Origin of the sequence: Agromyces soli (genome assembly GCF_022811605.1) — a bacterium.
Classification (GTDB): Bacteria; Actinomycetota; Actinomycetes; order Actinomycetales; family Microbacteriaceae; genus Agromyces; species Agromyces soli.
This window is the reverse complement of record NZ_CP094533.1, coordinates 1,289,700-1,399,744: the sequence shown is the minus strand read 5'-3', so window position 1 is coordinate 1,399,744 and position 110,045 is coordinate 1,289,700. Positions and strand designations below refer to the sequence as shown.

Annotated in this window: 112 protein-coding genes and 1 pseudogene (2 of these 113 cut by a window edge); 53 read left to right on the top strand and 60 right to left on the bottom strand. The window is 72.8% G+C overall.

The annotated features are described in order from the left end of the window. Together MTP13_RS06730 and MTP13_RS06725 are read right to left on the bottom strand one after the other, a co-directional pair. Nucleotides 1-1,312: the 5' portion of a DHA2 family efflux MFS transporter permease subunit gene (locus tag MTP13_RS06730; protein ID WP_243570300.1), read on the bottom strand. 227 nt of this gene lie to the left of the window's left edge; 1,312 of the gene's 1,539 nt are visible here — the first part of the coding sequence; it begins with the start codon at nt 1,310-1,312; its stop codon lies beyond the left edge, outside the window. 17 nt (nt 1,313-1,329) lie between these two features. Then, nucleotides 1,330-1,899 (bottom strand): PadR family transcriptional regulator, encoded by a 570-nt coding sequence (locus tag MTP13_RS06725; RefSeq protein ID WP_243570299.1) that lies wholly within the window; start codon nt 1,897-1,899, stop codon nt 1,330-1,332. A 165-nt stretch (nt 1,900-2,064) separates the two neighbouring features. Here MTP13_RS06725 and purS point away from each other — a divergent pair, with 165 nt between their 5' ends. From purS to MTP13_RS06700, 5 genes are all read left to right on the top strand, one after another. Then, nucleotides 2,065-2,346, top strand: a complete 282-nt coding sequence (purS, locus tag MTP13_RS06720; RefSeq protein ID WP_243570298.1) for a phosphoribosylformylglycinamidine synthase subunit PurS — start codon at nt 2,065-2,067, stop codon at nt 2,344-2,346. A gap of 4 nt (nt 2,347-2,350) precedes the next feature. Then, nucleotides 2,351-3,049 (top strand): phosphoribosylformylglycinamidine synthase subunit PurQ, encoded by a 699-nt coding sequence (gene purQ, locus MTP13_RS06715; protein WP_243570297.1) that lies wholly within the window; start codon nt 2,351-2,353, stop codon nt 3,047-3,049. A 105-nt stretch (nt 3,050-3,154) separates the two neighbouring features. Next, a complete protein-coding gene (locus tag MTP13_RS06710; protein WP_243570296.1) occupies nt 3,155-3,415 on the top strand; it encodes a hypothetical protein in 261 nt (86 codons plus the stop codon). Nucleotides 3,416-3,704: 289 nt separating this feature from the next. Beyond that, nucleotides 3,705-4,622: an EamA family transporter gene (locus tag MTP13_RS06705; RefSeq protein ID WP_243570295.1), complete on the top strand. Its 918-nt coding sequence runs from the start codon at nt 3,705-3,707 to the stop codon at nt 4,620-4,622. Nucleotides 4,623-4,688: 66 nt separating this feature from the next. Further along, the gene (locus MTP13_RS06700; protein WP_243570294.1) at nt 4,689-5,825 is read left to right on the top strand and encodes a C45 family autoproteolytic acyltransferase/hydrolase; all 1,137 of its coding nucleotides are present in this window, start codon (nt 4,689-4,691) and stop codon (nt 5,823-5,825) included. On the opposite strand, the gene MTP13_RS18190 is transcribed toward MTP13_RS06700, so the two are convergent. Further along, a complete protein-coding gene (locus MTP13_RS18190) occupies nt 5,822-7,417 on the bottom strand; it encodes an ABC transporter substrate-binding protein (protein WP_279399767.1) in 1,596 nt (531 codons plus the stop codon). The two genes, MTP13_RS06700 and MTP13_RS18190, sit on opposite strands and share 4 nt — an antisense overlap. Nucleotides 7,418-7,629: 212 nt before the next feature. Continuing rightward, complete coding sequence (locus MTP13_RS06680) at nt 7,630-8,379, bottom strand: GntR family transcriptional regulator (RefSeq protein WP_243570293.1); 750 nt, start codon at nt 8,377-8,379, stop codon at nt 7,630-7,632. A gap of 184 nt (nt 8,380-8,563) precedes the next feature. Here MTP13_RS06680 and MTP13_RS06675 point away from each other — a divergent pair, with 184 nt between their 5' ends. Genes MTP13_RS06675 through MTP13_RS06650 form a run of 6 tightly spaced genes read left to right on the top strand, consistent with a single transcriptional unit; the run spans nt 8,564 to nt 15,226 of the window. Beyond that, a complete protein-coding gene (locus MTP13_RS06675; protein ID WP_243570292.1) occupies nt 8,564-9,487 on the top strand; it encodes a phosphate/phosphite/phosphonate ABC transporter substrate-binding protein in 924 nt (307 codons plus the stop codon). Nucleotides 9,488-9,539: 52 nt separating this feature from the next. After that, a complete protein-coding gene (phnC, locus tag MTP13_RS06670; RefSeq protein WP_243570291.1) occupies nt 9,540-10,391 on the top strand; it encodes a phosphonate ABC transporter ATP-binding protein in 852 nt (283 codons plus the stop codon). Beyond that, on the top strand, nt 10,388-12,052 hold the full coding sequence (gene phnE, locus MTP13_RS06665) for a phosphonate ABC transporter, permease protein PhnE (RefSeq protein WP_243570290.1): 1,665 nt from the start codon (nt 10,388-10,390) through the stop codon (nt 12,050-12,052). The genes phnC and phnE overlap by 4 nt, the downstream gene beginning before the upstream one ends. Continuing rightward, nucleotides 12,049-13,302, top strand: a complete 1,254-nt coding sequence (locus MTP13_RS06660; protein ID WP_243570289.1) for a TIGR03364 family FAD-dependent oxidoreductase — start codon at nt 12,049-12,051, stop codon at nt 13,300-13,302. The genes phnE and MTP13_RS06660 overlap by 4 nt, the downstream gene beginning before the upstream one ends. Further along, nucleotides 13,299-14,102 carry a phosphonatase-like hydrolase gene (locus MTP13_RS06655; protein WP_243570288.1) on the top strand — a complete coding sequence of 268 codons (804 nt, stop codon included), beginning with the start codon at nt 13,299-13,301 and terminating at the stop codon, nt 14,100-14,102. Before MTP13_RS06660 ends, MTP13_RS06655 begins: the two co-directional genes overlap by 4 nt. Continuing rightward, entirely contained in the window at nt 14,099-15,226 is a 1,128-nt protein-coding gene (locus MTP13_RS06650) for a zinc-binding dehydrogenase (RefSeq protein ID WP_243570287.1), read from the top strand. The genes MTP13_RS06655 and MTP13_RS06650 overlap by 4 nt, the downstream gene beginning before the upstream one ends. Nucleotides 15,227-15,273: 47 nt before the next feature. Here MTP13_RS06650 and MTP13_RS06645 read toward each other — a convergent pair whose 3' ends face one another. Then, nucleotides 15,274-16,008: a flavodoxin family protein gene (locus MTP13_RS06645; protein ID WP_243570286.1), complete on the bottom strand. Its 735-nt coding sequence runs from the start codon at nt 16,006-16,008 to the stop codon at nt 15,274-15,276. Nucleotides 16,009-16,197: 189 nt separating this feature from the next. On the opposite strand from MTP13_RS06645, the gene MTP13_RS06640 reads away from it, so the two are divergent. Then, a complete protein-coding gene (locus tag MTP13_RS06640) occupies nt 16,198-16,947 on the top strand; it encodes a DUF1345 domain-containing protein (RefSeq protein ID WP_243570285.1) in 750 nt (249 codons plus the stop codon). A gap of 27 nt (nt 16,948-16,974) precedes the next feature. Here MTP13_RS06640 and MTP13_RS06635 read toward each other — a convergent pair whose 3' ends face one another. Continuing rightward, nucleotides 16,975-17,508 carry an adenine phosphoribosyltransferase gene (locus tag MTP13_RS06635; RefSeq protein ID WP_230768378.1) on the bottom strand — a complete coding sequence of 178 codons (534 nt, stop codon included), beginning with the start codon at nt 17,506-17,508 and terminating at the stop codon, nt 16,975-16,977. Between the two features lie 124 nt (nt 17,509-17,632). On the opposite strand from MTP13_RS06635, the gene MTP13_RS06630 reads away from it, so the two are divergent. Next, entirely contained in the window at nt 17,633-18,103 is a 471-nt protein-coding gene (locus MTP13_RS06630; protein WP_189084345.1) for a DUF3817 domain-containing protein, read from the top strand. A gap of 66 nt (nt 18,104-18,169) precedes the next feature. On the opposite strand, the gene MTP13_RS06625 is transcribed toward MTP13_RS06630, so the two are convergent. Beyond that, complete coding sequence (locus tag MTP13_RS06625) at nt 18,170-19,372, bottom strand: MFS transporter (RefSeq protein WP_243570284.1); 1,203 nt, start codon at nt 19,370-19,372, stop codon at nt 18,170-18,172. Nucleotides 19,373-19,530: 158 nt separating this feature from the next. On the opposite strand from MTP13_RS06625, the gene MTP13_RS06620 reads away from it, so the two are divergent. From MTP13_RS06620 to MTP13_RS06605, 4 genes are all read left to right on the top strand, one after another. Further along, the gene (locus MTP13_RS06620) at nt 19,531-20,349 is read left to right on the top strand and encodes a shikimate 5-dehydrogenase (protein ID WP_243570283.1); all 819 of its coding nucleotides are present in this window, start codon (nt 19,531-19,533) and stop codon (nt 20,347-20,349) included. Nucleotides 20,350-20,541: 192 nt separating this feature from the next. Continuing rightward, nucleotides 20,542-22,860, top strand: a complete 2,319-nt coding sequence (gene purL, locus MTP13_RS06615; RefSeq protein WP_243570282.1) for a phosphoribosylformylglycinamidine synthase subunit PurL — start codon at nt 20,542-20,544, stop codon at nt 22,858-22,860. A gap of 115 nt (nt 22,861-22,975) precedes the next feature. Continuing rightward, nucleotides 22,976-23,464 (top strand): NUDIX hydrolase, encoded by a 489-nt coding sequence (locus tag MTP13_RS06610; RefSeq protein ID WP_243570281.1) that lies wholly within the window; start codon nt 22,976-22,978, stop codon nt 23,462-23,464. Nucleotides 23,465-23,466: 2 nt separating this feature from the next. Beyond that, nucleotides 23,467-23,727, top strand: a complete 261-nt coding sequence (locus tag MTP13_RS06605; protein WP_243570280.1) for a hypothetical protein — start codon at nt 23,467-23,469, stop codon at nt 23,725-23,727. Nucleotides 23,728-23,839: 112 nt separating this feature from the next. Here the strand turns inward: MTP13_RS06605 and erm are convergent, their stop codons facing one another. Beyond that, nucleotides 23,840-24,691: a 23S ribosomal RNA methyltransferase Erm gene (gene erm / locus MTP13_RS06600; protein ID WP_243570279.1), complete on the bottom strand. Its 852-nt coding sequence runs from the start codon at nt 24,689-24,691 to the stop codon at nt 23,840-23,842. Nucleotides 24,692-24,964: 273 nt separating this feature from the next. On the opposite strand from erm, the gene MTP13_RS06595 reads away from it, so the two are divergent. Continuing rightward, a complete protein-coding gene (locus MTP13_RS06595) occupies nt 24,965-25,531 on the top strand; it encodes an OsmC family protein (RefSeq protein WP_243570278.1) in 567 nt (188 codons plus the stop codon). A gap of 51 nt (nt 25,532-25,582) precedes the next feature. Here MTP13_RS06595 and MTP13_RS06590 read toward each other — a convergent pair whose 3' ends face one another. From MTP13_RS06590 to MTP13_RS06535, 12 genes are all read right to left on the bottom strand, one after another. Further along, nucleotides 25,583-26,140 (bottom strand): hypothetical protein, encoded by a 558-nt coding sequence (locus MTP13_RS06590; RefSeq protein WP_243570277.1) that lies wholly within the window; start codon nt 26,138-26,140, stop codon nt 25,583-25,585. A 20-nt stretch (nt 26,141-26,160) separates the two neighbouring features. Then, nucleotides 26,161-26,352, bottom strand: coding sequence for a hypothetical protein (locus MTP13_RS06585; RefSeq protein ID WP_243570276.1), 192 nt, complete (start codon nt 26,350-26,352; stop codon nt 26,161-26,163). Next, a complete protein-coding gene (locus MTP13_RS06580; protein WP_243570275.1) occupies nt 26,349-27,332 on the bottom strand; it encodes an SDR family NAD(P)-dependent oxidoreductase in 984 nt (327 codons plus the stop codon). The genes MTP13_RS06585 and MTP13_RS06580 overlap by 4 nt, the downstream gene beginning before the upstream one ends. Before the next feature lie 10 nt (nt 27,333-27,342). After that, the gene (locus MTP13_RS06575; protein WP_189084335.1) at nt 27,343-27,666 is read right to left on the bottom strand and encodes a chorismate mutase; all 324 of its coding nucleotides are present in this window, start codon (nt 27,664-27,666) and stop codon (nt 27,343-27,345) included. An 81-nt stretch (nt 27,667-27,747) separates the two neighbouring features. Continuing rightward, on the bottom strand, nt 27,748-29,073 hold the full coding sequence (locus MTP13_RS06570; protein WP_243570274.1) for an FtsX-like permease family protein: 1,326 nt from the start codon (nt 29,071-29,073) through the stop codon (nt 27,748-27,750). Beyond that, on the bottom strand, nt 29,070-29,873 hold the full coding sequence (locus tag MTP13_RS06565) for an ABC transporter ATP-binding protein (protein ID WP_243570273.1): 804 nt from the start codon (nt 29,871-29,873) through the stop codon (nt 29,070-29,072). The genes MTP13_RS06570 and MTP13_RS06565 overlap by 4 nt, the downstream gene beginning before the upstream one ends. A 236-nt stretch (nt 29,874-30,109) precedes the next feature. Continuing rightward, nucleotides 30,110-30,883 carry a hypothetical protein gene (locus tag MTP13_RS06560; protein WP_243570272.1) on the bottom strand — a complete coding sequence of 258 codons (774 nt, stop codon included), beginning with the start codon at nt 30,881-30,883 and terminating at the stop codon, nt 30,110-30,112. Then, nucleotides 30,880-31,785 carry an ABC transporter ATP-binding protein gene (locus MTP13_RS06555; RefSeq protein ID WP_243570271.1) on the bottom strand — a complete coding sequence of 302 codons (906 nt, stop codon included), beginning with the start codon at nt 31,783-31,785 and terminating at the stop codon, nt 30,880-30,882. The genes MTP13_RS06560 and MTP13_RS06555 overlap by 4 nt, the downstream gene beginning before the upstream one ends. Beyond that, nucleotides 31,782-32,141 carry a GntR family transcriptional regulator gene (locus tag MTP13_RS06550; protein ID WP_243570270.1) on the bottom strand — a complete coding sequence of 120 codons (360 nt, stop codon included), beginning with the start codon at nt 32,139-32,141 and terminating at the stop codon, nt 31,782-31,784. Before MTP13_RS06550 ends, MTP13_RS06555 begins: the two co-directional genes overlap by 4 nt. Nucleotides 32,142-32,490: 349 nt before the next feature. Continuing rightward, nucleotides 32,491-33,402, bottom strand: coding sequence for a DMT family transporter (locus tag MTP13_RS06545; RefSeq protein WP_243570935.1), 912 nt, complete (start codon nt 33,400-33,402; stop codon nt 32,491-32,493). Nucleotides 33,403-33,726: 324 nt separating this feature from the next. After that, a complete protein-coding gene (locus tag MTP13_RS06540; protein ID WP_243570269.1) occupies nt 33,727-35,364 on the bottom strand; it encodes a solute symporter family protein in 1,638 nt (545 codons plus the stop codon). Further along, nucleotides 35,361-35,738, bottom strand: coding sequence for a DUF485 domain-containing protein (locus tag MTP13_RS06535; protein WP_243570268.1), 378 nt, complete (start codon nt 35,736-35,738; stop codon nt 35,361-35,363). The genes MTP13_RS06540 and MTP13_RS06535 overlap by 4 nt, the downstream gene beginning before the upstream one ends. 195 nt (nt 35,739-35,933) lie before the next feature. Here MTP13_RS06535 and MTP13_RS06530 point away from each other — a divergent pair, with 195 nt between their 5' ends. The 5 genes from MTP13_RS06530 to MTP13_RS06510 are packed head-to-tail and all read left to right on the top strand — an operon-like array spanning nt 35,934 to nt 40,643. Further along, the gene (locus MTP13_RS06530) at nt 35,934-37,214 is read left to right on the top strand and encodes a sensor histidine kinase (protein WP_243570267.1); all 1,281 of its coding nucleotides are present in this window, start codon (nt 35,934-35,936) and stop codon (nt 37,212-37,214) included. Then, a complete protein-coding gene (locus MTP13_RS06525; protein WP_243570266.1) occupies nt 37,211-37,942 on the top strand; it encodes a LytR/AlgR family response regulator transcription factor in 732 nt (243 codons plus the stop codon). Before MTP13_RS06530 ends, MTP13_RS06525 begins: the two co-directional genes overlap by 4 nt. A gap of 35 nt (nt 37,943-37,977) precedes the next feature. Further along, nucleotides 37,978-38,370, top strand: coding sequence for a hypothetical protein (locus MTP13_RS06520; protein ID WP_243570265.1), 393 nt, complete (start codon nt 37,978-37,980; stop codon nt 38,368-38,370). After that, nucleotides 38,367-39,854, top strand: coding sequence for a sodium/solute symporter (locus tag MTP13_RS06515; RefSeq protein ID WP_243570264.1), 1,488 nt, complete (start codon nt 38,367-38,369; stop codon nt 39,852-39,854). The genes MTP13_RS06520 and MTP13_RS06515 overlap by 4 nt, the downstream gene beginning before the upstream one ends. 48 nt (nt 39,855-39,902) lie before the next feature. After that, nucleotides 39,903-40,643, top strand: coding sequence for a sulfite exporter TauE/SafE family protein (locus tag MTP13_RS06510; protein WP_243570263.1), 741 nt, complete (start codon nt 39,903-39,905; stop codon nt 40,641-40,643). A 13-nt stretch (nt 40,644-40,656) separates the two neighbouring features. Here MTP13_RS06510 and MTP13_RS06505 read toward each other — a convergent pair whose 3' ends face one another. Further along, a complete protein-coding gene (locus MTP13_RS06505; RefSeq protein WP_243570262.1) occupies nt 40,657-41,301 on the bottom strand; it encodes a GNAT family N-acetyltransferase in 645 nt (214 codons plus the stop codon). A gap of 256 nt (nt 41,302-41,557) precedes the next feature. Here MTP13_RS06505 and MTP13_RS06500 point away from each other — a divergent pair, with 256 nt between their 5' ends. Continuing rightward, entirely contained in the window at nt 41,558-41,776 is a 219-nt protein-coding gene (locus MTP13_RS06500) for an antitoxin (protein WP_243570261.1), read from the top strand. Between the two features lie 85 nt (nt 41,777-41,861). Here the strand turns inward: MTP13_RS06500 and MTP13_RS06495 are convergent, their stop codons facing one another. Both MTP13_RS06495 and MTP13_RS06490 read right to left on the bottom strand, forming a co-directional pair. Beyond that, entirely contained in the window at nt 41,862-43,148 is a 1,287-nt protein-coding gene (locus tag MTP13_RS06495) for an adenylosuccinate synthase (RefSeq protein ID WP_243570260.1), read from the bottom strand. Nucleotide 43,149: 1 nt separating this feature from the next. After that, nucleotides 43,150-43,626: a DUF3151 family protein gene (locus MTP13_RS06490; RefSeq protein WP_243570259.1), complete on the bottom strand. Its 477-nt coding sequence runs from the start codon at nt 43,624-43,626 to the stop codon at nt 43,150-43,152. 129 nt (nt 43,627-43,755) lie between these two features. Here MTP13_RS06490 and argG point away from each other — a divergent pair, with 129 nt between their 5' ends. Further along, nucleotides 43,756-45,180, top strand: a complete 1,425-nt coding sequence (gene argG / locus MTP13_RS06485; protein ID WP_243570258.1) for an argininosuccinate synthase — start codon at nt 43,756-43,758, stop codon at nt 45,178-45,180. 126 nt (nt 45,181-45,306) lie between these two features. Here the strand turns inward: argG and MTP13_RS06480 are convergent, their stop codons facing one another. Continuing rightward, nucleotides 45,307-45,642 (bottom strand): hypothetical protein, encoded by a 336-nt coding sequence (locus tag MTP13_RS06480; protein ID WP_243570257.1) that lies wholly within the window; start codon nt 45,640-45,642, stop codon nt 45,307-45,309. Between the two features lie 181 nt (nt 45,643-45,823). Between MTP13_RS06480 and MTP13_RS06475 the strand changes: the two genes are divergently transcribed. After that, entirely contained in the window at nt 45,824-46,486 is a 663-nt protein-coding gene (locus MTP13_RS06475; protein ID WP_243570256.1) for a hypothetical protein, read from the top strand. Next, nucleotides 46,483-48,342: a YhgE/Pip domain-containing protein gene (locus MTP13_RS06470; RefSeq protein WP_243570255.1), complete on the top strand. Its 1,860-nt coding sequence runs from the start codon at nt 46,483-46,485 to the stop codon at nt 48,340-48,342. The genes MTP13_RS06475 and MTP13_RS06470 overlap by 4 nt, the downstream gene beginning before the upstream one ends. A gap of 39 nt (nt 48,343-48,381) precedes the next feature. Here the strand turns inward: MTP13_RS06470 and MTP13_RS06465 are convergent, their stop codons facing one another. Together MTP13_RS06465 and MTP13_RS06460 are read right to left on the bottom strand one after the other, a co-directional pair. Then, nucleotides 48,382-49,416: a magnesium and cobalt transport protein CorA gene (locus tag MTP13_RS06465; protein WP_243570254.1), complete on the bottom strand. Its 1,035-nt coding sequence runs from the start codon at nt 49,414-49,416 to the stop codon at nt 48,382-48,384. A gap of 335 nt (nt 49,417-49,751) precedes the next feature. After that, complete coding sequence (locus MTP13_RS06460; RefSeq protein WP_243570934.1) at nt 49,752-50,372, bottom strand: TrmH family RNA methyltransferase; 621 nt, start codon at nt 50,370-50,372, stop codon at nt 49,752-49,754. 246 nt (nt 50,373-50,618) lie between these two features. Between MTP13_RS06460 and MTP13_RS06455 the strand changes: the two genes are divergently transcribed. The 5 genes from MTP13_RS06455 (at nt 50,619) to MTP13_RS06435 (ending at nt 56,562) form a co-directional block, all read left to right on the top strand. After that, complete coding sequence (locus tag MTP13_RS06455) at nt 50,619-51,971, top strand: Nramp family divalent metal transporter (protein ID WP_243570253.1); 1,353 nt, start codon at nt 50,619-50,621, stop codon at nt 51,969-51,971. 123 nt (nt 51,972-52,094) lie between these two features. Next, nucleotides 52,095-53,411 (top strand): ATP-binding protein, encoded by a 1,317-nt coding sequence (locus MTP13_RS06450; RefSeq protein ID WP_243570252.1) that lies wholly within the window; start codon nt 52,095-52,097, stop codon nt 53,409-53,411. 170 nt (nt 53,412-53,581) lie between these two features. Beyond that, nucleotides 53,582-54,253 (top strand): metal-dependent transcriptional regulator, encoded by a 672-nt coding sequence (locus MTP13_RS06445; protein WP_243570251.1) that lies wholly within the window; start codon nt 53,582-53,584, stop codon nt 54,251-54,253. Between the two features lie 70 nt (nt 54,254-54,323). Continuing rightward, a complete protein-coding gene (locus MTP13_RS06440; RefSeq protein WP_243570250.1) occupies nt 54,324-55,667 on the top strand; it encodes a serine hydrolase domain-containing protein in 1,344 nt (447 codons plus the stop codon). Between the two features lie 100 nt (nt 55,668-55,767). After that, complete coding sequence (locus MTP13_RS06435; protein WP_243570249.1) at nt 55,768-56,562, top strand: HAD-IIA family hydrolase; 795 nt, start codon at nt 55,768-55,770, stop codon at nt 56,560-56,562. A gap of 82 nt (nt 56,563-56,644) precedes the next feature. On the opposite strand, the gene MTP13_RS06430 is transcribed toward MTP13_RS06435, so the two are convergent. The 6 genes from MTP13_RS06430 to MTP13_RS06405 form a co-directional block, all read right to left on the bottom strand. Then, nucleotides 56,645-59,134 (bottom strand): septum formation family protein, encoded by a 2,490-nt coding sequence (locus MTP13_RS06430; protein ID WP_243570248.1) that lies wholly within the window; start codon nt 59,132-59,134, stop codon nt 56,645-56,647. Next, nucleotides 59,134-59,694: an orotate phosphoribosyltransferase gene (gene pyrE / locus MTP13_RS06425; RefSeq protein ID WP_243570247.1), complete on the bottom strand. Its 561-nt coding sequence runs from the start codon at nt 59,692-59,694 to the stop codon at nt 59,134-59,136. Before pyrE ends, MTP13_RS06430 begins: the two co-directional genes overlap by 1 nt. 35 nt (nt 59,695-59,729) lie before the next feature. Then, nucleotides 59,730-61,142: a threonine/serine exporter family protein gene (locus tag MTP13_RS06420; RefSeq protein ID WP_243570246.1), complete on the bottom strand. Its 1,413-nt coding sequence runs from the start codon at nt 61,140-61,142 to the stop codon at nt 59,730-59,732. Continuing rightward, a complete protein-coding gene (locus MTP13_RS06415; protein WP_243570245.1) occupies nt 61,142-62,497 on the bottom strand; it encodes an anaerobic C4-dicarboxylate transporter family protein in 1,356 nt (451 codons plus the stop codon). Before MTP13_RS06415 ends, MTP13_RS06420 begins: the two co-directional genes overlap by 1 nt. Continuing rightward, nucleotides 62,494-63,249 carry a Type 1 glutamine amidotransferase-like domain-containing protein gene (locus tag MTP13_RS06410; RefSeq protein WP_243570244.1) on the bottom strand — a complete coding sequence of 252 codons (756 nt, stop codon included), beginning with the start codon at nt 63,247-63,249 and terminating at the stop codon, nt 62,494-62,496. The genes MTP13_RS06415 and MTP13_RS06410 overlap by 4 nt, the downstream gene beginning before the upstream one ends. A 159-nt stretch (nt 63,250-63,408) precedes the next feature. Continuing rightward, the gene (locus MTP13_RS06405; RefSeq protein WP_243570243.1) at nt 63,409-63,546 is read right to left on the bottom strand and encodes a hypothetical protein; all 138 of its coding nucleotides are present in this window, start codon (nt 63,544-63,546) and stop codon (nt 63,409-63,411) included. Nucleotides 63,547-63,667: 121 nt separating this feature from the next. On the opposite strand from MTP13_RS06405, the gene MTP13_RS06400 reads away from it, so the two are divergent. The 3 genes from MTP13_RS06400 to MTP13_RS06390 all read left to right on the top strand — a co-directional run bounded on the left by MTP13_RS06400 (nt 63,668) and on the right by MTP13_RS06390 (nt 67,047). Continuing rightward, a complete protein-coding gene (locus tag MTP13_RS06400; RefSeq protein ID WP_243570242.1) occupies nt 63,668-64,591 on the top strand; it encodes a LysR family transcriptional regulator in 924 nt (307 codons plus the stop codon). 143 nt (nt 64,592-64,734) lie between these two features. Next, nucleotides 64,735-65,433, top strand: coding sequence for a hypothetical protein (locus MTP13_RS06395; RefSeq protein WP_243570241.1), 699 nt, complete (start codon nt 64,735-64,737; stop codon nt 65,431-65,433). A gap of 105 nt (nt 65,434-65,538) precedes the next feature. Then, entirely contained in the window at nt 65,539-67,047 is a 1,509-nt protein-coding gene (locus tag MTP13_RS06390; RefSeq protein ID WP_341681354.1) for an HNH endonuclease, read from the top strand. A 127-nt stretch (nt 67,048-67,174) separates the two neighbouring features. Here the strand turns inward: MTP13_RS06390 and MTP13_RS06385 are convergent, their stop codons facing one another. Then, a complete protein-coding gene (locus MTP13_RS06385) occupies nt 67,175-67,771 on the bottom strand; it encodes a YdeI/OmpD-associated family protein (protein ID WP_243570240.1) in 597 nt (198 codons plus the stop codon). Beyond that, nucleotides 67,768-68,253, bottom strand: a complete 486-nt coding sequence (locus MTP13_RS06380) for a VOC family protein (protein ID WP_243570239.1) — start codon at nt 68,251-68,253, stop codon at nt 67,768-67,770. The genes MTP13_RS06385 and MTP13_RS06380 overlap by 4 nt, the downstream gene beginning before the upstream one ends. A 61-nt stretch (nt 68,254-68,314) precedes the next feature. Here MTP13_RS06380 and MTP13_RS06375 point away from each other — a divergent pair, with 61 nt between their 5' ends. Then, nucleotides 68,315-69,280, top strand: coding sequence for a helix-turn-helix transcriptional regulator (locus MTP13_RS06375; RefSeq protein ID WP_243570238.1), 966 nt, complete (start codon nt 68,315-68,317; stop codon nt 69,278-69,280). Between the two features lie 265 nt (nt 69,281-69,545). Here MTP13_RS06375 and MTP13_RS06370 read toward each other — a convergent pair whose 3' ends face one another. The 5 genes from MTP13_RS06370 to MTP13_RS06350 all read right to left on the bottom strand — a co-directional run bounded on the left by MTP13_RS06370 (nt 69,546) and on the right by MTP13_RS06350 (nt 75,922). Beyond that, entirely contained in the window at nt 69,546-71,045 is a 1,500-nt protein-coding gene (locus MTP13_RS06370) for a CoA-acylating methylmalonate-semialdehyde dehydrogenase (RefSeq protein ID WP_243570237.1), read from the bottom strand. Further along, entirely contained in the window at nt 71,042-72,376 is a 1,335-nt protein-coding gene (locus MTP13_RS06365) for an aspartate aminotransferase family protein (protein WP_243570236.1), read from the bottom strand. Before MTP13_RS06365 ends, MTP13_RS06370 begins: the two co-directional genes overlap by 4 nt. 43 nt (nt 72,377-72,419) lie before the next feature. Further along, the gene (locus MTP13_RS06360) at nt 72,420-73,436 is read right to left on the bottom strand and encodes a TIGR03842 family LLM class F420-dependent oxidoreductase (RefSeq protein WP_243570235.1); all 1,017 of its coding nucleotides are present in this window, start codon (nt 73,434-73,436) and stop codon (nt 72,420-72,422) included. Between the two features lie 127 nt (nt 73,437-73,563). After that, the gene (hydA, locus tag MTP13_RS06355; RefSeq protein ID WP_243570234.1) at nt 73,564-75,027 is read right to left on the bottom strand and encodes a dihydropyrimidinase; all 1,464 of its coding nucleotides are present in this window, start codon (nt 75,025-75,027) and stop codon (nt 73,564-73,566) included. A 46-nt stretch (nt 75,028-75,073) separates the two neighbouring features. Continuing rightward, nucleotides 75,074-75,922, bottom strand: coding sequence for a nitrilase-related carbon-nitrogen hydrolase (locus MTP13_RS06350; protein ID WP_243570233.1), 849 nt, complete (start codon nt 75,920-75,922; stop codon nt 75,074-75,076). 171 nt (nt 75,923-76,093) lie between these two features. Here MTP13_RS06350 and cofD point away from each other — a divergent pair, with 171 nt between their 5' ends. Together cofD and MTP13_RS06340 are read left to right on the top strand one after the other, a co-directional pair. Next, nucleotides 76,094-77,131 carry a 2-phospho-L-lactate transferase gene (cofD, locus tag MTP13_RS06345; protein ID WP_243570232.1) on the top strand — a complete coding sequence of 346 codons (1,038 nt, stop codon included), beginning with the start codon at nt 76,094-76,096 and terminating at the stop codon, nt 77,129-77,131. Between the two features lie 168 nt (nt 77,132-77,299). Further along, complete coding sequence (locus tag MTP13_RS06340; RefSeq protein WP_243570231.1) at nt 77,300-77,623, top strand: hypothetical protein; 324 nt, start codon at nt 77,300-77,302, stop codon at nt 77,621-77,623. 33 nt (nt 77,624-77,656) lie between these two features. On the opposite strand, the gene MTP13_RS06335 is transcribed toward MTP13_RS06340, so the two are convergent. From MTP13_RS06335 to MTP13_RS06315, 5 genes are all read right to left on the bottom strand, one after another. Continuing rightward, the gene (locus tag MTP13_RS06335) at nt 77,657-78,004 is read right to left on the bottom strand and encodes a hypothetical protein (protein ID WP_243570230.1); all 348 of its coding nucleotides are present in this window, start codon (nt 78,002-78,004) and stop codon (nt 77,657-77,659) included. After that, on the bottom strand, nt 78,004-78,846 hold the full coding sequence (locus MTP13_RS06330) for a DODA-type extradiol aromatic ring-opening family dioxygenase (RefSeq protein WP_243570229.1): 843 nt from the start codon (nt 78,844-78,846) through the stop codon (nt 78,004-78,006). The genes MTP13_RS06335 and MTP13_RS06330 overlap by 1 nt, the downstream gene beginning before the upstream one ends. Nucleotides 78,847-78,892: 46 nt before the next feature. Continuing rightward, nucleotides 78,893-79,756 (bottom strand): amidohydrolase family protein, encoded by an 864-nt coding sequence (locus MTP13_RS06325; RefSeq protein ID WP_243570228.1) that lies wholly within the window; start codon nt 79,754-79,756, stop codon nt 78,893-78,895. Further along, nucleotides 79,753-80,976: a CaiB/BaiF CoA transferase family protein gene (locus MTP13_RS06320; RefSeq protein ID WP_243570227.1), complete on the bottom strand. Its 1,224-nt coding sequence runs from the start codon at nt 80,974-80,976 to the stop codon at nt 79,753-79,755. Before MTP13_RS06320 ends, MTP13_RS06325 begins: the two co-directional genes overlap by 4 nt. 102 nt (nt 80,977-81,078) lie before the next feature. Next, the gene (locus MTP13_RS06315; protein WP_243570226.1) at nt 81,079-82,080 is read right to left on the bottom strand and encodes an alcohol dehydrogenase catalytic domain-containing protein; all 1,002 of its coding nucleotides are present in this window, start codon (nt 82,078-82,080) and stop codon (nt 81,079-81,081) included. A gap of 303 nt (nt 82,081-82,383) precedes the next feature. Between MTP13_RS06315 and MTP13_RS06310 the strand changes: the two genes are divergently transcribed. After that, nucleotides 82,384-83,460 carry an ABC transporter substrate-binding protein gene (locus MTP13_RS06310; RefSeq protein ID WP_243570225.1) on the top strand — a complete coding sequence of 359 codons (1,077 nt, stop codon included), beginning with the start codon at nt 82,384-82,386 and terminating at the stop codon, nt 83,458-83,460. 475 nt (nt 83,461-83,935) lie between these two features. Here MTP13_RS06310 and MTP13_RS06305 read toward each other — a convergent pair whose 3' ends face one another. Genes MTP13_RS06305 through MTP13_RS06275 form a run of 7 tightly spaced genes read right to left on the bottom strand, consistent with a single transcriptional unit; the run spans nt 83,936 to nt 90,221 of the window. Then, nucleotides 83,936-84,334 carry a RidA family protein gene (locus MTP13_RS06305; protein WP_243570224.1) on the bottom strand — a complete coding sequence of 133 codons (399 nt, stop codon included), beginning with the start codon at nt 84,332-84,334 and terminating at the stop codon, nt 83,936-83,938. Then, entirely contained in the window at nt 84,334-85,173 is an 840-nt protein-coding gene (locus MTP13_RS06300) for an ABC transporter permease (RefSeq protein ID WP_243570223.1), read from the bottom strand. Before MTP13_RS06300 ends, MTP13_RS06305 begins: the two co-directional genes overlap by 1 nt. Then, nucleotides 85,170-86,003 (bottom strand): ABC transporter permease, encoded by an 834-nt coding sequence (locus MTP13_RS06295; protein WP_243570222.1) that lies wholly within the window; start codon nt 86,001-86,003, stop codon nt 85,170-85,172. The genes MTP13_RS06300 and MTP13_RS06295 overlap by 4 nt, the downstream gene beginning before the upstream one ends. After that, entirely contained in the window at nt 86,000-86,827 is an 828-nt protein-coding gene (locus MTP13_RS06290) for an ABC transporter ATP-binding protein (RefSeq protein ID WP_243570221.1), read from the bottom strand. The genes MTP13_RS06295 and MTP13_RS06290 overlap by 4 nt, the downstream gene beginning before the upstream one ends. A 38-nt stretch (nt 86,828-86,865) precedes the next feature. Next, nucleotides 86,866-87,840 (bottom strand): LLM class flavin-dependent oxidoreductase, encoded by a 975-nt coding sequence (locus MTP13_RS06285; RefSeq protein ID WP_243570220.1) that lies wholly within the window; start codon nt 87,838-87,840, stop codon nt 86,866-86,868. Between the two features lie 3 nt (nt 87,841-87,843). Further along, entirely contained in the window at nt 87,844-89,274 is a 1,431-nt protein-coding gene (locus MTP13_RS06280; protein WP_243570219.1) for a dihydroorotase, read from the bottom strand. Continuing rightward, complete coding sequence (locus MTP13_RS06275) at nt 89,271-90,221, bottom strand: alpha/beta hydrolase (protein WP_243570218.1); 951 nt, start codon at nt 90,219-90,221, stop codon at nt 89,271-89,273. Before MTP13_RS06275 ends, MTP13_RS06280 begins: the two co-directional genes overlap by 4 nt. A gap of 279 nt (nt 90,222-90,500) precedes the next feature. Here MTP13_RS06275 and MTP13_RS06270 point away from each other — a divergent pair, with 279 nt between their 5' ends. The 4 genes and pseudogenes from MTP13_RS06270 (at nt 90,501) to MTP13_RS06255 (ending at nt 93,993) form a co-directional block, all read left to right on the top strand. Next, nucleotides 90,501-91,556, top strand: coding sequence for a putative F420-0 ABC transporter substrate-binding protein (locus tag MTP13_RS06270; protein ID WP_243570217.1), 1,056 nt, complete (start codon nt 90,501-90,503; stop codon nt 91,554-91,556). A 29-nt stretch (nt 91,557-91,585) separates the two neighbouring features. Then, on the top strand, nt 91,586-92,677 hold the full coding sequence (locus MTP13_RS06265) for a putative F420-0 ABC transporter permease subunit (RefSeq protein ID WP_424221959.1): 1,092 nt from the start codon (nt 91,586-91,588) through the stop codon (nt 92,675-92,677). Next, nucleotides 92,644-93,183: pseudogene (locus tag MTP13_RS18275) on the top strand (ABC transporter ATP-binding protein); the annotation flags it as partial. The gene MTP13_RS06265 and the pseudogene MTP13_RS18275, both read left to right, overlap by 34 nt. Nucleotides 93,184-93,519: 336 nt before the next feature. Continuing rightward, entirely contained in the window at nt 93,520-93,993 is a 474-nt protein-coding gene (locus tag MTP13_RS06255; RefSeq protein ID WP_243570215.1) for a hypothetical protein, read from the top strand. 94 nt (nt 93,994-94,087) lie between these two features. Here MTP13_RS06255 and fgd read toward each other — a convergent pair whose 3' ends face one another. The 5 genes from fgd to cofE all read right to left on the bottom strand — a co-directional run bounded on the left by fgd (nt 94,088) and on the right by cofE (nt 98,648). Continuing rightward, entirely contained in the window at nt 94,088-95,116 is a 1,029-nt protein-coding gene (gene fgd, locus MTP13_RS06250; protein WP_243570214.1) for a glucose-6-phosphate dehydrogenase (coenzyme-F420), read from the bottom strand. A gap of 30 nt (nt 95,117-95,146) precedes the next feature. After that, complete coding sequence (cofC, locus tag MTP13_RS06245; protein WP_243570213.1) at nt 95,147-95,878, bottom strand: 2-phospho-L-lactate guanylyltransferase; 732 nt, start codon at nt 95,876-95,878, stop codon at nt 95,147-95,149. Continuing rightward, a complete protein-coding gene (locus MTP13_RS06240) occupies nt 95,875-96,846 on the bottom strand; it encodes a TIGR03557 family F420-dependent LLM class oxidoreductase (RefSeq protein ID WP_243570931.1) in 972 nt (323 codons plus the stop codon). The genes cofC and MTP13_RS06240 overlap by 4 nt, the downstream gene beginning before the upstream one ends. Before the next feature lie 209 nt (nt 96,847-97,055). Further along, entirely contained in the window at nt 97,056-97,784 is a 729-nt protein-coding gene (locus tag MTP13_RS06235) for a GntR family transcriptional regulator (protein WP_243570212.1), read from the bottom strand. A 93-nt stretch (nt 97,785-97,877) separates the two neighbouring features. Next, nucleotides 97,878-98,648, bottom strand: coding sequence for a coenzyme F420-0:L-glutamate ligase (gene cofE, locus MTP13_RS06230; RefSeq protein ID WP_243570211.1), 771 nt, complete (start codon nt 98,646-98,648; stop codon nt 97,878-97,880). Between the two features lie 116 nt (nt 98,649-98,764). On the opposite strand from cofE, the gene MTP13_RS06225 reads away from it, so the two are divergent. The 4 genes from MTP13_RS06225 (at nt 98,765) to MTP13_RS06210 (ending at nt 102,765) form a co-directional block, all read left to right on the top strand. Then, entirely contained in the window at nt 98,765-99,610 is an 846-nt protein-coding gene (locus MTP13_RS06225; RefSeq protein ID WP_243570210.1) for an exodeoxyribonuclease III, read from the top strand. Nucleotides 99,611-99,777: 167 nt separating this feature from the next. After that, complete coding sequence (locus tag MTP13_RS06220) at nt 99,778-100,662, top strand: ABC transporter ATP-binding protein (RefSeq protein WP_243570209.1); 885 nt, start codon at nt 99,778-99,780, stop codon at nt 100,660-100,662. 41 nt (nt 100,663-100,703) lie between these two features. After that, a complete protein-coding gene (locus tag MTP13_RS06215; RefSeq protein WP_243570208.1) occupies nt 100,704-101,732 on the top strand; it encodes an aliphatic sulfonate ABC transporter substrate-binding protein in 1,029 nt (342 codons plus the stop codon). Nucleotides 101,733-101,742: 10 nt separating this feature from the next. Beyond that, complete coding sequence (locus tag MTP13_RS06210; protein ID WP_243570207.1) at nt 101,743-102,765, top strand: ABC transporter permease; 1,023 nt, start codon at nt 101,743-101,745, stop codon at nt 102,763-102,765. A 91-nt stretch (nt 102,766-102,856) separates the two neighbouring features. Here the strand turns inward: MTP13_RS06210 and MTP13_RS06205 are convergent, their stop codons facing one another. The 3 genes from MTP13_RS06205 to MTP13_RS06195 all read right to left on the bottom strand — a co-directional run bounded on the left by MTP13_RS06205 (nt 102,857) and on the right by MTP13_RS06195 (nt 105,146). Further along, entirely contained in the window at nt 102,857-103,453 is a 597-nt protein-coding gene (locus MTP13_RS06205; RefSeq protein ID WP_243570206.1) for an NADPH-dependent FMN reductase, read from the bottom strand. 281 nt (nt 103,454-103,734) lie between these two features. After that, nucleotides 103,735-104,493 carry a DNA alkylation repair protein gene (locus MTP13_RS06200; protein WP_243570205.1) on the bottom strand — a complete coding sequence of 253 codons (759 nt, stop codon included), beginning with the start codon at nt 104,491-104,493 and terminating at the stop codon, nt 103,735-103,737. Between the two features lie 134 nt (nt 104,494-104,627). After that, complete coding sequence (locus MTP13_RS06195; RefSeq protein WP_243570204.1) at nt 104,628-105,146, bottom strand: hypothetical protein; 519 nt, start codon at nt 105,144-105,146, stop codon at nt 104,628-104,630. 295 nt (nt 105,147-105,441) lie between these two features. Between MTP13_RS06195 and MTP13_RS06190 the strand changes: the two genes are divergently transcribed. The 3 genes from MTP13_RS06190 (at nt 105,442) to MTP13_RS06180 (ending at nt 108,022) form a co-directional block, all read left to right on the top strand. Beyond that, on the top strand, nt 105,442-106,896 hold the full coding sequence (locus tag MTP13_RS06190) for a DUF6421 family protein (RefSeq protein ID WP_243570203.1): 1,455 nt from the start codon (nt 105,442-105,444) through the stop codon (nt 106,894-106,896). A gap of 99 nt (nt 106,897-106,995) precedes the next feature. Continuing rightward, entirely contained in the window at nt 106,996-107,679 is a 684-nt protein-coding gene (locus MTP13_RS06185; RefSeq protein WP_243570202.1) for an SDR family NAD(P)-dependent oxidoreductase, read from the top strand. A gap of 55 nt (nt 107,680-107,734) precedes the next feature. After that, nucleotides 107,735-108,022 (top strand): ArsR/SmtB family transcription factor, encoded by a 288-nt coding sequence (locus tag MTP13_RS06180; RefSeq protein ID WP_243570201.1) that lies wholly within the window; start codon nt 107,735-107,737, stop codon nt 108,020-108,022. A gap of 17 nt (nt 108,023-108,039) precedes the next feature. Here MTP13_RS06180 and MTP13_RS06175 read toward each other — a convergent pair whose 3' ends face one another. Beyond that, nucleotides 108,040-108,807, bottom strand: a complete 768-nt coding sequence (locus tag MTP13_RS06175) for a hypothetical protein (protein WP_243570200.1) — start codon at nt 108,805-108,807, stop codon at nt 108,040-108,042. Nucleotides 108,808-109,105: 298 nt separating this feature from the next. On the opposite strand from MTP13_RS06175, the gene MTP13_RS06170 reads away from it, so the two are divergent. The 3 genes from MTP13_RS06170 to MTP13_RS06160 form a co-directional block, all read left to right on the top strand. After that, a complete protein-coding gene (locus MTP13_RS06170; RefSeq protein ID WP_243570199.1) occupies nt 109,106-109,489 on the top strand; it encodes a phage holin family protein in 384 nt (127 codons plus the stop codon). Between the two features lie 109 nt (nt 109,490-109,598). Next, the gene (locus MTP13_RS06165) at nt 109,599-109,937 is read left to right on the top strand and encodes an ArsR/SmtB family transcription factor (protein WP_243570198.1); all 339 of its coding nucleotides are present in this window, start codon (nt 109,599-109,601) and stop codon (nt 109,935-109,937) included. Next, nucleotides 109,924-110,045 carry the 5' end (the start) of an SRPBCC family protein gene (locus tag MTP13_RS06160; RefSeq protein WP_243570197.1) on the top strand. It continues 343 nt past the right edge of the window, so only the first 122 of its 465 coding nucleotides appear in the window; the start codon lies at nt 109,924-109,926; its stop codon lies off the right edge, out of view. The genes MTP13_RS06165 and MTP13_RS06160 overlap by 14 nt, the downstream gene beginning before the upstream one ends.

Below are 110,045 nucleotides of genomic sequence, written 5' to 3'. Positions count from 1 at the left end.
AGGCCCCCGCCTCGCCGCCGAAGCCGCCCGTGAATCCGGGCAGCTCGGCCGCGAGCCGGGCGTTCAGCAGCGCCGTGATCGCCGCGCTGCCGAGCACCGAGCCCACCTGGCGGGTCATGTTGTAGACGCCGGAGCCGGCGCCGGCCTGCTGCGGCGGCAGGTTGCGGGTCGCCGAGGACGCGAGCGGCGCCCAGATGCCCGACAGGCCGAGGCCGAGCAGCGCGACCGGGAACAGCAGCGTCCAGAGCTCGGCGTCCGGCGAGAGCCAGAGCGCCATCCAGCCGAGGGCGACCGCGACCGTCGAGAAGCCGGCGAGCGCGACCCACTTCGGGTCGACCCGGTCGGTGAGCTTGCCGATGATCGGCGCCATGATGCCCGAGGCGACCGCCATCGGCGCGAGCATGAGCGCCGCCTGGGTCGGGTCGAGCCCGCGGGCGATCTGGAAGTAGAAGGCGAGCGGCAGCGGCATCGAGGTGATCGCGAGGCCGACGAGCGAGATCGCGACGTTCGACAGGGCGAAGTTGCGGTCGCGGAACAGGCCGAGCGGCAGCAGCGGCTCGGCGCGGTTGAACCGCTGCCAGACGAGGAAGCCGGCGAGCACCACGACGCCCGTGATGATGAGCCCCCACACGCTGATCGGCCCGACGATGGTGCCCCAGTCGTAGCTCTCGCCCTCCTGGATGCCGAAGACGACGAGGAACATGCCGACGCCGCTCAGCACGACGCCGAGCCAGTCGAAGCGGTGCGGGTGGGTCTCGAGGTTCGGCACGAGCCAGACCGCCATCGCGAAGGCGACGATGCCGACGGGCACGTTGACGAAGAAGATCCACTCCCAGCCGAGGGTGTCGACGAGCACGCCGCCGAGGATCGGGCCGACGAGCGTCGCGATGCCCGCGACCGCGCCCCAGAGCCCCATCGCCGCGCCGCGCTGGTTCGGCGGGAAGATGCGGGTGATGACGGCCATCGTCTGCGGCGTCATCAGCGCGGCGCCGAGCCCCTGCACGGCGCGCGCCACGATCAGCATCGTGATGTCGCCCGCGAAGCCGCACCAGAGCGAGGCGAGGGTGAAGATCACGAGACCGACGAGGTAGACCCGCTTCGGCCCGAAGCGGTCGCCGAGGCGCCCGGTGATGAGCAGCGGCACCGCGTAGGCGAGCAGGTAGGCGCTCGTCACCCAGAGCACGGCGGTGAAGTCGGTGTTCAGGTCGGTGAGGATCGCCGGGTTCGCGATCGAGACGATCGTCGAGTCGACGAGGATCATGAAGAAGCCGATGACGAGGGCCCAGAGTGCGGGCCAGGGCTTGCGTTCCATCGCGGAACCTTTCGGAGTCAGTTGGATGGCCCGGGCCAGGCGAGTTCGCCCGTCCCGAGCTGGGAGATCGTGGAGTCGAGCCAGTCCGCCTCGGCGGCGAGCAGGGCCCGCGTGTAGTGCACGTTCAGCACGTGCGCGGTCGCGACACCGCGCGCGGCGATGCCCGCGAGGGAGGCGTCGATGAAGCCGATGGTCTCGCGGATGCTCGCCACCCGTTCGCCGAGGAGGCGCACGACCTCGCCGGCGGGCAGGTTGTGGGCCTCGCCGATCGCGACCGGGAACTCGGGGAACTCGTTCACGTGGCGGCCGAGCATCTCGGCGATCGACTCGCGGAGCGCCGCACGCCCGGCGGGCGTGATCGAGTACACCGTGCGCTCGGGCCGGTTGCCCTCGCGCTCGACGCCGACCTCGGCGATCAGCCCGTCGGCGGCGAAGCGCTCCACCGCACGATAGAGCGATCCGGGCGAGAGCCGCACGACGCGGTCCTCCTTGCGCGCCAGCATGAGCTGGTACATCTCGTAGGGATGCATGTCGCCCTCGGCGAGCACCGCGAGGGCGGTGACGCCGAGCGGGGTGAGCTGCGGCATCCGGTCCTCCCCTCTCGATGCGCTCCGACGAGCCAACCTCTATTCCGCCCGGAATAGTACGCCCGGAATGACGGCGCCGCAAGCCGGCCGGCGCCGGGCGCGAGTGCGCCGCGGCACCGGCTAGAATCGAGGCATCCCCACCCTCGACACCGGACGGAGTCCCAGGTGCCCACCATCGTCGTCGACGTGATGCCGAAGCCCGAGCTGCTCGACCCGCAGGGGAAGGCCGTCGCCGGCGCCCTGAACCGCACGGGTCACTCGCTCGTCACCGGAGTCCGCCAGGGCAAGCGATTCGAGATCACGGTCGATGGACCGGTCGACGAGGCGGTGCGCGCCGAGATCCGCACCATCGCCGAGGAGATCCTGTCCAACTCCGTCATCGAGGACGTCGTGGCCATCGACTTCGGCGACGCCGAGCTCGCCGCCGACGAGACCACCGAGGCCTGAACCCATGCGCGTCGGCGTCATCACCTTCCCCGGCTCGCTCGACGACCGCGACGCGCAGCGCGCGGTCCGCCTCGCGGGCGCCGAGCCCGTGGCGCTCTGGCACGGCTCGCACGACCTCGAGGGCGTCGACGCCCTCATCCTGCCCGGCGGCTTCAGCTACGGCGACTACCTGCGCTGCGGCGCGATCGCCTCGCTCTCGCCGATCATGACCGAGGTCGTGGATGCCGCGAACCGCGGCATGCCCGTGCTCGGCATCTGCAACGGCTTCCAGATGCTGGCCGAGGCGCACCTGCTCGAGGGTGGCCTGATCCGCAACGACCACGGCTCCTTCATCTGCCGCGACCAGGTGCTCCGCGTCGAGAACGCCTCGACCGACTGGACCGCCGAGTTCGAGGCCGGAGAGCAGATCACCATCCCGCTGAAGAACGGCGAGGGCGGCTTCATCGCCGACGACGAGACGCTCGACCGGCTCGAGGGCGACGGCCGCGTGGCGTTCCGCTACGTCGACGTGAACCCGAACGGCTCGCTCCGCGACATCGCCGGCATCACGAACGCGCGCGGCAACGTGGTCGGCCTCATGCCGCACCCCGAGCACGCGGTCGAGCCCGGCTTCGGCCCCGACACGGCCGCCGCGATGCGCTCCGGCGTCGACGGGCTGCGCTTCTTCACGAGCGTCATCCAGCGCACCCTCGCCGCGGCCTGACGCCCGTCCTCCCCAGTCGCGCTCCCACCGCTTCGCGATCGCGCCACTTCCGTGCGCCAGGCACTGGAAGCCTGACCCTGGAACGGCGACGATGAAGGGGTGCAGATGACCGAGGCGCAGGTGTGGACCATGCTGGGGGTGTTCACGACCCTCATGTTCGGCATGCTCACGATCGTGTCGGTCGGGTTCGTCCGCGTGCTGCGCGCCGAGATCGGCGGCCTCCGCGCCGAGATCGGCGGCGTGCGCGAAGAGATGCGGGCACGCTTCGAGGCGGTCGACGCCCGCTTCGACGCGGTCGGTCACCGCATCGACGGCCTCGACCGTGACGTGCAGATGCTCGTGCGGCGCAACTTCGGAGTCGACTGAGCGACCGGCGCCCTCGCTGCCACAGCCGTTCACGCGCCTCGCCGGCGGGGCGGACTCGCCGAGGCGAACTCCCGGTGAACGATCCGCTCGCGACGCCGAACCGGCCCGGTGCGGCGCGCCCCGGCTGCTAGCGTCGAGGGCGATAGCGCCTAGGGTTCCGGGGCCGACCGCGAGGTCCGCCCGACTGGTCCGAGCGGCGCCACGGCCACTGCCAGCGGTGGCCGTCATCTGACAGGACAAAAGCCCGGAGGACCGGTTCGTCGCGCCCCGCGACGGGCAGAAGGTCCCCATGTCGCCCACCGCGCTCGCCCTCGTCCTCGCCGCCGCCGTCTGCCACGCGGCCTGGAACATCCTCGCCCACGGCGTCAGCCGCATCGGCGTCCCCTTCCTCTGGTGGGGCGCCGTCGCCGCGACACTCGTCTGGCTGCCGCTCGTGCCCGCCACCGGGGGCCTCGGCGAGGCCAGGCCCGAGGAGTTCGCCCTCGGCGTCGGCGTCTCGGCGCTGTTGCACTGCGGCTACATGATCGTGCTGCAGCGCGGCTACGCCGGCGGCCGGCTCTCGACGGTCTACGCGACCGCTCGGGGCACCGGGCCGACGCTCACCGTGATCGTCGCGGTGACCCTGCTCGGCGAACGCCCCTCGCCGGCCGCGTTCGCCGGCATCGCGGTCATCCTCGCCGGCATCGTGGCGATCGGAATGCTCGACCGCGGACGCGGGAGCACCTCGACGCCCCTCGCCGGGGCGCGCGCGGCAGCCGTGGCTCCCAGCCCTCGCCGCCGTCCCCGCCTCGATCCGGGCATCGCGTGGGGCCTCGCGACGGGCGTCGCCATCGCGATCTACACCGTGTGGGACGCGCACGCGGTGCGGGAGTGGGCCGTCCCGCCCGTCGCATACATGGTCGGCTGCACGCTGGGCGAGATCGTGCTCTACGCGGCGATGCTCGGCCGGCGCCGCCGCGAACTGCTGCCGGTCGCGCGTCGGCACTGGCCGCGCATCCTGCTGTTCGGCGCGCTCTCGCCGCTCTCCTACATCCTCGTGCTCGTCGCCGTCACGATGGCCCCGGTGGCGCTCGTCGCCCCCATGCGCGAGGTCAGCGTGGTGCTCGTGAGCCTGTTCGGTGCGATCGTGCTGCGGGAGGGCCGTCCGGGCTGGCGGCTCGCGGCTTCGGCGCTCGTCGTGGGCGGCATCGCGCTGCTCGCGATCTGAGTCCGCGCACTACTCCGCACGCATATGTATACTACACGTAGCAGACACTCAAGGAGGAGCGCACCGATGACGGAGCAGGAGTTCTCGATCCCCACGATCGACATCAGCGGAGGACCCCGCGAGCGGGGCAGGCAGTACGGCGAGCTGGCCTCAGCTCAGATCGATGCCTCGATCGAGTTCTACCGGCGCGCATTCGAATCCTCGTCGGGGGTCGCGTGGGAGCAGATCGTCGCGTCCGCCGAGTCCTGGGTGGCCCCGGCCGAGGCCTACGCCGCCGACCTCGTCGAGGAGCTCCGCGGCATCGCGGAGGGGGCCGGCCGGGAGTTCCTGGAGCTCATGGCGATCAATGCGCGCGGCGAGATCATCTACGACCGCTCCTTCTCGGAACTCGTCGCCGGCGAGTGCACGACGTACGCCGTGCTGCCGGAGGCCGCCGGCGACGGGCACATGTACGCCGGCCAGAACTGGGACTACCTGTGCGGGGCGGTCGACTCCCTCATCATGCTGCGCGTCCGCAGCGACGACGACACCCCGGACATCATCATGCAGATCGAGGCCGGCCAGGTCGGTCGCCACGGCGCGAACTCCGCGGGCATCGCGATGCAGGTGAACGGGCTCGGCGGCCGCTACGGCTTCCAGGGATTCGGCGTCCCCCAGCCGTTCGTCCGCCGCAAGGTGCTGCAGAGCCGAACCCTGCACGACGCGATGGAACGGGTCTTCCAGGCTCCCCAGCAGATCGGCGCCAACTACCTGCTCGCGACCCGGGAGGGGTTCGCCATCTCCCTCGAGACGACGCCGGCGGAGCGCACCGCCTGGATCTACCCGAGCGACGGCCTGCTCGTGCACGGCAACCACCACGAGGCCTACGTGCCGACGGGCCAGGCGGGCCCCTACACCCCGATGGCGGTCGACTCGCTCTACCGGGTGCCGCTCGTGACGCAGGGGCTGCGCGCCGCCCGCGGCGCCGCGGACACGGAGGGCACCCGGGCGGCGATCGGCCGCGCGCTCCAGAACGTGGACTTCGCCCCGAACTCGGTGTGCGCCCTCCCCGACCCCAGCCTCCCCGGGGACAAACAGTGGCAGACCGTCGCGGCGGCCATGGTGGACCTCACCACCGGCGACTACCTGCTCGCCGACGGCCTGCCGAACGAGCGCAGCTTCAAGCGCCTGCCCTGGAACCTCTACGGGGGAGCCGCAGCCTAGGCCGGATACCGGGCCTGACGGATGCGCCGAGCGGCCTCGAGGTGAGCGGTGACGATCGCCTCGGCCCGCTCGGCGTCCCGCTGCTCGATCGCGTCGATGACCGCATCGTGCTCGTCGAGCGACTGCGGCCAGCGCCCCGGCTCGTCGAGCGTCGTCCCCGACCATTGGTCGAGTTGATCGTTCAGCTGGCGCACCAGCACACCGAGCGTGCGGTCGCGGGCGGCATCCCAGCTCGCCTCGTGGAAGCGCCGGTTCGCCGCCGCCGCCTCCTGCGACCCGGCGCGTTCGAGCGGCAGCTCGCGCATGACCCGGTTGAGCGTGCGCATCGTCTCGATGTCGGCGGTCGTGCGCCGCTCGCACGCGCGGCGGACGAGCGCGGAGTTGAGCAGGATGTGCGCGTCGTAGAGCTCGTTCATCTCGGCTCGGGTCTGCACCGGCGCGCGGACGCCGCGGTGATCCCGGACGATGAGGCCCTTCTGCTCGAGGATGCGCAACGCCTCGCGAACGGGGGTCCGGCTCACGCCGAAGCGCGCGGCGAGCTCGACCTCGGTCACGTAGCGGTCGGTGGAGATGCCGCCGGTGAGGATGAGCTCGCGGAGCTCGGCGTACACGTCGGGCGTCGCGACCCGTCGGCGCGGCTCGCTCGTCCGCACCGCACCTCCGTCGCTCTCGCGCATCGCCGCGGAGATCGTGCCCTGGTCGAGCGAGGCCCGCAGCGCGGTCTTGAAGTCCTTCAGCCCCGGGTAGCCGAGCCGCTGCACCGTGCGGATGACGCTCGCGTCGCTCGTGCCCGTGGCATGGCCGATCTCACTCGCCGAGGCGAAGAGCACCTCCCCCGGCCTGGCCGCGATGTGGTCCAGGATGCGTCGTTCCGCGGAACCCGCACGAGCGGGGGACGCCGCGAGCCGCTGTCCGAGCGTCGGATCCTCGGCGGATGCTGACACGGGTTCCTCCCCCTTCGAGATTGATTCACCGTAGCGGATCGTCACCCGGCTTCCTCGGCGATCCGATCGCCGCTCGCCGCGAGCGCGGCTCGTCGGGCACGCTGCTCGACGGGATCCGGCACCGGGACCGCCGAGATCAGCTGCCGGGTGGCCGGACAGCGCCAGGGGCACGCCGAAGCTCGGCGTCTCGAGGTCGAGGCGCACGGTGAGCTCGTCGACGGCGGTCCAGCTCGCGCCGGTGAAGTAGCTCTGGCCGGGGCCGGAGAGCCGGCTCCAGCGCTCCATCGAGGCGACGACGTCGGCCGAGTCCAGCGAGGTGCCGTCGTGGAACTTCACCCCGTCCCGAAGGTGGAAGGTGTAGCTCGCCCCGTCGTCGCTCACCTCGAAGCGCTCCGCGAGCATCGGCTGGATCTCGAGGTTCTCGTCGGTCGTGAGCAGCGTCTCGAAGACGTTGACCGCGACGGAGGACGTCGCCGTCGCGGTGGAGACCATCGGATCGAGGTTCGGCGGCTGCGCCGGTTCGGCGACCACGAGGCGTGCCTCGAGATCGGGGGCCGGCTCGTCGGACGCGCCCGATGCGCACGCGGTGAGGGTCAGCCCGACGGCGACGGCGCCGACGAGCAGGGGGGAACCGAGTCTTCTTCGCATGAGATCTCCTGGTGCGGTCGGGCGCCGCGGCAGTGATCCACTCGAAGAGATTCCCCAGCCACCGGCGCCTGCGGATGTCGCGAATGTAGCACGCCATGCTAATGCATGCAAGCTACTACATGCTTGCATTCACCGTGTTTCCGCTCTGAAACGGGCGATGCCGAAGCGGCAGGCTCGGTCGAGCGGCTCACGATCGTAGTGCGCGCTACGCCTCAGCCGCCGATCGGCCGCAGGTAGTGCTCGCCGCGCGGCGCGCGCCCGGACGCGGCCACGGTGAACCGCACGAGGTCGCTGCGGTAGCGGTCGTCGGATGCCTCGAACACCCGCCCCTCGGCATCCCGGGAGATGCGTCGGAGCCGCAGCACCGGCGAGCCGAGCGGCAGCTCGAGCAGCGCCGCATCGAGCTCGTCGGCCGCGACGGCGTCGATCTCGTGGTCGACGTCGCTCGAACCGAAGCCGTGCTCGGCGAGCACCTCGGTGATCGACACGGCGTCGAGATCGATGCCGAACAGGATGCGCCCGGCGGCCTCGACGTAGCTGAGCCGCTCGAGCATCGCCGGTCGACCGTCGAGCCGCCGCAGGCGCAGCACGTGCACGACGAGCTCGCCCGGTTCCACCCCGAGCAGGAGCGCCTGCTCCTCGTCGGCCCGACGGAGCGAGACCTCCTGAGTGACCGCCCCGGGCTCGGCGCCGAGCTCCCGGGCCCAGCGGGTGAACGGAATCGAGACGTCGACCGCCTGGTGCGCCTTGCGCTCGATGACCCGCGCCGGCCGCCCGCGGCTCGTCTCGATGAGCCCCTCGTGCCGGAGCTCGGCGAGCGCATTGCGAACCGGCCCGCGCGAGGTGTGCCACTGCTCGGCGAGCTCGGCCTCGGTCGGCACCTCGTCGCCGGGCGAGAGCTGCCCGCTCGCGATCCGCTGCCGCAGTTCCTGGGCGATCTCCTTGTACACCGTCGACGTCACGTAGGAAGACTACTTCCGGCCGGCGCGAAGCGAAACGCCAGAGGGCTTCTGGACACCCGCGGTTCACCTTCGGGGCAAGAAGAGTGAACACCTCGTGAATGCACGCTGAGATCGGTATACATCTTTCGGGTGAGCTGGCAGCGTTGCCGTCGCCAGCATCCGCACCCCTGCCTGAAAGGCCGTCATGATCACCCGCACCACGACCTCCGCGTTCGCGCTCCTCGGCGCCGCCGCCCTCGCCATCGGTCTCTCGGCCTGTTCGGGCACGGCCTCCGCCGGCGAGTCCGGCGACGACGCGGCCGGCTTCGCCGTCGACGCGAACACCCTCGTGTTCGGCGTCGTGCCCGACTCGGTCGACACCGAGACCAATTACCAGCCGCTCCTGGACTACCTCGCCCAGGAGACCGGCAAGACCGTCGAGTACCACGAGTCGACCGACTACGCGGCGCTCATCGAGGCTGCGGTCGCCGGCAAGATCGACGTCGCCTCGTTCTCCGGCTTCACCTACGTGACCGCCACGAACAACGGCGCCGAGCTCACCCCGATCTCCTCGATCGTCACGGCCGAGGGCCAGGAGCCGGGCTATTACTCGCAGGCCATCGTGCCCGCGAGCAGCGGCATCACCGACCTCGCGGGCTTCGCCGGCAAGAAGGTCTGCTTCGTCGACCCGTCGTCGACCTCCGGCTACCTCTTCCCGACGTACAACCTCCTCGAGGCCGGCGTCGACCCCGAGCAGGACATCACCCCGGTGTTCGCCGGCAAGCACGACGTCAGCGTCAGCAAGGTCGGCGAGGGCGTCGAGTGCGAGGCGGGCTTCGCCGAGGACAGCGAGGTCGCGAAGAGCGACCAGGTCAAGGTCGTCGCGGAGACCATGGTCCCCGGCGCCCCGATCGTCGTCTCGAACTCGCTCCCGGCCGAGCTGAAGACGCAGATCACCGAGCTGCTCGGCGAGGTGACGATCGACGACATCATCGCCTCGGGCGTGAAGAGCGCCGACTCCGACGGCTTCCGCTCGGTCTTCTTCGAGACCAAGCCCGTCGACGACGCGTACTACGACACCATCCGCGACATCTGCAAGAAGACCAACGCGGAGCAGTGCCAGGGCTGATCCCCGCGGCCTGACCACCCGAATGCACGCCACCGAACCGGAACGAGCCGACATGCCCAGCCCACTCATCGAGGTGCGCGACCTCGACAAGCGCTTCGACCGCACGCTCGCCCTGCACGGCGTCGAGGCCACGATCGACCGCGGCGAGATCGTCGTGCTCCTCGGGCTCTCGGGCTCGGGCAAGTCGACCCTGCTCCGTCACCTCGACGGGCTGGAGACGCCGACGTCCGGTTCGGTGCGCGTGCTGGGCGAGGAGGTGCCGCGCCTGCGCGGCCGGCGCCTCCGCGCCCTGCGCGGCCGGGTCGGCTTCGTGTTCCAGCAGTTCGAGCTCGTCCCCTCGCTCACGGTGCTGGAGAACGTGCTCACCGGCTCGCTCGCCCGCCTCCGCGGCCCGCGCCTCGGCCTGTGGAGCTACCCGAAGCGCCTGAAGCTCGCCGCGCTCGGCCACCTCGACCGGGTCGGCCTGCTCGACCGCGCCTACCAGCGCGCCGACACCCTCTCCGGCGGGCAGCAGCAGCGCGTGGCGATCGCCCGTGCGCTCATGCAGGAGCCGGAGATCCTCCTCGCGGACGAGCCCGTCGCCTCGCTCGACCCCGAGTCCAGCGAGCAGGTCATGGCCCTCATCCGCGAGATCGCGATGGACGCCGGGCTCACCGTCGTCTGCAGCCTGCATCAGGTCGACCTCGCGCTCGCCTGGGGCGACCGCATCGTCGGCCTGCGCGGAGGGCGGCTCGTGCTCGACACCCCCACCGAGGGCCTCGGCAAGGCCGAGGTCATGGAGATCTACGGCCGGGTCGCGACGGCCACGGCCGAGCTCGAGGCGATCGAGACGGAGCTCGCGGATGCCTCGGCCGAGGCCCGCCCGGACCGCGCCGAGCCGCTCGCCGAGGGAGCCGGTCGATGACCGCCCTCGCCTCCACCGCAGGAGCTTCCGCCTCCGGCTCCGTCGCCGAGCGCGCCCCCGCGCACCGCCGCTCGCCGGAGCGGATCGCAGCAGCCCTCACCCTCGTCGCCCTCGTCGTGGCCTCGCTCTTCGCCCTGAACTCGCTCGGCATCTCGCTGCCGTCGATGCTCGAGAGCTGGTCGAACGCCGAGCGCTTCTTCACTCGCGTCGGCACGATCCGCTTCCCCGAGCCGCTCGAACTCGTCCAGCTCACCGCGCTCACCCTCGGCATCGTCGTGACGGGCACCCTGTTCGCCGCGATCTGCTCGGTTCCGATCGCCTATCTCGCGGCGTCGAACACGACGCCGGGGCCCGGATGGCGCGCGGCCGCCCGCTTCATCACGGTCTTCACCCGCGCGCTGCCCGACGTCGTGCTCGCCATGGTGTTCGTGCTGCTGTTCTCGCTCGGCTCGCTGCCCGGCATCCTCGCGATCGGCATCCACTCGATCGGGATGATCTCGAAGCTCTTCGCCGACGCCATCGAGCAGATCGACGAAGGCCCGCGTCGGGCCATCAGGGCCGCCGGCGGCTCGAAGCTGCAGGAGTTCACGAGCGGCATCCTGCCGCAGGTGCTGCCGAGTTGGGTGGCGACGGTGCTGCACCGCAACGACATCAACCTGCGCGGATCGGTCGTGCTCGGCTACGTCGGCGTCGCCGGCCTCGGCCTCGAGATGTCGCACGCCTTCAAGTCGCTGAACTACTCGCTCGGGCTCGGCATCGCGATCGTCATGTTCGCCCTCTGCGTGCTCATGGAGCTCATCTCGAGCGCGGTGCGACGGGCCATGCTGCACGGCGGCCGGGCGAGTGGCGGGCCGCTCGCCGCGACGACCGCCGAGGCCGCGGTCCGCCGCCCGTGGACCGGTGCCCGCGTGCGCACGACGGTCTGGGGCTGGGTGACGGCGGCCCTCCTCATCGGTGCGATCGCGGTCTGCAACATCCAGTGGGGCGACCTCGTCACGGTGTGGGCGAAGATCCCGCCGGTCGCGGCGCAGTTCTGGCCGCCGAGCTTCGGCGCCTACGACTGGACGCGGATGTCGGGTGCGATGCTCGAGACGATCGCCATCGCCCTCGCGGCGGCCGTGCTGACACTGCTCGCCTCGATCGTGATCGGCTCCCTCGCGGCCCGAAACGTCGCACCGAACCGCGGCACCCGGGCGGGCGCGCGATTCCTCCTCGTCGGCATCCGCGGGGTGCCCGAGGTGATCCTCGCGATCGTGCTCATCGTCATCACCGGCCTCGGCGCGCAGGCGGGAACTCTCGCGCTCGCCTTCGGCGGCATCGGGCTCGCCGGCAAGCTCATCGCCGACTCGCTCGAAGAGGTGAAGGGCGGGCCGGAGCGGGCCATCACCGCGACCGGGGCGAGTCGTTTCCAGCGCTACGCCGCCGCCACGCTGCCGCAGGGCGCGCCCGCGATCATCGGGCACAGCTTCTACCTGCTCGACACGAACATCCGCGCGGCGACGATTCTCGGCATCGTCGGCGGCGGCGGTATCGGCTACTACCTGCTGAACGCCGGTCAGGGCTCCAACTACGGCGTCGTGACGGCGATCGTGCTGATGATCCTCGTGACGGTGCTCGCCGTCGAGGGCCTCGCGATGTGGATGCGGCGGGTGTTCCGATGAGCGCGGAGCTGAGCACCGGGTTGAACGTCGGGCTGAGCGTCGGGCACTACGACCTCGTCGTCGTCGGCGGCGGCGTGATCGGGCTCGGCGCGGCGTACGCCGGCCTCCGCCGGGGCCTGCGCGTCCTCGTCGTCGAACGCGGGGCCGAGGCGAACGGCGCCTCGATCCGCAACTTCGGCCACCTCTGCGTGACCCCGCAGACCGGCGTCGCCCGCCGTCACGGCCTCGCCGCGCGCGAGCTCTGGCTGCGGCTGGCCCGCGACGCCCGGGTGTGGCTGCGCGAGTCGGGCACGCTCGTCGTCGCCCGCGCCGCGGACGAGCTCGCCGTGCTGGAGGAGCTCGCGGCCGCCAGGGCCGGCGCGAGCGACGCACCGGAGCTCCCGAGCGGGCGCGCCGAGGTGGAGCTCCTGGACGCCGCCGAGATCGCCGCCCGGCTGCCGATCCCCGCGGGCTCCGCGGTCGGCGGCGCGATGCTGCCCCTCGATCTGCAGGCGAACCCCCGGCAGGCGCTCGCCGCGATCACGGCGCACCTGCGCGAGCGGGGCGTCGAGTTCCGCTTCCGCACCGCCGTCGGCGCCGTCGAGCCCGGCCGGGTCGTGACGAGCCGGGGCGAGGTGGCGGCGGAGCGGATCGTCGTCGCGACGAACCATGACGTCGACCAGCTCTTCCCCGAGGTCGCCGAGGACCTCGGCATCGTCCGCTGCGGCCTCGACATGCTCCGCGTCTCGGCGGAGCTCCCCCGGCCGCTCGATGCGCCGTTGCTCACCGGCTGGTCGCTGCTGCGCTACTCGGGCTTCGCGGCGACGCCCGCGGTCGACGCACTTCGCGAGCGCCTGCACGGCGAACGCCCGGACCTCGCCGCGCTCGACCTCAACCAGATGTACACGCAGCTGCCCGACGGCAGCCTCATCGTCGGGGATACGCACTACCGCGGCACGGCGGTGACCCCGTTCCAGCCGGAGGCCGCCGCCGACGCGCTGCTCGAGGAGTTCCAAGCGCTGTTCGGCGCGACTCCCCGGGTGCTCGAGCGCTGGCAGGGCGTGTACGCGAGCGGCCGCGACGAGTTCCTCGACCTCGAGGCCCGTCCCGGCGTGCACCTCGCCGCCGCGACGACGGGCATCGGGATGACGACCGGCCTCGGCCTCGCCGAGCACGTCGTCGCCGGCTTCGCCGACGCCGCACCCCGGACGCCGGCCGGGACGCAGACCCAGACGCCGCGCACGCGGCACCAGCAGGAAGGCACGAGATGACCATCGACACCGCAACCGGACTGGCCGAGCCCGAGCTCGCCTCCCCCGAGGACCGCGAGGACGAGGACCTCGCCGAGCTCGAGGACGCCCACGAGATCGAGCTCGTCGTGCTCGACCTCGCCGGCACGACCGTCCGCGACGACGGACTCGTCGAGCGCGCCTTCGCCCTCGCGGCCGAACGCGCCGGCTTCGCCCCGGAGGGCGAGCAGCGGGAGGCCGCGCTGCAGTACGTGCGCGACACCATGGGCCAGTCGAAGATCGAGGTGTTCCGGGTGCTCACCGGCGACGAGGCCGTCGCCCAGCGCGCCAACGAGGAGTTCGAGCGCGCCTACGCCGAGCTCATCGACGAGGTCGGCGTCGCGGCGATCCCCGGGGCGGAGGCCGCGATCCGCGCGCTGCGCGAAGCCGGGGCATCCGTCGTCCTGACCACCGGGTTCTCCTCGGCGACGCGCGACGCCCTGCTCGCCGCGCTCGGTTGGACCGGGCTCGCCGACCTCGTGCTCGCCCCGGCCGACGCCGGGCGCGGCCGCCCGCACCCCGACCTGCCGCTCACCGCACTGCTGCGCACCGGCACGAGCTCGGTCGACGCGATGGCCGTGGTCGGCGACACCCGCAGCGACATGCTCTCCGGCGTGAACGCGGGCGCCGGGCTCGTCGTCGGGGTGCTCACCGGCGCCCACGACCGCGCAGCACTCGAGGAGGCGGGGGCCGACGAGGTGCTCGCCTCGGTGGCCGAGCTGCCCGCACTGCTCGGCCTCGACGCGGAGCGCCTCGAGGTCGACCCCGGCGCGTCGGCGTGAGTCCCGCGCGCACCTCGGCCGGAGCGGTGCTCGTGACCCCGTCGCCGGCGGCGATGGTGTGGCACGAGCCGGGTCGCTCGCACGAGTCGATCGCGGTGCCGGGCGTCGAACTGCGGCCCGGCGAGGCGCTCGTCGAGGTCGAGCTCGCGACGGTCTGCGGCTCCGACGTGCACACGGTGCTCGGTCACCGCAGGCAGCCCGCGCCCGGTGTGCTCGGGCATGAGCAGGTCGGCCGTGTCGTCGCCCTCGGCCCTGGCGGGGCCTCCTCCGTCGACGGCGCGGTGCTCGCGCTCGGCGACCGGGTGGTGTGGACCGTCACGGCGAGCTGCGGGGCGTGCGAACGCTGCCTGCGCGGGCTTCCGCAGAAGTGCCACGAGCTGCGCAAGTACGGGCACGAGCGGCTCGAGCGCGGCTGGGAGCTCTCGGGGGGCTTCGCGACGCACGTGCACCTGCTCCGCGGCACCGGCATCGTGCGCGTCCCCGAGACGATGCCGGCCGAGCTCGCGGCGCCCGCCTCCTGTTCGACCGCGACGGCGGTCGCCGCGCTGGATGCCGGGGGCGGCGCCCCGCTCGACGGCGCCGAGGTGCTCGTGGCGGGCGCCGGCATGATCGGCCTGGCCGTCACCGCGATCGCGAGCGCGGCGGGCGCGACCGTCACGGTCGTCGACCCCGACGTCGCCCGCCGGGAGACTGCGCGCCGATTCGGTGCGCGAGCCGTGCTGGACCCGAGCGGCGGCGCCCTCGCGGGCCAGCTCGCCGGGCACGGGCGGGGCGCCCCGGTGCTCTCGGTCGAGGCATCCGGCGCCGCCGCCTCGGTGCGCGCCCTGCTCGAGACGAGCGACGTGGGCGGCACGGTCGTGCTCGTCGGCAGCGTCTCACCGGGGCCGTCGGTGGAGCTCGACCCCGAGCGGCTGGTGCGGCGCCTGCTCACCGTGCGCGGGGTGCACAACTACGCGCCGACGCACCTGCAGGGCGCGATCGACTTCCTCGCGGCGACGCCCGGGCCGTTCGCCGCGGAACAGCTGGTCGGCGCGCGCTTCCCGCTCGACGCGCTCGACGAGGCGCTCGTCGCGGCCGCGGCCGGCACGCACGTGCGCGTCGCCGTCGACCCGCACGCGCACTGAGCGCGCTGCCCCTGCCCACCCGCTCCGGCCGCCCGCACTGACCGCGCTCAGCGGTACTCGGGGTTGGCGCCGTACGGGTTCGGCTCGAAGCCGGAGTGCTGGCCCTCCTCCCACTCGGCGATCGAGTTGCCGCCGAGGGGGAAACCGCCCGCGTCCTTCAGCAGGCGCGCGAGGTGCAGCAGGTTGTAGCTGAGGAACGTCGTGTTCCGGTTGGTGAAATCGTTCTCGAGGCCGCCGGATCCCGGATCGAGGTAGCTCGGCCCGGGGCCCGCCTCGCCGACCCAGCCCGCGTCGGCGCCGGGCGGGATGGCGAAGCCGATGTGCTGCAGGCTGTACAGCACGTCCATGGCGCAGTGCTTGATGCCGTCCTCGTTGCCGGTGATGATCGCCCCGCCGACCTTGCCGTAGGAGACGTACTGGCCGCGCTCGTTGCGCTCGCCGCTCATGGCGTAGAGCCGCTCGATCAGCCGCTTCGTCACCGAGGAGTTGTCGCCGAGCCAGATGGGTCCGCCGATCACGAGGATGTCGGCGGCCTCGACGAGCGGCCACACCTCGTCCGGCCAGGCGTCCGTGGCCCAGCCGTGCTCCCGCATGTCCGGGTACACGCCCGTGGCGACGTCCAGGTCGACGAAGCGCAGGAGGTCGACGTGCACGCCGTGCTCGCGCATGAGCGCGATGCTCGCGTCCATCAGTCCCTGCGTGTTGCTGCGCTCGGGGCTGCGCTTCAGCGTGCAGTTCACGTACAGCGCGCGGAGGTCGGAGAAATCGGGAAGCTCGCTCATGCGGGCGAGGCTACGTGCGCGGGCACCGGGCGGCGAGGGGGTTGACGACGTCGACGCGCCGCGGGCGAGGGGCCGCCCCGAGGCATCCCTCGCGCCCGATGCTGGCGCTCGCGCCCGCGCTGCGGCAGGCTACGAGCAGACGGCGGGATGCCGCGGCGACCCGCCGCTCGCCCGGGGAAGGAGCCCATCGTGTCGACGAGCGCGAAGCGGTCGACGAGCGCGAAGCCGTCGACGAGCGCGGCGACGCGTTCCGCGAGCGCGGCCACGCACCGCGCCGACGTGTGGGCGATGGTCGCGGAGTCGCTCGGGCTCGCGATCCAGATCCCGCTCGTCTGGCTCGGCGTCGCCTTCATCCTCGGCGACGACATCGAGGACCTCGTCGGCTGGTGCCTCGTCGGCACCTTCTACCTCGTGGTCACGATCGTCGCGCTGAACCTCGCGGTCCGGATGCCGGGCATGACCGGGCGGGACGGGACGCGTCGCTTCCTCGCCCACCCCGCCATGCGCATCGCCGCGAGCCTGCTCACGTTCTCGTCGAGCACGGTCGGCATCGTCGCCGCGATCCAGCTCATCGTGCTGCGGAACGACCCCGAGTGGAGCGGATTCATCGAGCTGTTCGCCGTCTGGGCGATGCTCGTGGCCTGGGGGCTGTTCCACTGGGGCTGGGCACGGATCTACTACTCGCGCTACCACCGGGCGGCCGGGATCCGGCCGCTCGAGTTCCCGAAGACCCCGGAGCCGGAGCTCATCGACTTCGTCTACTTCGCCTTCACGAACGCGACGAACTTCTCGGTGTCCGACGTGCAGGTCACGACGACCCGCATGCGCTGGACCGTGATCTGGCACACCTCGCTCAGCTTCTTCTTCAACGCGCTGATCCTGGTGCTCGCGATCAACACGATCACGGGCATCCAGATCGACCCCGATCTCCTGAAGTAGCGCCGCGCGTCGCCGTGCGCGCGCCGTTCAGTAGCTCAGCAGGCTGTACGCCTCGAGCCCGGCGGGCAGGGCGTCGCGGCCGTGCAACTCGGCGAGCTCGATCGCGACGGACACGCCGGCCACGTGCCATCCGGCCCGCTCGACGAGGCGCGCGGCGGCGGCGACCGTGCCGCCCGTCGCGAGCACGTCGTCGACGATCAGCACGCGCGTGCCGGGCGGCAGCTCGCCCTCGTGCACCTCGAGCGCGGCCGTGCCGTACTCGAGCGAGTACTCCTCGCGGAGCACCGCACGCGGCAGCTTGCCCGCCTTGCGGATCGGCAGCACGCCGACGCCGGCCGCCACGGAGGCGGCCGCCGCGAGCAGGAAGCCCCGCGCCTCGACCCCGGCGAGCACGTCGAAGCGCCCGGCGAACGGCGCCGTCAGGGCCTCGGCGAGCGCGTGGAACGCCTCGCCGTCGGCGAAGACTGGCGTGAGGTCGCGGAACAGCACGCCCGGCTCCGGGAAGTCGGGGATGAGCGCGAGGCGCGACTCGACGAGGGCACGGGTTTCGGACTCGTTCACCGTGACAGGCTAGCCCGCCGCGGGCGCACGCCAGAACGGCCCTGACGTTCCAACCTTCGACGGATGCCTCGGCGCGCCCGATCGGCGACGATGGAAGCATCCCGATCGCTGGAGTCCCCCGCCTATGACCACGCTCAGCCCCAAGCGGCTCTTCCGCGGCCTCGCCTTCGCCGAGGCTGTCACCTGGACGATCCTCATCGTCGCCATGATCCTGAAGTACGCCGCCGGCGTGGAATGGGCCGTGCTCGTCGGCGGCTCGATCCACGGTTTCGTCTTCCTCGCCTACGCGGCGAGCTCGATCCTCGTCGGCGTGAACCAGCGCTGGAGCGTCGGCCGCATCGCGTTCGCCGTGCTCACCGCGATCGTCCCGTACGCGACCATCCCGTTCGAACTGCACCTCGTGCGCAGCGGACGCCTCGAGGGCGAGTGGCGGCGGGAGGCCACCGAGCACCCGGCCGACGGCGCATGGTGGAACCGCGTGCTGCGCTGGTTCCTCGCCCGCCCGGTGCTGCTCGTCTCGGTCGCGGTCGTCGCGATCGCCGCGATCTTCGGCGGCCTGCTCGTGCTCGGCCCGCCCGGGGGCTGGCAGAGCTAGCCGGAGCCGGGCCGGTGCGCGCCGGGCCGGTGCGCGCCGGGCCGTGCTCGCCGGACCGTGCTCTCGTCAGCGGCGCAGTCGGTTGACGAGCGCCGTCCAGACGAGCGCGGCCGTCGAGCAGACGAGCAGCGCGACGAACACCCACGGCAGCCCCGGGAGCCCGATCGCGCCGTAGAGCACCGAGCCGAGCAGCGCGCCGCCGCCGATGCCGAGGTTGAACGCGGTCGTGTAGAACGACGCGGCCGCGTCGCGGATGCGCGCGGACGCCGAGTGCAGCAGCCTGGTGTTCAGCATCGGCGGCAGGGCCCCGAACGCCGTGCCCCAGAGCAGGAACGATGCAATGCCGACGACCGGCGACTGGGCGAAGGCGGCGAGGCCCGCGACGCCGATGCCCGTCGCGACGAGCGCGATGACGAGGCCCACGGTCGGCCGCCGGCCGAGCACCGTGCCGGCGAGCAGGAGACCGACCGCCCCGGCGATGCCGTAGGCGAGCAGCATCGGGCTGATGGCGCTCGCGGGCAGGCCCATCACCTCGGTGATGAAGGGAGCGACGAAGGTGTAGAAGGTGTACGCGCCGACCATCGTCACCATCGTGATGAGGCAGACCACGAGCACCGGCACGAAGGTGGGGTCGCGGCGCAGGCTGAGCGGCTCGGCGTCGGCGCGAGCGGCGTGGTGCGCCACCGGCGGCAGGAAGCGCAGCACGAGCAGCGCGCCGACGAGCGCGGCGCCGCCCACGACGGCGAAGGCGAGCCGCCAGCCGAACGCCTGGCCGAGCGCGGTGCTGAGCGGCACGCCGAGCACGAAGGCGAGCGAGCCGCCGGCGACGCTGATGGAGACGGCCCGGGCGAGCTGCTCCTTCGGCACGAGGTGGCCGGCGTAGGCGCCGACGACCGACCAGAACACGGCGTGCGCCGCGCCGCCGAGCACACGGGTCGCGACGACGGTCGGGTAGTTCGGTGCGAGGGCGGTGAGCACGCAGCTCAGGGCGAGGATGCCGAGGGTGATCACGATGAGCGTGCGGCGCGGCACACGGCGGGTGAGCGCCGAGAGCGGCACGGCGGCGATGACCACGGTGCCGGCGAACACGGTGACGAGCACGCCGATCGCGGGCTCGCCGACGCCGAGCTCGCGGCTCATGTCGGGCAGGAGCCCGGTCGGGATCATCTCGATCGTGATGGACAGGAAGACGGCGGTGGCCAGGGTGAGGAGCCCGAGCCAGGGAAACGGCGGCGCCGGGGTGGCGCGCGCCGACGAAGACATGGTCATTGCGGATACCCAAGAGGGAGCGTGTCGCTCGTCGGCACCGGGGCGGGGCTCCGCGCGTGCGCCGCGACGAGGACTGCGCGCCGATGTGCGCGCCCAGGGCCGTCGGGAACCGACGACCGCGTCCAGTGTACCGGCGCGCACGGGTGCACACTGGGAGCATGCCCATCCTCAACAAGGACATGAACCTGTGCATCTCGCTCTCGGCGCGGCCGTCGAACCTGGGCACCCGGTTCCACAACTTCCTCTACGACGAGCTCGGGCTGAACTTCGTGTACAAGGCGTTCTCGACCGAGGACATCGAAGGCGCCGTCCGGGGCATCCGGGCGCTCGGCATCCGCGGCGCGAGCGTCTCGATGCCGTTCAAGGAGGCGGTCATCGCCCTCGTCGACGAGCTCGAGCCCTCGGCCCGCGCGATCGAGTCCGTGAACACGATCGTGAACGACGCCGGTCGGCTCGTCGCGGCCAACACCGACTACGAGGCGATCGCCGAGCTGATCCGTGCGAACGGGCTCGACCCCGAGGCGCGGGTGCTGGTGCGCGGCTCCGGGGGGATGGCGAAGGCCGTGGTCGCCGCGTTCCGCGACGCGGGCTTCGCCCGACTGACGGTGCTGGCCAGGAACCCGGAGCTCGGTCCGGCGCTCGCCGAGAAGTACGGCTACGGATGGCTCGCCGAGGACCCGGCGCCGGGCACGGCGGACGTCGTCGTGAACGTCACGCCGATGGGGATGGCCGGGGCGGATGCCGAGACGCTCGCCTTCTCCCCCGAGCACATCGCTGCGGCGGCGGTCGTCTTCGACGTCGTGGCGTTCCCGGCGGAGACGCCGCTCATCCGCGCCGGACGCGACGCCGGCAAGCTCGTGATCTCGGGGGCGGAGGTGCACGCCCTGCAGGCCGCCCGCCAGTTCGAGCGGTACACCGGCGTCGCCCTCACGCCAGAGCAGGTCGCGCGCGCGGCCGCCTTCGCCCGGGAGGGGTGACCCGCGCTCTCCTTCCTCCTCCCAGCTCCCCGTGAAGTCAGTATTTGCGGGTCCGCGGGCGACGCGACCCGCAAATACCGACCACACGGCCACCGGAGGGCAGGCAGGCGGGCGGGGCCGCGCGCCGCCGGTAGACTGATCCGGTCAGGCTTCCGTCCGCGGCATCCGTCGCTCAGCCCTGGAGACTCCCCTGTGACTCAGCCGGCCACCACCCCTGCTTCCGTGCTCGACACCGTCGACGTCGCGGCCTCCACGCCCGAGAAGGAGCAGCCCTACGCGGCCCTCGGCCTGAAGCCCGACGAGTACGAGCGCATCCGCAACATCCTCGGCCGCCGCCCCACGAGCGCCGAGCTGGCGATGTACTCCGTGATGTGGAGCGAGCACTGCTCGTACAAGTCCTCGAAGATCTACCTGCGCCAGTTCGGCAAGAAGGTCACGCCCGAGATGAAGCAGCACCTCATGGTGGGCATGGGCGAGAACGCGGGCGTGCTCGACATCGGCGAGGGCTGGGCCGTCACCTTCAAGATCGAGTCGCACAACCACCCCTCCTACATCGAGCCGTTCCAGGGTGCCGCGACCGGCGTCGGCGGCATCGTGCGCGACATCATCTCGATGGGCGCGCGCCCAGTCGCCGTGATGGACGCCCTGCGCTTCGGCGCCATCGACCACCCCGACACCGCGCGCGTCGTGCACGGCGTCGTCTCGGGCATCAGCTTCTACGGCAACTGCCTCGGCCTGCCGAACATCGGCGGCGAGACCTGGTTCGACCCCACCTACCAGGCCAACCCCCTCGTCAACGCGCTCGCGGTCGGCGTGCTGCGCCACGAAGACCTGCACCTCGCCAACGCCAAGGGCGCGGGCAACAAGGTCGTGCTGTTCGGCGCCCGCACGGGCGGCGACGGCATCGGCGGCGCCTCCATCCTCGCCTCCGACACGTTCGCCGAAGGCGGCCCGACGAAGCGCCCCGCGGTGCAGGTCGGCGACCCCTTCGCCGAGAAGGTGCTCATCGAGTGCTGCCTCGAGCTCTTCGCCGCCGACCTCGTCGAGGGCATCCAGGACCTCGGCGCCGCCGGGATCTCCTGCGCGACGAGCGAGCTCGCCTCGAACGGCGACGGCGGCATGTCGATCGTCCTCGACGAGGTGCTGCTGCGCGACCCCACGCTCACGCCCGAGGAGATCCTCATGAGCGAGAGCCAGGAGCGCATGATGGCCATCGTGCGCCCCGAGAAGCTCGCCGGCTTCCTCGAGGTCGTGCAGAAGTGGGATGTCGAGACGAGCGTGCTCGGCGAGGTCACCGACACCGGCCGCCTCTCGATCACGTGGCGCGGCGAGGAGATCGTCAACGTCGACCCGCGCACCGTCGCCGTCGACGGCCCGGTCTACGAGCGCCCGGTCGCCTACCCCGCTTGGATCGACGCGCTGCAGGCCGACTCGGCCGCCGGCCTCGCCCGGCCCGAGTCGCCGGACGAGCTCCGCGAGCAGTTCCTGCAGCTCGTCGGTTCGGCGAACCAGGCGGATGCCGCGTGGGTCACGAGCCAGTACGACTCCTACGTGCTCGGCAACACCGCGCTCGGCGCGCCCGACGATGCCGGCATGATCCGCGTCGACGAGGAGTCGGGCCTCGGCGTCTCCGTCGCGACCGACGCGAACGGCCGCTACTCGCAGCTCGACCCGAAGCAGGGCGCCAAGCTCGCCCTCGCCGAGGCCTACCGCAACGTCGCCGTCACCGGCGCGACGCCGATGGGCGTCAGCGACTGCCTGAACTTCGGCTCCCCCGAGAACCCCGAGGTCATGTGGCAGTTCTCGCAGACCGTCGAGGGGTTGTCCGACGGCTGCCTCGAGCTCGGCATCCCCGTCACCGGCGGCAACGTCTCGTTCTACAACCAGACCGGCGACGTGCCCATCCACCCGACCCCGGTCATCGCGGTGCTCGGCGTGATCGACGATGTCGCCCGCCGCGTGCCGAGCGGCTGGCAGGACGACGGCCACAACATCTACCTGCTGGGCGACACCGCGCTCGAGCTCGACGGCTCGGCCTGGGCCGGCACGGTGCACGACCACCTCGGCGGTCGCCCGCCGGCGGTCGACCTCGGGCGCGAGAAGACCCTCGGCGAGCTGCTGAGCGCCGCGGCGCTCGAGGGGCTCATCGACTCGGCGCACGACCTCAGCGACGGCGGCCTCGCGGTCGCCCTGGCCGAGGGCGTCTCGCGCTTCGGCGTCGGCGCCCGGGTGTTCCTCGGCGAGGTCGTGGAGGACGCGGGCATCGACCTCGCGACCGCGCTGTTCAGCGAGTCGACCGGCCGGGTCATCGTCACGGTGCCGCGCGAGGACGACGTGAAGTTCCGCGGGCTCTGCGAGGGACGCGGCTACCCGGTGCGCCGCATCGGCGTGACCGACGCCGCCTCCGCAGCGCTCGAGGTGCAGGACGCCTTCACCGTCTCCGTCGACGAGCTCCGCGGCGTGAACCGCGCACCGCTCGCCGAGGCGTTCGGCCCGGTCGTCGGGTACTGAGCGCCCGCTCGTCGGGTGCTGAGCCTCCGGTCGTCGGGTGCTGACCGCCCGGCCGTCCGCTCCGCCGCGCCCCGGAGGCGGGATCCCGAGCGCCGGCTCGTGTGAGACTGGTGGCGTGATCGAGGAGTACTCCGACGCCTACGCCGCCACGCACGGCCGCTTCACCGTGGTGCCCGCCGCCTACGTGCTGCTGCGCCGCGGCGACGAGGTGCTGCTGCAGCTGCGGCGCGGCACCGGCTACTACGACGAGCATTGGGCGTTCGGCGCGGCCGGGCACATCGAGGCCGGCGAGTCGCTTCCGGCCGGCGCAGCCCGGGAGGCCCGCGAGGAGCTCGGCGTCGAGCTGGCGCCCGGCGCCCTCGAGTTCGTCACGCTGATGCACCGCACCGATGGCTCCGGGCGGCCGATCGAGCAGCGCTTCGACGTCTTCTTCCAGGCCCGCGAGTGGACGGGCGAGCCGCGGCTGATGGAGCAGGGCAAGGCCGCCGGACTCGAGTGGTTCGCGCTCGACCGGCTGCCGGCCCCCGTCGTGCCGCACGAGCTGCGGGTGCTCGAGGCCCTGCGCGCCGCCCCCGTGCCCGGCATCACGACGTTCGGCTTCTGACCGTGGATCCGTCGCTCATCGGCACGGTCGCGGGGATCGGCTTCGGCGCGGTCATCGCCGTCGGGGTGGTCGTGCGCTGGCTCCGGGCCCCGCGCGGCGTCCGCTCCCGGCTGCGACACGCCTTCGGGCCGATCGCCGGCGCGGGCGAGAGCTACCAGGAGCTGCACACCGGCCAGCGCGGCCTGCAGGCCTCCATCATCGAGGCGGTGCAGGAGCAGGAGCAGGGCGGCGGCGCCGAACGCGACGCCGGCGCCCCGCGCTGAGCACTCCTACCCGACTTGCCCGACTTTCATGAAAGTCGGGCAACCCGTTGAGCCAACCGACTTTCCCGACTTTCATGAAAGTCGGGCAAGTCAGGAGTGGGGAGCGGGGCCCTCATCCGCGACCGCGGGAGGCGTCCCACAGGGCGGCCCAGTCGTCCGGCGAGAGGCGGCCCGGTGGTGTCGAGGGCGGGATGCCTCGGCGGCGCAGCCACGCCTTCGCCGCGCTCGACGTCGCGCCCGCGCTCCCCGTCGCCGCGGCCGCCGCCGCGAGCCGCTGGGCGAGCCCGGCCCCGCGCCCCTGGAACGCCTCCCCGACGAAGCGCTGGTAGCTCCGCTGCGCCGGCAGGTCGACGAGCGGTCGTTCGCGCCGCTCGATCGTGAACAGCCCGCCGTCCACCGAGGGGATCGGACGGAACGCCGACGCCGGCACCCGCCGCCGCAGCCGGAAGCGGTACCAGGGCGCCCACTGCACGGTCAGCATGCTCGCTCCGCCGACGCCGCAGCGCCGGCGCGCCACCTCCCACTGGGTGAGCAGCACCGCCTGCTCCCAGCCGGGCGAGTCGAGCAGGTGCCGGAGCGCGGCGGTGGTCAGATGGAACGGCAGATTGGCGACGACGAGGTGCGGATGCCTCGGCAGCGACCAGCGCAGCAGGTCGGCCTGCACGATCTCGACGTGCGGTCCGAGCTCGCGCTGCAGGCGTGCGACCCGGGAAGGGTCGAGCTCGACGGCGGTGAGCGGTCGGCCGAGCTCCGCGAGCGGTCGGGTGAGCGCCCCACCGCCCGGGCCGAGCTCGACGATGGGGTTGCGGCTGGTGCGGGCGAGCTCGACGATCTCGGCGACGACGCGCCGGTCGACGAGGAAGTTCTGCCCGAGCTCATGGCGCCCGCCATGGGGCTGGCTGCGCAGACTGCGCGGCTGCGCGCGGCTGTGCGCGCGGGAGGATGGTGATTTCGATGAAGGCATGGATGCTCCGCTGACGAATGAACGCCGGGGACGCCGAAGCGCGCCGCGGCCGAGGACTCGGCTGGCGGCGGAGCGGGAGAGGGATCCGGTCGCTCCGCCTCAGGCGGTGCGGGGCCGGATGATCATCTGCGAGCACATGCAGGACATGGTCCGTCACCCTAGCAAGCGCGGGCGGGCACCGCGAATCACCCCGTGCGACGCCGTGTGACGTACGGCGACGGCGGATGACGCCGGGGCTCGCCGAGGCATCCGCCCCGCCCGTACGCTCCCGCCATGACGCTCATCGACGACCCCACCGCCACTCCCGCCGCGTCGGCCGACCCGGCCGCGGAGGCGGCCGACCGCGCCGCCCGCCTCACCGCCGCCGGTGCCGCCTGGCACGAGCGCATCGCCGCCGCGCCCGCGAACGCCGAGCTCAGCTACCGCGTCTCCGGCCGCGGCACCGGCGCCGTCGCGACCCGCATCATCGCCGGCAAGCACCGCTTCACGGTCGACGAGCCGGCCGCCCTCGCCGGCGACGATGCCGCAGCGAGCCCGGTCGAGTACGCGCTCGGCGCGCTCATCTCCTGCCAGGTCGTCGTCTACCGGCTGTACGCGCAGGCGCTCGGCATCGTGCTCGACGACGTCGAGATCGACGCGGAGGGCGACCTCGACGTGCGCAAGCTCTTCGGCATCGACGAGTCCGGCCGCGCCGGGTTCTCGGCGGTGCGCCTCGACGTGCGCCTGAGCGGCCCCGAGACGAAGGAGCGCTACGCCGAGCTGCAGGCCGCGGTCGACGCGCACTGCCCGGTGCTCGACCTGTTCCAGAACCCGGTGCCGGTGCAGGTCACGCTCCGCTGAGCCGCGCGAGCGCGGGTCCGCACGGGGCAGCGCTGCGCCGCCCGGCCGGCGTCACGCCCCGGGCGCCGGCTGTGCGAGCAGCTCCGCCCGCTCGGCGAGGTAGCCGGCGAGCGGGGTCCAGGCGCCGGGGTCGCTCGGGTTCCAGCGCACCATCACCCGGCCGTCGCGGAGCGCCACCGGCCCACCGGCGGGCAGCGCGTCGGCGTCGCCGTCGAGCGGGATCGGCACGGCGTCGAAGTCCACCGATTCGCCCGCGGGGATGCCGCCCTTCACCGCCGCGGCCCGGTAGGCGCGCTGCTCGGCGACCGCGTTCGCGGTGACGGAGCGCCGGGCCGGGGCCTCGGCGCGCACGACCCGGCCGACGGCGTACAGCCGCCCGTCGCCGTCGAGCAGCAACGTGCCGAGCCGCCAGACCTCGCCGAGCCGCCGCATCCGGGCCGCCCGCGGCAGGCCGAGCCGCCGGCGCGGCGGCTCGTAGGCCGCGAGCACCTCCCGCCGGGCATCGGCGGCGGCCAGAAGTGCGGTCGCGGCGGCGACCGCGGCCCGCGCCTCGGCGAACGCCGCATCGCCCGCGGCGCGCGCGGATGCCTCGTCCGGCCCGTCGGTCATGGAGTGCAGCGTACCCGCCCTCAGCGCCGGATCCGTGCGGGGCCGAGGGCCGCCGCGATGCCGAGCAGCACGATCGCGAGAATCACGACGCCCCAACGCCCGGTGAACACCCCGAGCACCGCGAGCGCCGTGCCGATGACGGCGACGCCCGCCGCGGCGCGCCATCGCACGGCGGGCCGCGCCCACCAGCCCGCGAGGAGCCCGCGCATCATCCGACGAGGGTGAACGGGGTGGCCGTCGCCAGCTCGGCGAACGCCCAGGTCTTCGCGCCGATGACGGGATCGCTCGACACCCGGGTCGGCTGCTGCCTGGCGGGTGCGCCCTTCACGAGCCCCTGCGGACCCCAGAACTCGCCGCCCGCGACGTCGGCCGCGGTGAGCGCATGCAGCACGGGCTCGGCGCCGCGATGCTTGCCCTGCGCCCAGAGCGCCTGCAGCGCATCGGCGAAGCGGTCGCCGCGGCTGGGCTCGTTCACGCCCGGCACGGTGGGCGTGCGCCCGGAGATGGCGTAGCCGGGGTGCGCGACGATGCTCGCCACCGGGACGCCGGCACGGCGCAGCCGCCGGTCGAGCTCGAAGCCGATCGACTGCCCGGCGATCTTCGACTGCGCGTAGGCGCGCCAGAAGTCGTAGCCGCGCTCGAGCTGCAGCTGCTCCACGCGGAACGTCGAGAGCTTCGTCGAGAGCGAGCCGAGGCTGATCACGCGTGCGCCGTCCGCGAAGCGGCGCGAGCCGGGCACCAGCTCGTCGCCGGCGCCCGCGGCGCCGAACAGCCCGGCGAGGAGGGCGAAGTGCCCGAGCACGTTCGTGGCGAGCACGAGCTCGTTGCCGTCGGGGCTCTCGAGCCGTCGGCCCGGGGTGTGCACCATGCCCGCGTTCAGCACCGCGCCGTCGAGCTGCGGCTCACCGCGGAGGGCGGCGACGCCGGCGCGCACGGAGTCGAGCGAGGCCGTGTCGATGACGAGCGTCGAGACCCGGCCGCCGAGCTCGCCGCGGTCGGCTCCGGCATCCACCCGTTCGCGGATGACCGCGGCGGCCGTCTCGAGCCGTTCGGGGCTGCGCCCCGACAGCACGACGTGCGCGCCCGCGCCCACGAGCCGGGCGCTCGTGAAGAACCCGAGTCCGGCGTTCGCGCCGGTCACGAGGTAGCGGCGGCCCGTGAGGTCGGGCAGCGGCACGGGGTACCAGCTCATCGGGCGCCGCTCACAGCTCGCCGGAGGCGCCGTTGCCGGCGAGCTCCTCGTGGTGCTGGATGACCTCGGCGACGACGAAGTTGAACCACTTCTCGGCGAACGCGGGGTCGAGGTGGGCGTCTTCGGCGAGCGCGCGCAGGCGCTGGATCTGCCGCTTCTCACGGTCGGGATCGCTCGGCGGGAGTCCGTGCGTCGCCTTCAGCCGGCCCACGTGCTGGGTGAACTTGAAGCGTTCGGCCAGCAGGTGGATGAGGGCGGCGTCGATGTTGTCGATGCTCGCTCGGATGCCGAGGAGCTCGGACATCGCGGCGTCCCGGTCGTCGATCGCGGTCATGCTTCGACCCTACTTCGCGCAGCCCCGGTTCTCGTGCCCGACGTCGGCCCGCGATCCCCGGTGCGGGCCGACGTCGGGGGTCTAGCCGGACTCCGCCGCGCGACGCAGCATCGGCCGCGTCGCGACGAGCCCGAGGGCGACCACGCCGATGCCGGCGGCGAGCACGCCTGCGATCACGAGCAGCGCGAGCGGTTGCACGATGAGCGTGATGCCCGTGAGCGGCAGCATGACGACCGCGGCGATCACGGCGGAGCCGATCGCGGTGATCCGCAGCGGCGACATCACGGCGCGGCGGCGGGCGGCGTCCATCGTCTGCTCGGGCATGCCGAGCATGTGCAGCGAGCGGGAGAGCTCGCGGCGGTCGAGGATGCCGGCGGCCTGGTTCACGCCGACGGAGCAGGCGACCATGAGGAACGAGCCGATGACGGTGATGAGGATGCCGGTGCGGATGTCGGTGATGAGCTCGAGCCCCTCGCGGTCCATCTCGCCCGAGCCGCCCATCGCGTCCATGAGGGCGATGCCGACGCCCGCGAACACGGCCATGAAGCTCGTCATCGCGACACCCGACACCTGCCGCCAGGCGGCCTTCGGCGACTCGAGGACGTTGCGGGCGGCGAGCAGCTTCGCGGGCTTGGTCGCACGCTTCGCCTGCCCCTGGGCGACGAGCCGGATCACCCACGGCCCGATGAGGTTCAGCACGGCCAGGGTGCCGCCGAACGCGGCGCCGAGGAACAGGAACAGCACGGATGCCTCGCCCGCCAGCTGCAGCACGCTCATCAGCCCGAAGGCGAGGAGGATCACCGCGGCGCCGATCGCGACGCGCAGCCACGAGAGCTTCGGAGCGTCTTGGCGCGTCCGCACGCCGAGCGGCGAGATGATCACCTGGCGGAGGCCGAGCACGGCGCTCACGACGGCGAGCAGCACGATGCCGAGCGGCACGGCGAGGAGCACCGCCGGCGGCAGCAGCACGCCGCCGATGCCGAGCGGCTCGCCGCGGAACGGCACGAGCGCGATGCCGGGCATGATCGCGAAGTAGCCGACGATGCCGATCACCGAGCCGACGAGGGCGAGCATCGCCGATTCGATCACGGCGAGGGCGGAGACGGTGGCGGGGGTGGCGCCGAGCAGCCGCAGCGTCGCCAGGCGGTCGTCGCGGCGTCGCGCCGAGAGCCGGGCGGCCGCACCGCCGAGCGAGGCGAGCGGCACGACGAGCAGCACGAGCGCGATGACGGCGAGCAGCTGGTAGCCGACGGCGGCATCGTCCGTCCAGCGCCAGAACGACTGCGCGCCGCCGATGACGGTGAGCAGCAGCGCGGTGACGATCGCGAACGCCGTGATCGGCAGCACGAGGGTCGCCGCGCCCGAGGAGCCGGGGCGGGCGAGCAGCCAGGCGACGCGGCCGATCACGCCCGGCCTCCGGGTGCGGGCAGCGGCACCGCCGTGGCGCCCGGGGCGGGCGGCGCGGGCGGCGCGGCAGCCGGTGCCGCAGGTGCGGGCTCGGCCGCTCCACCGTTCGGCTGCGGCATCCGCTCGCCGACGATCAGCCCGTCGCGGACGTCGACGATGCGCGAGCAGCGCGCCGCGACCTCCGGGTCGTGCGTGACGAGCACGAGCGTGCGGCCCTGGCCGACGGTGGAGTGCAGCAGCGCGCCCATCACGTCGGCGGAGGTCGCCGAGTCGAGGGCGCCCGTCGGCTCGTCGGCGAAGACGACGCTCGCGCCGGTGACCTGGGCCCGGGCGATCGCGACGCGCTGCGCCTGCCCGCCGGAGAGCTGGCCGATGCGCCGGTCCTCGAGGCCGGCGAGGCCGAGGGCGGCGAGCCAACCGCGGGCGTGCTCCTCGGCGCGGGCGCGCGGCATCCCGTTCAGCATGAGCGCGAGCGCGACGTTCTCGATCGCGGTGAGCTCGGGGATCAGGAGCCCCTGCTGGAAGACGAATCCGAACGCCTCGCGGCGCAGCCGGGAGCGATCGCGCTCGCCGAGCGCGTCGACCTGCACGCGGCCGGTGCCGCCGAGGAAGGAGACGGTGCCGGCGTCCGGCAGGGTGATGCCCGCGAGGCAGTGCAGGAGCGTCGTCTTGCCGGAGCCCGAGGCGCCCATGATCGCGAGCGACTCCCCGGTGCGCACGGCGAGCGACACCCCGGCGAGGGCGCGCGTGGGGCCGAAGGACTTCTCGAGGCCGGATGCCTCGATGACGAAGGAACTCATGCTTCGAGCCTGCCGGGCGGGCGGTGGCGGGCGCGTCGGGCGCGGGCATGATCCGGGGCGCGAGGGGTCATCCGAGCGGATGACCCGGGCCGCCGCCGCTGGGATGACCCCGAGAACCACGAGTTGCCCGACTTCCATGGAAGTCGGGCAACTCGGGTGGTGGGATGCCGCGCGGCGAGCGACCCCCATCGCTCGCCGCGCGGGGCGGGCGCCGGCCCCAATCCGGCGCCCGGCGATCAGCGCGGGGTGGCCCGGCGGATCACGAGGAAGCCGGCGACCGCCGCCACCGCGGCGGCGGCGAGGCCGAGCAGGACGAGCCCGATCGGGGTGAGCCCGACGAGCCACGTCCACACGGCCGGCCAGGACTCGGTGAAGGTCAGCGAGGCGATGAGGATCAGCACGAGCGCGACGGTGCCGAACAGCAGCACCATCATGCCGCGCACCCGCCAGCGCATGTAGATCGTCGTCGCGCTGGCGCCGACGAAGAGCACGAGCAGCTGCAGCACGAACGTCGAGAGGAAATCGAAGCCCCAGCCGAGCTGGCCGTACCAGAGGGCGTCGAACATGCCGGCGCCGATCCACCAGCCGTTCGTGAGCTGCTCGAGCTGCACGAGGGTCGCGATCGCGACGGCCATCTCGGCGGAGACGAGCACGAACATCACGCTCATGCCGAGCCAGAAGTCGCGCCTGGTCGAGCCGAAGCCGAGCGCGAACGAGAAGGTGTAGGCGACGGCCTGCACGCCGACGACGACGAGGTACCACTGCGGCGAGAGCACCGCCCAGCTGTAGCGGAAGCCCTCGCGGGCCTCCTCCATCGGCGCTCCGGCGCCGGTCATGATGAGCGCGAGCACCATCGTGACGGCCCAGGCGCCGCCGAGGATCATCCAGGGCACCCCGAAGAAGATCGTGGGGTTCACGGCGAGCAGGCGCACGATGCGCCAGATCTCTCCGACGCGGAGCCGGGATGCCCCGAGCTCGCGTTCGGCGGTGGCGGTGGCGACGGCGGTCATGCGGCGACCTCCTTCTCGGTCGCACCGGCGAGGTCGGCGCCGGTGAGGTGGACGATGAGCTGCTGGAGCGAGACCGGCGCGAGCTCGAGCCCGAGCTCGGCGGCCCGGATGCGCTCCTCGCGCTCGAGACGGCCGTCGATGGTCACCGAGGCGAGCCCGCCGAGACCCTCGCGACCGATGATGGGCCGGCCCTGCACGAACTCCTCGACGACCGAGCGGGCGCCGGCGATCGTGGTCGCCTGTCCGCGCACCTCCTCGGCGTCGCGGTCGAGCAGGATGCGGCCCTGGTCGATCAGGATGACGTGCTCGAGCAGGTTCGCGACCTCGTCGATCAGGTGCGTCGAGAGCACGATGGTGCGAGGGTGCTCGGCGTAGTCCTCGAGGAGCCGGTCGTAGAAGATGTGCCGCGCCACCGCGTCGAGCCCGAGGTAGGGCTCGTCGAAGAAGGTGAGCGGGGCACGGCTCGCGAGGCCGACGATGACGCCGACGGCGGAGAGCTGGCCGCGCGAGAGCTTCTTGATGCGCCGCTTCACCGGGAGGCGGAAGTCGGCGATCAGCCGCTCGGCGAACTCGGCGTCCCAGTTCTCGAAGAACCAGGGGGCCGAGGTGAAGACGTGCTTCGGCGTGAAGTCCTCGGGGTAGCGCTGCGACTCGGCGATGAAGCAGAGTCGGCGCAGCACGTCGGCGTGCTCGGCGGGCGTGCGGCCGAACACCTCGAGCTCGCCCTCGTTCGGGAAGAGCTGACCGGTGAGCAGCTGCATGAGCGTCGTCTTGCCGGCGCCGTTGCGGCCGAGCAGGCCGTAGATGCGGTGCTCCTCGAGCGCGAAGTCGACGTGGTCGACGGCCGCGAAGGAGCCGTAGCGCTTGGTGAGACCGCTGGCGCGGACCACGGTGCTGGTCATGATGCGATCCTTTCCGCGCGGATGAGTGCCGCGAGGTCGTCGATGGTGATGCCGAGCTTCTCGGCCTCGATGATGAGCGGACGGAGGTACGCCGCCGAGAAGTCGGCCCGCCGGCGCTCGACGAGCCGGTCACGGGCGCCCTCGGTCACGAACATGCCGATGCCCCTTCGTTTGACCACGATGCCGTCGTCGACAAGGCGGGTCACCCCTTTCAGTGCGGTCGCCGGGTTGATCCGGTAGTACGCGGCGAACTCGTTCGTCGAGGGGATCTGCGAGCCTTCGGCGAGGACCCCGTCGATGATGTCGTTCTCGATCTGCTCCGCGATCTGGAGGAAGATCGGGCGGGATTCGTCCATTCCGGCCTTCCTGCTCGTCGTTTCCCGAAACGAACCTTGGTTGGTTCATTACTTGTGTAACTAACCAACCATGTGCGCGCGCCCGTGTCAAGCGCCGGACCGGAATCGGCCGCGTCATCCGCCCTGCGAGCCGCTCCGTGACCCGCCCCGCCATCCGTCCCGCCGACGCGCCAGCGCGCCAGCGCCACTTCGGCGTCGTTGCGCCAGCAGAGGTGGCGCAACGGAGCGGAAGTGGCGCAACCGGCCGGGCAGAAGGGGTGGATGCCTCGTGGGCACGCGCGAGCGCGCCACTTCGACGTCGGTGCGACACTTCCGAGCGAACCCGGTGCTGGGGGCTACCCGGCGCGCGCTATGCCGCGGGCAGGTCCGCCGCAGCGCGCCGCGGCAGGCGCAGCCGGCCCTGGGCGAGCAGGATGCCGAGCAGCACGAGCAGCGCCCCGATCGGCTCGTGCCAGCTGAACCGCTCGCCGAGCAGCGCGACACCGAGCGCGACGCCGACCACCGGCGTGACGTAGGTGACGGTCGAGGTGCCGGTCGGGCCCCAGGCGCGCAGCACGTTGATGTTCCAGATGTAGGCGAGCCCGGTGCCGAGGATGCCGAGCGCGAGCAGCGAACCGCCGACCGTCCAGTCGAGCCGCACGGGCCCGAGCGCGAGCCAGGGCGTCAGCGCGAGCATCACGAGGGCGGAGACCCCGATCGAGAGGAACGCGAACGTCGCCGGAGCGATCGGCCGGTGGCTCAGGAACTTGCGCTGGTAGCCGAAGGTGAAGCCGTAGCAGGCCGTCGCGAGGAGGCAGGCGAGCTGCCCGGCGAGGCTGCCCGTGAGGGCGTGGTACTGCCACGGTCCGATCACGACGACCACCCCGACGATGCCGATGCCGACGCCGGTCCATCGACCGAGGCCGAGCCGCTCGACCCGGAACACGAGCGTCGCCATGAGCGCCGTCATGATGGGCGTCGTCGCGTTGTAGATCGAGGCCAGGCTCGAGGAGACGTACTGCTCGGCCCACGCGAAGCACAGGTAGGGGATGACACAGGTCGCGAACGAGACGACGAGGAAGTGCAGCCACACGACCGGTTCGCGCGGCAGCACGGGCCCCGGCCGGCCGTCGGCGCCCGGCACGCGCGGCCGCATCACGGCGACGATCACGCCGAGGGTGAGGGCGCCGAGCAGCACCCGCGACCAGGCGATCTGGCCGAAACTCACCCCGGACAGCGCGAGCTTCATGAACAGGAAGCTCGCGCCCCAGACGACGCCCATCACGAGGAACTGCGCCCACGTCGACCACCGCTTCGGCCCGGGCGGGGTCGTGTCCGTGGCCCGCGCGGGGGCCGGCGCTTCGCGGGGTTCGGTGCTGCTCACTCGTCGAGGCTACGGCCGACCGCCGACGGCCGGAACGGCCCGAGGCATCCCTGTCCGGAATCCGCCGATGAACGGCAGCCGAGCCCGTCGCGCACCCCACCGTGCCGCCCGCGTTCACCAGAACGCGGGCGGCACGGTCAGGGTTCCGGCGCGGCCCGGGCAGGCGTTCCCGCCGCGCCGAAAGCATGCCCGGCGGCGCGCCCCCACGCGCCGCCGGGCGGATCAGTGCTCGCTCGCCTTCTCGGCACCGATGCCGGTGAGCGAGCGCACCTCCATCTCCGACTGCTTGGCCGGGTCCTCCGTGCCGCGATCGAGCACGGTGCCGAGCCAGCCGAGGAAGAACGCCAGCGGGATCGAGACGATGCCCGGGTTCGACAGCGGGAAGAACGCGAAGTCGATCGCGTCGGTCTTCAGCATCGAGGTCTCCGAGCCCGACACCACCGGCGAGAAGGCGATGAGCAGGATGGCGGAGGCGAGCCCGCCGTACATGCTCCACAGCGCGCCCTTCGTGGAGAAGCGCTTCCAGTACAGCGAGTAGACGATCGTCGGCAGGTTCGCCGAGGCCGCCACCGCGAACGCGAGCGCCACGAGGAACGCGACGTTCTGCCCGTTCGCCCCGATGCCGCCGATGATCGCCACGATGCCGATGATCACGACGGTGCGCCGGGCGACCTTCACCTCGGCGCCGGCCGCCGGCTTGCCCTTCTTCACGACCGAGGCGTAGATGTCGTGCGCGAAGGAGGCGGCCGCCGTGATCGTGAGCCCGGCCACGACCGCGAGGATCGTCGCGAACGCGATCGCGGAGATGAGGCCGAGCAGCAGCGGGCCGCCGAGCGAGAACGCGAGCAGCGGCGCCGCGGAGTTCGGTCCGCCGGGCGCTGCGGCGATGACGGATGGCCCGACGAGCGCCGCGGCCCCGTAGCCGAGCACGAGGGTGAACACGTAGAAGATGCCGATCAGCCAGATCGCCCAGACGACCGACTTGCGGGCCTCCTTCGCCGTCGGCACCGTGTAGAAGCGCATCAGCACGTGCGGCAGGGCCGCGGTGCCGAGCACGAGCGCGAGGCCGAGCGAGAGGAAGTCGACCTTCGAGAGGTCCGAGACGCCGTACTTCAGGCCCGGATCGAGGATCGCGGGGTTCTCGGCGACGGCGACGGCCTGGTCGAGCAGCGCCGAGAAGTCGAAGCCGTTGAGCGCGAGCACCCACACCGTCATCACGCCGGCGCCCGCGATGAGCAGCACCGCCTTGATGATCTGCACCCAGGTGGTGCCCTTCATGCCGCCGACGAGCACGTACAGGATCATCAGCGCGCCGACCACGGTGATCACGAGCGACTGGCCGAGCGTGTCGCTGATGCCGAGCAGGAGCGAGACCAGGCCGCCCGCTCCAGCCATCTGCGCGAGCAGGTAGAAGAAGCACACGACGAGCGTCGTGATGGCGGCGGCGATCCGCACGGGCTTCTGCTTCAGCCGGAACGACAGCACGTCGGCCATGGTGAAGCGCCCGGTGTTGCGCAGCAGCTCGGCCACGAGGAGGAGCGCGACGAGCCAGGCGACGAGGAAGCCGATGGAGTAGAGGAATCCGTCGTACCCGGTCATCGCGATGGCGCCGACGATGCCGAGGAACGAGGCGGCCGAGAGGTAGTCGCCCGCGATCGCCGAGCCGTTCTGGCCGCCCGTGAAGGAGCGGCCGGCGGCGTAGTAGTCGGCGGCGGTCTTGTTGTTCCGGCTGGCGCGGAACACGATGATCATGGTGATCGCGACGAAGGCGCCGAAGATCGCGATGTTGAGCCACGGCTCGCCGGGCGCGCTCGCGGCCGGCTCCGCGGCGTGGCGGAGGCCGAGGGCGGCGGCGCTCATCGGGTCGCCTCCGCGCTGGAGGCATCCGCGATCTCGGCCTCGATCTCCTCGCGGATCTCGCTCGCGATCGGGTCGAGCCGGCGGTTGGCGAAGCTCACGTACCAAGTGGTCACCGCGAAGGTGGTGACCACCTGCGCGAGCCCGAGCAGCATCGCGACGTTCACGCTGCCGAACACCGGCGTGGACATGAAGTCGTGCGCGTAGCTGGCGAGCAGCACGTAGGCGAGGTACCAGACGAGGCAGGCGCCCAGCACGGGGAACACGAACCCGCGCTGGCGCCTCCTCAACCGCTGGAACCGCTCCGACTGCTGGACCGCGCGGTAGTCGACGATGGAACGGTTCGTCTCCTCCGCGCTCAGGGCGTCGTTGCCCATGGCGTCTCCTTCGAGGTCGTCGGTGCGACATCGCACCGTGCGGCCCCCCGATGCCAGAGGCTGCGGGCCGCGGTGCGACCATGCTGCCGTCGGCCGCGGGCCACCGGGGGCCGACGCCGCTCGTCGTCGCCGAGCGGTCCCGATCGTGCGACGAACGGCGGCCGGTCGCGATGAACGATCGCTACGCTGGCCTGCATGCCCGAGTCCCTGGTGGTGGCCGCGGCGGCCGGCGTCGTCGCCGGCGCGCTCGCCGTCGGACTCGTCGTGCTGCTGCGCCGCCTCGTGGTCTCCTCGAAGGAGCTCGGCACCGAGGCGGAGCGCGCCACCTACCAGACGCTGCACCTCGCCTCCCGGGCGGCCGCGCACCTCCGCGGCGGCGTCGGCGTCGAGGACGCGAAGCGCGCCGGCCGGCACCTGAAGGCGCTGCTCGGCTGCGACACCCTCGCGATCGTCGACCCGGGCGGCGTCGTCGCGCTCGAGGGCGACGACGGCTTGCGGGAGACGGCCGCGGAGCTCGCCGCCGCCGCGCACGACACGGGCCGGCCACAGGTGCAGCGGCGGGTGCCGCGCTCGGGCCGGGCGCGGCACGGCGCGCGGGAGACGGATGCCGTCGCGGCCCCCATCCTCGTCGGCCGCCGCCCGGTCGGGGCGATCGTCGCATTCGCCGCCCCGGTGCGGGCCGGGCTCGTGCGCGCGACCGCGGAGGTCGCCGACTGGGTCGCCGCGCAGGTCGAACTCGGCGAGCTGGACGCCTCCCGCACGGCCCTCGCCGAGGCCGAGGTGCGGGCGCTGCGGGCGCAGATCAGCCCGCACTTCATCTACAACTCGCTGAACGCGATCGCCTCGTTCATCAACACCGACCCGGCGCAGGCGCGCGAGCTCGTGCTGGAGTTCGCGGACTTCACGCGGTACTCGTTCCGGCGGCACGGCGAGTTCACGACCGTCGCCGACGAGCTCGGCTCGATCGACAGCTACCTGCGCCTGGAGCGGGCGCGCTTCGGCGAGCGGCTGCGGGTGACGCTGCAGATCGCGCCCGAGGTGCTCGGCGCGGTCGTGCCGTTCCTGTCCATCCAGCCGCTCGTGGAGAACGCGGTGCGGCACGGCCTCGAGGCGAAGGAAGGCGGCGGCCGGATCACGATCACCGCCGAGGACTCGGGCGCGTACGCCGAGATCAGCGTCGAGGACGACGGCGTCGGCTTCGACCCGGAGCTCATCCGCGAGGTGCTGACCGGCGGGCAGGGCGGCGCGCACGTGGGCCTGCGCAACGTCGACGCCCGGCTCCGGCAGGTGTACGGCGACGAGCACGGCCTCGTCGTCGAGACGGCGGTGGGCGCGGGCACGCTCGTGCGGATGCGGGTGCCGAAGGCGGCCCCGGCCCCCACCGACTTGCCCGACTTGCATGGAAGTCGGGCAAGTCGAGGGGGTGGCGGAGCCCCGGCACCGCGACCCGGGCGGGATGGGAGACTCGAACCGTGATCTCCGTCCTCGTCGCCGACGATGAGCAGCCCGCGATCGACGAGCTGGTGTACCTGCTCGGGCAGGATCCGCGCGTCGGCGTCATCCACCAGGCCTCCTCGGGCGCCGAGGCGGTGCGCCTGCTCACCCGCGAGCCGGTCGACGCGGCGTTCCTCGACATCCACATGCCCGGCCTCTCCGGCTTCGACCTGGCCCGCGCGCTGCAGCGCTTCGAGCACCGGCCGGCGCTCGTCTTCGTCACCGCCGACGAGGAGGGCGCGCTCGAGGCCTTCGACCTCGCAGCGGTCGACTACCTGCTGAAACCCGTGCGCGCCGAGCGGCTGCAGCGCTCGGTGGGCCGCATCGTCGAGGCGCTGCGGCCGCCGGCGCCGGACACCTCGCCGGCCGGCGAGATGATCGCCGTGCCGCTCGGCGGGACGACCCGGATGATCCGGCGCGACGAGGTGCGCTACGTGCAAGCGCAGGGCGACTACGCCCGACTGCACACCGAGGGTGGCACGCACCTCGTGCGCGTGCCGATCTCCGACCTCGAGAAGCAGTGGGCGGAGGCCGGCTTCGTGCGGGTGCACCGCTCGTACCTCGTCGCGCTCGCGCACGTCTCGCGGATCCGGCTCGGCTCCGACCACCCGGCCGTCGTCGTGGGCGACGTCGAGCTGCCCGTGAGCCGCCGCATGCTGCCCGGCCTGCGCGACCGGCTCGCGCAGTCGAGCGTGCGGCCCCGCCCGTGAGCGAGCCGATGCCGCCGGGCTCGTCCCCTTCGCCCGTGGAAGGGAACCAGCCGCCCCCCGCCCGCGTTCGCGTCACCGCAGCCGGCACGCCCCGCCCCGCCGCCCCGCGCGCCGCCCTCCGGCTCGACCGCGCCCCGGAGGCGCCGACGAGCGACATCCGCGGCGTCTACGTGCGCTCCCTCATCCGCTCGCAGCTTCGCCTGGGCCTCGTGTTCGCGGGCGGCTTCTGCCTCGCGACCGCACTGTTCGTCGCCGCGATCGTGCTGGTGCCCGGGCTCGACGCGCAGTTCGTCGCCGGCGTCCCCGTCTCCTGGCTGCTGCTCGCCTTCGGCCTGTACCCGCTCGCGATCACCGTGGGCGTGCTCTACGCGCGAGCGGCCGCGCGCAACGAAGCGCGGTTCCGCCAGCTCGCCGAGGACGACGCGTGAACCCGGCCACCGGCTACGCGGCGATCGCGGTGGTCTCGCTGGCCTCGGCGCTGATCGGCTTCTACGGGCTGCGCGTCTCCCGTACGACGGGCGACTTCTACGTCGCGAGCCGGACGGTGCGCCCCTGGTGGAACGCCTCGGCGATCGGCGGCGAGTACCTGTCCGCGGCCTCGTTCCTCGGCGTCGCTGGGCTCGTGCTGCTGAGCGGCTCGACGGGCTTCTGGTTCCCGATCGGCTACACCGCCGGCTACCTCATGCTGCTGCTCTTCGTCGCGGCGCCGCTCCGCCGCAGCGGCGCCTACACGATCCCGGATTTCACCGCCGCCCGGCTCGAATCGCGCTGGGTGCGCCGGGTGACGAGCACCCTCGTCATCCTCGTCGGCTGGTTCTACATCGTGCCGCAACTGCAGGGCGCCGCGCTGACCGTGCGGATCACGACCGGGCTGCCGCCGTGGGCCGGCTCGCTCGCGGTCGCCGTGATCGTCGCGGTGGTCGTCGTCGCGGGCGGGATGCGCTCGATCACCTTCGTGCAGGCCTTCCAGTTCTGGCTGAAGCTCACGGCGCTCGCGGTGCCGGTCGTGGCGCTGCTCATCGTCGTCGCGGGCGGCGTGCCCGGCCTCGAGGCGCGCGCGGTGCTGGCCCCCGAGCTGGCGTTCCCGGTCGAGGCGGGGCCGCACGGGCTCGACGCGTACCGCACGGTGTCGCTGATGGTGGCGCTGCTCTTCGGCACGCTCGGCCTGCCGCACGTGCTCGTGCGCTTCTACACGAACCCGGATGGCGCGGCCGCCCGCCGCACGACGGTGATCGTGCTCGCCCTGCTCTCGGCGTTCTACGTCTTCCCGACGGTGTTCGGGCTGCTGGGCCGGGCGTTCGCCCCGGAGCTCGCCGAGCGGGGGCAGGCCGACGCGCTCGTGCTGCTCCTGCCGGGGCTGCTCGTGCCTGGGCCGTGGGGCGAGCTGCTCACCGCGCTCGTCATCGGCGGGGCCTTCGCCGCGTTCCTCTCGACGAGCTCGGGGCTGGTGGTGTCGCTCGCGGGCGTGGTCAGCCAGGACCTGCTCGGCGGCAGCGTGCGCGGCTTCCGCATCGCGGCCGTGCTGTCGACGCTCGTGCCGCTCGCCGTCGCGCTCGTGACGGAGTCGGCCGGGCTCGCCGGCAGCGTCGGCCTCGTCTTCGCGTTCACCGCGTCGACGCTCTGCCCCGTGCTGCTGCTCGGCATCTGGTGGCGCGGGCTCACGGCGCGCGGCGCGATCGCCGGCATGGTGACGGGGGCGATGCTGTCGGGCGGGGCGATCCTCGCGAGCGCCGCGGGCGCGACGGCGGCCGCGCCCGGGTGGCTGCGACCGCTCGTCGAGCAGCCGGCGGCGTGGACGGTGCCGCTCGCGGTGGCGGTCATCGTGCTCGTCTCGCTCGCCGACCGGCGGCGGATGCCTCGCAGCGCCGACGCGTTCCTCGCCCGCCTGCACGTGCCGGAACGGCTGCGCTGAACGGAGCCGGGCGCCGGCCCTCGACTCGGCCCCGGCTAGGCTGGATCGGTGCTGCTGCCCGTCGCGATCTCCGTCCTCGTCGGTGCGTTCGCACAGCGCATCACCGGCATGGGCTTCGCCCTCATCGCCTCGCCGGCGCTGGTCATCCTGCTCGGCCCCTTCGACGGCGTCATCATCGTCAACGTCTGCGCCGTGCTGTCCTCGCTGCTCATCCTCCCTCGCGTGTGGAAGCAGGTGGAGTGGCGGCGCTTCGCGTGGCTCGTCGTCCCGGCGCTCGTCGGCACCCTGTTCGGCACCCTCGCCGCGACGGCCATCCCCGGTCCATGGCTGCAGCTCGGCATCGGCGCGCTCGTGATCGTGGCGCTCACCGTCACACTCCTCGTGACGCGCACGGAGCACGTCGTGCACGGGGCTCCGCCGGCGATCCTCACGGGTGCCGCGTCGGGGTTCATGAACTCCGCGGCCGGGGTCGGCGGGCCCGCGCTCAGCGTCTACGCGGTCGCGAGCCGCTGGTCGCAGACGGGCTTCGCGGCGACCGCGCAGGCGTACTTCATCGTGATCGGCTCCGCGGCGCTCGCGAGCAAGCTCGCCACCACCGGCTGGACGCTGCCCGAGTTGGAGCCCGGCGCCTGGCCCTGGGTGATCGCCGCGCTCCTCGTCGGCCTCGTGCTCGGCGAGCTGCTGCACTCGAGGATCAGCCACCGCGCCGCCCGCATCGCGGTCATCGCGATCGCCTACCTCGGCGGCGCCGCGGCCCTCGTCGACGGCGCGCTCGAACTGCTCGGCTGAGCCGGGGCCGCGCTCAGCCCCTGAGCCGCACCGGCCCGTCGCCGAGCGCCGCGAGCCGCGCCTCGAGCCCGGCGCGCACCTCGGGCCACTCGTCGACGATGACCGAGTACACCGCGCTATCGCGCCAGCTGCCGTCGGCCCGCCGCTTGTCGCGACGCATGACGCCGTCGAGCTTCGCCCCGAGCTTCTCGATCGCGCCGCGGGACCGGGCGTTCGCGGCATCCGCCTGGATCTTCACCCGGCCGAAGCCGTTCGCGAACGCGAGTCCGAGCAGCAGCAGCTTCGCCTCCGGGTTCACCGCGGTGCCCCAGACGCGCGGGTCGTAGCCCGTCCAACCGATGTGCGTCGACTCGTTCGGCAGGTCGAAGTCGGCGAGCTTCGTCGCGCCGACGATGCGGCCGTCGTCCGGCCCGCCGATGAGCCGCACGGTGAATGGCCGCTGCGGGGCCCCGGCCGTGCTGCCGTAGTACCCCGTCGCCCAGCGGTCGAACGCGGCCCGGTCGGCGGGGAGCCCGGCCGGACCGCCGCCGTATCCGCCGGCGAAGACCTCGGGTCGGGCGAGCGCCTCGAAGAGGCCGTCGAGGTCGTCAGGATGCCACGGCGAGAGCCGGATGCGGGTGCCTCGGAGCTCGGCGGGGGCGGGAAGGATCGCGGTCACGGATCGAGTCTGGCACGCACCGACGAACGCCGGCGGGCGCACGGCGCGGCACCGCGAGCCGCCTCGCGACCGGGCGCGGGCCGGGCACGCCGCGCGCGCCGCGCCCGGCCACGCCGGAAATGCCAGTTCGATCGGCCATTTTTCGCGGATGACGCCGCGCGTCGGGTCCACCGGAATGCCCCCTTCCGGTGCGGCTCCGCGTGTGCGACGATGACGGCGAAACCGCCATTCCGAGCGAGTACCGAGAGGACCGAGCATGGGTGCACTGGACGACGCGGCCAAGCAGGCCGGCGACTTCATCAACGAGAACAAGGACAAGATCACCGACGCGCTGAAGAGCGAGCAGGCCGAGGGCATCAGCGACTCGGTGCTCGACGGGGTCGCCGACTTCGCGAAGAAGGTCACGGGCGGCAAGTTCGACGAGCAGATCGACGGCGCCCGCAACACGGCCGACGGCGCCATCGGCAACGAATAGCCATCGGCGCAGCGACGAGGGGCGGATGCTTCGGCATCCGCCCCTCGTCAGGTCATCGAGGCCGCGGCGCGGCCGGTGCTCGGCGCTAGTCGAGCAGGTCGTGCAGCTGCACGATCGCGTCGCGCTCGGGGCCGACGCCGATGGCCGAGATCCGCGAGCCGCTCATCGCCTCGAGCTCGCGCACGTACGCCTGCGCGTTCGCCGGGAGGTCCGACAGTTCGCGCGCGCCCGAGAGGTCCTCGGTCCAGCCCGGGAACTCCTCGTAGATCGGCTTCGCGTGGTGGAAGTCGGACTGCGAGACGGGCACCTCGTCGAAGCGCTCGCCGTCGACGTCGTACGCGACGCAGACCGGGATGCGTTCGATGCCGGTGAGCACGTCGAGCTTCGTGAGCACGAAGTCGGTCACGCCGTTGATCCGCGCCGCGTAGCGGGCGATCGGCGCGTCGTACCAGCCCGTGCGGCGGCGTCGGCCGGTCGTCGTGCCGAACTCGTGGCCGTTCTCGGTGAGGAAGTCGCCCCACTCGTCGAACAGCTCCGTCGGGAAGGGGCCGGCGCCGACGCGCGTCGTGTACGCCTTGATGACCGCGATGACCCGATCGATCTGGTTCGGCGCGATGCCGGAGCCGGTGACGGCCCCGCCCGAGGTCGCGTTCGAGGACGTCACGAAGGGGTACGTGCCGTGGTCGACGTCGAGCATCGTGGCCTGGCCGCCCTCGAAGAGCACGGTCTCGCCGCGGCCGAGCGCCTGGTGCAGCTCGAGCGCGGTGTCGGTGACCATGGGGCGCAGCCGGTCGACGTAGCCGAGCAGCTCGTCGACGATCTCGTCGACGGCGATCGCGCGGCGGTTGTAGACCTTCACGAGCAGGTGGTTCTTCTGGTCGAGGGCGCCCTCGACCTTCTGGCGCAGGATGTTCTCGTCGAAGAGGTCCTGCATGCGGATGCCGACGCGGTTGATCTTGTCGGCGTAGCTCGGCCCGATGCCGCGACCGGTGGTGCCGATCTGGCGCTTGCCGAGGAAGCGCTCGGTCACCTTGTCGAGCGTGCGGTGGTACTGGGTGATGACGTGGGCGTTCGCCGAGATGCGGAGCTTCGAGACATCCACCCCGCGGCTCGCGAGCCCCTCGAGCTCCTCGAACAGCACCTCGATGTCGACGACCACGCCGTTCGCGATGACGGGCGTGACGCCCGGCGTCAGGATGCCCGAGGGCAGCAGGTGCAGGGCGTACTTCTCGTCGCCGACGACGACGGTGTGCCCGGCGTTGTTGCCGCCGTTGAACTTCACGACGTAGTCGAGACGGGAACCGAGGAGGTCGGTGGCCTTTCCCTTGCCTTCATCGCCCCACTGGGCTCCGACGAGTACGACCGCGGGCATATCAGTCCTCTCCTGCCGGCGGGGTCGCCGGGATCACGGTGATGAGCTGGGTCGGGGTGAACTCGCTCGCGATGCGGGCGGGCGCCTCGGAATCGGCGGCCTCGAGCTCCGCGGCGAGCGCGTCGGCGCGCTCGGCGAGCCCGAGGGACAGCGCGGCGCGACGCTGGGCGTCGAGGGCGCGCAGGTAGGCGCGGTTGGGCTCCTCGGCCCAGCGCACGGGGTCGCCGTCGGTCCAGCCGGCCGCGGCCAGCTGGGCTCGGGCGAACTCGACGGATGCCGCGGCGAAGGCGTAGGCCTCGATGGCCCGCCCCTCGGAGTCGGCGAGGTCGGCGAGCTCGGCCCAGGCGAGGGGCGACGAGGGGTGTTCGGCGACGACGGCCTGCACGGCGCTGCGGTCGCTCGCGGCGAGGGCCTCGCGCACCTCCGGCTCGTCGGCCAGGATGATCTCGGTCTCCGCCGATGCTTCGTCAGGAGTCACACTCCACCATATCGCGAGGCCGCCCGGCGGCCCGGGAGGCGACCCGGGAGGCGGACGCCGCGGGGGCCGGCGTCCGCGCCTCCGGATCGGCGGCGTCACGAGCCCTCCCGCGCAACTAGGCTGGAGGCCATGTCGAAGGTCCTCACCTCCCTGCCCGCCGGCGAGCGCGTCGGCATCGCCTTCTCCGGGGGGCTCGACACCTCCGTCGCCGTCGCCTGGATGCGCGAGAAGGGCGCGGTGCCCTGCACCTACACCGCCGATCTCGGCCAGCCCGACGAGCCCGACGTCGAGGCCGTGCCCGGCCGCGCGCTCGAGTACGGCGCCGAGCTCAGCCGCCTCGTCGACTGCAAGGCGGCGCTCGTCGAGGAGGGCCTCGTGGCGCTCCAGTGCGGCGCGTTCCACATCCGCTCCGGCGGCAAGACGTACTTCAACACGACCCCGCTCGGCCGCGCGGTCACGGGCACGCTGCTCGTGCGCGCCATGATGGAGGACGGCGTCGACATCTGGGGCGACGGCTCGACCTACAAGGGCAACGACATCGAGCGGTTCTACCGCTACGGCCTGATGGCCAACCCGCGCCTGCGCATCTACAAGCCGTGGCTCGACTCGGCCTTCGTCGCCGAGCTCGGCGGCCGCCAGGAGATGAGCGAGTGGCTGCTCGAGCGCGAGCTGCCGTACCGCGCGAGCGCCGAGAAGGCCTACTCGACCGACGCGAACATCTGGGGCGCGACGCACGAGGCGAAGGTGCTCGAGGAGCTCTCGGCCGGCATCACCACGGTGGAGCCGATCATGGGCGTGAAGTTCTGGGACGAGTCGGTCGAGATCCCCGCCGAGGACGTCACCGTGCGCTTCGAGCAGGGCCGCCCGGTCGCGATCAACGGCGTCGAGTTCGACGACGCGGTCGAGCTCGTGCTCGAGGCGAACCGCATCGGCGGCCGCCACGGCCTCGGCATGAGCGACCAGATCGAGAACCGCATCATCGAGGCGAAGTCGCGCGGCATCTACGAGGCGCCGGGCATGGCCCTGCTGCACCTCACGTACGAGCGCCTGCTGAACGCGATCCACAACGAGGACACGATCGCGAACTACCACAACGAGGGCCGCCGCCTGGGCCGGCTGATGTACGAGGGCCGCTGGCTCGACCCGCAGTCGCTCATGCTGCGCGAGTCGATCGTGCGCTGGGTCGCCTCGGCGGTCACGGGCGAGGTCACCGTGCGCCTGCGCCGCGGCGACGACTACACGATCCTGAACACGGAGGGCCCGGCGTTCAGCTACCAGCCCGAGAAGCTCTCGATGGAGCGCGTCGGCGACGCCGCCTTCGGCCCCGAGGACCGCATCGGCCAGCTGACCATGCGCAACCTCGACATCGCCGACTCGCGCAGCCGCCTCGAGCAGTACGCGCACCTCGGCATCGTCGGCGGCTCGACCGCGGCCCTGGTCGGCGACCTGGCCGAGGGCGACGCAGCCGAGATCGCCGCGCCGGCCGACGACGCCGCCTCCGCCGCGACGGATGCCGCGATCGAGGCCGCGGCGTTCGACCTCGGCACCGACTGAGCGGAGCGATCCCGCGCACCACGCAGCCCGGCACCTGGATGGTGCCGGGCTGCGTCGTCTCGCACGGCGGTTCGGGCGCCGGCGGTCGGGGCGGCGGTTCGGGCGCCGGTCGGATCGCGCTGCTGGTTAGCGCGGGACCTGGGTGCAGCCGCTCAGGGCGAAGAGCGGGTCGCCCCGGCCCTCCATCCAGACGGCGGTGCCGTGGTCGTCGTACCAGAAGCCCGGGTAGACGTCTTCCTCGTCCTGGTGCTTGGCGTGCGCTTTGACGACCGCGAGCTTGTCGGTCTCGATGTACACGTAGGGGTTCTTCGCGCTGTGCGTCGCGTGGCAGTAGGGGACCTTGTGGTCCCCGTCCACGGGACTCGAGGCGAACGCCGGCGACGCGGTCGCCAGCAGGGCTGCCGCGGCGAAGGGCACGGCGGCGAGGACGGCGACGGCGCGCCGGATGCTGCGCTCGGCCATGATGGGCTCCATTCTCGGGTTCGGACGACCGCGTCATGCGGGTATGCGGTCAGGGTCAGCAAAGCACTGCGCGACCTCGCCAACAAGAGGAATCCTCACCCCCGTTCGGGGCGCGCAGCGAAGCCGGCCCGAGGGGAGGACAATGGGGGTCTGCCCACGAGGCAGACGAGGAGGAGGGCGCGTGAGGATCGAGCTCCGCGGAGTCGCCAAGGGCCGGGACGGGCAGGCGCTGCCCCCGACCACCGTCGGATTCGAGTCCGGTCGCGCGACCCTCGCGAGAGCCGAGACCGAACAGCGGCCCACCGTGCTCGGGCTCATCGCCGCCGGGCGCATGCGCCCCGACTCGGGCGAGGTCGTCATCGACGGCAAGACGGATGCCTCGGCCATCCGCCGTCGGATCGCCCTCATCGACGCGCCGGAGGTCAGCGACCCCGCCCCCGACATCACCCTCGGCGGCGTCGCCGCCGAGGAGCTCATGTTCGCCGGCATCCCGTCCAACCCCGTCTCGGTCGGCCGCTGGCTCAGCCAGCTCGGCCTCGATCACCTCGCCCGCGTGCCGATCGCGAACGTCGCGCCGCACGCGAGGCTGCGCCTGCTCACCGAGCTCGCGCTGCTCCGCGAGGGCGTCGAGGGCCTCGTGATCGTCTCGCCCGACCGGCACGGCGGCGACCCCATGGAGTGGTGGGAGCTCGCGAAGGGGCTCGCCGACCGCGGCTTCGCGCTGCTCGTGATCGCGGGCGACGCCTCGGCGGCGGCGATCGGCGCGGCCGCGATGATCGCGAGGATGCACGGCCCCGACGAACCGGACGACGAGCTGCCGCTCGCGCAGGGAGGCATCGCGTGAAGATCCCGCAGATGATCGCGGCCGAGTTCCGGCGGCTCACCTCCACGAAGATGTCGGTGCTGGCGCTGCTCGCGCTCGTCGCGGTGCCGGTGCTCTACGGCGGCCTGTACCTCTGGGCGAACCAGGATCCGTACGCGAAATTCGCCGAGGTGCCCGTCGCGCTCGTCGTCGAGGACGAGGGCACGCCGGCCACCGACGACGCCCCCGCGCGGAACGTCGGCGACGAGATCGCCTCGGAGGTCGTCGCCGACGGCGCCTTCGACTGGCACCGGGTCTCGGCCGAGGAGGCCGAGCAGGGGCTCGACGAGTCGCGCTACGACTTCGCCATCACCTTCCCGCGCGACTTCTCCGAGGCGCTCGCCTCGGTGCAGACGGATGCCCCGCGGCAGGCCGAGATCGTCCTCGCCACGAACGACGCCAACAGCTACCTCGCGGGCACGATCGGCAAGCAGGCGGTCGAGAAGATCCGCACGACGATCGCCGAGAAGGTGGGCCAAGAGGCGGCGTCCACGCTGCTCGACTCGATCTCGACGATCCGCGGCAAGCTCGGCGAGGCCGCCGACGGCGCGGCCCGGCTCACCGACGGCGCCGGCACCGCGCTCGACGGCGCCGGGCAGCTCGGCGCCGGGGCCGGCCGGCTCGCCGACGGCACGGCGCAACTGCGCGACGGCACCGCGCAGCTCGCGGACGGCTCGGCGACCCTCGCCGACGGCGCCGGACAGGTCGCCGACGGCAACGCCGAGCTCGCGGCATCCGCCGACCGGGTCGGCTCCGTCGTCGCGCAGGCCGCCGCCGACGTGCCCCAGGCGCGCGCCGAGATCGAAGCGCTGCTGCGCGCCCAGGGACTCGACCCGGCCACGATCGACGCGGTGCTCGCCCGGCTCGACGTCGTCGGCACCGCGATCGTCGACGGCAACGAGCGGGTGCAGCAGGTCGTGGGCGAGGTGGACCGGCTGGCCGACGGCAGCCGGCAGGTGGCGAACGGCTCGGCGGAGCTCGCCGCGGGCGCCCGCACCGCCGCCGACGGCGCGGCGCAGGCGGCGGGCGGCGCGGCGCAGCTGCGCGACGGCCTCGGCACGCTGCAGTCCGGGCTCGGCGAGCTCGAGACCGGAGCCGGCACCCTCCGCGACGGGCTGCAGGCCGGCGTCGCCGAGATCCCGGACTCCTCCCAGGCCACGCGCGACGCGCAGGCGGCGACGATCGCCGATCCGATCACGCTCGAGACGAGCCAGGTGACGCAGGCGGGCAACTACGGCGCCGGGCTCGCGCCGTTCTTCGCGGCCCTCGCCGGCTGGATCGGCATCTACGCGCTGTTCCTCATCGTGAAGCCGATCTCCCGGCGCGCGGTGACGGCGCTGCACTCCCCCATCCGGATCACGCTCGCCGGCTGGCTGACCCCGGGCCTCCTCGGCGCGGTGCAGATGGTCGCGCTCTACGTCGTGCTCGCGGTGACGCTCGGCTTCCAGATGCACCATCCGCTCGGCGTCGTCGGCACCATGGTGTTCGCCTCGGCGACGTATGCGGCGATCATCCTCGCGCTGAACGTCTGGCTCGGCTCGGTCGGGCAGTTCCTCGGCCTCGTGCTCATGGTGCTGCAGCTCGTGACCGCGGGCGGCACGTTCCCCTGGCAGACGCTGCCCGCGCCGCTCGCGGCGCTGCACCACGTGCTGCCGATGGGCTACGTCGTCGACATGATGCGGCAGTTCATGTACGGCGGCGATCTGTCGCGCGCCTGGGCGGATGCCGGGGTGCTCGCCATCTGGCTCGCCGGCGGCCTCGTGCTGGCCGCGATCGGCGTGACTCGGATGACGCACTTCCGCACTCTGCGCGACCTGCAGCCGAGCCTCATCGGCTGAGCGGCGTCGGGCCGGCTGAGCGGCTGAGCGTCCGCTCGGCTAGAGCCAGTGGCGCGACTTGAAGATCAGGTAGAGCACGGAGGCCGAGGCGACCATGAGCACGATCGCGAAGGGGTAGCCCGCCTCCCAGCCGAGCTCGGGCATGTTGTGGAAGTTCATGCCGTAGATGCCCGCGACGAGCGACGGCGCGAAGAAGATCGCCGCCCAGCTGGAGATCTTCTTCGTCTGCTCGCTCTGCGCGAGGCTCGTCTCGGTGAGCGACTGCATGACCTCGTTCTGCCGCTGCGCGACGAGGGTCGCGTGCACGCTCAGCGCGTTCTGCAGGGTCTGCCGGAACTCGTCCGCCTTCTCCGTGATGCGGATGACGTGGTCGAGCACGTCGCGCAGGGAGCGCCGCAGCTCGAGACCGGCGTCGTCGTCGTTCGTCTCGGCGCCGGCGTCGAGCTCGGCGCGGAGCGTCTCGATGACCCCGACGAGCGGCTTCGTGGCTCGCTGGAACTCCATCACCTCGCCCGAGAGGTCGTAGATGCGCTTCGCGACCGCCGCCTCGCCGGAGAACAGCTCGTCCTCGATCTCGTCGATGTCGTTCTCGAGGCCGGCGACCACGGGCGCGTACTCGTCGACGACCTGGTCGAGCACGGCGTAGAGCACCCCCATCGGGCCGCGGGCGAGCAGCCCGTCGGACTCGAGCCGAGCACGCACGCGGCCGAGATCCGGGGACTCCGCATGCCGCACGCCGACGACGAAGTCCTGGCCGACGAAGAGGTGCACCTCGCCGAACTCCACCCGCTCCTCGGCATCGAGGTAGCGGGCGGGGCGCAGCACGACGAAGCGGGTGTCGCCGTAGCGGTCCAGCTTCGCCCGCTGATGGCCAGTGAGCGCGTCCTCGACGGCGAGCACGTGCAGGCCGAACTCCTGGGCGACGATCTCGAGCTCGGCCGCGTCGGGCCGGTAGAGGCCGATCCAGGCGAAGCCGCCGGGCGCGGCCTGCAGCGCCTCGAAGGTGTCGTCGAGGCTCACGGGCGTCGCCACGCGTCGCCCGTCGACGTACACGGCGTTGTCGATGACGGTCACGGCGTCAGTCTGGCACGCGGGCGCGGCCCGGCCGGGATGCCTCGCGCGCCCGGCCTCGCGCCACCCCGCGCACCCCATACCGACGCGCCCGCCCCCGCCCCGTCCCGTCCCCGTCCCGCCCCCGTTCCCGTCCCGTCCCCGTCCCGCCCCTGCCCTGTGCCGTCCCCGTCCCCGTCCCGTCCCCGTCCCGCCCCTGCTCCCGTCAAGACGGCACTATCTGCGGGTGCCAGGGCGCCGCGACCCGCGAATACTGACGTCTTGACGGTGGGGGGGGTGGGTGGGTGGGTGGGGGGTGGGATGGGTGGGATGGGTGGGATGGGGCCGGGCAGGGGTGCTCAGGCGCGGGCGCCGGGGGTCGCGTGGGCGAGCACCCAGGAGTGCATCGTGATGGCGGCCGCCGCGGCCGCGTTCAGCGAGCGGGTCGAGCCGTACTGGGTGATCTCGACGACCGCGTCGGCGATCGCCTGCGCCTCCGGCGACAGGCCCGGCCCCTCCTGCCCGAAGAGCAGCACGCAGCGCTCGGGCCAGTCGAAGGCCTCGATCGGCACGGCGCCGGGAACGTTGTCGACGGCGATGATCGGCAGGGATGCCTCGTGCGCCCACGCCGCGAAGCCGGCGAGGTCCCCGTGGTACTCCAGGTGCTGGTAGCGATCGGTGACCATCGCGCCGCGCTTGTTCCAGCGGCGACGGCCGATGATGTGCACGGTGTCGGCGGCGAAGGCGTTGGCCGTGCGCACGATCGAGCCGATGTTGAGGTCGTGCTGCCAGTTCTCGATCGCGACGTGGAAGCCGTGCCGCCGCTCGTCGAGATCGGCCACGATCGCCTCGAGCCGCCAGTAGCGGTAGCGGTCGACGACGTTGCGCCGGTCGCCGTGCTCGAGCAGCTCGGGGTCGTAGTACGGCTCGCCCGGCCACGCGTCGCGTCCGCCGGGCCAGGGACCGACGCCGCTCGGCAGCTGGACCTCGGCGGGCGCTGCACCGCCTTCGGACTCTGCGCCGTCTGCGGGCGCTGCGCCGCCTTCGGACTCTGCGCCGTCGGCGGGCGCTGCGCCGCCTTCGGACTCCGCGCTGCTTTCGGGCGCTGCGCCGTCGGCGGGTGCGCCATCTGCGGCTGCGGGCGCGGCGTCGTTCACCTGTGCCACGGTACTCGCACCACCCTCACCCCACTTTTCGGTGCGCCTAAATTCTGCTAACTTTTCGGTATGCCGAAATCTCCCGCCGATCCGCTCGCGCCCACCGCTGACCGCCTCGACGAGGCATCCGCCGACGCATCCGCCACCGGGCCGCGCGGTCGCCGCCCCGAGCGCCGCGGCTCGGTCCCCCGCGCCGCCTGGCTGATCGGGCCGGCGCTCGTCGCCGGCGTCGCGTACCTCGACCCCGGCAACGTCGCGAGCAACATGACGGCGGGTGCGCAGTACGGCTACCTGCTGGTCTGGGTCGTCGTGCTCGGCAACCTGATGGCGTGGCTCATCCAGTACCTGTCGGCGAAGCTCGGCATCGTCACCGGGCGGAGCCTGCCCGAGGTGCTCGGCGAGCGCATCCGCAGCCGCTGGGGCCGGCGCGCCTACTGGCTGCAGGCGGAGCTCGTCGCGATGGCGACCGACCTCGCCGAGATCATCGGCGGCGCGGTCGCGCTGAACCTGCTGTTCGGCATCCCGCTGATCTGGGGCGGCGTGATCACGGGGGCGGTGTCGATCGGGCTCCTGATGATCCAGTCGCGCCGCGGCCCGCGCACCTTCGAGTTCGTCATCATCGGGCTGCTGCTCATCATCACGATCGGCTTCAGCGTCGGCGTGCTGATCGCCCCGCCCGACCCCGGCGGCCTCCTCGCCGGCCTCGCGCCCCGCTTCGAGGACACCGGCTCGGTGCTGCTCGCGGCCTCCATCCTCGGCGCGACGATCATGCCGCACGCGATCTACGCGCACTCGGCCCTCAGCCGCGACCGCTTCGCGACGCCCGGATCGAGCCGGGCCGCGGCCCCCGGCGAGGCGACCGAGCTGCCGGCCGGCGTGCTGCTGCGCGCCACGCGCATCGACGTCACGGTCGCGATGGCGATCGCCGGAACCGTGAACCTCTGCATCCTGCTGCTCGCCGCGGTCAACCTCGCCGGCGTCGACGGCACCGACAGCCTCGAGGGCGCGTACGCCGCGCTCGGGGCGGCGCTCGGCCCGGTCATCGCGACACTCTTCGCGATCGGGCTGCTCGCCTCGGGGCTCGCCTCGACCTCCGTGGGCGCGTACGCCGGGGCCGAGATCATGCACGGACTGCTGCACGTGCGCGTGCCGCTCCTCGTGCGCCGACTCGTGTCGCTGCTTCCGGCGCTCGTCATCCTCGGGCTCGGGCTGGACCCGACGCTCTCGCTCGTGATCAGCCAGGTCGTGCTGTCGTTCGGCATCCCCTTCGCCCTCGTTCCGCTCGTGTCGCTCACGGCGAAGGCCGGCGTGCTCGGCCGCTGGCGCAACCACTGGGCGACGACCGCTGCGGGCGTCGCGGCATCCGTGTCCCTCATCGCGCTCAACGCGCTGCTGCTCTGGCTGGTGTTCACCGGGGCGTAGAACTGGCGCAGAAGTTTCGGCCACGGCAACAGTCGGCAGACTTTCACCCGCACGGTCCGTCACAGAGCCCGCGCGCGCCCCGGTCGTCGCCTACGCTGCGGGAACCCACGGAGGAGGATCCCCATGACCGGCTGGCGCGTGCGCGAGTTCCACAACGACGATCTCGACGGCATCCTGCACCTCTGGGAGGCCCAGCGGCGCTCGGGGCACGAGCCCGTCTACGACCTCAGCGAGGTCGTCGCCTCCTGCCAGAAGGACCACGCCGTCGTCGCAGTGCACGGCGAGGAACTCGTCGGCGCGGTCGTCGGGCGGGCGGCGCACGACCAGGGCTGGATCGTCTTCTTCGGCATCGCCGAGGACTGGCGCGGCCGCGGGATCGGCTCGGCGATGCTCGCCGCGCTCGAGAAGCGGATGGCCCCGCACGGGCTGACGAAGCTCTCGGCGCTCATCCCCGAGCACGAGAGCCGCGTCGACGCCTTCGCCCACCAGGGCTTCGAGCCGAAGCACCAGCTGCGCTACTTCGAGCGCCGCATCCCGGTGCAGCGGCAGGAGCTGACCTCGCTCGCCGAGCTCGGCGGGCGGCTGCTGCCGCGCACGCTCTGGGAGTCGGTCGCCGGGATGCGGCGGGAGAAGGAGATCCTCGAGCAGCGGCTCGTGCTGCCGCTCGCCGAACCGGACCTCGCCGAACGCTACGGGGTGGTGCCGCCGCGCGCGGTGGTGCTGTTCGGTCCGCCGGGCACGGGCAAGACGACCTTCGCGAAGGCCATCGCCTCGCGGCTGGAGTGGTCGTTCGTCGAGGTGTTCCCCTCGCGCCTGGCGGCCGACCCGCGCGGACTCGCGGGCGCGTTGCGCGAGACGTTCACGAAGATCGCCGAGCTCGAGCACGCCGTGGTCTTCATCGACGAGGTCGAGGAGATCGCCGCGCAGCGCTCGGGCGAGCCGCCGTCGCCGCTGCAGGGCGTGACGAACGAGCTGTTGAAGATCATCCCCGCGTTCCGCGAGCAGCCCGGGCGTCTCCTCGTCTGCGCGACGAACTTCATCCGCGCGCTCGACAGCGCGTTCCTCCGGCACGGACGGTTCGACTACGTCATCCCGATCGGTCTGCCCGACGACGCCGCGCGCCTCGCGATCTGGCAGCGCTACGTGCCGGAGCAGGTCGCGCGCGAGGTCGACCTGGCGCTCCTCGTCGAGCGGACGGCCGGGTTCTCGCCGGCGGACATCGAGTTCGCCGCGCGCAGCGCCTCGCAGCGCGCGTTCGAGGCGGCAGTGCGGAGCGGCGCGACGGAGGCGGATGCCGCGGGGCGGGCGGATGCCGCGGTGCGGCCTGCCGGACCGAGCACCGAGGACTACCTCGAGGCGATCGGCACCACCCGCACGACGGTGTCGGCCGAGACCGCCGAGGCCTTCCTCGAAGACATCGAAGCGCTGGCCCGCGTGTAACCGGTCGAGGCGGTGGCGGTGGCATCCGCTCCCTCCGCCCGACCGTCTGCGCCACTTCCGCTCCGACGCGCCACCCCTCCTGGCGCAACGAGGCCGAGTGGCGCGATCGAGGCGACGGCGGGCCGCCGCCCGAGCACGTCGCCCGCAGAGGGCCCGATAGTCTGGGGCTGATGCCGGCCAGCAAGAATCCCGCGATCGAGGACTACCTCAAGACGGTGTACGCGCACACCGAGTGGCAGCCCGACCCCATCACGCCGTCCGTGCTCGCGGGCAAGCTCGGCGTCGCCCCGTCGAGCGTCACCGAGATGGTGAAGAAGATGGCCGCCGCCGGCCTCATCGCCCATGTGCCGTACGGCCCCCTCCGCCTCACCGATACCGGACGCGAGCGCGCCCTCGCCGTCGTCCGCCGGCACCGGCTCATCGAGACCTGGCTCGTGCAGGAGATGGGCTACGGCTGGGACGAGGTGCACGACGAGGCCGAGGTGCTCGAGCACGCCGTCTCCGACCGGCTCCTCGACGTGATCGACGAGCGGCTCGGGCGGCCGAGCCGCGACCCGCACGGCGACGCGATCCCCGCCGCCGACGGCACGATCCCGGCCGAACCCTTCCTCCGCCTCGACGAGGCGCCGCAGGGGCACCGCGGCCGCATCCTCCGGATCAGCGACCGCGACCCGGCCGTGCTCCGCGAGCTCGAAACCGCCGGCCTCGCGCCCGGCGTCGAGGTCGTCGTGAGCCTCGGCGACGGCGAGCGCGTGCGGCTCTCGGCGGGAACCTCGGATGCCCCGGCGCCGGCGCTGGAGCTCCCGGGCACCGCGGCCGCCGAGATCTGGCTCACCGCCTGAGCACACCACCCAGCGCCTGAGCGCACGCCGCGCGCCTGAGCGCACGCCGCGCGCCTGATAGCATCCGGCGGTGCGCATTCTCCGTCGAACGCTCATCGCCCTCGCCGTCGTGGTGGCCGTCGTCGTCGCCGCGGGCGTCGCCGGGTACTGGTGGCAACGCCCCATGCTGCTCACCGGCACCGGCTACGCCGCGCACAACGCGTGCGCCGTCACCGAGCTCGCCGGGCGCGACGACCCCGAGCACGACCTGCCGCCGAACCCGCTCGTGCCGTACCTGCGCTTCGGCGCCGACGAGCCCGGCGAGACCACCGGGTCCCTCCTCGGCATCCTCGCGAAGCAGCGCGCCTGGTACACGGAGGGCTTCGGCTGCACCCTCGCGGGCGAGCGGCCCGACCTCGGCACCGCGACGGCGATCGACGACGCCGGCAACCCGCTCGCCGGCGCCCCGGCTCCGACCGCCGACGCCGCGGTCGACGCGGCCATCGCCGCCGCCTTCGCCGACGGGGCGCCCCCGGAGCAGGCGGCGGCGCTCGGCACTCGCGCCGTCGTCGTCCTGAAGGACGGCGAACTGGTCGGCGAACGCTACGCCGACGGCTTCGACGCCGCGACGCCCCAGCTCGGCTGGTCGATGTCGAAGAGCGCGACCGACCTCATCACCGGGGTCCTCGTGCAGCAGGGCGTCGTCGCCCTGGACGACGCCGACCTCCGCCCCGAGTGGACGGACGAGCGCGCGAGCATCACGATCGAGCAGCTGCTGCGCATGACGAGCGGCCTCGAGTGGGACGAGACCTACGACCTCGGCACGCCGATCACGCAGATGCTGTACGGCGAGGCCGACATGGGCGGCTACGTCGCCGGGCTGCCGCTCGAGCACGCCCCGGGCACCGTGCAGGAGTACTCGAGCGGCTCGACGACGCTGCTCTGCTCGGTGCTCGCCGAACGCACCGGGCTCGGCGCCGACCTGCCCAGGCAGACCCTGCTCGCTCCGCTCGGGTTGTCTTCGGCGGTCTTCGAGCCGGATGCCGCGGGCACCCCGGTCTGCTCCTCGTACCTGTGGATGACTCCGCGGGACTGGGCCGTGCTCGGCCAGTTCGCCCTGCAGAACGGCGAGTGGAACGGCGAGCAGCTGCTCCCCGCCGACTGGATGGCGAAGAGCCTCGAAGTGCTGCCCGTCGAGCAGACCGACGACCCCGGCTACGGCATGGGCTGGCGGGTGAACACCCTCACCGACGGCTCGCCGCGCTGGCCCGGGCTGCCCGCCGACACCTACTACGCCTCGGGCCACGACGGGCAGAAGGTCATCGTCGTGCCGTCGGAGGGCCTCGTCGTCGTGCGGATGGGCTTCACCCCCGAAGCCGACGACGAACCGAGCGAGGTGCAGCTCGTCGAGGAGCTGATCGCGGCGCTCGGCTGAGTCGCGCAGACCAGCGGATGCCTCGGCTCGCCGCTCGCGGTCGGCCGGGGCGTCCCGCCGTCGTCATCCGTTCGCAACATCGGAGCCCTACGCTGGACGCATGGGACGACGCGATGAAGTCGAGTGCTGGCTGACCGACATGGACGGCGTGCTCGTGCACGAGAACCACGCCCTGCCCGGCGCCGCCGAGCTGCTGCAGCAGTGGGAGGACCAGGGCACCCCCTACCTGGTGCTCACGAACAACTCGATCTTCACGGCCCGCGACCTCTCGGCCAGGCTCCGCGCTTCCGGCCTGAACGTTCCGGAGGAGCGCATCTGGACCTCGGCGCTCGCGACCGCCGACTTCCTGAAGCAGCAGGTGCCGGGCGGCTCGGCGTTCGTCGTGGGCGAGGCGGGCATCCTGACCGCGCTGCACGACGCCGGCTACATCATGACCGAGACCGACCCCGACTTCGTCGTCGTGGGCGAGACCCGCAACTACTCCTTCGAGGCGATCACGAAGGCGATCCGGCTGATCGACCGCGGTGCGCGCTTCATCGTCACGAACCCCGACGCGACCGGGCCGAGCGCCGAGGGACCGCTGCCCGCGACCGGCGCGATCGCCGCGCTCATCACGAAGGCCACCGGCAAGGACCCGTACGTCGTCGGCAAGCCGAACCCGATGATGTTCCGCTCGGCGCTGAACAAGATCGGCGCGCACTCCGAGAACACGGCGATGATCGGCGACCGCATGGACACCGACATCGTGGCGGGCATCGAGGCGGGCCTGCACACCGTGCTGGTGCTCACGGGCATCAGCGACCAGGCCGAGATCGAGAAGTACCCGTTCCGCCCCGACGAGGTGCTGAAGGGCGTCTTCGAGCTCGTCGGCGAGGCCGCCGAGACCGAGCTCTAGGCCCGGCGCGCGCTCGCGCGCTGCCCCACCCGAGATCCCGAGTTGCCCGACTTTCATGAAAGTCGGGCAACTCGGTTCTGGCTCAGCCGGCGGCGACCTGCGAGGGGGTCGCGCCCGCGATGCTCGCCGTGAGCGGTTCGCCGCTCGACCGGTTCGCGAAGCAGTAGAAGGTGCGCTCACCGGCGTCCCACTGCTCGGCGAGCGGGTAGGAGAACACGAGCTGCAGGTCGGTGAGGCCCGAGATCGCGTTCTGGTCGAGCACGCCGTCGGCCTGGCACGTCGTGCCCAGCTGCGCCGCGAGCTCGGCGTCGCCCGGGAACGCCGCGCCCGCTTCGCCGGGCAGCGTGCCGCGGAGCACGAGCTGCGCCGCGTGCGGCGCCGCGCAGTCGACGACCGTGTAGTCCTCGGCCCAGGCGTCGGTGAACGGGTCGATGCACTCGCCGCCGAAGAGCGTGTTCCACGCGTGCACGCCGGCGGGCTGCGCCGCGGTCGGCGCGGGCGCCGGCGTGTCGCTCGGGGCGGCCGAGTCGCTCGTCGCGGGCGCGGATGCCGCGGGCTGACCGCCGAACGGCAGCTTCGTGCCGAGGAAGAACAGGCCCGCGAGCACGAGCACGGCCACGAGGCCGCCCGCGATCCAGAGCAGCAGGCGACGTCGCCGCGCGGCGTCGCCGCCGGCGGCGCCGGATCCACCGCGGCCCGCACCGGACCCGCCGCGGGATGCCCCTTCGGGCTCGCGGCGCGCAGCGCCCGCACCGGCCGCTGCGCTCGCCGACCCGGCGGCCGGGAGCAACGCCGTCGCGGCGACGGGCTCGGGGTCCTCGATGCGCGAGGCGGGGCTCGCGGATGCCTCAGTGCCGAAGCCGAACGGATCGAGCGGGTCGGGCACGTCGGCGTCGACCTCGAACGCGTCGTCGGCGGGCGGCGCCGCGGCGTCGTCCTCAGGGATCGAGGGGTCGGTGTCGGGGTCGACCACCGGCTCGTCACCCGGCACGTCCTCGCCGCCGGCGGCGACGGCCGCGAGAGCGACGGTGCCGAGCGGGCCGTCCTCGGCGCGGGGGTCGGCAGCCTCAGGGTCGGGAACGATGCCCCACACGAAGCCCGGCTCGGGCGCGTGGAGCCCGTCGGCCAGCTCATCGTCGTCGAGCTGCTCGTCGAACTCGTCGTCGCGGCCGGTGCCGGCGTCGTGCGCCGGCGGCTCGATCGCGGCCTCGGCGTGCGGCTCGGCGTGCGGCTCGGCGTGCGGCTCCGGGTGCGGTTCGGCGTGCGGCTCCTGGTACGGCTCGGCCTCGGGCTGGACCTCCGGCTCGGCCGGGTTCGCAGCCTGGGCCGCGTTCACGGCCGCAGCGGCGGCGCCGCCCAGCGCGATGCCGGCGAGCAGGTCGTCGACGGGGGCGTCGGCGGCGGGCTCGGTCGGGGCAGCCTCAGCGGAGGCGAACGCCGGGAACGGCGCCCGCCCGCCCAGGGGCGACCCGGGGTCGCTCGAAGCAGGCGCGGGGGGCGCGGCGGGCTCGCTCGGCGTCACCGTGGGCGCCTCGCCCGTGTCGCCCTCCTGCAGCGCGGACCAGAGTGCGGCGTCGAAATCGGTGGTCGCGGCGGCCGAGGCGGACGCGGACGCGGCGGACACCGGCGGCGGGACCAGCGGCTCGCCGAACGCCCCGGTCGGGTGCTCGTCGGGTGCCGGTTCCTGCGCCGAGGGCTCGCCCGGCTCCGGCTCGCTCGGCGCGGATTCGCCCGGGACGACGGGGCCGGCGGGGTCGCCCCAGGTGAGGGCGAACGGCGCCGTCGGCGTCGCCGGTCCCGGCACCACCGGGGTCTGCGACTCCGTCGGCACGATCGGCTCGGCCGGCGCCCACGGCTCGGCGGGCGGCTGCGGCGTGCGCTGCGGGGAGACGGGCGGCTCCACGGAGGTGAGGATGGGGTCCGCCGGCGGCAGGGCCGGTCCGCGGTCGCGACGTCGACGCAGGGGCTCGTCGAGCACCCCGGTGTCGCCGCGCTCGCTGCGCGGCTCGTCGCTGATCGGCGCGGCAGGCGTGGTCATCGGCGCGGCGTGCGCCGCGGCATCCGCCGGGTCCGACACGGCATCGCCCTCGCCCGGAGGCGGGGGCTGGGGCGTCTGCGCCGCGAGCGAGAACCAGTCGAGCGACTCCTCGCTGCTCGGGCTGGCCCGGCGGCGTCCGCTCGGCTCCGCAGGCCCGGGCTCGGCGTCGCCGCGGAGCGGTGCCTCGGACGCGGAGTCCGACGCCGACGAGGTCTCGCCGGGCTCCGGCTCCGCCGCACGGCGGCCCCGGGAACGGCTGGTCCACCAGGGCGTTCGCGGAGCCGAGGCATCCGAGCCGACCGGCTCAGCGGGCGACGCGGGCGGTGCTGCCGACGCGGCCGGTGCCGCCGGCGCGGCGGGCTCCGGCTCGGCTGCGGGCTCGGACGGGGCGGAGGCCGCCGCCCGGCGGCCCTGCGGGCGCGACTCGCCAGCGGCATCCGAAGCATCCGAAGCGTCCGTGTCGCCGAGCTGGCCCATCAGCCAATCCGCGTCGCCGAACTCCTCGCCCCCGGGCTCGCCGCCTCGCTGGACCATCAGGCCAGCCCCAGATCATCGAGCCCGATGGCGTAGCGGTACGGCACGCCCTCGGCCTCGATCACCTCGCGCGCACCGGTGTTGCGGTCGACGACGACGGCGACGGCGACGACCTCGGCGCCGACCTTGCGCAGCGCCTCGACGGCCTTCAGCGGCGAACCGCCGGTGGTCGAGGTGTCCTCGAGCACGATGACGCGCTTACCCTCGAGCTCCGGCCCCTCGATCTGGCGGCCGCGGCCGTGGTCCTTCGGCTCCTTGCGCACGACGAACGCGTCGTAGGCGAGCCCGCGGGCGGCGCCCTGGTGCAGGATGGCGCTCGCGATCGGGTCGGCGCCCATCGTCATGCCGCCCACGGCGGCCACCTCGGGCACGTCCGCGATGAGGTCGAGCATGACCTGGCCGATGAGCGGAGCGACCCGGTGGTCCAGGCTGACCTTGCGGAGGTCGACGTAGTAGCTCGCCTTCTTGCCGCTGGTCAGGGTGAAGTCGCCGTGGAAGACCGCCTCACGCGAGATGTGGTCGATGAGCTGGCGGCGGGCGTCCGAGTCGTGCTGAGTCACGCGAATACTCTACGGCCCGGCTGCCGGGAAGACCCTCAGCCTCGTCGGCGGAGCCCGGAGCCGAAGCGGGAACGGAACCCGGCGCCGAGCCCGGCGCGGAGCCGGCTCCAGACGCTGCCCGCTCCGCCGGCGACGGCCGCGATCGGCTTCTCGATGTGGAAGGCGGCGAGCTCCTCCGCCCCATGGTGCACCGCCCGGTACAGGGCCGTGCCGATCAGCACGCCGAGCGCGATGGACATGATCGAGACGAGCGCGAGGGCGAAGTCGTCGAAGCCCTCGCTCGCGCCCACCGCCTCGGTGAGCGCGACGAGACCGGCCGCCCCGGGCACGAGCAGCCAGTACGCCGGCAGGAAGGTGAGCTGCGCGGGGGCGCCCTTCGGCAGCGAGGCGATCCACAGCACCACCGGGGTCATCGCGAGCGCCCCGATGAAGCCCGAGACGGTCGCCCCGAGCAGCGCGGTGCCGACCAGCTGGCCGAGGTACGCGACGACGAGCGCGAGCAGCACCCAGGCGAAGGTCGAGCCCGGCGCGGAGAAGTGCAGGTAGTTGCCGATCGCGAAGAGCAGCAGCGCGAGCCAGCTGACCCACCAGGCCAGCGAGTCCGTCGACTCGAGCGGCGCGTAGCTCGAGTTCGCGACGCCGACGACGGTGCCGGCGGCCAGGATCCCGAACGCGAGCAGGCCCAGCTGCACCATCCCCATCACGAGCCGCGACGCGCCCGCGATCATCTGGCCGGCCGCGAGCTCCATGACGGCGGTCGTGAGCACCCCGCCGGGCAGGAAGGTCGCGAGCGGGGCGATGAGCAGGCGCAGCGGATCGCCGAGCGGGAAGTGCGGCGCCAGCAGGAACACGGCGACCCCGCAGACGAACGCCGCGAACACCGGGAAGACGAGCTGGAGGGTGGGTGAGGGCACGAGCTTCGCCACGCCGATCAGCGCGCCGAGCACGAAGGCCACGAGCGCACCCTCCCACGTCGGGGTGAGCAGGAGCGCGAGCCCGGCGGTGAGCACGGCGTGCCCGAAGGTGCGCACGAACCATCCGCGCTTCGGCCGCATCCGGCCGATCTCGTTCAGCCGGTCGATGCCGTCGGCAGGGTCGACGGCGGCCTCCTTCGCCTCGCCGAGGAGGCGGTAGAGCGCGGCGATCTGGTCGAAGCGGAAGCTCGCGTTCACCGAGCGGATGGCGACCCGCCCGGCCTCGCCGCTGCCCGTCTCGACGAGGATCACCGTGGGCAGCACGACGAAGTCGATGTCGTCGCGGCCGTAGGCGCGGGCCACCCGCGTCATGTCCGAGCGGATCTGGTCGACCGACTCGGCGGCCGCGTTCATCCCCTCCGCGAGCCCGAGCAGGAAGCGGCCGAGCAGCGGGTCGTTCATCCGCTGCGCGGCCCGGTCGGCCGCGGCGCGGTCGGCCGTCGCCCGCTCGCCCGCCGCCCGCTCGCCGGCCATCAGCCCAGGAGGAAGGAGATCGCCACGCCCACGATGATCGCGCTGAACACGTAGACGAGGTTCGGCAGCTGGAAGGAGTGGTCGAGGACGAACTTGCCCATCTTCGTGGTGCCCGTGCGGTCGAAGGCGACCGTCGCGACCTGGCTGCCGTTGGCGGGCAGCGTGTACATGCCCATCGCGCTCGGCCAGAGCCCGGCGATGAGGTGCGCCGGCAGGCCGATGGTGAGGCCGATCGGCACGATCGCGTTGGTGGCGCTCGACTGGCTCGTCGTCAGCATCGCGACGACGAACAGCGCCAGCGCGAACAGCAGCGCGCCGACGAAGGCCGAGGAGCCCGAGACCATCGAGCCGAGCCCGTCGACGATGAGCTGCGTGTTGGCGGCGACGAAGGTGTTCGCGAGCCACGCGATGCCGAACAGGGCGATGGCGCCGACGATGCCGGCGGGGAAGGTGGACTGCTTCGGCACGTCGGCCGCCTTCACCTTGCAGAAGACGAAGATGAGGGCCGCGATGACGCCCATCGTCACCTCGATGACGGTGGTCACCGAGAGGTGGATCGGGTCGCCCGCGTCGTTCGTGCCGATCACCGGCAGCAGGTTCGAGAAGAGGCCGCAGAAGACGATCACTGCGACGCCGGCGAGGAAGAGGGATGCCGAGAGCACCGCCGTCTTCGGCAGCTTCTGGTCGTGGGCGTCCTCCTGCGGGGCGTCGACCTGGTGGGCGGCGAGGCGCTTCTGGAACTCGGGGTCGTCCTCGAGCTCCTTGCCGTGCTTCAGCATGACGAGTGCGGCGAGGAAGAGGCCGACGATCGAGGCGGGCCACATGATGAGCAGCAGCTTGCCGAGGTCGAAGCCCTGCGGGGCGAGCAGCACCACCATCGAGGCGGTGGCCGCCGACACCGGGGAGCAGAGGATGCCGACCTGCGAGGCGACGGCGGAGACCGAGAGCGCCCGCTCGGGACGGATCTTCTGCTGGTAGGAGACGTCGTAGATGACCGGCAGCAGCGGGTAGAAGATATTGCCCGTGCCGGCGCCGACGGTGAAGAGGAACGACATGGCGGGGGCGAGGAAGACGACCGAGCGCGGTCGCTTCCGGATCGCCTTCGCCGCGACGGAGACCATCCAGTCGATGCCGCCCGCCGCCTGCATCACCGAGGCCGCCGTGATCACCGTGATGACGATGAACACCGCGTCGACCGGGGCGTTGCCCGGCGCCTCGCCGAACACGAAGATGAGCACCGCGACGCCGACGAGGCCCCAGACGCCGAGGCCGATGCCGCTCGTGCGCGTGCCCATGAAGATCGCCAGGACGACGACCAGGAGCTCGGCGAGCAGGATCCAGACGTTGTCGTTCATGCGCTCGGCCCCTTCACGATCGGCCCGGTGCTCTCGAGCACCCGCACCGGCAGCGGCGTCTCGACGATCTCGCCGTCGACGGCCTCGACGCGGAGCGCGAGCGGGGGGTCGACGGGGCTGATCGCGGTGACGAACTCCGGCGTGCCGCCGCCCGCGCGCTCGAAGTGCAGCGACTGCAGGTTGCCGACGGCGTAGCCGGTCGCGAGCTCGCCCTGCAGCAAGGCGTCGTGGAACAGCGGCTGGCGCTGGTCCTCCGCGTCGTAGTGCGGGCAGAAGCTGCCGTGCAGGAAGCCGAGCCCCTCGGGCAGCACCTGGAGGGTCGGGCCGTAGCTGTCGGTCGTGCCGCCCTCGAACCAGCAGATGCCGCCGGCGGAGCCGCCCGTGAACACCGTGTTCGACGCGGGGTCGTCCCACATCTCGCGCATGATCTCGTCGAGCCCCTGGCGCCGCCAGACGTCGAGCATGTTCGCGGTGTTGCCGCCGCCGACGTGGATCACGTCGAAGCCCTTCACGAAGCCCGCGAGGTCGTCGAGGTCGCGGTGGAAGAGCGTCAGATGGTGCGGCGCGCACCGGTCGGAGTCGTAGGTCTTGTAGAAGCTCAGCGTGTACGCCTGCTCGTCACCGGTCGCGGTGCCGACGAAGAGCACCCGAGCGCGCTCCTTGCCGGTGAGCTGCAGGATGTACTCGTGCGTCGGATCGGTGCGGCGCTCCATCATCGCCTTGCCCGCTCCCGTGGCCACCACGTGCGCCATCGTCCCCCCAGACCTCGGTGTACCCGTTGCGGCACACGCTAGCGCTGGGGACGGCTCCGAGTCGAGCATTTTGCCCGGGTGGAACGAGGAGAGCCGCCCCGCGGGGTGTCCCTCCCCCGCGCAGCGGCCCTCGACTCCGGGGCGATGCCCCGCTTCGCGCTACACAGTGCGCGCGAAGGTCTCCTTCGGCAGGCGACGGTAGCCGTCGCGCGAGGCGACGACGACGGAGCCGACGAGGCCGGCGAGCGAGACGCCGCCGAGGATGAGCAGGATGGCGAACACGGTGGTTCCTTTCACGAAGACCAGTGGATCGTCGAGCGACGGAGGCGCCGTTGCACGTGTTCGACACTTCAATTGAAGCGCGGAAAACCGTTCAGCACAATCTGATACACCTTCACTGACGATGTAGCATCGCTACATGGATGTCCGTCGCCTCGACCTGCTCAGAGAACTCGCCGAACGGGGCAGCGTGACCGCCGTCGCCGAGGCGACCGGACGCACGCCCTCGGCCGTCTCGCAGCAGTTGAAGGTGCTCGAGCGCGAGGCCGGCGCCCCGCTCACCGAACGCAGCGGCCGCGGCATCGTGCTCACGAGCGCGGGGCACGCGCTGGCGCGGAGCGCGGCGGATGTCGCGATCGCGCTGGCCCGGGCGGACGCCGTCTGGGACGAGTTCCGCAACGACCCGAGCGGCGAGGTCACCCTGCTGACGTTCCCGACCATCGGGGCGACGATGCTGCCCGCCGTGCTGACCGAGCTCCAGCAGGTGCCCGGGCTCGTCGTGCGGGCGACCGACTTCGACCCCGAGCTCGCCGAGTTCGCCGAGCTCACCGCCGACTACGACATCGTGCTCGCCCACACCATGCCCGGGGTGCTGCCGTGGGGCGGGCGGGGCCTCCGCGTCGTGCCGCTGCTCACCGAGCCGCTCGACATCGGGCTGCCCGCGACGCACCGCCTCGCGGGCCGCTCGCACCTCACCGCGAGCGACCTCGTCGAGGAGACCTGGCTCGGCGTGCCGCCCGGGTTCCCGTTCGAGCGCATCCTGCACGCCATCGAGCAGCAGGGCGGCCGCCGCGTCGAGATCGCCCAGCGCTTCAGCGACATGCGCATCGTGGAGGCGTTCATCCAGGCGGGATTCGGGGTCGCGTTCGTGCCGCGCTACACCTCGGGCACCCTCCCGCCCGAGCTCGTGCTGAAGCCGCTGCGCGGGGTGCCGTCGGCCCGGCAGATCGTGGCGCTGGTCCGCCCCGACGTCGCCGAGCGGCTGGCGGTGCGCACGGTGCTCGATGTGCTCGTCGCGAAGGCGGCGGAGTTGGGGGCGGGCGGAGCAGGGGCCGGGGCGTAGCCGCGCGGGCGTTCCGCCACCTGGCCGCTCGGCGGCCCGGCGGTTCGGCGGCTCGGCGGCCCGGCGGCGCGGTGGTCCGGGCGATCCGGAGTTCGGTGTCCGCCCTCTTGCGACGGTCGCACCCGGTGTGCTCGACTCATCCCGTGACCCGCCGACTCCTCGCGCGCACCGCGCGCACCGCGCTCGCCGCCCTCGTGCTCTCCGTCTTCGCCGCCTGCGCCGCCACCCCGACACCGACGCAGCCGCCGACGAGCAGCCCGTCCTCGAAGCCGACGCCGAGCGCGACGCCGAGCGCGACGCCGAGCCCGGAGCCGGCGGCGGCGGCCGTCGTGGTCTCCGCCGAGCACTTCCAGGTGGTCGACGCCGACGGCGGCGTGCTCGCGAGCTACGACTACTTCCAGCCGACGGCAGAGGTCGTCGCAGGGCTCACCGGCTACCTCGGCGAACCGGTCGACACCGAGTTCGAGGGGCACAACGACGCGCCGCGGGCGACGTACCACGACTGGGGCGGGCTGCGGCTCGTCGACACCGCGATGCCTGCCTCGCCGCCCACCATTTCCGAGCACTGGGTGCGCATCACGAGCACCGACGCGAACGGCCTCGCCTTGCGGGCGTTCGACGGAAGCACCGTCGGGGGGTCGATCGCGAACGTCGAGGGCGAGATCAGCGACTACACGAACCCGAACGATGGGATCGCCTACCGGACGGTGCGCATCGGGATCGTTCCGATCGAGACGACGCCCGACGGGTTCGAGCAGAACTTCGCCGTCGCCGTTCACGGCGAGGTCGCCGAGGACAGGATCCTGTTCATCATTGCGCCCTCGCCCAACTTCGGCGCCTGATCCGGCGCTTGATCCGGCGCCCAGTGCGCCCCGTCGCAATAGCGCCACTTACGGCAACGTTTTGCCTGATGAAGCGCCACTTCCAGCACCACTGACGGGCGATCGGTGGCAGGCTGGAAGCATGACGAATCCGCTCGACGCACTCGAAGCAGACCTGGCGTCGCTTCGCGCGGCGTGGGGCGAAGCGGGCCCGGCATTCGGTGCGGGGTCGGGACTGGGCGCCGGCGCCATCGATCCCGCGGCGATGAGCGATGCGGGCCTCCTGCGCGTGCTGCAGGAGGCCGCCCGCCTGCGACGGGCGAGCGAGGTGGCGCTCGCCGGTCTCGCGGCCGAGGTCGCGGTGCGTCCGATGCGGGGTTCGGCGCCGAGGGGCTCGCCAAGCGGCACGGCCACCGCAACGCGGCCGCGCTCCTCGCCGCGTCGACGGGCGATGCGGCCGCCGGGGCCGCGAAGCTGCTCCGCGTCGGCACGGCGACGCGCGCTCGGCAGACCCTCACGGGCGACTGCCGCCCGGCGCGGCATCCCGCGGTGGCCGATGCCCTGGCAAGCGGCGCCCTCTCGCTCGACGCGGCCGATGCCATCTGCACCATGCTCGAGCGCATCGCCCCGCGCACCAGCCTGCGCCGCGCCGAGGCCTACGAGGTCGAACTCGTGCGCTTCGCGAAGGCCGCGCCGCGCGGGCTCGTGCTGCGCGCGGTGCGGCACGCCGAGGCGCGGCTCGATCCCGATGGCGTCGAGCCGCGCGACGAAGCGATGCATCAGCAGCGGTCCCTCTCGATCGTCGAAGAGGCATCGGGCATGGTCCGCATCACCGCGAGGCTCGACCCGGTCACGGCGGCACCGGTGAAGGCCGCGATCGAGGCGATCGTCACCGAGACCCTGCATCGGCGATGCGAGACGACGGAGCCCGATGCGGCGGGCGCCGGTGCCTCCTCGCCGAGGTCCCAGCACGACGGCCCGGTGCTCGACGACCGGCGCACCATCCCGCAGCTCCAGGCCGATGCGCTGGGCGAACTCGCCCGCCACGTCATCGGCTGCGAGGCCGCGGCGACCCGCGCGAAGGCGACGGTCGTCGTGCGGATCGAGCTCGACGCACTGCTGAGCGGTCTCGGCGAGGCCACCATCGACGGCCTCGACCGACCGGTCTCCGCGGCCGCGGCACGACGCCTCGCGGTCGACGCCGAGTTCGTTCCCGCGGTGCTCGGCGGCGACCCGCTGCCACTCGACCTGGGCCGCTCCCGCCGGTTGTTCTCCCGAGCTCAGCGGCTCGCCCTCGGCGAGCGCGACGGCGGATGCGCGTCCTGCGGGCGCAACATCGCCTACGTCGATGCGCACCACATCGATTGGTGGCATCGGCACCGAGGGCGAAGCGATCTCGAGAACGGGGTGCTGCTCTGCAGCCACTGCCACCACCAGGTGCATCGCGAGGGCTGGCGCATCAGGGCCGATCGTCGCGAGGTCTGGTTCGTGCCCCCGCCGCACCTCGATCCCGAGCAGCGTCCGCGGCTCGGCGGGCGGGCCCGCTTCGAGCTGCGCGCCGACCAGCGGGTCGCCGCTCCCGAGACGAGGGATGCCTCGACGGCACCCGGCGCGCTGAACCTGCCTGCGGCCTGACCCGCGCGCGCAGCCCGCTCAGCCCGCCGGCCCGCCCGCCCGCCCGCCCGCCCCACAGGCCCGCCCGCGCAGCGCGCTCAGCCCGCCGGGCCGCCGGCCCGCCCGCTCGACCGACAGGCCGGCCCGCTCAGCCCGCCGATCCGCCGTGCGTGTCGCCGAGCTCGGCGAGTAGCTTCGTGATCCGCGCCGCCCGCCCCTCCGCGGTGCGCGCCTTCAGCAGCGGCAGCACGCGCGCGTACCGCTCCGTCTTGCCGAGGCCGGCGAAGCGTCGTGCGGCGAGCGGCTCGGCGGCGAGCGCGGCCGCGAGGTCGTCGGGCACCGTCGCGTCGCGCTGACGGACGTACGCGGCATCCCACCGGCCGTCGGCCCGCGCCGCGGCGAGCTGCGCGAGCCCGCCCTGGCGCATGCGCCCCGCGGCCTCGAGCGCCTCGGCCCGCTCGACGTTGATCGCCGACCACGGACTCCGGGCCCGCCGGGGCGAGTAGCGCTGCGCGAACGAGGCGTCGTCGTTGCCGCGGCGGATGCTGTCGATCCAGCCGAAGCAGAGTGCGACGTCGAGCGCGTCCGAGATCGACAGGCCCGCCCGGCCCCGCTTCGCGATGCGCAACCAGGCCTCGCCCGCGCCGTCGTTCCGCTCGAGCCAGGCCTCCCAGTCGGCCGGGCCCGCGAAGTGCAGCAGTTCGGGTCGGGCCGCGGACGCGGCGGCCGGCGCTCCGACGGTCACGCGGCGCTCCCGCCGACCATGTCGAGGAAGTGCCGGTTGAACATGATGCCGAGCACGTTCCCGAACGGGTCGACGACCGACGCCGTCACGAACCCCGGCCCCCGCTCGATGACCGGCTGATGGGGCGATGCGCCGAGCTCGAGCAGCCTGGCGAGTACCGCCTCGACGTCGTCCACGTGCCAGTACGTGATCGGCTGGGCCGCGTCGTCGCCCGCGCTCGCCCCGGGTCCGTCCGCCGCCCCGGGCGCGAAGCGGCGATCGACGATGCCGAGCTCGTGCTGGAGATCGCCCAGGCGGAACTCGACGTACATCGGGGGCGCCGGCTGCGGCGGGTTGAAGAAGTACGGCTCGACGCCGAGGAACTCGGTGTACCAGCGCTGGGCGGCGGCCACGTCGTCTGCGTAGAGGTTCACGGTGCTGAGCCCGCGCAGGGGCGCGGTGGTGGTCGCTCGGACGGTTTCGGACTGCTCGTCGATGCTCATAGCAGCACGCTAGGAGACATTGCGGAAGGTGCGGTTCCGCAATTGCTGGCAGACTGCAGAAATGCTTGAAAGCTCGGTGCGGATGCTCCGCCTGCTCGCCCTCCTGCAGAGCCGCCGCGAGTGGGCGGGCGCCGAGCTGGCCGACCGCCTCGACGTGACCACCCGCACGATCCGCAACGACATCGAACGGCTCCGAATCCTCGGCTACCGCGTCGACTCCTCGCCCGGCGTCGCCGGCGGCTACCGGCTCGCGGCCGGCAGCGCCCTGCCCCCGCTGCTCCTCGACGACGAGGAGGCGGTCGCCGTCGCCGTCGGCCTCCGTGCCGCGGCCGCGGGCTCCGTCACCGGCATCGAGGAGGCCTCCCTCCGGGCACTCGCCAAGCTGGAGCAGACGCTGCCGCCGCGCCTCCGACACCGGGTCGACGCGCTCCGCGACGCGACCGTCTCCGCCGCGGGCGGAGGTCCGACCGTCGACGCGACCGTGCTCGAGACGATCGCCGCGGCGGCTCGCGACCACGAACGGCTCCGCTTCGCCTACGAGTCCGCCGACGGCACCGCGTCCGAACGTCTCGTCGAGCCGCACGGGCTCGTCTTCACCGGCCGCCGCTGGTACCTGCTGGCCTGGGATCTCGACCGCGACGACTGGCGCAGCTTCCGCGCCGACCGGGTCGAGCCGGGCCCGCCCACGGCGCGGCGTTTCATCCCCCGCGAGCCGCCGGAGGGCGGAGCGGCGGCGCACGTGCTGCGGGGGATCGGTTCCGCGAGCTGGCCGGTTCGCGCCCGCATCCGCTTCGACGTCGCGCAGGCCGAACTGCTGCAGCGCCTCGAACCGCCGGCAGGGCTCGTCACGCCGATCGACGAGCGGCACTGCCTCGTCGAGACCGGCTCGAACACGCTGCACGATCTCGCGGTCTACCTCGGCCGGCTCGGGCTGCCGTTCGCGGTCGTCGAGCCGCCCGAGTTGGGCGAGGTGATCGCCGGGCTCGCCCGCGCCTTCACCGCGGCGAGCGCCGCCGGCCGCGCCTGATTCTCCCCGGCCCCCTGCCCTCGCGCCCCGACCCCGGCCCGCCTCGCCCCGTCCCCCCGGCCCACCCTGCCCCCGGCCCGCCACGCCCCCGGCCCGCCACCTGGCAAGACGTCACTATTTGCGGGTGCGCCCGCCCTGCGACCCACAAATACTGACGTCTTGCCGGGACGGGGACGGGGACCGGGACGGGGACCGGGACAGGGACGGGGACCGGGACGGGGACCGGGACGGGGACGGGCGGGGCACCGGGACGGGCGGAGCCCGCTCAGTCGTGCCGCGGGAAGCCCAGGTCCACGCCGCCGTGACTCGGGTCGAGCCAGCGCGAGGTGATCGCCTTCTCCTGCTGGAAGAACGCGAAGCCCTGCGGCCCGTACGCCTTCGTGTCGCCGAAGAACGAGTCCTTCCAGCCGCCGAAGGAGTGGTACGCGACGGGCACCGGGATCGGCACGTTGATGCCGACCATCCCGACCGTCACCTCCCGCTGGAAGCGCCTCGCCGCACCGCCGTCGTTCGTGAAGATCGCGGTGCCGTTGCCGTAGGGCGAACCGTTGATGAGCGCGAGCCCCTCCTCGTACCCCGCGACCCGCACGACCGACAGCACCGGCCCGAAGATCTCGTCGCGGTACACGGCCGAACCGCTCGGCACCCGGTCCACGAGCGTCGGCCCCAGCCAGAAACCGTCCGCGTCGCCGTCGACGTCCGGGTCGCGACCGTCGACGACGAGGGATGCCCCGTCCGCCACAGCCACGTCGAGGTACCCGGCCACCTTGTCCCGGTGCTCCCGCGTGATCAGCGGCCCCATGTCGCAGCCGCGGGTGCCGTCGCCGGTGCGCAGCCGGGCCATCCGCTCGGCGATCTTCGCGACGAGCTCGTCGGCGATCGACTCGACCGCGACGAGCGCGGAGATCGCCATGCAGCGCTCGCCCGCCGAGCCGAAGCCGGCGTTCACGGCGGCATCGGCCGCGAGATCGAGATCGGCGTCCGGCAGCACGAGCATGTGGTTCTTGGCCCCGCCGAGGGCCTGCACGCGCTTGCCGTTCCGCGAGGCGGTCTCGTAGATGTACCGGGCGATCGGGGTCGAGCCGACGAAGGAGATCGAGCGCACCTCCGGGTGCTCGAGCAGCGCGTCGACCGCGACCTTGTCGCCGTGCACGACGTTCAGCACGCCGTCGGGCAGCCCGGCCTCCTGCAGCAGCCGCGCGAGCCAGACCGCGGCGCTCGGGTCCTTCTCGCTCGGCTTCAGCACCACCGTGTTGCCGCTCGCGATCGCGATGGGGAAGAACCACAGCGGCACCATCGCGGGGAAGTTGAACGGGCTGATGATGCCGACCACGCCGAGCGGCTGCCGCACGGTGTAGACGTCGATACCGGTCGAGGCGTTCTCGGAGTACTCGCCCTTCGTGTACGCCGGCATCGCGCACGCCAGTTCGACGACCTCGAGGCCGCGGGCGATCTCGCCGGCGGCGTCGCCGAGCACCTTGCCGTGCTCACTCGTGAGGATCGCGGCGAGCTCGTCGCTGCGCGCCGCCAGCAGCTCCCGGAAGCGGAACATGATCTGCTGCCGTTTCGCGATCGACACCTCGCGCCAGGCGGGGAAGGCGCGCGCCGCGGCATCCACCGCGGCATCCACGTCGGATGCCTCGGCGAACCGCACCCGGCGCGCGACGACGCCGCGGGCCGGATCGTAGACGGGCCCCGTGCGCTCCCCCGCGCCGCTCGTCGCGGCCCCGTCGATCCAGTGCTCGACGAACTCGAGCTCGCTCATGATGCGCCTCCCATCGCGCTCAGCACCTCGTCGTAGATCGCCATCGCCTCGCCCACCTCGTCGGCGGTGACGACGCAGGGCGGCACGACGTGGATGCGGTTGTCCTGGATGAACGGCAGCAGCCCGCGCGCGAGCAGCGCCGCCTTGAGCTCGCCCATCGCCGGAGCGGGCAGCGGCTCGCGCGTCTCGCGGTCGGCGACGAGCTCCATCGCCCAGAACACGCCCTCGCCGCGCACCTCGCCGATCGCCTCGTGCCGTTCGGCGAGTTCGGCGAGCCCTGGCCCGATGGCCGTCTCGCCGATCGCGCGCGCGTGCTCGACGACGCCCTCCGAGGCCATCGCGTCGAGCGTCGCGACGATCGAGGCCATCGCGAGCGGATGCCCGGAGTAGGTCAGTCCGCCGGGGAACACCCGTTCGTCGAAGCCCGCCGCGATCGGCTCGTCGATGATCACCCCGCCGGCCGGCACGTACCCCGAGTTCACGCCCTTCGCGAAGGTGATGAGATCGGGCCGCACCTCGTAGCCGTCGAAGGCGAACCACCGGCCGGTGCGGCCGAAGCCCGCCATCACCTCGTCGAGGATCAGCAGGATGCCGTGCCGGTCGCAGAGCTCGCGCACGCCGGCGAGGTAGCCGGGCGGCGGCACGAGCACCCCGGCGGTGCCGGGCACCGTCTCGAGGAGCACGGCCGCGATGGTCTGCGGCCCCTCGGACTCGATCACTCGGCGCAGGTGCTGCAGCGCGCGCTCGCACTCCTCCTCCGGGCTCCGCGCCCAGAACTCCGAGCGGTAGAGGTACGGCCCGAAGAAGTGCACGTGCCCGCGCGCGAACTCGTTCGGCACCCGCCGCCAATCGCCGGTCGAGACGATCGCCGCCCCGGTGTTGCCGTGGTACGAGCGGTACGTCGAGAGGATCTTGTCGCGCCCCGTGGTGAGCCGGGCGAGGCGGATGGCGTTCTCGTTCGCGTCGGCGCCGCCGTTCGTGAAGAACACCCGGCGGAACCCCTCCGGCGCGCGGGCGACGATCCGCTTCGCGGCCTCGCCGCGGGCGAGGTTCACCGTGGCGGGGGCGACGGTCGTGAGGAGCTCGGCCTGCTCGCGGATCGCCGAGACGACGGCGGGATGCTGGTGGCCGATGTTGACGTTCACGAGCTGGCTGGAGAAGTCCAGGTACTCGACGCCGGCGTGGTCCCAGACGCGGCATCCGCGCCCCGAGGCGATGACGAGCGAGGAGGTCTGCGCCTGCGCCGACCAGGAGTGGAAGACGTGCGCCCGGTCGAGCTCGCGCGCGAGCTCGTCGGTGACGTCGGTGGTGTCGGGGCCGGGGTCGGTCATGATTCGCTCCGTTCGGTGATCGACTGGGTGCTCGGCTCGGGGGTCAGCGCTTCGCCACGAGATGCTCGCGGAGCGCCGGGATCACCTGCTCGCCGTAGACGCGCAGGGTCTCCTCCTTGTTGTCGTGCTGCAGGTACCCGGCGAACTGGTCCACGCCGAGCTCAGCGAGCCGCTGCAGCTTCTCGATGTGCTCCTCCGGCGGGCCGAGCAGGCAGAAGCGCTCAACGATCTCGTCGGGCACGAAGTCGACGTGGTCGTTGGACGCCCGGCCGTGGCTGTTGTAGTCGTAGCCCTCGCGACCGCGGATGTACTCCGTCAGCGCCTCCGGCACCTGCCCGTGCTCGCCGTAGCGGGCGACGAGGTCGGCGACGTGGTTGCCGACCATGCCGCCGAACCAGCGGCACTGCTCGCGCATGTGCTCGCGGTCGTCGCCGATGTACATGGGCGCCGCGACGCAGAACGCGATCTCGTCGGGGTCGCGCCCGGCGGCCTCGGCGGCGTTCCGCACCGTGCGGATCATCCACGCCGCGATGTCGAGGTCGGCGAGCTGCAGGATGAAGCCGTCGCCCACCTCTCCGGCGAGCTTCAGCGCCATCGGCCCGTACGCCGCGACCCACACGTCGAGCCGGGAGCCGAGCGACCAGGGGAACTGCAGCGTCGCGCCGTTGAACTCCACGGCGCGGGAGTTCGCGAGCTCGCGGATGACGTGGATCGACTCGCGCAGCTCGGCCATCGTGGTCGGTTTGCCGTTCGTCACCCGCACGGCCGAGTCGCCTCGGCCGATGCCGCAGATCGTGCGGTTGCCGTACATCTCGTTGAGCGTCGCGAAGACGCTCGCCGTGACCGTCCAGTCACGGGTCGCCGGGTTCGTGACGAACGGCCCGACGATCACCCGCCGGGTCTCCGCGAGGATCTGGGAGTGGATGACGTACGGCTCCTCCCAGAGCAGGTGCGAGTCGAACGTCCACACGTGCGAGAAGCCGAACTGCTCGGCGAGCTTCGCGAGGTGCACGGTCCGCGAAGCGGGCGGGTTCGTCTGCAGGACGACGCCGAAGTCCATGGGTGGTGCCTCCGTTCTTCGTTGCTTCCCTGAGCCCGTCGAAGGGCCCTGGTTCCCTGAGCCCGTCGAAGGGGCGCTTCGACGAACTCAGCGCACCAGCGCTTCGACGGGCTCAGCGAACCACTCCTCAACTCACGTAGCTCGACAGCCCCCGCTTCAGGTAGCGGCCGTCGCCCTTGCGGCCGAGGTACTCGTCGCCCTCGACGACGACCTTGCCCCGGGACAGCACGACGTCGACGTGGCCGTCGACCTCGAAGCCCTCCCACGCGGAGTGGTCCATGTTCATGTGGTGCGTGCGGCCGGTCGGGTTGCCCTGCGCGTCGACCGGCATGCCGATCGTCGTGCGCCCGTTCGGGTCGTAGACGACGAGGTCCGCGTCGGCCCCGGGCTGGATCGCGCCCTTGCGCCCGGCGAGCCCGAACATCCGCGCCGGCGTCGTGCTCGTGAGCTCGACCCAGCGCTCGAGGGTGAGCTCCCCCGTGACGACGCCCTGGTACATGAGGTCCATGCGGTGCTCGACCGAGCCGATCCCGTTCGGGATCTTGCGGAAGTCGCCGAGGCCGAGCTCCTTCTGGTCCTTCATGCAGAACGGGCAGTGGTCGGTCGAGACCATCTGCAGGTCGTTCGTGCGCAGCGCCTGCCACATCGCGTCCTGGTGGCGCTCCTCGCGACTGCGCAGCGGTGTCGAGCACACCCACTTCGCCCCCTCGAAGGCCCCCCACTGCTCGCTGGAGGCGCCGAGCTGCTCCTCCAGCGAGAGGTAGAGGTACTGCGGGCAGGTCTCGCCGAACACGTGCTGGCCGTGATCGCGGGCCCAGGCGAGCTGCTCGACCGCCTGCTTCGCCGAGACGTGCACGACGTAGAGCGGGGCGCCCGTGAGCTTCGCGAGCATGATGGCGCGATGGGTCGCCTCCTCCTCCATCTCCCAGGCGCGGGCGATGCCGTGGAAGTAGGGGTCGGTCTTGCGCTGCTCGACGAGCTGCTCGGCGAGCACGTCGATCGCGGGCCCGTTCTCGGCGTGCATCATCGTGAGCATGCCGGTCTCGCGGGAGACCTGCATGGCCCGCAGCACCTGCGCGTCGTCGGAGTAGAACACGCCGGGGTAGGCCATGAAGAGCTTGAAGCTCGTGATGCCCTCGTCGGGCAGCTTTCGCATGGCCTGGAGGGATGCCTCGTCGACGCCGCCGATGATCTGGTGGAAGCCGTAGTCGACGGCGCACTCGCCGGCCGCCTTCTCGTGCCAGGCCGCGAGCCCGTCCTCGACCCGCTCGCCGTACCGCTGCACGGCGAAGTCGATGATGGTCGTGGTGCCGCCGTGCGCGGCAGCCCGGGTGCCGGTCTCGAAGGTGTCCGACGCCTCGGTGCCGCCGAACGGCAGCTGCATGTGCGTGTGCGCGTCGATCCCGCCGGGGATGACGTACTTGCCGCTCGCGTCGATCACCCGGTCGACCGAGCGGGCGAGCTCGGCGCCGAGGAGCTCGCTGCCGGGCTCCAGCACGGCGACGATGCGCTCGCCGTCGACGAGCACGTCGGCGGCGCCGCGCCCGGTCGCGCCGACGACGGTGCCGCCCGAGATGAGGGTCGTGGTCATGGTCCTGGCTCCCTGAGCTGGTCGAAGGGCTGCTGCATCGGTCGGGTCACGGCTGCGCGATCCGGGTGTACGAGTCGGGCCGGCGGTCGCGGTAGAACTGCCAGTCGTCGCGCATCTGCCGCACCATGTCGAGGTCGAGGTCGCGCACGAGGAGCTCCTCGTGCTCCCCCGAGCCGCGCTCACCGACGAAGTTGCCGCGGGGGTCGATCACCTGGCTCGTGCCGTAGAAGTCGACGGCGAGCTCGCCGTACTCGTTGTCCTCGCGCCCGACGCGGTTCGGCTGCAGCACGAAGTAGCCGTTCGCGACGGCGGCGCACGGCCCCTCGACCTCCCACAGCCGGTTCGAGAGCCCGGGCTTCGTCGCGTTCGGGTTGAACACCATGTGCGCGTCGTTCAGGCCGAGCTCGCGCCAGCCCTCCGGGAAGTGCCGGTCGTAGCAGATGTACATGCCGATGCGGCCTACCGCGCTGTCGAAGACCGGATAGCCGAGGTTGCCCGGCCGGAAGTAGAACTTCTCCCAGAAGCGGTCGAGGTGCGGCAGATGGTGCTTGCGGTACTTGCCGAGGATCGTGCCGTCGGCGTCGACGAGCACCGAGGTGTTGTAGTACACCCCCGTCTCCGCCTCCTCGTAGATCGGCAGCACCATGACGGTGCCGAGCTCCTTCGCGACCGCGGCGAAGCGCTGCACGATGGGGCCGTCGGCCTGCTCCGCGAAGCGGTAGTACTTCTGCTCCTGCGTGATGCCGAAGTAGGGGCCGTAGAAGAGCTCCTGGAAGCAGACGACCTCTGCGCCCTGCCCCGCGGCCTCCCGCGCGAACTGCTCGTGCTTGTCGAGCATGGACGCTTTGTCTCCGGTCCAGCTCGTCTGCGTGATCGCCGCTCGAACGATGGTCATGCTGCCTCCTGCCGCACGTCGTCGTGCACTCGTGGCTCATGGTTCCTGTTCGGCTCATCCTCTCCCGGGGCGCGGCTCCGGGCAATGGATTGCTCGGATGAGCACGCGTCGACGTGGCGCGGATGCTCGGGACGCGCCGGACGTGCACGCCGCGCCGCCTACGCTGGAGCCGTGAGGATCACCGTGCTCGCCGGCGGCGTCGGCGGCTCGCGCTTCGTGCGCGGGCTCAGGGAGGAACTGCGGCGCCGGGCGGCCCGCGCCGAGCCGCTGCCCGGGGCATCCGTCCCGCCCGACCGGCCGACGCCGGACGATCAGGTGTCGGTCGTCGTGAACACCGGCGACGACGTCTGGCTCGCGGGCGTCCGGCTCATGCCCGACTTCGACTCGCTGCTCTACGCCCTCGCCGGCGTGAACGACGCCGAGCGCGGCTGGGGCCGGGCCGGCGAGTCCGAGCGCGTCGCGGCGGAGCTGCGCGAATGGGGCGTGGGCTGGCCGTGGTTCACCCTCGGCGACCTCGACCTCGGCACGCACCTCGCGCGCACCTCCTGGCTTCGCGAGGGCCTCAGCCCCTCCGAGATCGGCGAGCGCCTGCAGCGCCGCTGGCCGCTCGGCGTGCACCTGCTGCCCGCGACCGATACCGAAGTCGACACCTGGGTGGAGATCGCCGAGCCGACCGACGACGGCCGCCGCGAGCTGCACTTCCAGGAGTGGTGGACACGGCACCGGGCGAGCCTGCCCGCGAGCGCATTCCGGCAGCGGAATATCACTGAGGCCCGACCCGCGCCCGGCGTCGTCGAAGCGATCGCCGGCGCCGACGTCGTGCTCCTGGCGCCCTCCAATCCGGTCGTGTCGATCGGCACGATCACCGCGATCCCCGGCATCGCCGAGGCCCTGCGCGCCACCGCGGCGCGCGTCGTCGGCGTCTCGCCGATCATCGGCGGCAAGGTGGTGCGCGGCATGGCCGACGCGTGCCTCGCCGCGATCGGCGTGGAGACGGATGCCGCGGCGGTCGCCCGGCACTACGGCGCCCGCTCGAGCGGCGGACTCATCGACGGCTGGCTCGTCGACGACGCGGATGCCGCGGCCGTGCCCGCGCTCGAGGCATCCGGTCTCCGCGCGCACGCCGCGCCGCTCTGGATGCGCGACCCCGATACCTCGGCCGCCGTCGCCGGCGCCGCCCTCGACCTCGCGAGCGCCCTGCACTCCTGAGCCGGCCACCCCACTCCGACCTGCCCGACGTTCATGAACGTCGGGCAAGTCGGGAGGCGGGTGCCGGGTACGGCGTTCCTGCACCGGGTGTCAAGCCCGTTGCCGCGGTCGGCCGCGCCTGCGAGCGTGGGCCTCGTCCACCGCACAACGCCAGCAGGGGAGGCCGCGATGTCGAGGAACGAAGACTGGGTGCCCGAAGAGGACGCCGGCTCCTACGTGGAGTCGCAGATCCCGGGCGAGGAGTACGTGCCCGAGGAGGGCGAGGGCTCGTACGTCGACTCGGAGCTGCCGGAGAACGCCGTCGTCCCCGACGCGGAGCGACGCGTCGACGACGACGATGACGACGCGCTGGGCACCACCCAGCCGATCGACCGGGCCGACACCGGTCGCGACGGCCCCGTGCCGGGCACCGGTCCCGCCGAACGCGGCGAGCCGATGACCGATTCCGACGACGGCGGCCTCCGCGGCGGCGATCCGGGCGTCGAGGAGTAGCGGCGGCCGCTGCCGCGCTGGGGACGCTCCCGACTACGGGATGTAGTCGACGATCCCCTGCGGCGCCACGGCCGCGCGGTAGCGTTCGACGAGTTCGCGCCAGCCGGAGTCGGGCGTGTACTCGTGCTCGTACACCGCCTCCGTGAAGTGCCACAGCAGATACGGGTGCGCGCCGAGCGCGTAGAGCGCCTCGAAGTCGCGGGCGGCGAAGGCATCCCGCTCGGCCGGGGTGAGCTGCCGGTCGTCGCTCGGTCCCGTCGGCCCGCCGCCCCCGGCGAGCCAGGCGTCCACGACGCCGCCCGGGTCGGCGACGTACGCCGCGACCGCCGCATCGCTGAGCTCCACCGCGCGGATGAACTTGTCGACGATGTACTTGCTCATCAGCGGCTCCCCCACAGGAAGAACGGACTCGAGGCGAACCGCGAGGGCGTCACCTCGGCGAAGTCGGCCGGACGGCCGCCCATCGCCGCGAGCGCCGCCACCGCGTTCAGGTACTGGTACGTCATGCAGCCCGCCTCCAGCAGACGCTGGAAGTCGCTGCAGACGCGGATGGCCCCCTCGAGGTCGCCGTCGCGCATCCACGAGGCGGCCGCCTCGTCGAAGTCCGGGTCCGGTGAGCCCGCGAAGGTGCGCGGCCCGCCGACGTCGTTGGCCATGTGCCCGGAGGTGAGGATCGCGACGCGGGCGTCCGAGTCCCAGCGCTCGATCGCGTCGCGCAGGTGCTCGCCGAGCGCCACGAAGCGGCGCACCGAGGGCACCGGCGGCATCGAGGCGTTCGTGTGGATCGGCACGACCGGCAGGTCGAGCTCGGGCCGCACGTACTGCAGCGGGATGACGTAGCTGTGGTCGAGTCGCCACTCCAGGCTCACGGCGAGGTCGATCGTCTCGGGCAGCACCGTGCGCCCCGTGATCTCGTCGGCGAGCTCCCGGTGCCCGGCGAGCTCCACGTACTCCATGCCGAAGGTGCGCACCTCGTTCTCCCAGGTGCCGTGGTACGACTCGGCCTTGCCGACGACGAACGCCGGCGAGTTGTCGTAGAAGAACTGCCGCACGTGATCGGTGCCGATGACGACGAGCACGTCGACCTCGTGCGCCGCGACCGCCTCGCGGATGCGGGCGAAGTTCGCCGCGATCGGCTGCAGGTCGTCGGGCACCGGATCGTTCATCGCCCGCCAGAGCAGCGGGTTGTGCGGCGTGGCTGCCGCCAGGACGAGCTCGGCCATGTGGGTCCTTCCGGAGGTGCGAGGGGATGCGGGGTCGGGGCGCGGCTCAGATGCCGAACAGGGCGCGCGCGTTGTCGAGCAGGATCTTCTGCCGCGACTCGGGCTTGAACGGCAGCTCGGCGAACTCCGTCATCCAGCGGTCGGGGGTCATCACGGGCCAGTCCGAGCCGAACAGCACCCGATCGGTGATGAGCGAGTCCGCGTAGCGGACCACCTCCGGCGGCAGGTACTTCGGCGCCCAGCCCGAGAGGTCGAGGTACACGTTCGACTTGTGCCACACCATCGCGAGGTTCTCGAGGTGCCACGGCCAGGCGGGGTGCGCGCTGATGATCTTCAGCTCGGGGAACTCGGCCGCGACGTCGTCGAGGTACGGCACCGGCCGCGAGTTCTCGAGCCGGTAGCCGCCGCCGCCCGGGGTACCGGCGCCCGCGCCGGGGAAGCCCGAGTGGAACATCACCACGAGGCCGAGCTCCGCGCACGTCTCCCAGATCGGGAAGAAGCGCCGGTCGTTCGGCAGGAACTTCTGCCTGGCCGCGTTCAGCTCGCCGACGCCCTTGATGCCGTACTCGGCGTGCATGCGGCGGATCTCGGCGATCGCCGCCTCGCCCTTCCACGGGTCGATGCCGGCGAAGGCGATGAAGGCGTCGGGGTGGTCCGTCTGCGCCTTGCCGAGCAGGTCGTTCGGCGCGCCGGGGATGCCCGAGGTCGTCTCGGAGTCCGAGTTCACGATGACGGCCATCATCTTGCGCTCGCGGTACTGGTCGGCCTGCTCGGCGAAGGAGACCACCGGCCGCTCGCGGCCGAAGTGCTTCGCCATCTGCTGGTGGCGGCGGCCCATCGCCTGCAGGAACTCCTCGGTCTGCGGGTGGGTGTGCACGTCGATGGCGACGAGCTCGTCGATGCGGCTCATGCGCGGCTCCTCTCGGGGGTGGCGGATGTCGCGGATGCCTCGGGCTGCTCGTGCGCGCCCCCGGGCAGCGGTGCCCCGAGCAGCGGTGCCCCGAGCAGTTCGGCGCCGTGCTGGCCGAGCCGCGGGGCCGCGGCGAGCGCGGGCCGGCCCGAGCGGTGGAAGCGGGTGCTCGGCGCGGGCACGCGGAGGGACGAGCCATCCGGACCCTCGATCTCCTCGACGAGCTGCATCGCGGCGATCTGCGGGTCGTCGAAGAGGTGCGCCACCGTGTTCAGCGGACCGTGCGGGATGTCGTGCGCGACGAGCCGGTCGAGCCAGTGCTGCCGGGGCATCCGCGCCGTCGTCGCCTTCAGTTCGGCGTCGAGCTCGTCGTAGTTGCGCACCCGGGCCTCGCGCGTCGCGAAGCGGGGGTCCTCGGCGAGCTCGGGGCGCTCGAGCACCTCGAGCAGCCCGGTCCAGAACTTCTCGGGGACCGACATGTGGATGACGAAGTCGAGTCCGTCGGAGCCGCGGCACGCGTAGGCCTGTGCCCGGCGCGGCCGGGAGTCGGGCCCGGCGACCTGCCCGGTCTCGAGGTAGGTCGACGCCGCCTCGGTCAGGAAGTCGATCAGCGAGCCGACCATGGAGACCTCGACGTGCTCGCCGGGGCCGGCGTCGCCGCGGGCGTGCAGCGCCGCGAGCACAGCCTGCGCGGCCGACATGCCCGAGAGCAGGTCGGAGAAGGCAGGGCCGAGCGGCCGCAGCAGATCCTCGGGCACGACCTGGCTGTACATGCCGCCCACGGCCGAGATCACCGTGTCGTAGGCGGGGCGCTTCGCGTACGGCCCCTCGGGGCCGAACCCGGTGATGGCGCACGAGACGAGGCGCGGGTTCACCCGGGCGAGCACGTCCGGGCCGAAGCCCAGGCGCGCGGCGACCCCGGGACGGAAGTTCTCGATCAGCACGTCGGCGTCGCGCGCGAGGTCGAGGAGCGCGGCGAGGCCGGCTTCGCTCTTCAGGTCGAGCACGACGGCGCGCTTGCCCCGGTTGTACGCGGCGAATTGCGGGCTCATCTGCCCGCTGCCCTCCCAACGGCGCATGGGGTCGCCCTCGGGCGACTCGACCTTCACGACGTCGGCGCCGAGGTCGGCGAGGAGCTTCGCGGCGTACGGCCCGGAGATGTACTGGCCGAGCTCGATGACGCGGACGCCCGCGAGCGGGCCGCTGGGGGTGGGGGTCATGCGGGGAGGTCCTCTCCTCTTGCTGGACGGGGGACGGGGGATGCGGCGACGGCGTGCACGTCAGCGCGGGCGCCGGCTCGAGACGCAGGGGACCGCGCGAGCTCAGGGGACATCGACGATCACCTTGCCGGGTGCCGTGCGGGGCGCGCGGTAGGCATCCGCGATCCGCTCGAGCGGGAACCGCGCTGCGACGGGCGGGACCACCCGGCCCTCGGCGACGAGCTTCAGCGCGCGGCGCACCTGCGCGAAGTCGGCGCTCGCGACGCCGACGAGCCGCAGCCTGCGGAGGTAGAAGCTGCGCTGGTCGAGCTCGAGCACCGGGTCGACGGAGGCGGCGCAGGTCACGGCGCGACCGCCCCAGGCGAGCGCGGCGATGCCGGCGGCGAAGGTCGGCCCGTGCCCGCCGACGTCGACGACCGCGTCGAAGGGCGCCTCGGCGGTGAGCCGTTCGCGGAGCTCGGCGGGCGAGCCGGCGCGGAGCACGCGCGCACCCTCGGGTGCGGGGGCTGCGGCGCGGGATGCCCCGACCGTCTCGGCGCCGCTCGCGACGCCGAGCTGCAGCGCGATCTGGCCGAGCATGCCGCCCGCGCCGGTGACGAGGAGCCGGTCGCCCTCGCCGACGCCGATCGCCTCGAAGGCGTTCAGCACGATCGGCACGGTGTGCACGGCCGCGGTGGCGAAGGCCGCGGGGATCTCGCCGCGGTCGATCGCGTTGCGCTCGGGCACGGTGACGAACTCGGCGGCGCCGCCGTTGCGGTGCACACCCAGCACGGTCTGCGCGGGGCAGTCGGCTTCGCGGCCGGCGGCGCAGCTGCGGCACTCGCCGCAGGGGATGTTCGGCTTCACGACGACCGGGCGGCCGAGGCGCGCCTCGCTCATACCGGGCCCGACGGCGACGATCGTGCCGGCCGGGTCGATGCCGAGCACGCGGGGGAGCTTCGCGGCGGCACCCGGGCCGATGCCGGCGATGACGTTGCGGTCGAGCTGGTTCACGCCGACGGTCTCGACGCGCACGAGCACCTCGCCCGCGCCCGGGGCCGGAACCGGCACCTCGGCGACGGCGAGCGCCTCCAGGGTGTGATCGGTGAGCAGCGCTGCCCGCACTCCGCCTCCTCGCGTCGTCTTTCTGGATACGGTATCCAAAATTGCAATCCGCGTCCAGTGGATCGGGTGGCCGGACGCGTCACGAGGCATCCGCGGTCCACTCCGAGCATCCCACCGAGATCCGGCTGCGCGCGATCGCCCGGCCGCCCGCGAGACCACTCGCCCCGAGAATGCAACCACTCGCCCTCCGGAAAGAAGGCATGGACAGCCTGACGCAGATTGGATACCGTATCCATACTCGCGGACGGTGCCGTTCCCGCGGGATCCGACCGCGAGGGTCTATCCCGCCAAGAATGGAGAGTCATGCGCAAATCCATCCCCCGCAGCAGCCTGGCGGCTGCAGCCGGCATCGCAGCACTGGCGCTGCTCGTCGGTTGCAGCTCCGCCGCACCGGCGCCGTCCGGCCCGGTCGACCTCGGCGACGGCGAGCCCGGCCCCGCCGAGGACACCGACATCACGGTCGCCATCCCCTTCCCCGACATCACCATGTACTCGATGTACGTGCTCGGCACGGACCTCGGCTACTACGAGGAGGAGGGCCTCACCGTCGAGGTCATCACCGCCGACAACGTCACCGCGGCCGTCGCGTCGGGCAGCGCCGACATCGGCGTCGAGTCGACCGGCACCGTCATCGAGGCGATCCGGGGCGGCGTCCCGATCGACCTCGTCGGCGGGCATTACTGCCGGCAGAACTTCGACTTCGCGGTGCAGAAGGGCATCGAGTCGGTCGAGGACCTCGACGGCACGACGGTCACGCTCGCCGGCACCCCCGGCGACCCGGCCGAGTTCCAGCGCAAGCTGGTGCTGAAGGAAGAGGGCTGGGACCTCGACACCGTGAACGTCGAGGTCGTGTACCCCGGCCCCGGCTCGGAGTCCTGGACCGAGTTCTTCATCAACGACCGCATCAGCCTGCAGCCCTTCTACACCGATGACCGCCCCGCGCTCGAGGAGCACGGGGCGAACATCATCGTCGAGGCGCTGCGCAACTGGGCGAACGACGTGCAGGTCGCCGGCACCGACTGGGCGCAGAAGAACCCGAACACGCTCGTGCGGTTCCTCCGCGCGACGCTGAAGGCGGCGGACTTCATGACCGCCCCGGCGCCGGGCGAGTTCCCTGAGAACGTCGACGAGATCCTCGACATCTACGAGGCGAACGACTTCGACGTCTCGGCGCTCCGAGGCTCGGACAGCGTGTGGGTGCTCGACGGGCACCTCGCCTGCTCGAACCTGTACTTCGACCAGGACGCGTGGGACACCACGATCGAGACGCAGTCGCTCGAGCCGCTCGAGTTCGACGCGGGGCAGCTCGCGTACCTCGAGAAGGCCCAGGAGCTCGTCGGCGTCGAGAACGACCCGCCGGCCACCCTGCCGTACCCCTGATCGGGTTCCATCCCGATCCTCGGAGCCCCCGCCGCAGCGCATGACGGCGGGGGCTCCGTCGTGTCCGGCGGCGGGCCCCGGCCCGCCCGCCCGGCATCCCCCGCCCCCTACCCGGCAAGACGGCACTATTCGCGGGTGCGCGGGCGCCGCCACCCACCGATAGTGACGTCTTGCCTGGCGGAGGCGGGGAGGGGCCGCGTCCGGCGGCGGTGGATGCCTCGCAGTGGCGCAGGCGCGCGACGGACGCGGCATCCCCTCCCCGATCGCGGCCGACCTCGTGCCGGCAAGACGGCACTATTCGCGGGTGCGCGGGCGCCGCCACCCGCAAATCGTGCCGTCTTGCCGGGTGAGAGGGAGCCGGGTGAGAGGGAGGGCGCGGGCGGGGGTGCACCGGGCGGGCACGACGAAGCCGGCCCCCGTCATCGCGCATGAAACGGGGGCCGGCAGTCTCTCGCCACGAGCGGCGCGCCGCGACTCAGCCCGAGGGCACCGCCGCGATCGCCTCGATCTCGAAGCGGTAGTCCGGCCCGGCGAAGCCGGCGACCTGGATCAGCGTCGACACCGGGAAGTCGTGCGTGAAGTACCGGGCGCGGATGGCCCGCAGCTCGTCGCGCACGAGCTGGAAGTCGTCCCGCACGAACACGTTCACCTTCACGACATCCGCCGCCGTCGCCCCGGCCGCCTCGAGCACCTTCACGAGGTTCTCGAAGGCGAGCTCGATCTGCGCCGCGGGCTCGGCGGGCATCGTGCCGTCCGGCCGCATGCCGATGATCCCGCTGAGGAACACCAGGTCGCCGCCGGAGACCCGGATCGCCTGGCTGAAGTCCGCCGTGGGCGGGTACACGCCCTCGGGGATGACGATCTGCTTGTGCATCAGGAGGCCCCCGCGATCTTCCGGTCGTCGTACCACGGCGCCAGGCGGCGCCGCAGGGTGGAGATGAGCAGCAGCGTCAGGTTCGCGATGATCACCATCACGATGACCATGGCGATCGCGTCATCCATCTGGAACTGGTAGGCGGCGTACTCGAGCATGTGCCCGAGCCCGCCCGTGCCGCCGAGGAACTCGCCGAGCACCTCGCCGGTGAACCCCAGCGCGGCACCGCGCTGGATGCCCGACAGGCTGTACGGCAGCGTCGCCGGGACGATGATCTTCCAGCCGAGGGCGACGCCGTTGACGCCGTACACCCGCCCCGCGTTCACGAGCGAAGTGCTGACCGTGACGGCGCCCTCCATCGTGTTCAGGATGATCGGGAACACCGCGAGCAGGAACACCAACGCGATCTTCGACTCGCTGCCGAGCCCGAGGCCGAGGATGAACAGCGGCGCGAGCGCCACCTTCGGCGTCGAGTACAGGAGCCAGAGGAACGGCGCGACGGTGAAGCGCAGCACCGGCGACCAGCCGACCGCGAGGCCGACGGTGACGCCGACCACGACGGCGATGACGAGGCCGATCGCGACGTTGCCGAGGCTGTAGCCGAACGCGCCCCAGAACTCCGGGTCGACGAGCAGCTTGCCGAACGACACCGCGATGGCCGTGGGCGGCGGCAGGAACGACGCCGGGATGAGCTGCAGCCAGCTGACCGCGGCCTCCCAGATCAGCAGGATGGCGGCGATGACGCCGACGAGCAGCCAGGTCCACTTGGCCTCGCTCCGTCGGATCACCCGCCGGGGGCGCACGATGCGCATCGTGCCGGTCGCACTGGTGACGGTCATCGCCGGCCCTTCCTCGTCCACGGGGCGACCCATCGTTCGACGAGGGTCACCACCTGGGTCATCCCGACGCTCCACGCCACCACGATCGCGATCGCGGCGAACGCCTGGTCGGTCTGGTACGTGTTGGCCGCCTTGATGATGAGCGCGCCCATGCCCGAGGCCGAACCGGCGAGCTCGGCGACGACCATGCCGATCGTCGCGAGCACGACCGCCTGCCGGAGCCCGGCGAAGAGGAACGGCACCGTCGACGGCAGGTACACCGAGCGGTACAGCTGCGTGCGGCTCGCGCCGTACACCTTGCCCGCGCGGATGATCGAGGCGTTCGTGGTGCGCATGCCCGCCGCCACGTTCAGCAGGATCGGGAACAGCGCACTGACGGCGACCAGGAAGATCACCGGCCCGATCCCGAAGCCGAACCACGCCTTCGCGAGCGGCTGGTACGCGATCGTCGGCGTCGCGTAGATCGTCCACGCGATCGGCCCGACGACCCGGTCCATGGGCAGCGAGCTGCCCATCAGCAGGCCGACCGGGATGGCGATCACCGCGGCGATCGCGAAGCCGATGAGCCATGCCTGCGCCGAGATCAGCATGTTCGGCCACAGCATCCCGCCCGAGACGAGCTCGACGAAGCCCTGCGCGATGGCGGTGGGCGGCGGCAGGAACACGGGGTTGATCCAGCCGAACACCCCGACGACGAGCTGCCACACGACGAGCATGACCACGACCTCGATCGCGAGCACGCCCGCCTTGCCCGCCGGACTGAGTCCGGCGAGCCAGGCGCCGATGCCGCCCCGGCCGAGGTTCGGCCCGGCGGCGAGGAAGGCGCTCATTTCGAGACCGCCGCCGCCGTGGCCTCGCCCTGCAGGGCGTCCCAGAGGTGGTCGCGCAGCTCGAGGAAGCGCGGATCGTGCTGGATGCTGCGCTCGGAGCGCGGGCGCTCGAGCCCGGTCTCGATGATCTCCTTGATGGCACCGGGGTGGCTCTTGAACACCACGATCCGGTCGCCGAGCAGGATGGCCTCCTCGATGGAGTGCGTGATGAACAGCACCGTCTTGCCGGTGGCCGCCATGAGCTTCTCGATCTCGTCGCGCATCACCTCGCGGGTGAGGGCGTCGACGGCGCCGAGCGGCTCGTCCATCAGCAGGATGCGCGGCTCCGCCACGACCGCGCGGGCGAGGCCCACGCGCTGCTGCATGCCGCCGGAGAGCTCCCGCGGGTAGGACTGCTCGAAGCCGGCGAGCCCGACGAGCTCGATCGCGTCCTGCACGCGCTCCCGCCAGCCGGCGCCCTTCAGCTCCTTCTGCATCTCGAGGCCGAACTTCACATTGTCGAAGACCGTGCGCCACGGCAGCAGCGCGTAGTCCTGGAACACGACCGCGCGGTCCGGCCCGGGCCCGGTGACCGGCGAGCCGCCGACGAGCACCGTGCCCGTCGTCGGCTTCACCAGTCCCGCGACGACGTTCATGAACGTCGTCTTGCCGCACCCCGACGGCCCGAGCACGGTGATGAACTCACCCTCGTGCACGTCGAGGTCCACGCCCTCGATGGCCGTCAGCCGCTTGCCCGTTCGCGCTACGTCGTAGCTCACCGACAGGTCGCGCACCGAGATCAGCGGCGCACCCGCCTCGTTCCGTTCGATTGACGTCGTCGTCATCTCATTCTCCATTTCGGGGGCGCGGCGGAGCTGCCGCGTCAGCGCATCTTCGGCAGCACCTCGCTGCCGAGCAGCTCGATCTGGTCGAAGAACTTGTCGAACTTGAACCGGAAGTCGAACACGACGTGCTCGACGCCCGTCGCCTCGAACTTCTTGAGCTCGGCGACCGCTTCATCGGGGTTGCCGACGATGAGCTGGCCTTCCAGGTCCTCGACGGTCTCGAAGCTACCCGACGGCGGCTTCACGGCGAACTTGGCCTTGTTGGCCCAGGCGAGCAGGCCGGGCACGTTCACGTGCTTGAGCGCCTCCTCGCGGGTCTCCTCGATCGAGGTCGGCGGGATGACGGCGACGGTCGGCATCGGGCGGCCCGAGGCGTCCGTCATCTCCTTCATGACGTCGATGCGCTTGGCCATCGACGCGAGCGAGATGCGGCCCGGCATCCAGCCGTCGGCGTACTCGGCCGCGAGGCGCGCCGAGCGCGGCGTCGCGCCGCAGTACCAGAACGGCACGCTCCCGCCGACGGGCTTCGGCTCGATCGTGACGTTCTCGAAGGAGAAGATGCCGTCGTCGTAGGTGACGTCGTTCTCGGTGAAGACCCGCTTCAGGATCTCGGCGTTCGAGCGCACCATGTCGACGCGGTTGAGGTCGCCCCAGCCGATCGCCTCGAACTCGTGGTCGAAGGTGCCGGCGCCGAAGCCGAGGATGAGGCGCGGCCCGAGCAGCTGGGTCATCGTGCCGGCCATGAGGGCGGTGACGAGCGGGTGGCGGAACGGGATGAGCGAGCCCGTGCCGAGCTCGAGCTTCTCGGTGACGGCGCCGATCGCGGTGAGCGTCGTGAGCGCGTCGTAGAAGGTGCGGTTCGGCTTCTCCATCTCGCCGTGCGGCTCGAACACCAGGTGGTCGCGCACCCAGACGGAGTCGAAGCCGAGCTCCTCGGCGCGCTTCGAGCCCTCGAGCAGCTTCTCCTTGCTCGCCTCTTCGCCGAAGTGCGGCAGCAGCAGTCCGAATTTCATGTGTCAGTTCCCTTCATTCGCGGCGAGCGCGGGTTCGGCGGCGCGTGCCGCATGTGCTGCGGCCGGGGCGGCCGCGAGCTTTCCGTGACCGGGGGCGCCGACGACCTCGCCGTCGGCGTACACGTCCTGGCCGCGCACGAGGGTGCGCTCGATGCGGGCGCTGATGGTGCGCCCGTCGTACGGGGTCCAGCCGATCTTCGAGAGCACGTCGTCGTTCGTGATCGTCCACTCGTGGGCCGGGTCGGCGATGACGAGGTCGGCGTCGGCGCCGACCTGGATGGTGCCCTTGACGCCGGCGAGGCCGAACTTGTCGGCGGGGATGGTCGCGACCATGTCGACGGCCCGCTCGAGGGTCAGCTCGCCGCGGTTCACGGCGTCGAGCATGAGCTCGTAGTAGTACTGGATGCCGGGCGTGCCGGTGTGCGCGCTCCACATCTCGGTCCAGCCGATCTCCTTCTCCTCGCGCGTGTGCGGCGCGTGGTCGGAGCTCGCGATGTCGATGGTGCCGTCGCGCATGCCCTCCCAGATGGCGGCCCGGTTGTCGTCGGGCACCCAGTAGGAGAGGGCGTACGGGCCGAGGGTCTCGACGTCGTTCCATGTGGAGAGGAACGGCGCCCAGTGGTTCACCTCGCAGGTGACGTCGATGCCGGCGGCCTTCGCGCGGCGCACCGCCTCGATCGAGCGGCGGGTCTGGATGTGCGCGATGTGCACGGGGCATCCGGATGCCTCGGCGAGCCGCAGCACGACGTCGATCGCCGTGTCCCAGATGACGCCCTCGCGGGCGGCGTACGCGGAGGCGTAGCCCTGCGGCGTGTTCTCGCCGCGGGCGAGCACCTCGCCCTCGATGTAGTCCATGAGCGCCTGGTCGTGCGGGTGCACGATGAAGCGCTTGCCGGTCTTCGCGATGCGGTCCATGATCTGCAGCAGGTGGCCGTGGTCGTGGATGCCGGTGCCGGCCGGGTGCGGGTAGGTGCGCCCCGTGTCGACGACCATGTAGATCTTGAAGGCGTTGATGCCCATCTCGGCCATCGGCTCGATCTCGTCGAACTTCGTCGGCGCCGGGTTGTGGTTCCAGTCGACGATCGAGCTCGAGGCGTAGCGCTCGAACACGTCGGTGAGGGTCTCGACGTCGACGGTCGGCGGCTTCAGGTTCGGCATGCCGAAGATGGTGGTGACGCCGCCGGCCGCGGCCTGGCGGGTCGTGGTGAGGATGTCGTCCTTGTGCTCGTAGCCGGGCTCTCGGGTGTGCACGTGCACGTCGACCATGCCGGGGAGCACGAGGCGCCCGGTGGCGTCGACGGTGCGCGCGGCGTCGATCGCGACGTCGGGGCCGACGAGGCCGGCGATGCGGCCGTCGTGCACGAGCACGTCGGCCCGCTCGGGGCCGGCGGGGGTGACGACGGTGCCGCCGGCGATTCTGAGGTCGATGGTCACTTCGGTGCCTCCATGAGCTCGATGGCCTCGCCCTGCTCGGGCGAGGTGGTGGTGCGCACGACGACGTCGCTCGGCCGCACGTAGCGGTCGAGCCAGTCGACGATGAGCGGGGTGGTCTGCTCCCAGTAGCGGTCGTAGGCCGCGTAGTGGGTGGTGTGCCGCTGCATGATCAGCTGCTTCGGCCCCTTGGCCGCGGCGTAGAGCGCCTCGGCGTGGTCGGTGGGGGTGGTCGCGTCGCCCTCGACGCCGATCACGAGGAGCGGGGTGCGCAGGCGGTTCGCGGCGTCGATGGGGCGGTAGGCGAGGATCTCCTCGGCGCAGGACAGCGGGATGGCGCTGGGGATGCGGTCGTCCACGTCGGCCTTGATGTTCGTGGCGCGGCGCTCGGGGGTCGGCACCATGATCTCCTCGCGGGGGTGCACGAGCCGGCCCTGGCCGCTGGCGACGCGGAGCCGGCGGTCCTCCTCGAGGCTCGCGAGGAAGGCGAGCCAGGCGTGCTCCTCGCGCATGCGGTGCAGCCAGTCGGTGCCGTCGGCGACGGGCACCTGGCTCACGGCCGCCTTGACGCGGGGGTCGACGTCGGCGAGCAGCACGGCGTTGCCGCCGCCGGTGCCGCCGGTGCCGAAGACGCCGATGGCGTCGGCGACGACGTCGTCGCGGGTGGTGAGGTAGCTGACGGCGTTCACGAGGTCCTGCAGCTGGCGCGCGGGCGAGAGGATGCCCCGGTCGCCCTCGGAGTCGCCGAAGCCGCGGTAGTCGAAGACGAGCACGGCGAAGCCGGCCGCGACGAGCGCCTCGTGGTAGCGCACGTAGAGCTTCGCGTCCTTGAGGCCGAGCCAGCCCGGACCCTGCACGATGGCCCGGTACGGGCCCGGCGTCTCGGGCGTGCGCCAGATGGCGGCGATGCGATCGCCCTCGCTGTAGAACTCGACGCCTGTGCTTCTCATGCGGGTCCTCCCGGATCTCGACGCTTCCTTGCGCGGGGCCCGGCACGCGGCGGATGAATCGGCATCCGCGGTGTCGATCGGAAGCTTCCGATCGGGCCCGCCGAGCCCATCATGTCGTATCTTGGATCCAGAATCCAGTATTGATCCGAGATCGCTCTCGGAGCTAGGCTCTTCTGCGACGGCCGGGCGGGATTGCCCGGTGTCAGTGGTCCGGGATTGGGCCGCGAGTCGCCGACCTCGTCGGATTCCCCATCGCTCGCCCCTGCCCAGGAGTCCCGCATGACCCCCAGTCCCACCCGTCCCATCCGCCCCCGCCGCTCGGCCCGCAGCGCCCGCCTCCGCGGCCCCGCGCTCGTCGCCACCGCGCTCGGCCTCGCCGTCGCCGCGACCGCCGCGCTCGCCGGCTGCGCCGCGCCCGCTGCGGCCGAGCGGCCCGAGGCATCCGCCCCCGCCGCGAGCGGCTACCCGCTCACGCTCGACAACTGCGGCACCGAGGTCACCTTCGACGCCGCGCCGGAGCGCGTCGTCACGATCAAGTCCTCCACCGTCGAGCTCATGCTCGCCCTCGGGCTCGGCGACCGCGTCGTCGGCACGGCGTTCAGCGACGGGCCGGTGCCCGACGAGTACGCCGACGCCCTCGTCGGCGTGCCGGCCGTCACCGACAAGGTGCCCTCGCAGGAGGCCACCCTCGAGCTCGAACCCGACCTCGTCTACGCCGGCTGGGAGTCGAACCTCTCCGCCGAGGGCGCCGGCGAGCGCTCGCAGCTCGCCGCGCTCGGCGTCGCGAGCTACGTCGCCCCGGCCGCCTGCAAGGGCGCCGGCTACATGCCCGACCCGCTGACCTTCGACGAGGTCTTCCGCGAGTTCGAGGAACTCGGCGCGATCTTCGACGTGCCGGATGCCGCGGCCGAACTCGTCGCCGAGCAGCGCGCCGCGCTCGACGCCGTCGAGCCGAACGCCGACGGGCTGACCGCGCTCTGGTACAGCTCCGGCACCGACACCCCCTTCGTCGGGGCGGGCATCGGCGCGCCGCAGATGATCATGGACGCCGCCGGCCTCGAGAACGTCGCCGCCGAGGTGCACGACACGTGGACCTCGATGAGCTGGGAGGCCGTCGTCGACGCCGAGCCCGACGTGATCGTGCTCGTCGACGCGCCATGGAACACCGCCGCCTCGAAGATCGAGCTGCTGCAGCAGAACCCGGTGACCGCGGCCCTCCCGGCGGTCGCGCAGCAGCGCTTCCTCGTCGTCGACTTCCCCGCGACCGAGGCGGGCGTGCGCAACGTCTCCGCCGTCGAGTCGCTCGTCGAGCAGCTCGGGGCGCTGGAGGGCTGATGCGCGCGGCCGGGCGGACGGAGACGACGGTGCGGGCCACGGGCCCGGCCGGGGTCGACGCGGCGCGCACCGCTCCGAGCGACGCGGGCGCCTCGGGCCGGCGCGGCGGCGGTCGCGCCCTCGCGGCGGGCCTCGTCGGGCTCGTGCTGCTCGCCGCATCCCTCGTCGTCGCCGTCACGCTCGGCCCGGCCGAACTCTCCCCCGGCGAGGTGCTCGCGAGCCTCGCCGCGCACCTCGGCTTCGGCGAGCCGACGCTGTCGCCGCTGCGCGACGGCATCGTCTGGCAGCTGCGGATGCCGCGGGTGCTGACCGCCGCCGCCGTCGGCGCGGGCCTCGCCCTGTGCGGCGCGGTGATGCAGGCCATCACCCGGAACCCCCTCGCCGACCCCTACCTGCTCGGGCTCTCCTCCGGCGCCTCCGTCGGCGCCGTCGTCGTGCTCGTGCTCGGCTGGGGACTGCTGCTGCCGCTCGCGGCCTTCGGCGGCGCCGTGCTGGCGCTCGTCGCGACGCTCGGCCTCGCCCTCGCGGCCGGTCGCGGCGGCCGGCTCGCCCCGACGACGACCGTGCTCGCCGGCGTCGCCGTCACGAGCGTGTTCGGGGCCATCACGAGCCTCGTCATCTTCTGGAGCGCGACGAACGACAGCTACCGCGAGATCCTCAACTGGCTGCTCGGCTCGCTGTCGGGAACCGATTGGACCTCCGTGACGATCGCGGGCGGCGCGCTGCTCGTCGTCGGTGCGCCGCTCATCGCGAGCGCCCGCACCCTCGACGCCTTCGCCGTCGGCGAGTCCGGCGCCGCGGCGCTCGGCGTGCACGTCGCCCGCAGCCGGGCGCTGCTGCTCGGCGGCACCGCGCTGCTCACCGGCGCGCTCGTCGCGGTGAGCGGCTCGATCGGCTTCGTCGGGCTCGTGCTGCCGCACGCGGTGCGGCTCGTCATCGGCCCCGGCCACCGCGCGCTGCTGCCGCTCTCCGCGATCGCGGGCGCGATCTTCCTGGTCTGGGCCGACACCGGGGCGCGCACCCTGTTCGATCCGCGCGAGCTGCCGGTCGGCATCCTGACGGCCCTCATCGGCGGCCCGGTCTTCGCATGGCTGCTGCTCCGCTCGAGGAGGAACGCATGACCCTGGATCTCGAGCGGGTGCGCTTCGCCCGCGGCGGCCGCACCATCATCGACGGCGTCGACGCGACACTGCCGGGCGGCGCACTCACCGCGCTCATCGGCCCGAACGGCGCCGGCAAGTCGACGCTGCTGCACCTCATCGCCGCGATCGAGCGCACCGACGGGGGCGAGCTCGCCCTCGACGGCCGGGAACTCGGCCGGATGCGCCGCCGCGACCGCGCCCGGCTCGTCGCCCTCGCCGAGCAGCAGGCCGAGCTCGACCCGCAGCTCACCGTCGCGGCGGCCGTGCTGCTCGGCCGCACGCCGCACCTCGGCGCCTTCGCCCCCGCCGGACCGCGCGACCACGCCCTCGTCGCGCACGCCCTGGCCGCGAGCGGCGCCGGGCACCTCGCCGAACGCCAGATCGGGCAGCTCTCGGGCGGCGAGCGCCAGCGCATCACGCTCGCCCGAGCCCTCGCCCAGGAGCCCGAGCTGCTGCTCGCCGACGAGCCGACGAACCACCTCGACCTCTCGGCCCAGCTCGTCGCGCTGGAACTGCTCGCGGGCCTCGCCCGGGGCGGCCTCACCGTCGTCGCGGCGCTGCACGATCTCAGCCAGGCGGCGGCCTACGCCGACCATGTGCTCGTGCTGGCCGAGGGGCGCGTCATCGCCGCCGGCCCGCCACGCGAGGTCCTGACGGCCCGGCTCGTGCACGAGGTCTACGGCGTCCGCGCCGAGATCATCGACCACCCGATCACCGGTCGGCCGCTCGTCGCGGTCGCGGGCGGGGCGGCCGCGGAGGCGGCGACCCCCGACGCGGTCCCGGCCGGCACCGGCAGCACCCCGAGCGCGTAGCCTGGAAGCGTGAGCGAATCGGTCGTCGACGGCATCGCCGCCGAGTTCCTGCACAATGCGAATCGCGGGCGACGCCTCGTCGCGGTGGACGGGGCGGAGGCCGGGCGTGCCGCCCGCTTCGCGGACGCCCTGGCGCAGGCGATCGCCGCGGCATCCGGCGACGACGTCGTGCGCCGCTCGCTCGGCGCCGTGACCGAGGCGGAGCTCCGCAGCGGCACGGTCGAGCCGTTCCGCGCGGGCGAGCCGGTCGGCACCGCGACGCCGCCCGGGCCCGATGCCGTGCTCGTGGTCGACGGCCAGGGCCTCCTCGACGACGCGGTACGCGGCATCTGGCACTTCTCCGCCTGGACACTCGCGGGCGACGAACTGCCGCACACCGGCGCGAACGTCATCGTCGACCTCTCCGACGAGGGCGCACCGAGCCGGTACTTCTACGATTACTGCGCGATCCCGCCGAGCGTGAACCGCCCCGGCCTGCACTGAGCGGCAGGAGTCGGAACCGAGCCTCCGCGCGCCGCGGGGGCCGGGCCCGGCGCGCTCACCCACGCGCCGGGCCCGGAGTTCGCGTGAGGCGGCCTCAGCCGCGGGCGCGGAGCCGCGGCGCCAGGTCGCGCTCGAAGAGCTCGAGGAAGCGGCGCTGGTCGTGCCCCGGCGCGTGGAACACGAGGTGGTTGAAGCCCCAGTCGATGTACTGGCCGATCTGCTCGACGACGGCGTCGGGGTCGGTGCCGACGATCCAGCGCTTCGCGATCTGCTCGATCGGCAGCGCGTCGGCGGCCCGCTCCATCTCGACCGGGTCGGTGATGTCGTGCTTCTGCTCCTTCGAGAGCGAGAGCGGCGACCAGAACCGGGTGTTCTCGAGGGCGGCCTCCTCGGTCTCCTCGTAGGAGAGCTTGATCTCGATCATCCGGTCGTACTCGTCGAAGGTACGGCCGTCGTCGCGGGCGGCGAGGCCCTCCTTCACGGCGGGCATGAGCTGGTCGGCGTAGAGCTCGGCGCCCTTGCCCGAGGTGCAGATGAAGCCGTCGCCGGCGCGGCCGGCGTACTTCGCGACCTGCGGGCCGCCCGCGGCGATGTAGATCGGCACGGCGGTCTCGGGGCGGTCGTAGATCGAGGCGTCGTGGGTCGAGTAGTACTCGCCCTCGAAGTTGACCTGCCCCTCCTCGTTCCAGAGCGCGCGCATGAGGCGCACGGACTCGCGGAGCCGGGCGTAGCGCTCCCGGAACTCGGGCCAGTCCTGCTCGCCCGCGCCGCGGAACCCGGTGGCGATCTCGTTCAGCGCCTCGCCGGAGCCGAAGCCGGCGATGATGCGGTCGGGGTAGAGCAGGCCGAGTGAGGCGAAGGCCTGCGCGAGGACCGCCGGGTTGTAGCGGAACGTCGGCGTCATCACGCTCGTGCCGATCTTCACCGAGCTGGTGCGCTCGCCGACGGCGGCCATCCAGGCGAGCGAGAACGGCGCGTGGCCGCCCGTGTGCCGCCACGGCTGGAAGTGGTCGCTCGCGAACACCGACTCCATGCCGTGGCCTTCGGCGGCGACGGCGATCTCGACGAGCTCGCGCGGGTCGAACTGCTCGGCGCTGGCCTTGTACCCGAGGGTGAGGGTCACGATTGGTCTCCTTCTGCTGGGAACTGCTGATCACTGAGAACGTGCGGGGGCCGCCTGGGCTTCCGAACCGGATGCGGCGGCCGGATCGGATGCCTCGGCCGGCGCGTGCGGCAGCGCCTCGTCGGCGAAGGCGGCGACGACCTCGGCCGTGCGCGGGCCGACGCCGAGGCCGAGCGCGGCCTCCAGCGCTTCGACGGTGTCGACGTCGCGGCGGAGGCCGGGGTCGATGCTGCCGATGGCGGCGAGGTCGGCGAAGCCGGCGGCCCGGTGGGCGGCGGCGGAGTCGGGCCCGAAGCCGGGCTCGAGGCCCGTGCCGGCGAGCGCGGTGACGAGCGTCGTGCCGGTGCCCTCGAGGTCGGCGACGAAGGCGAGCCGGTGGCCGCACGCGGCCTCGAGCGCCCCGTCGAGCGCGGCGGAGCGGAGCGCCGGCAGGTCGCCGAGCAGCACCGCGAGATGCCGCCCGCCGCCGTGCCGGACGTGCGCGATGCCGAGCTCGATCGCCGCGGTGAGGCCGGGCTCGCCCGCCTCGGGCACGAGCTCGACGTCGGGGAGCGCGGCGAGCTCCGCGCCGAGTTCGGGCTCGGCGGTGACCACGACGACCTCCGCGACGCGCTCGGCGCTGCGCACGGCATCCACCGTGTCGAGCGCGAAGGCGCGGGCGAGCGCCGCGCGCTGCTCGTCGCCGAGCTGCGGGCGCAGCCGCGACTTCGCCGCGGCGAAGAGCTTCACCGGGATGACGACCACCCAGTCGCCGCCGCTCATGGCCGCAGCCCCGGCAGGACCTCGCGGCCGAAGACCTCGAGCCACTCGAGCTGGTTGCGGCCGACGTTGTGCAGGTAGATGCGGTCGAAGCCGAGGTCGAGGTGGCGCTGGATCTCGGCGCGGTGCTGATCGGGGTCGGCCGAGACGACCATGCGGCCCGCGAAGTCCTCCGGCCGCACGGTGCGGGCGAGCTGCTCGAGCTCGAACGGCGAGCGGATGTCGCCGCGGCCGAAGCGCATGCCGGCGATGGGCCACTCGGCGAGCGCGTTGCGCATCGCCTCCTCGTCGGTCTCGGCCCAGGAGAGGTGCAGTTGCAGCACGCGGGGCATCGTGGCGGCGTCGCGACCGCCGTCGCGGGCGCCGTCGGCGAAGCGCGCGAGCAGCACCTCGAGGCGCTCCGACGGCCCGCTCTGCGTGATCAGGCCGTCGGCGACCCGGCCGGCCCGCCGCGCGGTGACGGGGCCGGCGGTCGCGATGTAGATCTCGGGGGCCGTCTTCGGCATGGTCCACAACCGGGTGGACTCCATCTTGAAGCTGGGGCCGGCGTGGCGCACGTCGCGCCCGGCGATCGAGCCGGCGAAGAGCTTCTTGATGAGCTCGACGGCCTCGAACATGCGGGCGATGCGGTCGGGCGGCTCGGGCCAGTACGCGCCGACGACGTGCTCGTTGATCGCCTCGCCGGAGCCGATGCCGAGCCAGTGCCGGCCCGGGTACATCGAGGCGAGCGTGGCGCTCGCCTGGGCGACGACCGCGGGGTGCATGCGGAACGTGGGCGTGGTGACGCCGGGCCCGAGGTCGCCCCGGGTTGCCGCGCCGACCGCACCCAGCACGCTCCACACGTGCGAGGCCTGGCCGAGACGCGGCAACCACGGCTGGAACGGATCGGTGGCCATGGTGCCGCTGAAGCCGTGACGTTCCGCCGCAGCGGCGAAGGCGACCGCGTCGGACGGAGGGAACTGCTCGAGCATGGCGGCGTAACCGATGTGCACTGACACCCCTCCATCCTGACGCGTCGTCGTACCGGCGTCACGCGAGCGAACTCGCGAGGCGGGTCCACCTCCCGCGGGAACAGTCTTTCGGATACTGGATCCAAAAGCAAGTGGGTCCCCCAGGCCGAGTCAGCGCGCGCGGCGGCGCAGGCGCGTGCCGGGCGCGCCGCCGCCCACCGGGCGGCACTTCAGCGCGCGGCGGCACCGCCCTCGGCGGAGAGCATGGCGAGCACGGCGTCCCGGACGCCGGTGAGGTGCGAGCGCAGCACCTCGGCCGCGGCATCCGCATCGCCCGCCTCGACGGCCGCGACGAGCTCCTCGTGCGAATGCCCGTGATCGCCGCCGCCGACGAGCCGCCAGCCGAGCACGTAACGGCCGACCTTCAGCCGCAGCTGCTCGATCATCTCCCAGTGCACCGGGCGCGCGGCCGCGCCGTAGAGCTCCGCGTAGAACTGGGTGCGGGCGTCGACGAAGTCGGCGCCCTCCTCCTCCGCGTCGGCCGTGCGGCCGAGCTCGCGCAGCCGCACGATCCGCTCGGGCGTCATCTCGTCCATCGAGTGCCGCAGCGCGTCGATCTCGAGCAGCACCCGGATGTCGTAGACCTCGCGCGCCTGCTCCGCCGACAGGGCCTTCACGACGGCGCCGCGACGGGCGTGGAACTCGACGAGCCCGTCGGCCTCGAGCTGGATGAGCGCCGAGCGCACGGGCAGCCGCGACACCCCGATCGTCTCGGCGAGGGTCTCCTGCCGCAGCTTCTGGCCGGGGGCGAGCGTGCCGTCGAGGATCGCGTCGCGCAGGATGTCGTACGCCATCGTGCCGACCGAGCGGTACCCCGCCTGGTGCCGACCGGCCAGTTTCTGCAGCGCTTCGGCGCTCGGCGCGCTCGCTCCGGCGGTGCGGGTCTCGCGTTCGCTCATGGCGACGAGGCTAGCGGATGGATGGGCGCCGGGCACGCAAATTGGATCCAAGATTGCGGATCCGTGGCGCGCGCGATGCGGCACGCACCTCGCTCAGCGCTCGCCGCCCTCCGCCTGCGCCTCGTCGAAGCCCGCACGGTACCCCTCGTCGTACGCCTCGTCGGCGCCGAGCCGGAAGAGGTCGCGGTCGGAGGGCCGCTGGATGGCCCGGGCCCCCGGCAGGTCGAGATCGCCGACGTAGCGGCCGAGCCCGCGGACGACGGCCACCGGCACCCCGGCGCTCTTGCCCTTCACGAGCTCGCCGGCACCCGCGATCTCGTCGGCCACGCACGGCATGGTCACCGCGAGGGCCTTGCCCGAGGCATCCACCTGCCCGCGCAGGTCGTCGAAGACGTGCACGCCGGCCGCGCCGATCGCGATGTCGGTCTGCCCCTCGCGCCAGGGCCGGCCGAGCGTGTCGGAGAGGATGACCCCGACGCGGCGGCCGGTCAGCTCGCGCAGCCCGGTCGCGAGCGCGCGCGCAGAGCCGTCGGGGTCGACGGGGAGCAGCAGCACCGTGCCGTCCGGCGAGTTCGAGGCGTCCACGCCCGCGGCCGCCCCGACGATGCCCTGCCGGTTCTCGACGATGCGGGTGACGCCGCCGTCGTACTCGCGCGTCGCGACGACGCGCACCGTCTCGGCGGTGATCGCCGCCTCGCGATCGGATGCCTCGACGATCCGCCCCTCGGCCTTCGAGACGATCTTCGAGGTGACGACGAGGATGTCGCCGTCCTCGAGCGAGGCGGCCCCCGCGATGATCGCCGCCAGATCGGCGCCCGCCGTGATCTCGCCGATGCCCTCGACGCCTTCGACGCTGAATCCCATCGTCGCCTCCTCGCTCGGCTTCGATCATGGCAGCAAAGCCGGGCATGCGGCAGTCGCGCCGTCGGAGGCTCCCGCCCGTGCCGGTGGCGTCGGACGCGGCGGATACGCTGGATCCCATGCGCATCGCCACCTGGAACGTCAACTCGATCCGCACCCGCGTCGGCCGTGTCGTCGACTGGATGGTGCGCGAGGACGTCGACGTGCTCGCGATGCAGGAGATCAAGTGCAAGCCCGAGCAGTTCCCGCACGAGGCGTTCGAGCAGGCGGGCTACGAGCTCGCGATCCACGGCCTCAACCAGTGGAACGGCGTCGCCATCGCGAGCCGCGCGCCCATCCGCGACGTCGAGCACGAGTTCCCCGGCATGCCCGGCTTCCTGAAGGGGCACGAGGGCCCCGATCTGCCCCGCGAGGCGCGGGCGATCGGTGCGACCGTCGACGGCGTGCGCGTGTGGAGCCTCTACGTGCCGAACGGCCGCGCGCTCGGCGACCCGCACTACACGTACAAGCTCGACTGGTACGCGGCGCTCACCGAGTACACCCGCGCGCAGACCAGCGCGCACCCCGAGGTGCCGTTCGCGCTCATGGGCGACTTCAACGTCGCCCCGCTCGACGTCGACAACGGCGACCCCACCGTGATCGTCGGCCAGACCACGCACGTCTCCCCCGCCGAGCGCGAGGCGTTCTTCACGCTCGAGAACGCCGGCGTCAGCGACGTGGTGCGCGCCCGCGTGCCCGAGGGCCTGTACACCTACTGGGACTACAAGCAGCTCCGCTTCCCCCGCAACGAGGGCATGCGCATCGACTTCATCCTCGGCTCCGAGGCCTTCGCCGAGGCCGTCACGAGCGCGTCGATCCACCGCGACGAGCGCAAGGGCGACGCCCCGAGCGACCACGTGCCGGTGCTTGTCGAGCTCGACCTCGGCGGCGACGACGACGGCGACCTGCCGATGATCTTCGGCTGACGAGCTCGCCGGCTCCGCACGCCCCGTGTTACGCCATGGGTCGTGACGGGCTGACAGCGCGGGCGCGGGCTGGGTACCGTCGGGGCATCCACCACCGCCCTGCGCGCTGATCTCCCCCGATGGGCGCCGCCGATCGGTTCCGGCGAGCCCGGAACCCGGGAGCCCCGATGCCAGCGACGCCGACGAGCACGAGCGCAGCCGCGCTGCCCGTGGAGTTCCGCGGCGTCGGTCGCGCGTTCCCGACCGCCGCGGGCGCGCGGCCGGTGCTCCGCGACGTCGACCTCGTCGTCGAGGCCGGTGAGATCCTCGCGATCCTCGGCCCGAGCGGCTGCGGCAAGTCGACCCTCCTGCGCATCGCGGGCGGCCTCGACCGGCCGACGAGCGGGCGGGTGACGATCGCCGGCAGCCCCGTCGCCGACTACGACGCGCGCAGCGCGATCGGCTTCCAGGAGCCCCGGCTGCTGCCCTGGCGCACCGTCGCCCAGAACGTGGCCCTCGGCCTGCCCCGCGGCACCACGCGCGCCGCGGGCCGGGCGCACGTCGCCCGCCTGCTCGAGCTCGTCGGGCTCGCCGAGTTCGCCGAGCACCGGCCGCGCGAGATCTCCGGCGGGATGGCGCAGCGCACCTCGCTCGCCCGGGCGCTCGCCCGCTCGCCGCACGTGCTGCTGCTCGACGAGCCCTTCGGCGCGCTCGACGCGCTCACCCGGCTGCGCATGCAGGACCTGCTGCTCGAGATCCACGCCGCGGAACCCACGACCGTGCTCCTCGTCACCCACGACGTCGACGAGGCGCTGCAGCTCGCCGACCGCATCGTCGTGCTCGGCACCCAGCCGAGCGCCGACGCCAGCGCCGACGGCCCCGCCGCGGAGGACGCGACGCCCGGCGCGGGCATCCGCCAGACCGTCGTCGTGCCCGGCACCCGGCCCCGCGACCGCGGCTCGGCCGAGCTCGCCGAGCTCCGCGGCCGGCTGCTCGACGGGCTCGGCATCGACCGGCACGGGGCCGCCCGCGGCATCCAGTCCACCAGCACCATCCCGGCGTTCCCCTACTGAGCGCGCCGGGCCCCGCCTGCACCCCACCCCCGAGGAGTCACATGTCCCGCACCAGTCTCATCCGCACCGCGCTCGTCGCGGGCGCCGCCGCGAGCGCCCTGCTGCTCTCCGGCTGCGTCGCCGGCGAGGGCCAGGCCGCCGAGCCGGCCCCCAGCACCGAGTCCGGCTCGCTCGAGGGCCAGACCCTCGCGATCGACTTCGCCACCTACAACCCGCTGAGCCTCGTCATCAAGGACCAGGGCTGGCTCGAGGACGCCGGGCTCGAGGTCACCTGGGTGCAGTCGGCCGGCTCGAACAAGGCGAACGAGGCACTGCGCGCCGGGGCGATCGAGGTCGGCTCGACGGCGGGCTCCGCCGCGCTGCTGGCCCGCTCGAACACCTCGCCCATCCAGGTCATCGACCTCTTCTCGCAGCCCGAGTGGGCCGCGCTCGTCACGGTCGACGGCACCGGGATCTCCTCGGTCGCCGACCTCAAGGGCAAGCAGGTCGCCGCGACGAAGGGCACCGACCCGTACTTCTTCCTGCTGCAGTCGCTCGAGGCCGAGGGCCTCCAGGCGTCCGACATCACCGTGCAAAACCTGCAGCATGCCGACGGCTGGGCCGCGCTGCAGAACGGCTCGGTGCAGGCCTGGGCCGGCCTCGACCCGATCATGGCCGGCGCCGAGGAGCAGGGCGCGAGCCTCTTCTTCCGCAACGTCGACTTCAACTCCTACGGCTTCCTGAACGCCACGGAGGACTTCATCCAGAACAAGCCCGAGGTCGCCCAGGCCGTCGTCGACGCCTACGAGCACGCCCGCCAGTGGGCCGAGGAGAACCCCGAGGAGACCGCGCAGATCCTCGCCGACGTCGCGGGCCTCGACCTCGCCGTGGCCACCAAGGTGATCGACGAGCGCACGAACCTCGACATCGACCACGTGCCCGGGGACGCGCAGATCGCGGTGCTCGAGAAGATCGGCCCGATCTTCGTCGAGCTCGGTGACGTCGCCAGCCAGCAGCAGGTCGACGAGGCGCTCGCCTCGATCGTGAACGACACGTTCGCCGCCAAGGCCGACGCGTCGCGCTTCGAGTAAGGCGGATCCGATGACGGCGGATGCCTCGCGCGGGGACGCGCTCACGAGCACCGACCCCGGCACCGGCCGCGCCGGCGCCGAGGACGGGCGCGCGGGCGTGACCTCGGTCGACCGGCAGTCGAACGCACCCGTCGCGGACGGCGGCCTCGCGGTCGCCGCCGCGGGGCCGTTCGGCGTCTCCGGGATCGACCGGCGCGAGGCATCCGATCCGCGGACCGCGAGCACCGGCGGCGCCGGTCCGACCGGGCCGTCCGCCGGCGCCCCGCGCCGCCGCCTTGTCGACCGGCGCTGGTTCCGCGTCGCGGGCGGAGCGCTGCTCCCCCTCGTGCTGCTCGTCGCCTGGCAGCTCGCCTCGACCTCCGGCGCCGTGCCCGTCTCGATGCTGCCCAGCCCCGAGATGGTGTGGACGGCCGGGGTCGACCTCGCCGAGCGCGGTCTGCTCGGCCTCTACATCGCGATCTCGACGCAGCGCGTGTTCGTCGGCTTCGCCGTCGGCGCCGCACTCGGCCTCGTCGTCGGCGCCGTCGTCGGCCTGTCGAAGCTCGGCGACATCCTGCTCTCGCCGACGCTCGGCGCGATCCGCGCGGTGCCGTCGCTCGCCTGGGTGCCGCTGCTCATCCTGTGGCTGAAGATCGGCGAGGAGTCGAAGGTCGTGCTCATCGCGATCGGCGCCTTCTTCCCCGTCTACACGATCGTCGCGGCGGCGCTGCGGCACGTCGACCGGCAGCTGCTGGAGGCCGGCCGCGCGTTCGGCCTGCGCGGCGTGCGGCTGCTCTCGGTCGTGCAGCTGCCCGCGGCGGTGCCGTCGGTCGTCTCGGCGCTGCGGCTCGCGCTCGCGCAGTCGTGGCTGTTCCTCGTCGCCGCGGAGCTCATCGCCAGTTCGATGGGACTCGGCTTCCTGCTCGTCGACTCGGGCAACAACGGCCGGATCGACCGCATCTTCCTCGCGATCATCCTGCTCGCCGTGCTCGGCAAGCTGACCGACGCGGTCGTCGGCCTGTTCGAGCGCTGGGCCGTGCGCAAGTGGGCCTGAGTCGCGCCCGGCTGCGCTGCGCTGCGCTGACCGATTCACCCCCTTCGACTTGCCCGACTTCCATGAAAGTCGGGCAAGTCGGGGGTGAGGCTCAGTCGGGGCGCGGCAGCACCGTGAGCACGCGCGTCGTGAACTCCAGGAAGCGCCGCATGAACGTCGCCAGGAACTCTTCGGTGCTCTCGACGGTCACCTGGCCGTCCGGGCCGATCAGCCCCGGTGTGAACTGCAGGTAGGCCTCGGGCGAGTTCATCTGCGGCGCGTTCGAGAAGCTCAGGATGCTGCGCAGGCTCTGCTGCGCGACCGCGGTGCCGATCGCCCCGGTGGACGCGCCGATCACCGCGCTCGGCCGCCCGGTGAGCACGTTCTGCCCCCAGGGCCGGCTCGCCCAGTCGATCGCGTTCTTCAGCGGGCCCGGCAGCGAACGGTTGTACTCGGGCGTGACGAACAGCAGTGCGTCGGAGTCCTGGATGGCCGCCTTGAAGTCGCGGGCCACCTGCGGGTAGTCGGCGTCGTAGTCCCGGCTGTACAGCGGCAGCTCGCGGTAGACGATCTCGTGGAACTCGAGCTCCGGCGGGGCCAGCCGCTCGAGGGCTGTCGCGAGGAGGCGGTTGATCGAGTCGCTCGCGAGGCTGCCGATGAACACGCCGACCCGATACGGCGGCTCGTGGTGGATGGGTTCGATCTGCATGGTGCGATCCTTCCTGCGCGCGGCGGCGCGGCCGGCACCGCGCCCCGCTCCAGCCTGCACCCGCGGCCCGGCGCGCACCACCCCGCCTCACACAACTCAGGAACATCTGGCAGTTATGGACGTTGTAGCGCCGCGACATGCGCGGAACGGCGCCGATCGGGCCGGGCGCCTTCCTGAGTTGTGCGAGCGGGCCCGCGTCAGGGCCGGGCGCCTTCCTGAGTTGTGCGAGCGGGCCCGCGTCAGGGCCGGGCGCCTTCCTGAGTTGTGCGAGCGGGCCCGCGTCAGCGGCGGGCGCGGTATGCGGCCCGTGCCTCGGGGGAGAGGTGCTCGGTGGCGTAGCTCAGCATGGTGCGCGGCATCCGCGCGGCGAAGCGGTCGAGGAACCCGGTGAGCGCGGCGCGGTCGACCCGCTTGCCGACCTCGCGCAGCATCCAGCCGACGGCCTTGTGCAGGAGCGGTTCGCGGTCGTCGAGCAGCTTCTCGGCGATGGCGAGGGTGGGCGCGGCATCCCCGCCCTTGATCGCGGCGAAGGTCGCGAGCACGGCGACCCGGCGTTGCCAGAGCGAGGAGGATGCCGCGAGCTCCGCGATGAGCGGCGGCACTGGGTCGGCGCCCGGCGCGGGATAGACGATCTCGCCGACCAGCACTTCGGCGCTCGCATCGACGAGGTCCCAGTTGTCGACCCGCCCGGCGCGCACGGCCTCGAGGTACGCCTCGTGCTCGGCCCGCCGCACGGCGTCGTCGCGACCGCGCGGTCGCCCGGCGCGGCGGAAGCGCTCGACCATGACGAGGAGCCCGGCGAGACGCTCCTCGTGGATCGGGCTCGCGACGAGTTCCGCGGTCTCTGCCGCCGGCAGCGCGAGCGAGCGTCGCACGATGGCGCGCGTCGCGGGCACCGTGACCCCGATGAAGACGTCGCCCTCGGCGTACTCCCCGGGGCCCGTCTTGAAGAAGCGGGCGGCCCCGGCGGCGCGCTCGGGCGAGGATGCCGCGGCGAGGGCCGCCCGCACCTCGTCGGCAGTGCGCAGTTCCCCGGTCATGCCTGCACCGTACCCTCCCGCCACTCCACAACTCAGGAACATCCGGCGGATACGCGGAACGCCCGGACGGCGTGCCCGCGTGATCACGGGGCTGCCGACCGGGCGTTCCTGAGTTGTGTGCGCGGGGCCCGCGATCAGGCGCGGGGTGCGGGGCCGGCCGGGCCGGCCTGGTCGGCCTGGCCGGCCTGGCCGGCGGGCTCATCCGCCTCGGCGGCGGGCTCGGCCGACTCGGCCGCCACGGCGGCGGGCTCGGCCGACTCGGCGGCGGGCTCGGCCGGCACGACCTCCTCCACCACGATCTCCTCGACGGTCTCCTCGACGACGACCGGCTCGGACTCGGCGGCCTCAGCGGCGAGCGCGGGCGCGGGCGCCCGCCGCGACAGCGCGCCGAAGCCGATCAGCACCGCGAACAGCGCGAGCGAGACGACGAGGCCGACGATGCCGCCGGTCAGCAGCCCCGACGACACGACGATCTCCGACTGGCTGCCGTAGACGTCGACGGCGGTGCCGGTGCCGCTCGTGAGCGCGGCGGTGAGGGTGGCGTTCGCCTGCGACGTCCACATCGCGCCGATCACCGTCACGACGGCCGAGCCGGCGAGGGCGATCGTCGGCACGACGAGCGCGACGGCGGCGGAGGGGCGGGAGTGGGTCATGAGGGACTCGTTTCGTCTGGTCGATTCGGCGGACGCCGAGGCGGATGCCGGCGCGCCGGGCCGGTGCGGAGGAGTCCGTCGCCCGGCCTCGTGCGACGGTACGCACGCTCGCTATGCATCCGCTATGCGTCCGCTTTCGGATTCGTGTGCGGGCAGGCGATCGCCCGCGTGGTTTGCTCGATCGGCGCAATATTCCCGCGTCGCACCGCAACCAATCGCGGAGCTCGTGCGCCTACCCTGGGATGGGCGGCGATTCTGCGCTGCCGCAGACCACCACGACGACGGGAGGTTCCGAATGTCACAGACCACTCTTGACACCATCGTTGGCGAACCCGAGGTCCTGGAGGACGCGGTCACGCCGGAGACGATCGCCCTCGCGGCCGGGGTCGAGCACGACCCCGCCTGGCTCGCGCTGAAGGACGCGGCGACCCGGCTGCAGGCGCTCCAGGTGAAGGACGGCTCGGTGCCGGTCGAGACCGACCGCCCCGAGGCATCCGCGCTCGTCGACACGATCGTCGAGTCCGTCGCCGCGCTCGCCCCGCGCTTCCCGCACGAGGCCGCGTACCTCACGGCCCTGCAGGCCGACTTCCGCACCTGGCAGGGGGCCGGCTTCGGCATCCCCGACTTCCTCGACTCGCTCGTCGAGTTCCAGCCGCAGCGGCACCGCGTCGACGGCATCCGCCACCTCGTCGTGTTCCCGATGGTCACGCAGAACGGCTCGTCCGATCGGCACGTCGAGGCGCTCGTCGTCGAGACGATCTGGCCGGAGTTCATCGCCGCGCTCGAGGCCGGCGACTACGGCAACAAGCTCTTCGTGAGCCTGCGGCTCGTCGACTTCACGCCGGGCTACGACACGAACTCGGCGGTGCTCTTCCCCGAGACGGTCGCGATGCGCGAGATCCCGCCGTTCACCTGGGGGGCGATCTTCCAGGACCGCGAGGCCGCCCGCTACCGCCGCGTCGTGCGCGCGGCGAGCGAGATCACGAAGCTCGAACTGCCGGAGGATGCGGCGAGCCTCCTCGACGACCAGCAGTTGGCCGAGCGCACCTTCGTGATGTGGGACATCATCCACGACCGCACCCACATGCGCGGCGACCTGCCGTTCGACCCGTTCATGATCAAGCAGCGGATGCCGTTCTTCCTCTACTCGCTGGAAGAGCTGCGCTGCGACCTGACCGCGTTCCGCGAGTCGGTGAAGATCCAGCGCGGGCTCGACGCCCGCCTCGCGGCCGGCGAGGAGCTGACCGAGGTCGAGGAGCAGATGCGCTCGACCGGCAAGCTCGTGCAGTACGCGGTCATCTTCGACCGCATCTTCCGTTTCGCGATCACCGGCAGCCGGGTGCGCAACTACGACGGCCTCGGCGGGCAGCTGCTCTTCGCCTGGCTGCACCGCAAGCACGTGCTGGAGTGGCGCGACGTCGAGCTGAGCTTCGACTGGGACGCCGTCGCCGACGCGGTCGTCGAACTCGGCGACGCGATCGACCAGCTCTACTGGGAGTCGATCGACCGCCCGAAGACGGTGCACTGGCTGAAGGCCTACGAGCTCGTCTCCTCGGTGGTCACGCCGAACCCCGCGTCCGTGTGGGCCGAGGGCCTGCCGCGCGAGGTGCTCGCCGGGCCGCCGAAGGGCTACACCGACCTCGTGATGGACGACGAGTTCCCGCTGTCGATGTTCTTCGAGGCTCTCGACAAGAAGATGAAGCCGGTCATCGAGTCGACGGTCGGCATCACGGGCGACGCCGAGGCCTGAGTCCTGGATTCACCGGATCACCCCGAGCGCGCGGAGCTTCCGTTCCGGCGCTCGGGGTGATTCGCTTTCGATGGAGCCCGTGAAGCACGGAGCGAGCGGATGGAGAACGACATGGTGGATGACTCGACGAACGGGCCCGCGGGCCGGGTCGTGCTGATCGCGGGCGCGACGAGCGCCTCGGGCCGCGCCGTGGCGCGCGCCCTGCTCGACGCGGGCGCCGTGGTGGTCGCGGTCGGCAGCGATCGGGGCCGGCTCGAGGCGATGGCGGACGAGCTCCCCGGGCTCGTGACCGAGCTCGCCGATCTCACCGATCAGCAGCAGGTCTGGCCGCTCGCGATGCGGGTGCACGGCCGCGTCGGCGACGTCGACGGCGTCGTGCACCTCGTCGGCGGCTGGCGGGGCGGCGGCGGGCTTCCCGGGCAGACCGAGGAGGATTACCGCGTGCTCGAGCGCTCCTTCTCCGCGCTGCGCCACCTGAGCCGCGCACTGTGGGACGATCTCGTCGGCTCCCCCGCCGGGCGCATCACGATGATCTCCTCGACGACCGTCGAGCACCCGACCGCGGGCGGCGCCAACTACACCGCGGTGAAGGCGGCGAGCGAGTCGTGGATGCAGAGCGTCGCGCAGGGCCTCGGCAAGGCCGGCGGCAGCGGCGCGGCGGTCACCTTCCGCGTGAAGGCGCTAGAGGGGCTCGAGGAGCGCTTCGCCGAGCGGGTCGTCGCGCTCTGGCACGAGGATGCCGCGGCGCTGAACGGCCGGGTGGAGACGCTCACGGCGGAGTGAGCGGGGCGGCATCGGTCGGCTAGGCTCTCTGCGGATCTCAGAGAGGAGAGCGCCTGTGCTCCGTCAACGATCTTCCGTCTTCGACGCCATCGCGCATCCCGTGCGGCGGCACATCCTCGAGGCGCTCAACGGCGCCCACTGGGTGTCGATCACGGACCTCGCCGAGCGCATCGAGGTCTCCCGTTCGACCGCCTCGCGCCACCTCGACATCCTCCGCCGCAGCGGCCTCGTGAAGGCCCGCCGCGTCGACCAGGCCACCTTGCACCATCTGCGGCGCGACGCTCTGGAGCCCGTCTTCGAATGGATCGAGCCGCTCGTCGCCGAGGACGCGCTCGCGGGCTGAACCGTGGCCCGCGCGGGCTACTCGGCCGCCGGTTCGATGGAGTCGGGCGACTCGATCGCCTCCGGGGCGGGCGCACCGCTCGCGGGCGGCGCACCGGGCTCCGGACCGGCGCCGGATCCGGGCGCCTCCGTCGGCGGCGCGGGCTCGGGGCTGAGCCCCGGTGGCACGGCCTCCGGCGGGATCGACGGCGCGTCGCCCGCCGCCGCGGCGCAGCCCGCCGTGCCCTCGTCGCCCTGGAGGGCGACGCGCCAGGCGGCGTCGCGCGGCCCGTCGAGGCCGGCGGGCTTCGGCGTGCCGCCGTTCCACCACTCCCACTCGCGGTACTCGAAGCCGGCCTCGGCCATGCAGGCTCGCACCGCGCGCTGCCCGGTCGACCACGCGGCGCGGTCGGCCTCGGAGACGAAGCGCGGGTCGGCCGGATCGAGGTAGGGGTTCGTGGGCGGAGTCGACGGAGTCGGGTTGGGCGACGGCGTGGGGTTCGGCGACGGCCGCTCCGGACGCGGGCTCGGTGAAGGCTCGGGCGAGGGCTTCGGAGCGGGCAGCGTCGGCAGCGGGGTCGAGGGGGCCTCGGGGGGAGCCGTCGGTGCCGGCGTCTCGGGGGAGCCGGCTGCGGTGCCGTCGTTCTGGTCCGTCGCCCCTCCGCGCTCCGAGTCGGGCCGGAGGTCGACGCCGCGGTGCGCCAGCTGCACGGCGGGGCCGTCGTTGTCGCCGATCGCCGCGTGCACGCCGACGACCGCGCCGACGGTGCAGAGCACGGCGACGCCGGCCGCCGCGATCGCGATCATCGGACCGGACGCCCGCGCAGGACCGTCCCGATGCGCATGCCTGGTGTGCGGCTCGGCGCCGGGGCCCGCCGCGCCAGTCTGCCCGTCGCCCGGCTGCGCGCCACTCGCTTTCGTGGTCACCGCGCTGCGCCGGGTCCGCTCGGGACGCGGCGCACGAGGAACGTCGCGCGATCGGGGCATCCCTTTCCACCGTAGGCGAGGGATCCTCCCCCTGCAAGGGGGGCATTTCGTCCTGTCGAGCGCGCCCAGGCCGAGGCGGTACCCCCGCCGAGCACGCCCCGCACGCTACGCTCGCGCCATGGTGCGCTTTCTGATCCGGCTGGCGATCTCGCTCGTGACAGCCGCCCTCGGCCTCCTCGTCGCGTCGTGGGTGCTGCCGGACTTCCACCTGGAATGGGGCGGATTCCTCGTCGCGATCATCGTGTTCTCGGTGGCGCAGGCGATCCTCGGGCCCTTCGTGTTCAACCTCGCCCGACAGTACGCCGCGGCCGTGCTGGGCGGCATCGGCCTGGTGACGACGTTCCTCGCGCTGCTCATCGCCTCGCTCTTCCCTGGCGGCATCCACATCGACGGCGCGGTCACCTGGGTGCTCGCGACGCTCATCGTGTGGATCATCACGGCGCTCGGCGGCTGGCTGCTGCCGCTCATCTTCCTGAAGGACCGCGCCGAGAAGCGCAAGTAACGCGAGGAGCGCAGCGGCACTCCGCCCCGCCGCGATCGCGACCGCACCCCTTGACGCGGCGCTGCCGTCGAGCTAGTTTAAGCAAATCCTTAATTAAGGAGCCGCTAACATGACCGATCAGCTCAGCCTCGTCTTCCAGGCCCTCGCCGATCCCACGCGCCGCGCGATGCTCTCGCGGCTCCGCTCGGGCGCGGCGACCGTCGGTGAGCTCGCCGAGCCGTTCGCGATCAGCCGGCCCGCGATCTCGCAGCACCTGAAGGTCCTCGAACGGGCCGGGCTCATCGAACGCACCGCACACGCCCAGTGGCGCAGCTGCACGTTGCGCACGGAGCCCCTCGACGAGGCATCCGACTGGGTCGAACGCCACCGCGGCGAGTGGAACGAGCGCTTCGATCTGCTCGACGAGCAGCTCCGCCGACTGAAGGGAACCGGCGATGACCGAGCCTGACCACCGACCGCAGTTCACGATCACCCGCATCCTCGACGCACCGCGCGCGCTCGTCTGGCGCGCGTGGACCGAGCCGGAGCAGGCGGGCGCGTGGTGGCACCCGCGCGG

What these genes read in the sequence shown, in the direction of transcription:
- MTP13_RS06340 (WP_243570231.1), top strand. Translation starts at nt 77,300, where the DNA reads ATGTCGAGGAACGAAGACTGGGTGCCCGAAGAGGACGCCGGCTCCTAC.
- MTP13_RS06585 (WP_243570276.1), bottom strand. Translation starts at nt 26,352, where the DNA reads ATGATGCGCGGGCTCCTCGCGGGCTGGTGGGCGCGGCCCGCCGTGCGA.
- MTP13_RS06240 (WP_243570931.1), bottom strand. Translation starts at nt 96,846, where the DNA reads ATGCTCGAGCAGTTCCCTCCGTCCGACGCGGTCGCCTTCGCCGCTGCG.
- MTP13_RS06625 (WP_243570284.1), bottom strand. Translation starts at nt 19,372, where the DNA reads ATGACCATGTCTTCGTCGGCGCGCGCCACCCCGGCGCCGCCGTTTCCC.
- MTP13_RS06350 (WP_243570233.1), bottom strand. Translation starts at nt 75,922, where the DNA reads ATGACCATCGTTCGAGCGGCGATCACGCAGACGAGCTGGACCGGAGAC.
- MTP13_RS06300 (WP_243570223.1), bottom strand. Translation starts at nt 85,173, where the DNA reads ATGACCGTCACCAGTGCGACCGGCACGATGCGCATCGTGCGCCCCCGG.
- MTP13_RS06560 (WP_243570272.1), bottom strand. Translation starts at nt 30,883, where the DNA reads ATGACCGCCGTCGCCACCGCCACCGCCGAACGCGAGCTCGGGGCATCC.
- MTP13_RS06190 (WP_243570203.1), top strand. Translation starts at nt 105,442, where the DNA reads ATGTCACAGACCACTCTTGACACCATCGTTGGCGAACCCGAGGTCCTG.
- MTP13_RS06380 (WP_243570239.1), bottom strand. Translation starts at nt 68,253, where the DNA reads ATGAGCATCGACGAGCAGTCCGAAACCGTCCGAGCGACCACCACCGCG.
- MTP13_RS06375 (WP_243570238.1), top strand. Translation starts at nt 68,315, where the DNA reads ATGCTTGAAAGCTCGGTGCGGATGCTCCGCCTGCTCGCCCTCCTGCAG.
- phnC (WP_243570291.1), top strand. Translation starts at nt 9,540, where the DNA reads ATGCCCAGCCCACTCATCGAGGTGCGCGACCTCGACAAGCGCTTCGAC.
- MTP13_RS06655 (WP_243570288.1), top strand. Translation starts at nt 13,299, where the DNA reads ATGACCATCGACACCGCAACCGGACTGGCCGAGCCCGAGCTCGCCTCC.
- MTP13_RS06285 (WP_243570220.1), bottom strand. Translation starts at nt 87,840, where the DNA reads ATGAAATTCGGACTGCTGCTGCCGCACTTCGGCGAAGAGGCGAGCAAG.
- MTP13_RS06590 (WP_243570277.1), bottom strand. Translation starts at nt 26,140, where the DNA reads ATGACCGACGGGCCGGACGAGGCATCCGCGCGCGCCGCGGGCGATGCG.
- MTP13_RS06455 (WP_243570253.1), top strand. Translation starts at nt 50,619, where the DNA reads ATGCCGAAATCTCCCGCCGATCCGCTCGCGCCCACCGCTGACCGCCTC.
- MTP13_RS06445 (WP_243570251.1), top strand. Translation starts at nt 53,582, where the DNA reads ATGCCGGCCAGCAAGAATCCCGCGATCGAGGACTACCTCAAGACGGTG.
- MTP13_RS06200 (WP_243570205.1), bottom strand. Translation starts at nt 104,493, where the DNA reads ATGACCGGGGAACTGCGCACTGCCGACGAGGTGCGGGCGGCCCTCGCC.
- MTP13_RS06580 (WP_243570275.1), bottom strand. Translation starts at nt 27,332, where the DNA reads ATGAGCTGGTACCCCGTGCCGCTGCCCGACCTCACGGGCCGCCGCTAC.
- MTP13_RS06555 (WP_243570271.1), bottom strand. Translation starts at nt 31,785, where the DNA reads ATGACCAGCACCGTGGTCCGCGCCAGCGGTCTCACCAAGCGCTACGGC.
- MTP13_RS06185 (WP_243570202.1), top strand. Translation starts at nt 106,996, where the DNA reads ATGGAGAACGACATGGTGGATGACTCGACGAACGGGCCCGCGGGCCGG.
- MTP13_RS06330 (WP_243570229.1), bottom strand. Translation starts at nt 78,846, where the DNA reads ATGGCCGAGCTCGTCCTGGCGGCAGCCACGCCGCACAACCCGCTGCTC.
- MTP13_RS06565 (WP_243570273.1), bottom strand. Translation starts at nt 29,873, where the DNA reads ATGAGTTCCTTCGTCATCGAGGCATCCGGCCTCGAGAAGTCCTTCGGC.
- MTP13_RS06370 (WP_243570237.1), bottom strand. Translation starts at nt 71,045, where the DNA reads ATGAGCGAGCTCGAGTTCGTCGAGCACTGGATCGACGGGGCCGCGACG.
- purQ (WP_243570297.1), top strand. Translation starts at nt 2,351, where the DNA reads ATGCGCGTCGGCGTCATCACCTTCCCCGGCTCGCTCGACGACCGCGAC.
- MTP13_RS06290 (WP_243570221.1), bottom strand. Translation starts at nt 86,827, where the DNA reads ATGACGACGACGTCAATCGAACGGAACGAGGCGGGTGCGCCGCTGATC.
- MTP13_RS06325 (WP_243570228.1), bottom strand. Translation starts at nt 79,756, where the DNA reads ATGAGCCGCATCGACGAGCTCGTCGCCATCGACGTGCACACCCACCCG.
- MTP13_RS06365 (WP_243570236.1), bottom strand. Translation starts at nt 72,376, where the DNA reads ATGACCGACCCCGGCCCCGACACCACCGACGTCACCGACGAGCTCGCG.
- MTP13_RS06595 (WP_243570278.1), top strand. Translation starts at nt 24,965, where the DNA reads ATGACGCTCATCGACGACCCCACCGCCACTCCCGCCGCGTCGGCCGAC.
- MTP13_RS06165 (WP_243570198.1), top strand. Translation starts at nt 109,599, where the DNA reads ATGACCGATCAGCTCAGCCTCGTCTTCCAGGCCCTCGCCGATCCCACG.
- MTP13_RS06195 (WP_243570204.1), bottom strand. Translation starts at nt 105,146, where the DNA reads ATGACCCACTCCCGCCCCTCCGCCGCCGTCGCGCTCGTCGTGCCGACG.
- MTP13_RS06725 (WP_243570299.1), bottom strand. Translation starts at nt 1,899, where the DNA reads ATGCCGCAGCTCACCCCGCTCGGCGTCACCGCCCTCGCGGTGCTCGCC.
- MTP13_RS06175 (WP_243570200.1), bottom strand. Translation starts at nt 108,807, where the DNA reads ATGATCGCGATCGCGGCGGCCGGCGTCGCCGTGCTCTGCACCGTCGGC.
- MTP13_RS06415 (WP_243570245.1), bottom strand. Translation starts at nt 62,497, where the DNA reads ATGAACGACAACGTCTGGATCCTGCTCGCCGAGCTCCTGGTCGTCGTC.
- MTP13_RS06320 (WP_243570227.1), bottom strand. Translation starts at nt 80,976, where the DNA reads ATGACCCCCACCCCCAGCGGCCCGCTCGCGGGCGTCCGCGTCATCGAG.
- MTP13_RS06235 (WP_243570212.1), bottom strand. Translation starts at nt 97,784, where the DNA reads ATGAGCGAACGCGAGACCCGCACCGCCGGAGCGAGCGCGCCGAGCGCC.
- MTP13_RS06335 (WP_243570230.1), bottom strand. Translation starts at nt 78,004, where the DNA reads ATGAGCAAGTACATCGTCGACAAGTTCATCCGCGCGGTGGAGCTCAGC.
- MTP13_RS06275 (WP_243570218.1), bottom strand. Translation starts at nt 90,221, where the DNA reads ATGAGAAGCACAGGCGTCGAGTTCTACAGCGAGGGCGATCGCATCGCC.
- MTP13_RS06295 (WP_243570222.1), bottom strand. Translation starts at nt 86,003, where the DNA reads ATGAGCGCCTTCCTCGCCGCCGGGCCGAACCTCGGCCGGGGCGGCATC.
- MTP13_RS06305 (WP_243570224.1), bottom strand. Translation starts at nt 84,334, where the DNA reads ATGCACAAGCAGATCGTCATCCCCGAGGGCGTGTACCCGCCCACGGCG.
- MTP13_RS06215 (WP_243570208.1), top strand. Translation starts at nt 100,704, where the DNA reads ATGTCCCGCACCAGTCTCATCCGCACCGCGCTCGTCGCGGGCGCCGCC.
- MTP13_RS06450 (WP_243570252.1), top strand. Translation starts at nt 52,095, where the DNA reads ATGACCGGCTGGCGCGTGCGCGAGTTCCACAACGACGATCTCGACGGC.
- MTP13_RS06400 (WP_243570242.1), top strand. Translation starts at nt 63,668, where the DNA reads ATGGATGTCCGTCGCCTCGACCTGCTCAGAGAACTCGCCGAACGGGGC.
- cofE (WP_243570211.1), bottom strand. Translation starts at nt 98,648, where the DNA reads ATGGGATTCAGCGTCGAAGGCGTCGAGGGCATCGGCGAGATCACGGCG.
- MTP13_RS06620 (WP_243570283.1), top strand. Translation starts at nt 19,531, where the DNA reads ATGCCCATCCTCAACAAGGACATGAACCTGTGCATCTCGCTCTCGGCG.
- phnE (WP_243570290.1), top strand. Translation starts at nt 10,388, where the DNA reads ATGACCGCCCTCGCCTCCACCGCAGGAGCTTCCGCCTCCGGCTCCGTC.
- MTP13_RS06630 (WP_189084345.1), top strand. Translation starts at nt 17,633, where the DNA reads ATGACCACGCTCAGCCCCAAGCGGCTCTTCCGCGGCCTCGCCTTCGCC.
- erm (WP_243570279.1), bottom strand. Translation starts at nt 24,691, where the DNA reads ATGCCTTCATCGAAATCACCATCCTCCCGCGCGCACAGCCGCGCGCAG.
- MTP13_RS06225 (WP_243570210.1), top strand. Translation starts at nt 98,765, where the DNA reads ATGCGCATCGCCACCTGGAACGTCAACTCGATCCGCACCCGCGTCGGC.
- MTP13_RS06700 (WP_243570294.1), top strand. Translation starts at nt 4,689, where the DNA reads ATGACGGAGCAGGAGTTCTCGATCCCCACGATCGACATCAGCGGAGGA.
- MTP13_RS06435 (WP_243570249.1), top strand. Translation starts at nt 55,768, where the DNA reads ATGGGACGACGCGATGAAGTCGAGTGCTGGCTGACCGACATGGACGGC.
- MTP13_RS06550 (WP_243570270.1), bottom strand. Translation starts at nt 32,141, where the DNA reads ATGGACGAATCCCGCCCGATCTTCCTCCAGATCGCGGAGCAGATCGAG.
- MTP13_RS06430 (WP_243570248.1), bottom strand. Translation starts at nt 59,134, where the DNA reads ATGGTCCAGCGAGGCGGCGAGCCCGGGGGCGAGGAGTTCGGCGACGCG.
- MTP13_RS06575 (WP_189084335.1), bottom strand. Translation starts at nt 27,666, where the DNA reads ATGACCGCGATCGACGACCGGGACGCCGCGATGTCCGAGCTCCTCGGC.
- MTP13_RS06710 (WP_243570296.1), top strand. Translation starts at nt 3,155, where the DNA reads ATGACCGAGGCGCAGGTGTGGACCATGCTGGGGGTGTTCACGACCCTC.
- MTP13_RS06660 (WP_243570289.1), top strand. Translation starts at nt 12,049, where the DNA reads ATGAGCGCGGAGCTGAGCACCGGGTTGAACGTCGGGCTGAGCGTCGGG.
- hydA (WP_243570234.1), bottom strand. Translation starts at nt 75,027, where the DNA reads ATGACCACGACCCTCATCTCGGGCGGCACCGTCGTCGGCGCGACCGGG.
- MTP13_RS06480 (WP_243570257.1), bottom strand. Translation starts at nt 45,642, where the DNA reads ATGGCCGAGCGCAGCATCCGGCGCGCCGTCGCCGTCCTCGCCGCCGTG.
- MTP13_RS06420 (WP_243570246.1), bottom strand. Translation starts at nt 61,142, where the DNA reads ATGGCCGGCGAGCGGGCGGCGGGCGAGCGGGCGACGGCCGACCGCGCC.
- MTP13_RS06530 (WP_243570267.1), top strand. Translation starts at nt 35,934, where the DNA reads ATGCCCGAGTCCCTGGTGGTGGCCGCGGCGGCCGGCGTCGTCGCCGGC.
- MTP13_RS06310 (WP_243570225.1), top strand. Translation starts at nt 82,384, where the DNA reads ATGCGCAAATCCATCCCCCGCAGCAGCCTGGCGGCTGCAGCCGGCATC.
- MTP13_RS06205 (WP_243570206.1), bottom strand. Translation starts at nt 103,453, where the DNA reads ATGCAGATCGAACCCATCCACCACGAGCCGCCGTATCGGGTCGGCGTG.
- MTP13_RS18190 (WP_279399767.1), bottom strand. Translation starts at nt 7,417, where the DNA reads ATGCGAAGAAGACTCGGTTCCCCCCTGCTCGTCGGCGCCGTCGCCGTC.
- cofC (WP_243570213.1), bottom strand. Translation starts at nt 95,878, where the DNA reads ATGAGCGGCGGCGACTGGGTGGTCGTCATCCCGGTGAAGCTCTTCGCC.
- MTP13_RS06540 (WP_243570269.1), bottom strand. Translation starts at nt 35,364, where the DNA reads ATGAGCGCCGCCGCCCTCGGCCTCCGCCACGCCGCGGAGCCGGCCGCG.
- MTP13_RS06360 (WP_243570235.1), bottom strand. Translation starts at nt 73,436, where the DNA reads ATGGACTTCGGCGTCGTCCTGCAGACGAACCCGCCCGCTTCGCGGACC.
- MTP13_RS06535 (WP_243570268.1), bottom strand. Translation starts at nt 35,738, where the DNA reads ATGGGCAACGACGCCCTGAGCGCGGAGGAGACGAACCGTTCCATCGTC.
- MTP13_RS06495 (WP_243570260.1), bottom strand. Translation starts at nt 43,148, where the DNA reads ATGCCCGCGGTCGTACTCGTCGGAGCCCAGTGGGGCGATGAAGGCAAG.
- MTP13_RS06270 (WP_243570217.1), top strand. Translation starts at nt 90,501, where the DNA reads ATGACCCCCAGTCCCACCCGTCCCATCCGCCCCCGCCGCTCGGCCCGC.
- MTP13_RS06210 (WP_243570207.1), top strand. Translation starts at nt 101,743, where the DNA reads ATGACGGCGGATGCCTCGCGCGGGGACGCGCTCACGAGCACCGACCCC.
- MTP13_RS06645 (WP_243570286.1), bottom strand. Translation starts at nt 16,008, where the DNA reads ATGAGCGAGCTTCCCGATTTCTCCGACCTCCGCGCGCTGTACGTGAAC.
- MTP13_RS06500 (WP_243570261.1), top strand. Translation starts at nt 41,558, where the DNA reads ATGGGTGCACTGGACGACGCGGCCAAGCAGGCCGGCGACTTCATCAAC.
- MTP13_RS06170 (WP_243570199.1), top strand. Translation starts at nt 109,106, where the DNA reads ATGGTGCGCTTTCTGATCCGGCTGGCGATCTCGCTCGTGACAGCCGCC.
- MTP13_RS06220 (WP_243570209.1), top strand. Translation starts at nt 99,778, where the DNA reads ATGCCAGCGACGCCGACGAGCACGAGCGCAGCCGCGCTGCCCGTGGAG.
- argG (WP_243570258.1), top strand. Translation starts at nt 43,756, where the DNA reads ATGTCGAAGGTCCTCACCTCCCTGCCCGCCGGCGAGCGCGTCGGCATC.
- MTP13_RS06675 (WP_243570292.1), top strand. Translation starts at nt 8,564, where the DNA reads ATGATCACCCGCACCACGACCTCCGCGTTCGCGCTCCTCGGCGCCGCC.
- MTP13_RS06705 (WP_243570295.1), top strand. Translation starts at nt 3,705, where the DNA reads ATGTCGCCCACCGCGCTCGCCCTCGTCCTCGCCGCCGCCGTCTGCCAC.
- MTP13_RS06410 (WP_243570244.1), bottom strand. Translation starts at nt 63,249, where the DNA reads ATGGCGCACGTGGTGGCCACGGGAGCGGGCAAGGCGATGATGGAGCGC.
- MTP13_RS06545 (WP_243570935.1), bottom strand. Translation starts at nt 33,402, where the DNA reads ATGGGCGTCGTCTGGGGCGCGAGCTTCCTGTTCATGAAGCTCGCGCTG.